The sequence below is a fragment of the Streptomyces sp. NPDC030862 genome, assembly GCF_055571835.1.
The window spans coordinates 82,870-198,212 of the sequence record NZ_JBVIEN010000008.1; the positions used below are offsets into that span (position 1 = coordinate 82,870).

A 115,343-nucleotide genomic window follows, 5' to 3' on the forward strand; every position below is an offset into this window, starting at 1 on the left:
GTCGACGTCCTGAACCCCACTCATTTCGTATATTTCTCCGCTCCCCGCTTCGCCCCCTTCTCCCACCTCTCCCCCCCCCCCCCCCCCCCCACTCCCCCCCCCCCCCCCCCCCCCCTCCCCCCCCCCCCCCCCCCCCCCCCCCCACGCGGGAGACGGGCGGCCTCCCGTCAGACGGTGCGGTACGCCGTCCAGTGGTCCTTCATGCGCTGCACCTGGCCCGCCGTGAACTGGTACATGCAGGCGTCGTACGTGTAGTCCATGAAGTTGTGAACCGGGTCAACACCCGTCTTGCTGGCGCAGCTGTCGCGTCCCGTCGGGCACTCGTACGCCGGGCTCTTCTCGGCCGGGGTGTCGGAGACGTAGTCGCCGTTGCCGTTACAGCCGCCCTGGAAGGTGTGGTACAGCCCCATCCAGTGGCCGACCTCGTGGGTACCGGTGTCGCCCTGGTCGTAGTTGGTGGCCGCGCCGCCCGGCAGGGAGGCGTCGAGCACCACGACGCCGTCCATGGTCGGGTTGGACTTGTAGGAGGACGGGAACGTGGCCCAGCCGAGCAGCCCGCCGCCGAGGTTGGCGGTGTAGAAGTTGAGCGCGTTCGCCCCGCCCTTGCGGAGGGCCGACTTCATCGCCTTCTCCTCGGCGGAGCCGGAGCTCAGGTTGTACCAGGCGGCGTTGTCCGTGTAGTCCGTGCCGGCCAGCGTGAACTGGAAGCCGGAGTCGGTGTTGCCGGTGCCCTGGCCGCCGAAGGCGGAGTTGAGGACGGCCATCTGCTGGTTGATGGCCGTCGTGCTGAGCTTGCCGGTGTCGCCGTCGTGGATGACGTGGAAGTACACCGGGATGGTGGTGGCGGTGGCGGTGAGGCCCGCGGCGCCGCTCGCCCGCACGGATTCGAGTCTCTTCTTCAGGTCCGCGTCCATGGCCTTGGCCTTGGCGTCGGTGACCTCGTTGGGCTCGTGGGCGTGGGAGGCGCCCGGGAGCTCGCGGGCGGTGGTGCTCACGCCCGTACCCTCCTCGCACTCCTCGGCCGAGGCCGAGACCCTGTCCGCGGCGGGTGCCTTGGCGGCCAGGGCGCCCGTCGGGGTGGAGAGCGGGAAGAGGGCCAGGGTTCCGGCCATCACCGCCGTACCGAGGGCACGACGGTGCAGACGCGGAGATATTCGGGCAAGAGCACGCATGGTGACTCCTCGCGGGGGGTTGTGGAGAGGGCCTTCCTCGCCACCGCGGGGAGATTACGGGGCCATGTCAGATCTTGATGAGCATCGAACAAGCCCAATCAATCGTTGAGTAAATGAAGACATCGGGGAGAAAAGCTTCGGTCCGTTCCGGGTGTTGAGACACGCACGTAACGAACGCGCCACCGAGAGCGGGTGGTGTGTCCGGATTCGATCTCCCGGAACGCACCACCCGCGACGGCCGTGTGATCTCCTGTTAACACGCGGCAGGTTGGCCGAAAATCGACCATCAAGGTCCGCTCAGCGTACGGGGGTGTACACCCGCTCGACCTTCTGCGTTCCACTCCGCGTCAGGTACGACCGCGTCCACGCCGCCGTGGCGTCCGGTTTCGTACGGTCCGAGAGGACGTAGTAGTCCATCTGCGTGCGCTCGGCGGTCACGTCCAGCACGCCGAATCCGTGGTGGTCCATGTCGACCCACTTCACATGGCGGTTGGCCGCCCGGATCGCCCCGGCGGCGACCACCGACACCGTCCCCGGCGCGACCCGCAGGATGTCGTCCAGGTTGTCCGACGTCACCGAGGTCACCACGAACTCCGTCGCCGCCGACCGCGACAGCGGGTACGTCGCCGCCGTCACCGGCACGTCGTTCGCCCACGCCATGTGGATGTCCCCGGTGAGGAACACGGTGTTGCGGATGGACCGGTCCGTCAGGTGCGCGAGCAGTTCCCTGCGGTCGTCCGTGTACCCGTCCCACTGGTCCACGTTGATCGCGAGACCGCCCTTGGCCAGGCCCAGCAACTCCGCGACGGGCTCCAGCAGATGGGCCGGCAGGGACCCGAAGGCGACCGGCGAGACCATGACGGAGGTGCCGACCAGCCGCCAGGCGGTGTCGGACGCGGCCAGACCCGACTTCAGCCAGTCCAGCTGGGCGCGGCCCGTGATCGTACGGTCCGGGTCGTCGACCTTCCCGCTGCCGTGGGACGCCTGCTGGGAGCGGAACGAGCGCAGGTCGAGCAGGTGCAGATCGGCCAGCTTGCCGAACCGCAGCCGGCGGTAGACCGTGCCCTCCGTGGAGGCGCGGACGGGCATCCACTCGAAGTACGCCTGCTTCGCGGCCGCCACGCGCGCCGCCCAGGCGCCCTCCGTATCCGGCGTGTGGTTCTGGGCGCCGCCCGGCCAGGCGTCGTTGGCGAACTCGTGGTCGTCCCATATCGCGATCAGCGGGTGCGCGGCGTGCAGCGCCTGGAGGTGGGCGTCGCTCTTGTACGTGGCGTGCCGCAGCCGGTAGTCCGCCAGCGTGACGATCTCGTGCCGGGGCTCGTGGGGCCGTACGACCTTCTCCAGGGCCGGGTAGGCGCCGGAGGCGTACTCGTAGATGTAGTCGCCGAGGTGGAGCACGGCGTCCAGGTCGGCGCGGTCCGCGAGATGGCGGTACGCGGCGAAGTGGCCCGCCTCCCAGTTGGCGCAGGAGACCACGCCGAACCTGATGCCCGGCGCGGCGGCGTCGGGGGCCGGGGCGGTGCGGGTGCGGCCCACGGGCGAGACCACGGCACCCGTGGCGAAGCGGAAGTAATAGGCGGTCGCCTGGTGCAGGCCCCTTACGTCGACCTTCACGGTGTGGTCGGTGGCGGCGGTGGCCGTGACCGTGCCCCGGGCGACGACGCCCGTGAAGGCCCGGTCCTCGGCCACCTCCCATCTCACCTCCGTGTCCGGGCCCTTGCCGGACCCTGGGAGGGCGTCCGGGGACGGCGTGACGCGCGTCCACAGCAGGACGCCGTCCGGGAGCGGGTCGCCGGAGGCCACACCGTGGCGGAAGACGGGAGACGCGGTGTCCGCGGCGGCGGACGTGCCGGGCGCCAGCACGGGGGCCGCCACCGCGGTGGCGGCGGCGGCCTTGACGACCGTGCGGCGGCTGGGGGCGGGGACGGAGGTGGGGACGGATGCGGATGTGTGTCGACTGGTCACGGCCGATCAGATTACTGACCGGTAGGGCCAACGGGCGGGTGAACTCCCAGGAGTTCACCCGCCCGTTGGCCGAAAGACGTACCCGAAGGGCCCGCCGGTTCAGCCCTTGAGGGCCTTGTCCACGGCGGTGGTGAACTCGGGCGCCGTCATCGGTGCTCCCTCACCGTCCGCGTCGGTGACCGTCTTGCCGTCCATCTTCAGCGTCGGCGTGCCCCGGACCCCGCTCTTGTCGAAGGCCGCGGACATCTTCATCGCCCACGCGTCGAAGGTGCCGCTCTCCACGTCCTTCTTGAAGGCGGCGTTGTTCTTCAGCGCGGGCACCGTCTCCGCGATCTCCAGGAGGTAGGAGTCGTCGGCGAACTTGTCCTTCGACTCCTCCGGGTGGAACTTCACGGAGTAGAGCGCCGCCTTGTAGTCCAGGAACGCCTCGGGGCTGACGTTCAGGGCCGCGCCCAGCGCCGAGAGGGCGTTCTTGGAGCCCTCGCCCTGGTCGGAGTTGTCGATGAAGGTGGCGCCCACGTACCGGACCTTGTACTTGCCCGCCGCGACGTCCTTCTCGATGGTCTCGCCGACCTGCTGCTCGAAGACGGCGCAGACCGGGCAGCGGGAGTCCTCGTACAGCTCCAGCGTCTTCTTGGCGGTGGCCTTGCCGACGACGACGGTGGTGCCGTCGTCCCCGGTGGTGTTCTTCGGTGCCGTGACGCTCTTGGCGTCCTTCACCGCCTCCCAGTGGGAGGGCTTGTTCGCCTGCACGACGGCGTAACCGATGCCGCCGGCCACCGCCAGGACGGCGACGGCCGAGACGGCGACGGTGACCTGCCGGCGGACCTTCTCCTTCTTCGCCTGGCGCTCGCGCTCCTGGCGCAGCCGCTCGCGGGCCGCCGCCTTGTTGGCCTGGCTGTTGCGTGCACTCATGGTCGTACTTCTCCGTGTGGTGGGGGTGGTTCTCGGGGTGGACTGTTCCGCTCGGTTCCGCTCGGTTCCGCTCGGCCGTTCCGCTCAGGCGGTGAGCGCCGGGCGGAGCGGCGGTCCACGCCGTCCCACGCAGTGCACGAGAAGCCGGTGCCGGGCCGGGACCGGCCGATCCGCGGGCCGCGGGCCCCGCCGTACGCCCTGCCCGCGCGTGCGCACCGCGGCGACCGCGATCAGCAGCGGCCGGAACGCGAACGCGGCCACCGCCCGCACCAGCCCGGCCAGCGCGCTCTCACCGCGCCGCAGCCAGGCCGCGGCGACCAGCCCGACCGAGACGTGCGCGGCGAGCAGCATCCACGGCAGCGCAGGGTCGGGGGAGTGCAGCAGGGCGGCCGCGCCGCCGGCCGGGGCGGCCACGCCGGGCAGCGGGGTCCCCACTCCGCCGCCCCCGCACAGCACGTCGACGCCCACCGAGCGCAGGGCGCCCGCCACGGGCCCGCCGGACGGCCCGTAACAGGCGTGCTGACCGGAGGTGAAGACGGTGTCGGCGGCGAGCTCCAGCGGCACCAGCAGCCCCGCGATGCGCCAGAAGCCGCGCTCGGCCTCGCCCGCGAGCGCGTACGCGACCGCGAGGACCCCGGCGGCGACGGCGGCGACGGTCGGCAGGGGCAGCGGCACCCCGGACAGCAGCACGTGGGAGGCCACGGACAGCGTCACGACGAGTGCCGTGAAGAGCGCCGCCCGCAGCCACCTGAGCCGGGTCCCGGATATGTCTTCCATCGCCGCACGAGTGTGCCACGCCGGACGGTAAGCGGTCCCTAAAGGCAGGGGAGCCGGGCCTTTGCGGCCCGCGACCTAGAGCCCGGGGATCCGGCCGTTGCGGAACAGGTCGACGAAGATCTGGTGGTCGGCGCGCGCCCGGGCGCCGTAGCGGTGCGCGAAGTCCACCAGCAGCTCGCCGAAGCCCTCCTCGTCCGCCGCGATCGCGGCGTCGATGGCCCGCTCCGTGGAGAACGGCACCAGGGAGTGCCCGCTCTCGTCGTCCGCCGCCGCGTGCATGGTCGCCGTCGCCCGCCCCAGGTCCGCGACGGTCGCCGCGATCTCCTCCGGGTCGTCGATGTCCGACCAGTCCAGGTCCACGGCGTACGGCGAGACCTCCGCCACCAGCTGTCCGGCCCCGTCCAGCTCGGTCCAGCCCAGCCACGGGTCGGCGTGCGCCTGGAGCGCCCGCTGCGAGATGACCGTCCGGTGCCCCTCGTGGTGGAAGTACGCGCGGACGGCCGGGTCGGTCACATGGCGCGAGACGGCCGGGGTCTGGGCCTGCTTCATGTAGATCACGACGTCGTTCTCCAGGGCGTCGCTGTTGCCCTCCAGGAGGATGTTGTACGACGGCAGCCCGGCGGAACCTATGCCGATGCCCCGCCGCCCCACCACGTCCTTCACGCGGTACGAGTCCGGCCGGGCCAGGCTCGACTCGGGCAGCGTCTCCAGGTACCCGTCGAACGCCGCCAGCACCTTGTAGCGGGTCGCCGCGTCCAGCTCGATCGTCCCGGCGCCGGAGGAGAAGCGCCGCTCGAACTCACGGATCTCGGTCATGGACGCCAGCAGCCCGAACCGGGTCAGCGAGCGCGCGTCGCGCAGGGCGTCCAGCAGCGGCCCCTCGGCCGTGTCCAGCGTGAAGGGCGGGACGTCCTCGTGGCGGGCGCCGGCCGCCAGGGCGTGGATGCGCTCGCGGTAGGCGGCGGCGTAGATCCGTACCAGTTCGGTGATCTGCCGGTCACCGAGCGCCTTGGTGTAGCCGATCAGCGCCAGGGAGGCGGACAGCCGCTTCAGGTCCCACGTGAACGGGCCGACGTACGCCTCGTCGAAGTCGTTCACGTTGAAGATCAGCCGGCCGTTGGCGTCCATGTACGTGCCGAAGTTCTCGGCGTGCAGGTCACCGTGGATCCACACCCGGCCCGTGCGCTCGTCCAGGTACGGGCCGCCCTCCCGCTCCTGGTCCAGGTCGGCGTAGAAGAGGCAGGCCGTGCCCCGGTAGAAGGCGAAGGCCGAGGCGGCCATCTTCCGGAACTTGACCCGGAAGGCCGCCGGGTCGGCGGCCAGGAGCTCGCCGAAGGCGGTGCCGAAGACGGAGAGGATCTGCTCACCGCGCTCCTCGGCGGTGGGCTGGGGGACCGACATCGCGGGGTGCCTCCTGGTACGGACGTGCGGGCGGGGCGCGCGGGCGCGCCCCTTGGCTTCGTACATGACAAAACGGACAGGTGTTCCGTCCGTCTCAACGCGCGACCGTACTCTCCGGTGCCCCAAGACTGTCAGTGGGCCCACGTAGACTTCCGAGCGTCCCCATCCCCGACTCTCCCGGAGGCCGCAGCCGTGTCGAAGCCGCCGTTCACGCACCTTCACGTGCACACCCAGTACTCCCTGCTGGACGGTGCCGCGCGGCTCAAGGACATGTTCAACGCCTGCAACGAGATGGGCATGACGCACATCGCCATGTCCGATCACGGCAACCTCCACGGGGCGTACGACTTCTTCCACACGGCCCAGAAGGCGGGCGTCACGCCGATCATCGGCATCGAGGCGTACGTCGCCCCGGAGTCCCGGCGCAACAAGCGCAAGGTCCTGTGGGGCCAGCCGCACCAGAAGCGGGACGACGTCTCCGGTTCCGGTGGTTACACCCACAAGACGATCTGGGCGGCGAACAACACCGGCCTGCACAACCTGTTCCGGCTCTCCTCCGACGCGTACAAGGAGGGCTGGCTCCAGAAGTGGCCGCGTATGGACAAGGAGACCATCGCGCAGTGGTCCGAGGGCTTGATCGCCTCCACCGGCTGCCCCTCCGGTGAGCTCCAGACCCGGCTGCGCCTCGGCCAGTTCGACGAGGCCCTGAAGGCCGCCTCCGAGTACCAGGACATCTTCGGCAAGGACCGGTACTTCCTGGAGCTGATGGACCACGGCATCGAAATCGAGCGCCGCGTCCGCGACGGCCTGCTGGAGATCGGCAAGAAGCTCGGCATCCCGCCGCTGGTCACCAACGACTCGCACTACACGTACGCGCACGAGGCCGGCGCCCACGACGCGCTGCTGTGCATCCAGACCGGCAAGAACCTCTCCGACCCGGACCGCTTCAAGTTCGACGGCACCGGCTACTACCTGAAGTCCACGGACGAGATGTACGCCATCGACTCCTCGGACGCCTGGCAGGAGGGGTGCCGCAACACCCTCCTGGTCGCCGAGCAGATCGACACCACCGGCATGTTCGAGAAGCGCGACCTCATGCCGAAGTTCGACATCCCCGAGGGCCACACCGAGGTGACGTGGTTCAAGGAGGAGGTCAAGCGCGGCATGCACCGCCGCTACCCCGAGGGCATCCCCGAGGACCGCCAGCGCCAGGCGGACTACGAGATGGACGTCATCATCCAGATGGGCTTCCCGGGGTACTTCCTCGTCGTCGCCGACTTCATCATGTGGGCCAAGAACCAGGGCATCGCCGTCGGCCCCGGCCGAGGCTCCGCGGCCGGCTCGATCGTGGCGTACGCGCTCGGCATCACCGACCTCGACCCGATCCCGCACGGCCTGATCTTCGAGCGCTTCCTCAACCCCGAGCGCGTCTCCATGCCCGACGTCGACATCGACTTCGACGAGCGTCGGCGCGTCGAGGTGATCAGGTACGTGACCGAGAAGTACGGCGCCGACAAGGTCGCCATGATCGGCACGTACGGCACCATCAAGGCCAAGAACGCCATCAAGGACTCGGCGCGCGTACTCGGCTACCCGTACGCGATGGGCGACCGCATCACCAAGGCCATGCCCGCCGACGTCCTCGGCAAGGGCATCCCGCTCTCGGGCATCACCGACCCCTCCCACCCCCGTTACTCGGAGGCCGGCGAGGTCCGGTCGATGTACGAGAACGAACCGGACGTGAAGAAGGTCATCGACACCGCGCGCGGCGTCGAGGGCCTGGTGCGGCAGATGGGCGTGCACGCCGCCGGCGTGATCATGTCCAGCGAGACCATCACCGACCACGTCCCCGTCTGGGTGAGGCACACCGACGGCGTCACCATCACACAGTGGGACTACCCGAGCTGTGAGTCGCTCGGCCTGCTCAAGATGGACTTCCTGGGCCTGCGCAACCTCACGATCATGGACGACGCCGTCAAGATGGTGAAGGCCAACAAGGGGATCGACATCGATCTCCTGAGCCTCCCGCTCGACGACCCCACGACCTTCGAGCTGCTCCAGCGCGGCGACACCCTCGGCGTCTTCCAGTTCGACGGCGGCCCCATGCGCTCGCTGCTGCGGCTGATGAAGCCCGACAACTTCGAGGACATCTCCGCCGTCTCGGCCCTCTACCGGCCGGGCCCGATGGGCATGAACTCGCACACGAACTACGCCCTGCGCAAGAACGGCCAGCAGGAGATCACCCCGATCCACCCTGAGCTGGAGGAGCCGCTCAAGGAGGTCCTCGGCGTCACCTACGGCCTGATCGTCTACCAGGAGCAGGTGCAGAAGGCCGCCCAGATCATCGCCGGGTACTCCCTCGGCGAGGCCGACATCCTCCGCCGCGTCATGGGCAAGAAGAAGCCCGAGGAGCTGGCGAAGAACTTCACCATCTTCCAGGCCGGCGCCAAGAAGAACGGCTACAGCGACGAGGCCATCCAGGCGCTCTGGGACGTACTGGTCCCCTTCGCCGGCTACGCCTTCAACAAGGCGCACTCCGCCGCGTACGGACTCGTCTCCTACTGGACGGCGTACCTCAAGGCCAACCACCCCGCCGAGTACATGGCGGCGCTGCTCACCTCGGTCAAGGACGACAAGGACAAGTCGGCCGTCTATCTGAACGAGTGCCGCCGCATGGGCATCAAGGTGCTCCCGCCGAACGTCAACGAGTCGGAGGCGAACTTCGCCGCCCAGGGTGACGACGTCATCCTCTTCGGCCTCTCCGCCGTGCGGAACGTCGGTACGAACGTCGTCGAGTCGATCATCAAGTGCCGCAAGTCGAAGGGGAAGTACAGCTCCTTCCCCGACTTCCTCGACAAGGTCGAGGTGGTCGTCTGCAACAAGCGCACCATCGAGTCGCTCATCAAGGCCGGCGCCTTCGACACCATGGGCCACACCCGCAAGAGCTTGGTCGCGCACCACGAGTCGATGATCGACAACGTGGTGGCGGTCAAGCGCAAGGAGGCCGAGGGACAGTTCGACCTCTTCGGCGGCATGGGCGAGGAGGACAGCAGCGAGCCCGGCTTCGGCCTCGACGTGGAGTTCTCCGACATCGAGTGGGAGAAGTCCTACTTGCTCGCCCAGGAGCGCGAGATGCTCGGCCTGTACGTCTCCGACCACCCGCTCTTCGGCATCGAGCACGTGCTGTCCGACAAGGCCGACGCCGCGATCTCCCAGCTCACCGGCGGTGAGCACGCCGACGGTGCGGTCGTCACCATCGGCGGCATCATCTCCGGGCTCCAGCGCAAGATGACCAAGCAGGGCAACGCCTGGGCCATCGCCACCGTCGAGGACCTGGCCGGTTCCATCGAGTGCATGTTCTTCCCGGCGACGTACCAGCTGGTGTCCACCCAGCTGGTCGAGGACACCGTCGTCTTCGTCAAGGGCCGCCTCGACAAGCGCGAGGACGTGCCCCGGCTGGTCGCCATGGAGCTGATGGTCCCCGACCTCTCCTCGGCCGGGACGAACGCACCGGTGGTGCTCACCATCCCCACCGTGAAGGTCACCCCGCCGATGGTCAGCCGCCTCGGTGAGATCCTCACGCACCACAAGGGCAACACCGAGGTGCGCATCAAGCTCCAGGGCCCCCGCTCGACCACCGTGCTCCGCCTCGACCGGCACCGCGTCCAGCCGGACCCGGCGCTCTTCGGCGACCTCAAGGTGCTGCTCGGCCCGTCCTGCCTGGCCGGCTGAACCGTCACCACCCCGCGCGAAGGGGCGCGCCCGTCGTCACGGGTGCGCCCCTTCGGCAGCTCACGCTCGCTCAGTTGTGGCCGAACCGCTTCTTCCGGCCCTTGTGGGCCACGTCGGCCGGGGTGACGGGGGCCATGCGCGGCTCGGCCTCCATCGTGCCGGCGGCCTGCGGAGCACCGCGCTCGGCGGCGGCGGGCTGCTTCTGACTGCGGTCCTGCTTCCGGTTCTTGGCCATGGTGATGCCTCCGTGGGGTGTAGGGGCCAGGGCCGCGTTCAGACTCACACACGCGTAAAAACCGCGCATTTTGGATCATTGCGGACCGTAGTCGGGAGCCCTGCGGGGCGCGTAGGGTGATCCGCCACGCCGGTGATCCAGTTCCGGCCGTTAACCCCCCCGCAGTCGGGCAGACTCGAAGAACTCGAAGAACCCGAAGACCCGGCGTACGCGAAGATCGACGCAACCGGAGATCCCGACGTACCCGGAGACCCGCAGCACTCGCCGTACCAGCAGCACTGGTAGTACCCGCCGTACCCGCAGCACAGGCCGTACCCGCAGCACACGCCGTACCGAAGACCCGAAGACCCGAAGCGCCTGAAGAACCCGCACGACCGAAGAGACCGAAGCAACTTCCGATCCCGAGGTTCCCGAAAGAGGGTGGAACACGTGGACCGCTGCGTCGTCCTGGTGGACGCCGGCTACCTCCTGGGCGCCGCCGCCAGCCTCCTCGCCGGGGAACCGGCCCGCTCCCGGATCACCGTCGACCACGCCGCCCTCATCCAGGGGCTGCGGGAACGCGCCGAGAGCGACACGGCCCAGCCCCTGCTGCGGATCTACTGGTTCGACGGCGCCCCCGACCGCGTCCCCCAGCCGGAGCACCGCCGGCTGCGCGTCATGCCCCGCGTCACCGTCCGGCTCGGCGCCCTGACCCGCAGCGACGGCCGCTGGGCGCAGAAGGGCGTCGATGCCGCGATGCACGCCGAGCTCACCGAGCTCGCCCGCAACCGCGCCTGCTCCGACGTGGTGCTCGTCACCGGCGACGGCGACCTGCTGCCCGGCCTGATGTCGGCGAAGGAGCACGGCGTCGCCGTCCACCTCTGGGCGGTCCAGGCCGCCGACGGTGACTACAACCAGTCCGAGGACCTCGTCGCCGAGGCCGACGAGCGGCGCGTCCTCGACCGCGCGTGGATCACCCGCGCCGTACGGGCCAAGGAGCTGGGCGGCGTGTGCGCCCCGCCCCCGGCACCCCGCCCCGAGATCGCCGCCATCCTCTCCGCGCCGCTCCCCGAGTCGGCCCTGGCCGCCGCCGAGGCCGCGGCCTCCGCGGCCGCCGCCGTACGCAACGGGGCCCCGGCCCCGGCGGCGCCCGCCCCGGCCCCCGCGCCGACCGCCGCTGCCAACGGCTCCGGTGGCCCCTCCGGCTCCGGCACCGGCAGGGCGGTGCCGACCCCGAAGGACCTGGCCGGCCTGCGCGGCCCGGCGGCCCACCCCCAGACGCCCCCGGCCAGCCCCCAGCCCGCCAACGCGACCCTGCGCTGGTCCTCCGACCGGGGCTGGATCGACCGCCCCGGGAGCCAGGTCGGCGAGCCGCCCGAGACCGCGTCGCTGCCCACCCTCGCCCAGCTGACCAGCGCCGAGCAGCGCTGGGCGGACCGCGAGGAGGACATCACCACCGTCGGCGGCGACCCCTTCGAGGTCGGCCAGGTCTTCGCGCGGCGCTGGATGGAGCGGCTCCCCGACCAGGGTCACGTCGGGAAACTGTCCAGCATGTACCCGCGCATCCCGCACCGCATCGACGGGGAACTGCTGCGGTACGCGGCACGGTTCGGGCTGCTGGCCCACAAGGACGACCAGATCGACGAGCACGACCGGTACGCCATCAGGGCCGGCTTCTGGCGCGAGATCGACGTACGGGCGGCCGCCGAACACGCCCCCGTGGGCGAATAGGGCAGCCCGACCCTTTAGGCTCATCCCTCGTGAGTACGGTGTGCGTGGTGCGGGACCTGGTCAAGACGTACCCCGCCGCGCGCGCCCGAAGAGGGGCTCCCGCGACGCCCGAGGTGCGCGCCACCGACGGGATCACCATGGAGGTCCGCAGCGGCGAGATCTTCGGCCTGCTCGGGCCGAACGGCGCCGGCAAGTCCACGCTCGTACGCCAGCTGACCGGACTCATGCGGCCCGACTCCGGCACCGTCGAGGTGCTCGGCCACGACCTCGTACGCCACCCGGAGCGGGCGTCGCGCCTGATCGGCTACCTCGGGCAGGAGTCCACCGCCCTCGACGAGCTGACCGTCGCGCTCGCCGCCGAGACCACCGGGCGGCTGCGCGGCCTCCCGGCGCGTGACGCGCGCAGCGAGCGGGACGCCGTCCTCGCGGAGCTGGGCCTCACCGAACTCGCCGGGCGGCCCCTCAAGCGGCTCTCCGGCGGCCAGCGGCGGCTCGCCTGCTTCGCCACCGCGCTCGTCGGACGGCGGCCCCTGCTCATCCTCGACGAGCCGACCACCGGCATGGACCCGGTCGCGCGGCGCGCCGTGTGGGCGGCCGTCGACCGGCGCCGCGCCGAGCACGGCACCACCGTCGTCCTCGTCACGCACAACGTCATCGAGGCCGAGACCGTACTGGACCGGGTCGCCGTCCTGGAACGCGGCCGGGTCATCGCCTGTGACACCCCCGCCGGACTCAAGGAGCGGGTGGCCGGTGACGTACGGGTGGAGCTGGTGTGGCGCGACCGGGCGCCGCTCGACGTGCCCGAGGTCGCCGCGCTGCGGGCCTCCGCGCAGGAGTCCGGGCGCCGGTGGGTGCTGCGGCTGGCGCCGGACGAGGCGCGGGCGGCGGTCGCGGCGGTGACGGGCGGCGCGGCCTTCGCGGCGCTCGACGACTTCACACTCGCCACGCCGAGCCTGGAAGACGTGTACCTGGCGCTGGGCGGCGAGGCGAAGGGGCTGGTCAAGGCATGAACAGGAGCATCAGGTGAGCATCGTGCCCGCACGGGCCGCCCTGTCGCCGGGATCCCCCGGCGCGGTCGACTCAGCCCCGGTCGCCGACCCCGCGCCGCGTGACCCCGCGCCGGGCGCTCCCGCGCCGGACATGCCCGCGCCGGGCGCGGTCACCTCCGGTGCCGCCGCGCCGCTCGCGCCGCGCGCGCGGCTGCTGCCCGCGCTGGGCGCCGTCTACCGCGCGCAACTGTCCCGCGCCCGGGTGGCGCGCATCCCCCTCCTCTTCGTGGCGACCTTCCAGTCCGTCGGGATCATGGTCCTGATGCGCGGTGTCGTCGACGGCGGCGCCGAGGCGCGAGCCGTGGTCGCCGGGTCGACCGTGCTCGTGGTGGCCTTCGTCGCGCTGAACCTGCTCGCCCAGTACTTCGGGCAGCTGCGGGCGAGCGGCGGACTCGACCACTACGCCACACTGCCGGTGCCGCCCGCCGCGGTGGTGCTCGGGGCGGCCGGGGCGTACGCCTCCTTCACCGTGCCGGGCACCGTCGTCACCGCGGTGGTCGGCTCCGTCCTGTTCCAGCTGCCGCTGACGCACCTGTGGATCCTGGCGGCCGTCGTGCCGCTCGCCGGGGCCGCGCTCGCCGGACTCGGCGCGGCGCTCGGGCTGCTCGCGCCGCGGCAGGAACTCGCCACGCTGCTGGGGCAGCTCGGGATGTCGGCGGCCTTGCTGCTGGGCGTGCTGCCGGCCGCCCGGCTGCCGGAGCCGGTCGGGTGGGCGCGGGACCTGCTGCCGTCCACGTACGGAGTCGAGGCGCTCGCCCGGACGTTCGACACCCGTCCCGACTGGGCGGCGGTCGCGGTGGACCTGGCGGTCTGCGCGGTGGTCGGCGTGCTGTCGCTGACCGCCGCGACGTGGGCGTACCGGCGGGCGGCGGTCCGATGAGGCGGCCCCGGCGGGCGCCTGGCACGATGGCAGGGTGACCGCACCGTTGACGCCACCTACGCCGCCTACGCCTCCCACGCCGCCTCACCAGCCGTCGCCGCAGGACTCCGCCTGGCCGCCGCCGTACCCCTCCGCCGCCACGAAGCGCGCCGAGCGGGCGGAAGGGGCGGACGGCGCGCCGGACATGGCCGCCGAAGCACGGCAGGGCGTCCTGGTGGCGGCCTGCGTGACGCTCGCGGGCGCGGCGCTGGGGCTGCTGTGGCTGTGGCTCGCGCCGCGGATCGGCCTGGTCTCGGACGGCAAGGCGGTGTTCGTCAAGGACACCGAGGGCGAGGGCGCGGTCGGCGCCGACGGGACGTTCACGCTGCTCGGGCTGGGCTTCGGCGCGCTGAGCGCGGCGGCCGTGTTCTGGTTCACGCGCCGGCACGGCGGCATCGCGGTCGTCGCCGGTCTCGCCCTGGGGGGCCTGCTGGGCTCCCTGCTCGGCTGGGGCGTCGGTACGCTCCTGGGCCCCACGCACGACGTGGTGGCGCACGCCCGGGCGGTGGGCCCCGGCGTCACGTTCGACGCGCCGCTGGAGCTCAACGCGCACGGGGCGCTGCTGGCGTGGCCGGTCGCCGCCATGCTCGTCCACCTGGCCCTGGCGGCCCTCTTCATGCCCCGGGACCCGGAGCCGGAGCCGTACCCGATCTCGGAGTGGGACGCCTACGGCCCCACGACCCCGAAGGACGGCGCCACCCCCTGACGCGGGTCGCGCGACGCGGGCCGCGGGACGCCGTACCGCCTACCCGCGGCCGATGGGTGCGAGGACCGCGTCCGTGAGGGCGGCGAGGTCCGAGGGCGCCAGCTCCACCTCCAGGCCGCGGCGGCCCGCCGAGACGCAGATCGTGGCGTGCGCGGAGGCCGAGGCGTCCAGGACCGTACGCAGCCGCTTGCGCTGGCCCAGCGGGGAGATGCCGCCGCGGACGTAGCCCGTGGTGCGTTCGGCCGCCGCGGGGTCGGCCATCGCCGCGCGCTTGCCGCCCACCGCCGCCGCGAGGGCCTTGAGGTCGAGCTGCCCGGCCACGGGCACGACCGCGACGGTCAGCTCCCCGTCCACGTCGGCGACCAGGGTCTTGAAGACGCGCTCCGGCGAGACGCCGAGCGCCTCGGCGGCCTCCTCCCCGTACGAGGGGGACGCCGGGTCGTGGTCGTACGCGTGCACCGTGAAGGGCGTGCCCGCGGCGGTGAGCGCCACCGTCGCCGGGGTCCCGCCCGCCCCCTTCTCCTGCTTCTTCGCCTTCTTCGCCACCTGCGGTGCTCCTCGCGTCAGTTGGGGCTCGTCGGAGTGCGGGTGAGGTCCACCGCCGGCAGCGACGGCAGATGGCGCAGGACCGCCGTCTCCGCGCGCAGCAGGCGCAGCTCCTCCCGCAGCCGCGTCGCCGTGTCGGGCGCCTGGAGCAGCCGCTGCTTCGCGGGGGTGTCCAGCACGGCCGCCGCGGCGACCAGGTACGAGACGACCGACGGCTCGTCGGGCAGCTCCACGCCCGTCGCCAGCGACCGCTCGCGCGCCCCGGCGAGCCGCTTCTGGTACGCGCGGAAGGCGCGCAGCACGCCCTCGGCGAGCGCCCCCGCCCCCTCGCCGCGCACCTCGTCCAGCTCCTCCAGCTCGGCCGTGAGGAACGGCCCGCTCGCGTCGACCGACAGCAGCTTCACGCGCTTCGTACCGGTCGCGAGCACTTCGAAGCTGCCGTCCTCCCGCTCCCGGATCGTCGCCGCGTCCGCGACGCAGCCGACCCGGTGGAAGGCCTGGATCGGGTCCGCGCCGAAACCGGCCGCGGGCCCCTTCTCCGGCAGCGCGGTCTGGTCGGGCAGGCCGGGCGCGGTCGGCGCGACCTCGCGCCCGTCGCGGATGGCGACGACGGCGAAGCGGCGCGGTTCGTCCTCGTCGGTCTTCAGCAGCTCGCGCATCATGGCGCGATAACGCTCCTCGAAGACGTTGAGCGGCAGCACGAGGCCGGGGAACAGCACCGCGTTCAGCGGGAAGAGAGGCAGGCGAGCGGTGGTCACAGCGGCTAAGCGTAATGGCCGCCCGTACGGCCACGACCGGCCCGTCCGCGCAACGGGACGGCCGCGCGTCCGGCGCGGGCCACTTCGAGCCGCACACCGGCGCGCGCGTCGAGGAACCGGCCCAGCGGATCCTCCCCGGCCGAGGCCCACGGAAACGACGTCGCATGCGGTCCGATGAGCCGGAACTGCTCCAGCGCCGCCGCCCACCGCGCCCGCCCGACCAGCACGTTGGCCAGCACGTTGCGCACCTCGGCCGGCCACGGGTCGCCCGCCCCGTACCGTCCGGACAGCTCGATGGCCAGGTCCGCCGCCGCGTCGATCCGGTCCGCCTGTACGGAGTCGACGCCGCCGGCCGTCAGCTGCGTGAGCGCCGCCCGCACCGGCAGTGCCCTTATCAGCGAACCGGGCAGCGCGTCGGCCGCGGCCTGCTCGGCGAAGTGGAAGCACTCGCGGTGCGCGCCGCGCCGCTGGACCGACAGGTAGGTGAGCGCGGCGACATGGCAGCCGTAGTGGTGCGCGGAGCGCCGCACGGCCTGCTCCCACAGGGACTCGAACGCCGTGTGCGTGGCGTGGGTGCCGCGCGCGTGGTCCAGCGCCAGGCGCCAGGGCACCGGGTCGCGCGGAGCCGCGTCGGCCGCCGCGCCGATCAGGGGCTCCAGCTCGCGCAGCCGCTCGGCGCGTGCCGGCGACGCCCATGCCCTGCGGATCTCCAGCTCGGCGTGGACCAGCAGCGCGTCCGGGTCACGCGGGGCGAGCGCCAGCCAGCGGGCCAGCCACTCGTCGCGGCTGCGCGCGAACGCGGCCAGTCGCACCACGTACCGGTCGCGGCTCTCCCACTCGGCCGCCTCGCGGGTGGCCGCCAGCAGTGCGGCGGCCGGGGCGTGGTCCCCCAGCGCGGCGGCGACCAGCGCCGGGCCGAGCCGCTCGTCCGGCGCGTCGAGCAGCACCGCGTGGTCCGGCGGAAGCCCGTCCGCGGGTTGCGGGCCGCCGCGCCGTCCCGCACGGGCGGTGCTGAGCAGAGCACGGAGCAATGACATGGTGCGGACCATTGAAAAACGCAGGTGGGGACCGCGCCAGTGGCCTGCTGTGAAGCTTTCGTAGCGGCGGAATGGTTGCACCCCCGAATGTCAAGAGACCGTAAAGAAAGCGGTGTCCCGGCGGCGCTTCGGGGCGCGTCCGCCGCACGCCGGTACGGAAGGCGGCCATCCGTTCAGCTCGGCCTCAGCTCCGCCGCAGCAGCCGTGAGGCACCCGCCGCCACCGTCGTGGCCAGGACCCACCCCAGGAGGATCAGCACGGCCGAGGCCCACTGCCATATGCCCTCCAGGCGCCAGTACCCGTCCTGCCCCAGGTTGATCACCGGCAGCAGCAGGTCGAGCGCGTACAGCGGGGCGTTCCACTCGGGGTGCTCGTCCCCCTTTATCGCGGCGGGGTCGCACCGCGCGAAGGCCAGCGCCCCCGCCGCCCACAGCACCGCCATCCACAGCGCCGCCCGGCCCGGCCGGTAGCCGTACGCCACCGTCCAGTCCTGGAGGTACCCCCAGAGCTTCGCGGCCAGCGGCAGCGTCTCGCGCCGCCTGCGCTGCTTGGCCAGCAGCACCTCGCGCGCGTCCGCGTCCTCCCCGCTGTTGCGCAGCACCGCCGCGAGCCGTTCGTACGGCTCCGGCGCGTACTCGGGGGTCGCCGCCGCCACCCACTCCAGGCGCCGGGCGAGCGGGAAGTGCCCGTACGGCACGAGGTTCTCGTACACGAAACCGCCCATCGCCAGCCCGCCCGGCCCCGGCCAGCTGGTGGACAGGTCGATCAGCGTGACGACCTTCGCGCCGTTCAGCACGACCCGGCCCTCCTCCGGGCGTTCGCCGTTGAACCGCAGCTCCGGGGTGACGATCCGGCGCAGCGACAGCTCCTCCTTCCGCTCCGACGACAGCAGGAAGCGCGCGTGGTGGAAGTCGACCGCGTCACCGAAACGCCCGTCGTCCAGCCGCACCCCGCCCCGGCACTCGAAGGGCTGTATCCGGGCCCCGCGCATCGGCGTGTTGAAGTTGGCGAGCCCGCCCGGCGGTGTCGTCCCCGCCACGTTCCCCGAGTCGCTCACCCATGCGTACGTCATGTAGAGCGTGCGCTCCACGCTCAGCTGCGGCGCGTTGAGCGCCCGCCGGCCCTCCGCGCCGCGCAGCCGGCTGCCCCGCAGGTTCAGCGACACGCCGATCTTCGCGCCGCGCAGCGACAGCTCGCCGTACGTCTCGATGAGCTCCGCCTGGAGGTCCTGCGCGACCGACATGCCGTCCGCGACGATCGCCCGCCCGTTCCGGTCGGGCCGGACATGGATCTGGTTGATGAGCAGGTCCGTGCCGATCTGGGCGTCCGTGAGCCGGATGCCGCGCTCCACCCGGCAGCGCGGCAGATGCAGATCGCCCTCCGTGTGCAGCCGGGCCGCCTCCAGTCGCGGTATCGCGCACCCGACCATGCGCAGCGTGCCGAACCGGCACTCCGGCAGCACCACTTCGTTCTCGAACCGGCAGCCGTGCAGCTCCACGTACGGGGAGACCGTGCCGCCCGCCAGGTCCAGCGTCCCGGTGATCTGCACCCCGCGCAGCTTCAGCGCCGACACCCGCCCCGGCAGCGCCGGCGGCCCGTCGAGGAGCAGCAGCGCGACCACCCGGGCGCGTACGCTGCGCTCGGGCGGCCAGGAGCGCGGCGAGAACGGATCGTCCAGCACCGCGTTGCCCACGCTCAGGTCGTAGGTCGCGCCGATCCGGAACGCCTGCCACATGCCCAGCTCGCTCGGGCTGAGGTCGCCCGGTACGTCGTCGTCGTGCGGCTCGGTCACTGCCGCCCCCTCCGCTTCCCCTGTTCGTACGGTTGTTCTTCCCTCTGTGTGACGGACCGAACGCTAACGGTCAGGTGTGACGACAAGGCGCCACTGCGGCGTGTATCAGCCAGTGATACGGACGTCCGGCCGTGCGACGCCGTCTGAGAGAATTGACCTGTGATCTCACGAATCGATCTGCGTGGCGACGCCCTCCCGACGGGCGGCGCCCTGCGCGACCTGCTGCCCCGTGCCGAGTTCGACGTGGAAGCCGCCCTGGAGAAGGTGCGGCCGATCTGCGAGGCCGTGCATCATCGCGGGGACGCGGCGCTGATCGACTACGCGGAGAAGTTCGACGGTGTGGTCCTCGACCAGGTCCGCGTCCCGGCGGCCGCGCTCACGCGCGCGCTGGAGGAGCTGGACCCGGCCGTCCGCGCCGGTCTGGAGGAGTCGATCCGGCGCGCCCGTATCGTCCACCGCGAGCAGCGCCGTACCCCGCACACCACCCAGGTCGTGCCCGGCGGCACCGTGACCGAGAAGTGGGTTCCGGTCGAGCGCGTCGGGCTGTACGCGCCGGGCGGCCGCTCCGTCTACCCCTCGTCCGTGATCATGAACGCCGTACCGGCGCAGGAGGCGGGCGTCGAGTCCATCGCCCTCGCCTCGCCGCCGCAGCGCGAGCACGGCGGCCTGCCGCACCCGACGATCCTCGCCGCCTGCGCCCTCCTCGGCGTCGACGAGGTGTACGCCGTGGGCGGCGCCCAGGCCGTCGCCATGTTCGCGTACGGCACCGAGTCCTGCGCCCCCGCCAACATGGTCACCGGCCCCGGCAACATCTGGGTCGCCGCCGCCAAGCGGTACTTCACCGGCCGGATCGGCATCGACACCGAGGCCGGCCCGACCGAGATCGCCGTCCTCGCCGACGGCACCGCCGACCCGGCGCACATCGCCGCCGACCTGATCAGCCAGGCCGAGCACGACCCGCTTGCCGCCGCCGTCCTCGTCACCGACTCCGTCGACCTCGCCGAGGCCGTCGAGAAGGAGCTGGAGCCGCAGGTCGCGGCCACCCGGCACGTCGAGGACCGGATCCTGCCCGCCCTGCGCGGCCGGCAGTCCGCGATCGTGCTCGTCGACGGCCTGGAGGAGGGCCTGCGCGTGGTCGACGCGTACGGCGCCGAGCACCTGGAGATCCAGACCGCCGACGCCGCCGCCGTCGCGGACCGCGTCCGCAACGCGGGCGCGATCTTCGTCGGGCCCTGGGCGCCGGTCTCCCTCGGCGACTACTGCGCGGGCTCCAACCACGTCCTGCCCACCGGCGGCTGCGCCTGCCACTCCTCGGGCCTGTCCGTCCAGTCCTTCCTGCGCGGCATCCACATCGTGGACTACACGCGCGACGCGCTCGCCGAGGTCGCCCACCACGTGGTGACGCTCGCCGAGGCGGAGGACCTGCCCGCGCACGGCGCGGCCATCAAGGCCCGCTTCGGCTGGAAGGTGCCGCAGCAGTGACCGCCCCCGACACCGTCGGCATCGACGACCTGCCCATCCGCGACGAGCTGCGCGGCAAGTCCCCGTACGGCGCGCCTCAGCTCGACGTGCCCGTACGCCTCAACACCAACGAGAACCCGTACCCGCTGCCCGAGCCGCTCGTCGAGCGCATCGCCGAGCGCGTCCGGGAGGCGGCCCGTACGCTCAACCGCTACCCCGACCGGGACGCCGTCGAGCTCCGTACGGCCCTCGCCGCCTATCTCACGCGTACCACCGGATACGACGTGGGCCTCGACAACGTCTGGGCCGCCAACGGCTCCAACGAGGTCATCCAGCAGCTGCTGCAGACCTTCGGCGGACCGGGCCGACTCGCGATCGGCTTCGAGCCCTCGTACTCCATGCACGGCCTGATCTCACGCGGGACCGGGACGGGCTGGATCTCCGGGCCGCGCACCGACGACTTCCGCGTGGACGTGGACGCGGCCAGGGCCGCCATCGCCCGGCACCGCCCCGACGTCGTCTTCGTCACCTCGCCCAACAACCCCACGGGCACCGCCGTCGAGGCCGAGACCGTACTGGCGCTGTACGAGGCCGCGCAGGCCGCCAAGCCGTCGCTGGTCGTCGTCGACGAGGCGTACGTGGAGTTCAGCCACCGCCCCTCGCTGCTGCCGCTGATCGAGGGCCGGCCCAACCTGGTGGTCTCCCGGACCATGTCCAAGGCGTTCGGCGCCGCCGGACTGCGCCTGGGCTACCTGGCCGCGCACCCGGCCGTGGTCGACGCCGTCCAGCTCGTACGCCTGCCGTACCACCTGTCGGCCGTCACCCAGGCCACCGCGCTCGCCGCCCTGGAGCACACCGATACGCTGCTGGGGTACGTCGAGCAGCTCAAGGCCGAGCGCGACCGGATCGTCGCCGAGCTGCGCGCCATCGGGTACGAGGTGACCGAGTCCGACGCCAACTTCGTCCAGTTCGGACGCTTCACCGGCGAGGGCGGCGCCCATGCCGTCTGGCAGCGGATCCTCGACCAGGGCGTCCTGGTCCGTGACAACGGCGTACCGGGGTGGCTGCGGGTCACCGCCGGCACCCCCGAAGAGAACGACGCGTTCCTGGATGCGGTTCGCGCACTGAAGAAGGAGCAGAGTTCATGAGCCGCGTAGGACGGGTCGAGCGCACCACCAAGGAGACGTCCGTCGTCGTCGAGATAGACCTCGACGGCACCGGAAAGGTCGACGTGTCGACCGGCGTCGGCTTCTACGACCACATGCTCGACCAGCTCGGCCGCCACGGTCTGTTCGACCTCACCGTCAAGACCGACGGCGACCTGCACATCGACTCGCACCACACCATCGAGGACACCGCCCTCGCGCTGGGCGCCGCCTTCAAGCAGGCGCTCGGCGACAAGGTCGGCATCTACCGCTTCGGCAACTGCACCGTGCCGCTCGACGAGTCCCTCGCCCAGGTGACGGTCGACCTCTCCGGCCGCCCCTACCTGGTGCACACGGAGCCGGAGAACATGGCGCCGATGATCGGCTCGTACGACACGACCATGACCCGGCACATCCTGGAGTCCTTCGTCGCACAGGCGCAGATCGCGCTCCACGTCCACGTGCCGTACGGGCGCAACGCCCACCACATCGTGGAGTGCCAGTTCAAGGCCCTCGCCCGCGCCCTGCGCTACGCCTCCGAGCGCGACCCGCGCGCGGCCGGGATCCTGCCCTCCACGAAGGGCGCGCTGTGACGGGTCTCTCGACCATCCTCATCGTCGTCGGCCTCTTCCTGGCCGGCGGCGTGTACTCCTTCACCAAGCAGGAGATGCCCAAGGGACTCATCGTCCTGCTGGCCATCGCGTCGGTGATGTGCCTGGTCGCCGGCGTCATGCGGATTCAGGGGATCTGGGAATGACTTCCAAGAAGGTCGTGGTCTTCGACTACGGGTTCGGCAACGTCCGCTCCGCCGAGCGGGCCCTCGCCCGCGTCGGCGCCGACGTCGAGATCACCCGCGACTACGACGAGGCCATGAACGCCGACGGGCTGCTCGTCCCCGGCGTGGGCGCCTTCTCCGCCTGCATGACGGGGCTCAAGGAGGCCCGCGGCCACTGGATCGTGGAGCGCCGGCTCTCCGGCGGCCGCCCCGTGATGGGCATCTGCGTCGGCATGCAGATCCTCTTCGCGCGCGGCATCGAGCACGGCGTGGAGACCGAGGGCCTCGACGAGTGGCCCGGCACGGTCGGACCGCTCCAGGCCCCGATCGTGCCCCACATGGGCTGGAACACCGTCGAGTCGCCCGGGGACAGCGAGCTCTTCGCCGGCCTCGACGCCGACGCCCGGTTCTACTTCGTGCACTCCTACGCCGTGCACGACTGGGACCTGGAGATCACGAACCCCGCCATGCGCGCGCCGAAGGTCACCTGGTCCACGCACGGCGAGCGGTTCGTGGCGGCCGTCGAGAACGGCGCGCTGTGGGCGACGCAGTTCCACCCGGAGAAGTCCGGCGACGCCGGCGCCCAGCTGCTGACCAACTGGCTCCACACCTTCTGACCCACCTTCCGACCCCCTCCAAGGATCTAGGACCCGCTGAGATGAGCAAGCTCGAACTCCTCCCCGCCGTCGACGTCCGGGACGGCCAGGCCGTACGGCTCGTCCATGGCGAGTCCGGCACGGAGACGTCGTACGGCTCTCCCCTGGAGGCGGCCCTGACCTGGCAGCGGGCGGGCGCCGAGTGGCTCCATCTCGTCGACCTCGACGCCGCCTTCGGCACCGGTGACAACCGGCAGCTGATCGCCGAGGTGGCCAAGGCCATGGACATCAAGGTGGAGCTCTCCGGCGGCATCCGCGACGACGCCTCGCTCGCCGCCGCGCTCGCCACCGGCTGCACCCGGGTCAACCTCGGCACCGCCGCCCTGGAGACCCCCGAATGGGTCGCCAAGGTCATCGCCGAGCACGGCGACAAGATCGCCGTCGGCCTGGACGTCCGCGGCACGACGCTGCGCGGCCGCGGCTGGACCCGCGACGGCGGCGACCTGTACGAGACGCTGGCCCGCCTCGACTCCGAGGGCTGCTCCCGCTACGTGGTCACCGACATCGCCAAGGACGGCACCCTCCAGGGCCCGAACCTGGAGCTCCTGCGCAACGTCTGCGCCGCCACCGACAAGCCGGTCGTCGCCTCCGGCGGCGTCTCCTCGCTCGACGACCTGCGCGCCATCGCCGCGCTCGTCCCCGAGGGCGTCGAGGGCGCGATCGTCGGCAAGGCCCTGTACGCCAAGGCGTTCACCCTGGAGGAGGCCCTCGCGGCCGTCGCGGCGGTGGCCGAATGACCGCTTCCGTACGCAAGGTCGTGACCGGCGCGCCCTGGGAGGAGCAGTTCGGCTACTCCCGCGCCGTGGAGCTGCCGAACGGCCTGGTCCTGGTCTCCGGCTGCACCTCCGTCGTCGACGGCGAGATCGCCGAGGGCGGCCCCTACGAGCAGGCGGTCAACTCCTTCAACGTGGCCTTCGGCGCGCTGGAGCAGCTCGGCCTGGGCGCGGCGGACGTGGTCCGCACCCGCATGTACATCACCCACGCGCGGGACGTGGACGAGGTCGGCCGGGCCCACAAGGAGCTGTTCGACGCCGTCCGGCCCGCCGCATCCATGATCATCGTCTCCGGTTTCGTCGACCCGCGGCTGGTCGTCGAGGTCGAGATCGAGGCGTACCGAGGAACAGAGCGAGGAGCGCAGTCCTCATGACCCTCGCGGTCCGAGTCATCCCCTGCCTGGACGTCGACAACGGCCGGGTCGTCAAGGGCGTCAACTTCCAGAACCTGCGCGACGCGGGCGACCCCGTCGAGATGGCCAAGCTGTACGACGCCGAGGGCGCCGACGAGCTGACCTTCCTCGACATCACCGCCTCGTCCGGCAACCGGGAGACCACCTACGACGTGGTGCGCCGCACCGCCGAGCAGGTCTTCATCCCGCTGACCGTCGGCGGCGGCGTGCGCAGCGCCGAGGACGTCGACAAGCTGCTGCGCGCCGGTGCCGACAAGGTCGGCGTCAACACCGCGGCGATCGCCCGCCCCGAGCTGATCCAGGAGATCGCCGAGCGCTTCGGCCGCCAAGTGCTGGTCCTGTCGGTCGACGCCCGCCGCACCCCCCAGGGCACCTTCGAGGTCACCACGCACGGCGGCCGCCGCGGCACCGGCATCGACGCCGTCGAGTGGGCCCACCGGGCCGCCGAGCTGGGCGCGGGCGAGATCCTGCTCAACTCGATGGACGCCGACGGCACCAAGGACGGCTACGACACCGAGATGATCGCGGCCGTGCGCAAGCACGTCACGGTCCCGGTGATCGCCTCCGGCGGCGCCGGCAAGCTCACCGACTTCCCGCCCGCCATCGACGCGGGCGCGGACGCGGTGCTGGCGGCCTCGGTCTTCCACTTCGGCGACCTGCGGATCTCCGAGGTCAAGGACACCCTGCGCGAGGCAGGCCACCCGGTCCGCTGACGCGGCACCCGCCGCGCGCTGCGCCAGGCCCGGCGGACGGGTGACGCGGCATCCGCATCCGCCGAGTACCAGCCCGGCGGCCGGGCCGGACCCGCGCGCCAGGCCCGGCGGACGGCTCAGGCCGCCCGCTGGGCCAGCTGTATGAGGTTGCCGACGGTGTCGTCCAGCACGGCCGTCAGCACCGGACCCTGCTCCGTGGGCGCCTGGGTGAACCGCACCCCTAGGCCGCTCAGCCGCTCGTGCTCCGCCCGCAGATCGTCCACCGAGAGCACCAGGCATGGCAGCCCGGCCTCGCGCAGCCCCTTCCGGTACTGCGCCGCCAGGGGGCTGTCCCCGGGCTCCAGCAGCAGCTCCACGTCCTGGCCGGGCGCGGCCACCGTGATGAACCGCGCCCCGCCCAGATCCAGGTCGGTTCTCGTCTCGAAGCCGAGCACGCCGGTGTAGAAGGCCTGCGCCTTCGCCTCGTCGTCGACGTACACGCTGGTCATCGCGATCCTGATCATCGTCCGCCTCCGGGGTCCGCCGGGATGAACCGCGTACGTCCGATGATGCCCGCCACCACTGACAGTGGCCGATCGCGCGCCGTCGCCGCAGGTCGGAGACGTCCGGCGCCAGCCGTCAGAGACCCAGCTGCTTGGCCCCGTGCAGCCGCTCCACGGCCTCCTTGTCGCCCTCGACCTCCACGCTCGCCGCGTCCTGGCGGCCGAACGCGAACATCGTCAGCTCGCCCGGCTCCCCGGTCACCGTGACCACCGGGGTGCCCCGGCGGCCCACCGCCGTCTGGCCGTTCGGGCGGCGCAGCACCAGACCCACCGGCACCTTGCGGCACAGCATCCGCGCCCCTTTCTCCAGGCGCGACCACAGCGCGTCCGCGAAGACCGGATCCAGCTCGCGCGGCGTCCAGTCCGGCTGGGCCCGCCGCACGTCCTCGGCGTGGACGTAGAACTCGACCGTGTTGGCCCCCTCGTCGACCTGTTTGAGCGCGTACGGGGACATCCTCGGTGGCCCCGTACGGATCAGCTGGATCAGTTCGTCGTACGGCTTCGAGGCGTACTCCGCCTGCACCTGCTCCAGGCGGGCGCGCAGCGGCCCGATCAGGATTCCCGCAGCGGCGTCCGGGCGGCGCTCGCGCACCACCACATGGGCCGCGAGGTCGCGGGTCTTCCACCCCTCGCACAGGGTCAGGGCATCCGGGCCTGCCGCTTCCAACAGGTCGGCGAGCAGAAGTCGTTCACGCTTGGCATGGGTCGACATGGGCGCCAGCGTACGGCGGCAAGGCCCGGTCCGCCCAGTGGACGTACCCCCGGGCCGCCCCCGGGACCACGGCACAATGGCGACATGACCAGCAACCTTGACCCGGCCATCGCCGCCCGTCTCAAGCGCAGCCCCGACGGGCTGGTCCCGGCCATCGCCCAGCAGTACGACACCGGCGAGGTGCTCATGCTCGGCTGGATGGACGACGAGGCCCTGCACCGCACCCTCACCACCGGCCGCTGCACCTACTGGTCCCGCAGCCGCCGGGAGTACTGGGTCAAGGGCGACACCTCCGGTCACGTCCAGCACGTCAAGTCCGTCGCCCTGGACTGCGACGCCGACACCGTCCTGGTCAAGGTCGACCAGGTGGGGGCCGCCTGCCACACCGGCGCCCGTACCTGTTTCGACGCCGACGTCCTCCCCCTCGCCGAATAGGGTCTGCCGCCATGGATCTCGAGACCTTCCGCAAGCTGGCGGCCGACCGCCGCGTCATCCCCGTCAGCCGCCGCCTGCTCGTGGACGGCGACACCCCGGTCGGGCTCTATCGCAAGCTCGCCGCCGAGCGCCCCGGGACCTTCCTGCTGGAGTCCGCCGAGAACGGCCGCTCCTGGTCCCGGTACTCCTTCATCGGCGTCCGCAGCGCCGCCACCCTCACCGCGCGCGACGGACAGGCCCACTGGCTCGGCACCCCGCCCGTCGGGGTCCCCGTCGACGGCGACCCGCTGGAGGCGCTGCGGGCCACCATCGAGACGCTCCACACCCCCAGGGACCTCGCCTCCGGCCTCCCGCCCTTCACCGGCGGCATGGTCGGCTACCTCGGCTACGACGTCGTGCGCCGCCTGGAGCGCATCGGCGAGCACGGCCGCGACGACCTGCGGCTGCCCGAGCTCACCATGCTGCTCACCTCGGACCTCGCCGTCCTCGACCACTGGGACGGCACCGTCCTGCTGATCGCCAACGCGATCAACCACAACGACCTCGACACCGGCGTCGACGAGGCGTACGCGGACGCCGTCGCCCGCCTCGACGCCATGGCCGCCGACCTGGCCAAGCCGCTGGCGACGGAGCCCGCCGCCCTGCCGCCCTCCGAGCTGCCGCCGTACACCGCCCTGTGGGGCGGAAAGGCCTACCAGGACGCCGTCGAGGACATCAAGGAGCGCATCCGCGCGGGCGAGGCCTTCCAGGTGGTGCCCTCGCAGCGGTTCGAGACGCCCTGCACGGCCGGCGCCCTGGACGTCTACCGGGTGCTGCGGGCCACCAACCCGTCCCCGTACATGTACCTCTTCCGGTTCGACGGCTTCGACGTCGTCGGGTCCAGTCCCGAAGCACTGGTCAAGGTCGAGGACGGCCGCGCGATGGTGCACCCCATCGCCGGAACCCGCCCGCGCGGGGCCACCCCGCAGGAGGACCAGGCGCTCGCCGAGGAGCTCATCGCCGACCCCAAGGAGCGCGCCGAGCACCTCATGCTCGTCGACCTCGGCCGCAACGACCTGGGCCGGGTGTGCGAGCCGGGCTCCGTCGAGGTCGTCGACTTCATGTCGATCGAGCGGTACTCGCACGTCATGCACATCGTCTCCACCGTCACCGGCCGCGTCGCCGAGGGCCGCACCGCCTTCGACGTGCTGACCGCCTGCTTCCCCGCCGGGACCCTGTCCGGCGCGCCCAAGCCGCGCGCCATGCAGATCATCGAGGAGCTGGAGCCCTCCCGGCGCGGACTGTACGGCGGCTGCGTCGGCTACCTGGACTTCGCCGGCGACTCCGACACCGCCATCGCCATCCGTACCGCCCTGCTGCGCGACGGCACGGCGTACGTCCAGGCCGGCGCCGGTGTCGTCGCCGACTCCGACCCGGTTGCCGAGGACACCGAATGCCGCAACAAGGCGGCCGCCGTGCTCCGCGCCGTGCACACCGCCAACCGGATGAACCACGCATGACGGCGTAAGGGATAGTGGAGTACGTGACTGCCGCATCCGTACCCCAGCCCCGTGCCACGCGCGCGGACGAGACGACGGCCGCCACCGGCGGCCGTCGCAGTCTCGCCGCCGCCCTGTTCCTCGGCGCCCTCGGAGCGGCCGTCGTCCTGCTCGCCTCCGGGCAGACCTGGGCGGAGGGCGAGGTCGCGGTGGGCGGCGGCACGGCCCCGCTCGACGCCTCCGGCGGCGACGTCACCGGCGTACCCACCGCCCTCGCCATCGTGGGTCTGGCGGCCCTGGTGGCCGTCTTCGCGGTCCGCAGGGCCGGCCGGCTCCTGGTCTCCCTGCTGCTCACGCTGACCGGCGCGGGAGCGGCGGCCGCCGCGTACCTGGGCGCCTCCGACAGCGCCGCGCTGGACGAGAAGGCGGCGCGCACCACCGGGGACACCGCCGCCCGCGTGGACGCTCTCACGCACACCCCCTGGCCGTACGTGACGGCGGCCGGCGGCCTGCTGCTCCTGCTGGCCGGACTGCTGGCCCTGCGCTACGGCCGTACCTGGCCCGCCATGTCCGGGCGGTACGAACGCGACGGCGCCCCCCGGGCGCGCGCGGCGCGGCGGCCGGTGGACCCGGAGCGCCCCGAGGAGCTGTGGAAGGCCCTGGACCGCGGCGAGGACCCCACGCGCGGCGCCTGACGCCCAGGGGACGACCCCGGGCGGCCGTCGGCGCGAGGGGTGACCCCGGATCACCCCGCACGCGCGCGTGCGGGACAATATCGGCGAGCGTCCGCACTCGGCGGGGCCGTAACAGAGCAACATCAACGAGGAGCAACTCATGGCGGGCAGCGACCACGGACACACCCCGGCCGCCTGGACCGGTGTCATCATCTCCTTCGCCGGCTTCTGCGTCGCCGGTGCCTTCATGGTGGCGGCCAACCCGGTGGGCTTCTGGGCGGGCATCGGCGTCGTCCTGCTCGGCGGTGTCGTCGGTGCTGCCATGAAGGCCGCCGGACTCGGCGCGAAGCCGTCCCCGGAGCTCGAGCGCGCCCGCGAGGAGGCCGCCCGCGCCGACCACACGCCCGAGACCGCTCACGCGGGCCGCTCCTGACCCGTTCGGGCGCACCGGCGACACGGGGCGCGGTCCGGCACGGCCGGGCTGCGCCTTTTCCGTATCGCCGGAGACAATCCCCGGGTGGAGGACGCCATGCCGAACAGCCCGAGCAGCCCCGCCCCGTACGGCGCGGACCCGTACGGCGGGGACCCGTACGGCGCGGGTCCGCACACACCGGTCCCGCCCGCCTCCGGCCCGCCGCACGCACCGGCCCCGCGCGGCTCGGGTCCGCCGCACGCACCGGCCCCGCCCCCGCCCCCGCTCGTACGGCGCCTCGCGGCGCCCGTGGGGACGCTGGCCGCGGTCGTCGCCGCCTTCGCGTACGTGGGCGCCGTCGACCCCAACGAACCCGGCCACTACCCGGTCTGCCCCCTGTTGCGGTTCACCGGCCTCTACTGCCCCGGCTGCGGCGGCCTGCGCAGCGCCCACGCCTTCGTCCACGGTGACCTGGCCGCCGCCCTCGGGGCCAACGCCGTCGCCGTCGCCGGATACGTCGCCTTCGCCGTCCTGATGGCCCTCTGGCTCGTACGGGCCGTGCGCGCGCAGCCCGTACGGATCGACATCGGACAGGTGTGGGTCTGGTCCTTCGGCGCCCTCCTGGTGCTGTTCGCCGTCGTCCGAAACCTGCCCTTCGGGTCCGCGCTCGCTCCGTGAACCCGCAGGCCAGCGCGGTGCGCACCACCGGGTGCGCACACTGTCGCCGTCGGCGGATACCATCGAGGTGACTGATCCGGCTCCAACATCACCCTCCGGAAGGGGGCCTCTCGCGTGAGTGTGCTCGACGAGATCATCGAGGGCGTACGCGCCGACCTCGCGGAGCGGCAGGCGCGGGTCTCCCTCGACGAGCTCAAGGAGCGGGCGGCGAAGGCGCCCCAGGCCAAGGACGGCGCGGCCGCGCTCCGCGGCGATGGCGTCCAGGTCATCTGCGAGGTGAAGCGCTCCAGCCCGTCCAAGGGAGCGCTCGCCGCGATCGCCGACCCGGCCGGGCTCGCCGCGGACTACGAAGCGGGCGGCGCCGCCGTCATCTCCGTCCTGACCGAAGAGCGCCGCTTCGGCGGCTCCCTCGCCGACCTGGAGGCCGTCCGCGCCCGGGTCGACATCCCGGTCCTCCGCAAGGACTTCATCGTCACCGCCTACCAGCTGTGGGAGGCACGGGCGTACGGCGCCGACCTCGCCCTGCTGATCGTGGCCGCCCTCGACCAGCCCGCCCTGGAGTCCCTCATCGAGCGGGCCGAGTCCATCGGCCTCACCCCGCTCGTCGAGGTCCACGACGAGGAGGAGGTCGAGCGCGCCGTCGCCGCCGGTGCACGCGTCATCGGCGTCAACGCGCGCAACCTGAAGACCCTCAAGGTCGACCGCGCCACCTTCGAGCGGGTCGGCCCCGAGATCCCGGACGGCATCGTCAAGATCGCCGAGTCCGGCATCCGCGGCCCGCACGACCTGATCGCCTACGCCAACGCGGGGGCCGACGCCGTCCTCGTCGGCGAGTCGCTCGTCACCGGCCGCGACCCCAAGGCCGCGGTGGCCGACCTGGTCGCCGCCGGCGCCCACCCCGCCCTGCGGCACGGACGGGGCTGACCCCGCCATGACCGCCGCCGCCCGCGCCCTCGCGCCGACCCCGCACCCCGCGCCCGCGCGCCCGGTGCCGTCGGCCGACGGGGCGTGCGCGCGGGCGGCCGGTCGCACGGCGCCCTCCACGGCTTCCCACACGGCCTCCGCCACCGCCGTCACCCGCGCGTGCGTGGGTGCGGGCGTGGGCGCCGGCTCCTCGACGGCGGGCCGCCCCCGCCGCCCGTACGCGCCCGGCCTCGCGACCGGCCCGTACGCCCTCCCCGACGCGTACGCCCGGCTCGCCCGCGGCTGCCGTCCGCGCGGCTGCCGGGCCCCGGCCCGGCGGGTGCACGGGCGCCGCGTCCGCTACGTCATCGGCGACGAGCCCGGCCAGGTCAACGGCATGCGATGGCGCGCGCGCACCGCGCGCCTCCACCACCGCTAGCCCGCCACCCCTCGCCGGAGCGAGCGTCCCCGTACGTGCGTACGGGCACGCCCCGCGACGTCTCCACGACGTCACACGCGACGGGTGAGGAGCGGTGGCACCGGCGCACACCGTGACCACCGTCCCGCACGTCATCCGGGGGCGCTCCCGCCCCCGTGAGGAGCAGTCGCATGCCCAGCGAGTTCTTCATTCCCGACCCCGAGGGTCACGTCCCGAGCACCGAGGGCTACTTCGGTGCCTACGGCGGCAAGTTCATCCCCGAGGCGCTCGTCGCCGCGGTCGACGAGGTCGCCGTCGAGTACGAGAAGGCCAAGGCCGACCCGGCCTTCGCGGCCGAGCTCGACGACCTCCTGATGAACTACACCGGCCGCCCCAGCGCCCTCACCGAGGTGCCCCGGTTCGCCCGGCACGCCGGCGGAGCCCGGGTCTTCCTCAAGCGCGAGGACCTCAATCACACCGGCTCGCACAAGATCAACAACGTGCTGGGCCAGGCCCTGCTCACCAAGCGCATGGGCAAGACGCGCGTCATCGCCGAGACCGGCGCCGGCCAGCACGGTGTCGCCACCGCCACCGCATGCGCCCTCTTCGGCCTCGAATGCACCATCTACATGGGCGAGATCGACACCCAGCGCCAGGCGCTGAACGTCGCCCGGATGCGCATGCTCGGCGCCGAGGTCATCCCCGTGAAGTCCGGCAGCCGCACCCTCAAGGACGCCATCAACGAGGCGTTCCGCGACTGGGTCGCCAACGTCGACCACACGCACTACCTCTTCGGCACGGTCGCGGGCCCGCACCCCTTCCCCGCCATGGTGCGCGACTTCCACCGCGTCATCGGCGTCGAGGCCCGCCGCCAGATCCTGGAGCGGGCGGGGCGGCTGCCCGACGCGGCCATCGCCTGCGTCGGCGGCGGCTCCAACGCCATCGGCCTGTTCCACGCGTTCATCCCGGACGCCTCCGTCCGGCTGGTGGGCTGCGAGCCGGCCGGACACGGCGTCGAGACCGGCGAGCACGCGGCCACCCTCACCGCGGGCGAGCCCGGCATCCTGCACGGATCCCGCTCCTACGTCCTCCAGGACGAGGAGGGTCAGATCACCGAGCCGTACTCCATCTCGGCCGGCCTGGACTACCCCGGCATCGGCCCGGAGCACGCGTACCTCAAGGACAGCGGGCGCGGCGAGTACCGCGCGGTGACCGACGACGCGGCGATGCAGGCCCTGCGCCTGCTGTCCCGTACGGAGGGCATCATCCCGGCCATCGAGTCCGCGCACGCCCTGGCCGGTGCCCTGGAGGTCGGGCGCGAACTCGGCGAGGAGGGCCTGATCATCGTCAACCTCTCCGGCCGCGGCGACAAGGACATGGATACCGCCGCTCGCTATTTCGGCCTGTACGACGCCGAGCCGCCCGCCGTGGTCGAGGCCGACGCCTCCGCCGAGAACGGCGCCGCCGAGATCCAGCGCGACACCCAGGGGGAGACCAAGTGAGCGGGAACATCCAGCTGCTGCAGGACACCCTGGAGCAGGCCAGGGCGGAGGAGCGCGCCGCCCTCATCGCCTACCTCCCGGCCGGCTTCCCCAGCGTCGACGGAGGCATCGAGGCCATCAAGGCCGTCCTCGACGGCGGCGCCGACGTCGTCGAGGTCGGCCTGCCGCACAGCGACCCGGTCCTCGACGGCCCGGTCATCCAGACCGCCGACGACATCGCGCTGCGCGGCGGCGTGAAGATCGCCGACGTGATGCGCACGGTCCGCGAGGCCCACGAGGCCACCGGCAAGCCGGTGCTCGTGATGACGTACTGGAACCCCATCGACCGGTACGGCGTCGAGCGCTTCACCGCCGAGCTGGCCGAGGCGGGCGGCGCCGGCTGCATCCTGCCCGACCTGCCGGTCCAGGAGTCCGCGCTGTGGCGCGAGCACGCCGAGAAGCAGAACCTCGCCACCGTCTTCGTCGTCGCGCCGAGCAGCAAGGACGAGCGGCTGGCCACCATCACGCGCGCGGGCAGCGGCTTCGTGTACGCCGCCTCGCTGATGGGCGTCACCGGCACCCGCGAGTCGGTCGGCGCCCAGGCCGCCGACCTGGTGCGGCGCACCCGCGCCACCACCGAACTGCCGGTCTGCGTCGGCCTCGGCGTCTCCAACGCCGAACAGGCCGCCGAGGTCGCCTCCTTCGCCGACGGCGTCATCGTCGGCTCCGCCTTCGTCAAGCGCATGCTCGACGCCGAGGACCACGCCGCGGGCATCGCGGCCGTACGGGAACTGGCGGGCGAACTCGCGCGAGGAGTGAAGCGCTCTCAGGGAGTGTCGTAGCTCGAACGGGTGGATCTGGACCGGGGAGGCGCGCCCGCGCCTCCCCGGTTCGTTGCTGTGGGCGTGAGCGAGAAGAACAGTGCAGGCAAGCGGAGCGCGCGAGAACGGCTCCAGATCGAACGCGAGCAGCAGAAGGCGCGGGAGCGGCGCAGGCGCACCCTGCTCGTCTCGGCGGCCGTCGTCGGCGTGCTCGGCCTGGCCGCGGTGGTCGGCGTCATCGCCGCCAACACCGGCGACAAGAGCGACGGCTCCGGCGACGGCCCGGTCGCCGCGCCCTCCGGGGCCACGGGCAAGGACGGGCTGGCGATCCCCGTCGGCGCCACGGACGCCCCGTCCACGCTCACGATCTGGGAGGACTTCCGCTGCCCGGCCTGCGCCCAGTTCGAGAACGCCGTCCGGGACACCGTCCACGAACTGACCGAGTCGGGCCAGGTCAAGGTCGAATACCACCTCGCCACGATCATCGACGGCAACATGGGCGGCAGCGGCTCGCTGAACGCGGCGAACGCCGCGGCCTGCGCCCAGGACGCCGGCAAGTTCGTGCCGTACCACGACGTGCTCTACCAGAACCAGCCCCCCGAGCCGGACGACGCCTTCGCCAAGGACGAGCGGCTCTTCGAGCTGGCGGCGAAGGTGCCGGGCCTCGACACGCCGGCCTTCCGCAGCTGTGTGGCGGAGGGCGAGCACGACGGCTGGGTCAACAAGTCCGCCCAGGCCTTCCGGGACGGCGACTTCCGGGGGACGCCCACCGTGCTGCTCAACGGAGAATCGATCTTCCCGACCAAGGGCAAGGAGCAGATCTCCGTGGAGAACCTGAAGAAGTGGGTCGACGAGGCCAACAAGGGCAAGAAGCGGGGTACGGCCTTCCCGACGGCGCCCGCCTCGCCCCCCGCCCCGGGCTCTCCGGCCGGCCAGGGCTCCCCGTCACCCGGGCGGGGTTGAGCACCCCTCTTGTTATGCACTCTTTGCCGGGCGGGTTCCCGTGTCTCCCGCCCGGCACGGTAGCGTCGGTCCTGCCATGGACCTTGCCTACATTCCGAGCCCGTCGACCGGTGTGATCCACCTCGGACCGCTCCCGCTGCGCGGCTACGCCTTCTGCATCATCATCGGTGTCTTCGTCGCCGTCTGGTACGGCAACAGGCGCTGGCTCGCCCGGGGCGGCCGGGCCGGCACCGTGGCCGACATCGCCGTCTGGGCGGTGCCCTTCGGCCTCGTCGGCGGCCGGCTCTACCACGTCATCACCGACTACCAGCTGTACTTCAGCGAGGGTGAGGACTGGGTCGACGCCTTCAAGATCTGGGAGGGCGGCCTCGGCATCTGGGGCGCGATCGCCCTCGGCGCGCTCGGCGCCTGGATCGGCTGCCGCCGCCGCGGCATCCCGCTGCCGGCGTACGCGGATGCCATCGCGCCCGGCATCGCCTTCGCGCAGGCCATCGGGCGGTGGGGCAACTGGTTCAACCAGGAGCTGTACGGCAAGCCGACCGACCTGCCGTGGGCGCTGGAGATCAGCGAGGGCGTGAACCGCGAGGCGGGGCTCTACCACCCGACGTTCCTGTACGAGTCGCTGTGGTGCGTCGGCGTGGCGCTCCTGGTGATCTGGGCGGACCGCCGCTTCACGCTCGGCCACGGGCGCGCCTTCGCGCTGTACGTCGCGGCGTACTGCGCCGGGCGGGGCTGGATCGAGTACATGCGCGTCGACGAGGCGCACCACATCCTGGGCCTCCGGCTCAACGTGTGGACCGCGATCCTGGTCTTCCTGGCGGCGGTCGCGTACATCGTGATCTCGGCGCGGGTACGGCCGGGACGCGAGGAGGTCGTGGAGCCGGACGCGCCCGCGGCGAAGGCGGCGGCGGGCAAGGACGCCGTCGTCGGCACCGAGCCCGCGGACTCCGCGCCTACGGATTCCGTACCCGCGGACGCCGAGCGCGACGCCGGAGGGGACGCGGAGGCGGACGGCGAGACGGACGCGCAGGCGAAGTCCGCCGGACCGCGCTGACGCGCGCAGCAGCCCTGAGGCGGCCGTCGGGACCGAGAGGTTCCGGCGGCCGCCTCGTGCGTACGCGGGTGAGGCCAGCTCTCGTCAGGCCAGGCCAAGCCAGGTCAGGTCCGGTCAGGTCCGGCGGGCGAGGGCGAGTGTGCGGCGGGCCTCGGCGACGATCGCCGCGTCGACGAAGCGGCCGTCGGGCAGGGCGAGCGCGCCCGCACCGGCGGCGCCCGCCGCGACGACCTCCTCCGCCGCCGCGACCTCCTCGGGGGTGGGGAGGTAGGCCCGCTCGATGACCGGGAGCTGGCGGGGGTGGATCGCGGCGCGGCCCAGGAAGCCCAGGGCGCGGCCGTGGGCGCAGGATGCGGCCAGGCCGTCGAGGTCGCGGATGTCGGGGTGGACCGACTGGGCGGGCGGCGGCAGGCCGGCGGCGCGGGCGGCGACCACGACGCGACTGCGCGACCAGTCGAGGCCGCGGTCGTCGCGTACGCCCAGGTCGGCGCGGAGGTCGGCCTCGCCGATGGTGAGGGAGCGGACGGCGGGGTGGGCGGTGGCGATGGCGTGCGCACGCTCGATGGCCAGGGCGGATTCCAGCAGCGGGTGGAGTGGGACGCCGGGGGCGAGGGCCGCGATCCGCTGGATGTCAGTGCCGTGTGTCACCTTGGGAACACGCAGAGCGGCGAGGCCGGGGAGGGGGGCCAGCGATGCGATGGCTGTGTTGTCGTGCGCGGTGTCGTGAGGACCGGGGAGGCGGACGTGGACCGGTACGGGGTGGGGCGAGGAGAGCAGTTCGACGGTGGCGTCGAGGGCGTACGCCCTGCGGTCGGGTGCCACCGCGTCCTCCAGGTCGACCACCACCACGTCGGCGCCGGAGCGCAGCGCCTTGGCGACCACGTCGGGGCGGTCCCCGGGCGCGTAGAGGAAGGTGAGGGGGAGGGGAGTCATGGAGGGGAGGGAAGTCATGGAGGCCACCGGGGTGTTGGAGGGCACCGTGGTCCTGGAGGTCACCGCGGCTCTGGAGGCCACCTGGGCCGCGGCGGTCACCGGGGTTCTGGGGGTCATACGGCGCCCTCGGCGCGCAGGGCGGTGATCTCGTCCGCGGACAGGCCGAGTTCGGCGAGGACGGTGTCGGTGTCCGCGCCGTGCGGGCGGCCGGACCAGCGGATGGAGCCGGGAGTCTCGGAGAGGCGGAAGAGGATGTTCTGCATACGGATCGGGCCGAGCTCGGGGTCGGGGACTTCGGTGATGGTCCCCAGCGCCCGGTACTGGGGGTCCTCCATGACGTCGCGGATGTCGTAGACCGGGGCGATCGCCGCCTCGGCCTTCTCGAACGCGGACATGGCCTCCTCGCGGGTGTGCCGGGCGATCCAGCCGCCGACCGCCTCGTCCAGCTCGTCGGCGTGGTCCGCGCGGGTGGTGCCTTCGGCGAACCACGGCTCGTCGATGAGGTCGGGGCGGCCGACCAGGCGCATCACGCGTTCGGCGACGGACTGGGCGGAGGTGGAGACGGCCACCCAGGAGCCGTCCGCGGTGCGGTAGGTGTTGCGGGGGGCGTTGTTGCGGGAGCGGTTTCCGGTGCGGGGCTGGACGTAGCCGAGCTGGTCGTACCAGAGCGGTTGCGGGCCGAGGACCGTGAGGATCGGTTCGATGATCGCCATGTCGACGACCTGGCCGCGGCCGGTGGCGGTGCGGGCGTGCAGGGCGGTCATCACGGCGTAGGCCGTGGCCAGGGCGGCGATGGAGTCGGCGAGGCCGAAGGGAGGGAGCGTGGGCGGGCCGTCGGGCTCGCCGGTGATGGCGGCGAAGCCGCTCATCGCCTCGGCGAGGGTGCCGAAGCCGGGGCGGTGCGCATAGGGGCCGGTCTGGCCGAAGCCCGTGACGCGGGCCAGGACCAGGCGGTCGTTGGCGGCGGAGAGCTCGGGCCAGCCGAGGCCCCAGCGCTCCAGGGTGCCCGGGCGGAAGTTCTCGACGACCACGTCGGCGGTGGCGGCGAGACGCAGCAGGGTGGCGCGGCCGCCGGGGGTGGACAGGTCGAGGGTGAGGGTGCGCTTGTTGCGGCCGAGCAGCTTCCACCACAGGCCGACGCCGTCCTTGGCGGGACCGTGGCCACGGGACGGGTCGGGCTTGCGGGGGTGCTCGATCTTGATGACGTCGGCGCCGAAGTCGCCGAGCATGGTCGCCGCGAGCGGGCCGGCGAAGAGGGTGGCGAGGTCGAGGACGCGGAGTCCTCGGAGGGGAGGGGTGCTGGTCGCCGCGGCGGCGGTCGGGGCTGTGCTGGTCGTCGGTGTGCTGGTCATAGGGCGTCGATCTCCGAGCGGTACGGCATCGAGGAGGAGGCGCCGGGGCGCTGGACCGAGAGCGCGGCGGCGGCCGACGCCCAGGCCAGGGCGTCGGGTACGGGACGTCCCTCGCCGAGCGCCACGGCGAGGGCGCCGGTGAAGGTGTCGCCCGCGGCGGTGGTGTCCACGGCCCGCACGCGCGGGGCGGGGACGGTGACGGGGCTCGCGCCGCGCGCCGCGTAGAGGCTGCCGGACGAGCCCAGGGTGACGACCACCTCGGGGACGTACCGCAGCAGCTGCTCGGCGGCGGCGTGCGGGTCGGCGACCCCGGTGAGGGCTGCGGCCTCGTGCTCGTTGGGCACCAGGAGGTCGGTGGCCGCGAGGAGTTCGGGCGGCAGCGGCTGCGCGGGTGCGGGGGTGAGGACGGTCCGGACGCCGTGGCGGCGGGCGGCCTCCGCGCCGGCGATGACGGCGGAGAGGGGGAGTTCGAGTTGGAGCAGCAGGGAGTCGGCGGTGGCGATGAGCGGTTCGTCGCCGGGGGAGAGGGAGGTGACGGTGCCGTTCGCACCGGGGATGACGATGATCGCGTTGTCACCGTCGTCGTCGACGACGATGTGGGCGGTCCCCGAGGGGCCTTCGACGGTACGGAGGCGTTCGGTGGCCACACCGGCGCCGTCGAGCTCGGCGCGCAGGCGGGTGCCGAAGTCGTCGGAGCCGACGGCGCCGATCATCGACACCCGGGCGCCGGCGCGGGCGGCGGCGACGGCCTGGTTGGCGCCCTTGCCGCCGGGGACCGTACGGAACTCGCGCCCGGTGACGGTCTCGCCGAGCTTGGGCGCCCGGTGCACATAGGCGACCAGGTCCATGTTGGTGCTGCCGAGTACCGCGATGTGGGTCATGGGCGGTGTGCCTCCTGGTGGGCGAGGTCGTGCGTGAGTGCGGCCAGTGTGTCGAAGCCGATGCCGTCGAAGGGGCGTACGGACGTGGCGAGCCGGTTCTTGAGGGGGGCGGTCCAGCGGTCCGGGATCCGGTCGGGGTGCCCGGCGAGGAGGCCGGCGACGGAGCCGGCGGTGGCGCCGTTGGAGTCGGTGTCCCAGCCGCCGGAGACGGCGCGGCAGATGGAGAGGGTGAAGTCGCCGTCGGCGTGGGTGAGGGCGGCGGAGAGGAGGGCGGCGTTCGGGACGGCGTGCACCCAGTGGTAGGCGCCGTAGGCGGTGTGGAGGCGGTCGGTGACGGTGTCGAAGTCGGCGTGGGCGCGGGCTGTGGCGATGCCGAAGCGCACCGCCCGGGCGAGGCGGGAGTCCGGCGGGACGACGGTGAGCCCGGCGGCGAGTGCCCGGTGGACGTCGGCGGTGCCGGAGGCGGCGGTGGCGATGACGGCGGCGGCGAACATCGCCCCGTACACGCCGTTCGCGGTGTGCGTGAGGACCGCGTCCCGATGGGCCTGTTCGGCCGCGGCGGCCGGGTCGCCGGGGTGGGTCCAGCCGTGGACGTCGGCGCGGATCTGGGCGCCGATCCACTCGCGGAACGGGTTGCGGTGGGTGGCGGTCAGCGGGGGTTCGAGCCCGGAGAGGAGGTTGCGGTAGGCGACGCGCTCCGCGGTGAAGGTGCGGCCGGCGGGCAGTTCGTCGAGCCAGAGGCGGGCGACGTCCGCGGTGGTGAAGCCGTGGCCGTACCGCTGGAGGAGCAGGAGGGTGAGCAGCGGGTAGTTGAGGTCGTCGTCCTCGGGCATGCCGTCGATGTTCTCGGCGAGGGAGGTGGTGGCGGAACGGCGGTTCCAGGGGTGGGCCGCGGCGAGTGCCGGGGGCAGGCCCTTGGCGGTGAACCAGGAGGTCAGCGGCCAGTTCCCGGTGGCGCGGGCGAGGGCGCGGAGGGCGGCGAGGGACAGCTTCTCGACGGGCTTGCCGAGCAGGCACCCGGCGGCGCGGCCGAGCCAGGCGGCGTGCAGCCGCTCACCCAGGCCGGGTGCCACGGTGCAGGCGGCGGGTGGGCCCGCGGCGCGGGCGGGGTGCGCTGTCGCGGGGTGCGCGCCGGTCCGCTGGGCGTCCGCCGGTCCGGATCCCCGCGCCTCGCCGGAGGCCCGCGGCGGGGCGTCTGCGGCGCAGGCTCGGGCCCGGCCCGGCCGGCGTCCGGCGGCCGCGTATCGGGTGCCGCCGGTCGGGGTTGCTTCGGCGGGGGCGTGGGCGGGGGCGCATGCCGAGGTCCTGGTCGGCGTGGTGGCGGAGGCGGTGAGCGGTTCGGGGGACGGCCAGGCCGGGCAGGCCCGGATGATACGGGGGAGGGAGGTGGGCTCGGCCGCGGCCAACGGGCTTGGCACGGCGGCCAGTTCGTCCAGGAGGCGCTCCGCGAGGGCGCGCAGGTGCGGGGGCGCGGGTGAGGGGGAGGCACCGGCCGCCGCGGGGGCGCGGGTGCCGCCGGCGGCGAGCCAGCGGGCCTCGACGGCCGAGGCGTCGCGCCCGTCCTCGGCGGCCTGCCGCAGCTCGTGGCCGATCAGGTCCTCCGGCTGGACCCAGGTGAGGCGCACGCTCACGGGGTCACCCCGGGCCGGGGGGAGAGGGCGATGAACGCCGTCTCGTGGGCGCGGCGGCGGACCGTGTCCCGCATGAAGATCTCGCGGGCCACCTCGGCCAGCACCGCCGCCGGGGCGTGCAGGTCGAGGCGGCTGGCCTCGGCGACCTGCTTCACCCAGAACGCCGGGATCGCCGCCTCGCCGTGCAGCGCGCCCACGATCGCGCCCGCCATGGTGGCGATCGAGTCGCAGTCGCGGCCGTAGTTGACGGCGCCCAGCACCGTACGGCGGTAGTCGCCCTCACCGACCAGCAGCATGCCGAGGGCGATGGGCAGTTCTTCGATGGAGTGCAGCCGGGAGGGCCGGCGCGCGGCCAGGGAGGGGGAGCGGTAGTCCGGGCCGACCGTGTCGAAGGGGGCGACCGCCTCGCGGAGGGGGCGCAGGGCGGACTCGAAGTCGGTGTGGAGCGCGGCCACCTCGCACACAGCTTCGATCGCCGCCCGGGTGCCGTCCTTGGCGAGGGAGAGCGCCGCGTCCACCACGGTCGTCGGAGTCGCGGTCGGCCGGCAGGCCTCGGCGACCGCCGCCGCGAAGACGCCCGCCGCCTCACGGCCGTAGGACGACTGGTGGGCGCCGGCGATGTCGAGGGCCTCGGCGTACGCGGCCTCCGGGTTGGCGGCGTTGACCAGCCCGACGGGCGCCATGTACATCGCGGCACCGCAGTTGACGATGTTTCCGGTGCCCGCCTCGCGCGGGTCGACATGGCCGTAGTGGAGCCGGGTGACCAGCCACTTCTCGGCGAGGAAGATCCGCTGAAGGGGCAGCGCCTCGGCTTCCAGCTCCGGAATCCAGCGTGGGGTGGAGATCAGGTCGGGGACGAGGTGGTCGGCGATGGCGTACGCGTCGAGGTGGTCGCGGACCGTGTCGTACACCCGGATCAGCGCGTGGGTCATCAGGGTGTCGTCGGTGACGTGCCCGTCGCCCTTGTGGTACGGGGCGAGGGGCCGGGCGGTGCGCCAGGCGTCGCCGTGCCAGGGGCCGACGATGCCGGTGACGCGGCCGAAGTGGCGCTCCGCGATCTGCTCGGGGCTGTACCCCTCGACCGGGCCGCCGAGGGCGTCACCGACGGCGGCTCCGACGAGGCTGCCGGTGATCCGGTCCTCGAGGGTCGAGGGCGTGGGGGTGATGGTCGTCATGTCGGAATTGTCCACCCGGTGCGGCGAGTTCCGTGTGTGCCAGCCGCCCGGCGAGTTCCACCAGGTCCGTGCCCGCCAGGCGGGGGAGTGCGCAGCCCGCGAGCGTCCGGCACGCCTCCCGCCAGGTGGCCGGCACCCCGTCGCCGCCGCTGAACGCGCCGGTCAGCGCGCCCGCGAGAGCCGGTGCGGAGTCGGCGACCCGCGACAGGCAGGCCGCCGCCGGTACCGCCTCGGTGACCCTGCCGCCGGCGGCGATGGCGAGCGCCAGGGCGACCGGGACCGTCTCGGCGGCGGCGATGCCGTAGCTGTAGACGTGGTCGACGATCTGGTGCTCCAGGAGCGGTACCAGCTCGAAGGCGGTGTCGGCGGCACGGGCGAGCCGGGTGGCGTGCTGGGCGTTGCGGCCGATCTCGGTGGCGTACGGCAGCTGGTCGAGCGCGGCGTCGACCGCCTCGCCGACCGGCGCGCCGCCGAGCGCCGCGGCGACGGCGGCGGCCATGGCGCGGGCGCCGTGGACCCCGTCGCCGTCCTGCGTGTAGCGCGCGTCGAACTCCGCGAGCTCGGCCGCGGCGCGCGGGTCGCCCGGGTGCGCGACGGCGAGGACGGCCGCCCGTACGCAGGCGGCGTCGTCGAAGTAGTGCGGGTTGTCGTGGCCCGTGGCGGGCGGGCGCAGGCCCGTGGCGAGATTGCCCAGCCCGGCGCGTACCGAGATGCGGGCGCGCAGGGGCAGCACGGCCGACTCCACCTCGGGGGCGCGGTCGGCGGCGGCGGCGATCTCGGCGGCGAGGGAGTTCCAGGCGAGGTCGACCGCGGCGCACAGGCGGCGGCTGCGAGGGAGGCCGCGGAGCAGCTCGCCGTCGGCGGCGAGGAGCGTCTCGGCGGTGAAGACCGCCCACTCGGCGTCGTCGGAGGGGCCGAGGCGGAGGGGCTCGGGCGGCTGGTTGAGGGCGATGGGGACGGGGAGGGTGGTGGTGGCGTTCTGCTCGGCGAAGGTGTCCAGCTCACGGGTGAGGCGGCGGGTCCACTCGGGCATCCGGGCGGCGCGGTGGCGCGCGGCGGGCCACCCGGCGGCGTCGCCCGCGGCGAGGCCGAGGAGCAGTCCCTCGATGCGGCTCGCCGCGCGGGGGCGGTGGGTCGGGCGCCGTGTGGTGCGTTCCCCCCGGGGGTCCGCCGCACCTTCCCCGGCGCGCGAGGCGGTGGCCGGCCCGCGTCCGGCCTCGGGGCCCGTCGGCTCGGGGGTGGCCACCGTGAGGTCCCCCGGCGGCAGCAGGCCCCTCTCGCCGGCACCGACGAGACCACCCGGCGCGGGTCCCGGTGCCTGCGGCGGCGCGGACAGGGAGGCGTAGCCCGCCTGGGCGCGGGACGCAGGGGACTGGGCCGGCGGGGAGTCGGCCGCCGGGGGCTGGACCGGTGAGGCCTGCACCGCCAGGGACTGGGCCGCCGGCGCCCCGGCCACCGGGGGCTGGGCCGTAGGGGCCTCGGCAGTCAGGGGCTGGACCGCAGGGGGCTGCACCGCCAGGGACTGGGCCGCCGGCGCCCCGGCCACCGGGGCCTGGACCGTAGGGGTCTCGGCAGCCGGGGCCTGGACCGCCGGGGGTTGGATCGAAGGGGACCCGGTCGCCGGAGGCTGGACCGGTGACGCCTGGACCGCCAGGGACTGAGCCGCCGGCGCCCCGGCCACCAGGGGCTGGACCGGCGATGGCTGGACCGGTGACGGCTGGACCGGCGGGTCGCTGCTCGTCGGAGCGCTCCCGGGCGGGTGTCCGAGCCCGGCGCCCGGCGGGTGCCCGAGTACGGCCCCCGGCGGGTGCCGGAGCGCGGCGCCCGGCGGGTGCACGAGCGCGGCGGTCGGCGGGTGCCCGAGCGCGCCGCCCGGCGGGTGTCCGAGTGCGCCGCCCCATGGGGCGCCGGGTGCGTCTCCCCGTCCGTCGCCGAGCGGGTCACCGCCCGGGGAAGCGGTGCGCCCCTGCGGGTCGCCGGAGAAAGGGGTCTGGGGCATCAGAGGGCCTCGGATTCGTCGGGGGTCAGGAGGTCCGCGATGTCCAGGACGTGGTAGCCGCGCATGGACGGCAGGCAGCTGCCGCGGACCGGGCCGATGGGGGCCGACCACTCCGGGGGGATCGCCGACGCCCCCGACATCGCGCCGGCGAGGGCGCCCGCCACCGCGGCCGTCGTGTCGGCGTCGCGGCCCATGTTCACCGCGGTGAGGACCGACGTACGGAAATCGCCGCGCGCCGCCGCGAACGCACCGAACGCCAGGCCGACCGCCTCCGGGGCCAGGTCCGTCCACGGGTAACCGCCGATGACGACGGCGGAGCGGACGGCGCGCTCGCGGACCAGCGGATCGGGCTGTACGCGCTGAGCCGCGACGACCGCGCGGCGCATCGAGCGCGCGGTCCACGAGTCCATCGGCACGACCGAGAGCGCGGCGGCGATGACCGAGGCCGGGTCGGCGCCGGACATGGCCGCCGCCACACCCGCCGCGACCGCCTGGCCGCCGTAGATCCCCTCGCCCTCGTGGCTGACCGTGCCGTCGATCGCCACCAGCCGCGCCGCCTCCGCCGGGCGCCCCGCCGCGAAGACCCCGAACGGCGCCGCCCGTATGGCCAGCCCGTCGCTCCAGGCGTGCCGGTGCTGCGCCGAGATGGGTGCGGCGAGGCCCCGCCGGAGGTTCTCCAGCGTGCCGCGCTCGCTGAAACCCGCGCCCCGGAACGGGCCCTCGTCCAGGTCCGCGATCCAGTGGTGCCACGCCTTCTCGACGTGCGCCACCGTCAGCGCCGAGCCGTGTCGGGCGAGGAGCAGACCGGAGAAGATCGCGTACTCCGTGTCGTCCGTGCCCGCCGGGTCCTCGCTGACGAAGCCCTCGATACGGCCCCACCTGCGGCGGATCTCGGACGGTCGCATGTTCTCGGCGGGCGCCCCGAGCGCGTCTCCGACGGCCAGTCCGAGCAGCGCGCCCCGGGCTCGGTCGAGGAGAACCGAAGGTGCCGTCGACTTCGACTCCATCGCGTGGGCCTTTCGATGCGCGTCGATCGATCCGCTTCCTGGATGCGTGCCACGCGGGCCCGGGTGGTTGTCGCGGAGGGCCGCTCTGTCACCCCGATGACGCCCCGACGACCACTGGTTAGTAAAGCCTGCCTTGCTGGCGCGCCCCTTACATCGCGCGTACTTTCGAGGTGTTGAGGGGGCGCGGGTCGGTACGAGCCCGCCGCACGACGCAAGGGGAGAGCTGTGTCCATCATCGAGACCGAGGCGACGCTTCACGAGGCGCACCGCGACAACCACACGCACCGCGACGTGAACGGCGGCTGGCTGCGTCCGGCGGTGTTCGGTGCGATGGACGGTCTCGTGTCGAACCTCGCGTTGATGACCGGCGTCGCCGGCGGCGCGGTGTCCCAGCAGACCATCGTGATCACGGGGCTGGCCGGGCTCGCGGCGGGCGCCTTCTCCATGGCGGCCGGCGAGTACACGTCCGTCGCGTCCCAGCGCGAGCTGGTCGAGGCGGAACTGGACGTCGAGCGCCACCAGTTGCGCAAGCACCCGATCGACGAGATGGAGGAGCTCGCCGCCCTGTACGTGGCCCGCGGCGTGGAGCCCCCGCTCGCCCGCGAGGTGGCCATGCAGCTGTCGAAGGACCCCGAGCAGGCGCTGGAGATCCATGCCCGCGAGGAGCTCGGCATCGACCCGGACGACCTGCCGTCGCCGATGGTCGCCGCGCTGTCGTCCTTCGGGTCCTTCGCGCTCGGCGCGCTGCTCCCCGTCCTGCCGTACCTGCTCGGCGCCACCGCCCTGTGGCCCGCCGTGCTGCTGGCGCTGCTCGGGCTGTTCGCCTGCGGTGCGCTGGTGGCCCGCGTGACCGCGCGCAGCTGGTGGTACAGCGGCCTGCGCCAGCTCGCACTCGGCGGCGCGGCCGCGGCGGTGACGTACGCGCTGGGCGCGTTGTTCGGCGCGGCGCTGTAGCCTCCGCCGACTGGCCGGACTGGCGGGGTTGGCCGGGCTGGCGGGGTTGGCCGGGCCCGCGCAGGTGCTCCGGACGCTGACCGCCGCCGCCGCCCGCTCGCACCGCGGGGCGGGGGCGTCTGCCGCTCTTCCCCCCTGGGCGCGTCGCGGTTACGGTGGCGATCCCGACAAGGCGGGCGCGACGCCGCCCCCGATCCTTGTGACGAAGCTCCAATGGCGGGATCCGGCCCGCCGGTGAGACACTATGCACCGCGGCGCATACTCAGCCGTAACGCGGCGGTTTCGATTCCTTCATCAGCGGGCATGAGCCGTTAGCGCTGCGGGCAATGAAGCCCGCTCCCCTACCAGGACGCGCCGGACGGCCGACGAGGCCGGTCAAGATGCCGGTCGAATGCCGGTCAGCCGTACCTGGAGAACACTCCACCACCGCCACGCGGTGTCCGCATGTTGGAATGAGCTATCCGCGTTCCGAGAAACGTTCCATCATGTAATCTGCACGAAATTTCGCGGAGGGCCAACGTCGTCCCTCTGGCACTGCATATGCCACGACGACGACGGGAGAGCCGATGCGTTCCGACGCCTGGTCGCCCATGGACGGTCGCCCCGCCCCGCAGGGTATGTACGACCCCCGCAACGAGCACGACGCCTGTGGTGTCGGCTTCGTTGCCACCCTCACCGGTGTCGCCAGCCACGCGCTGGTGGAGCAGGCGCTGACCGTTCTGCGCAACCTGGAGCACCGGGGCGCCACCGGCTCCGAGCCCGACTCCGGCGACGGCGCCGGCATCCTGCTCCAGGTCCCGGACGCGTTCCTCCGCGAGGTCACCGACTTCGCGCTCCCGGCAGCCGGTGAGTACGCCGTCGGCATCGCCTTCCTCCCCGCCGACGGCTCCGCACAGGCCGTCGAGCGGATCGAGGCGATCGCCGCCGAGGAGGGCCTCACGGTCCTCGGCTGGCGCGAGGTCCCCGTCGCCCCCGAGCTGCTCGGCGCGACCGCCCGCTCCACCATGCCCGAGTTCCGCCAGCTCTTCGTGAGCGACGGCACCAGCGCCGGCATCGAGCTGGACCGCAAGGCGTTCCTGCTGCGCAAGCGCGCCGAGCGCGAGGCCGGGGTCTACTTCCCCTCCCTCTCCGCCCGCACCATCGTCTACAAGGGCATGCTCACCACCGGTCAGCTGGAGCCCTTCTTCCCGGACCTGTCGGACCGCCGCTGCGCCACCGCCGTGGCCCTGGTCCACTCCCGGTTCTCCACCAACACCTTCCCGAGCTGGCCGCTCGCCCACCCGTACCGCTTCGTCGCGCACAACGGCGAGATCAACACGGTCAAGGGCAACCGCAACTGGATGCGGGCGCGCGAGTCGCAGCTCGCCTCCGACCTCTTCGGCGCCGAGAAGCTGGAGCGGATCTTCCCGGTCTGTACGCCGGACGCCTCCGACTCCGCCTCCTTCGACGAGGTCCTGGAGCTGCTCCACCTCGGTGGCCGTTCGCTGCCGCACAGCGTCCTGATGATGGTCCCCGAGGCGTGGGAGAACCACGAGTCCATGGACCCGGCCCGGCGCGCCTTCTACCAGTACCACTCCACGATGATGGAGCCCTGGGACGGCCCGGCCTGTGTCACCTTCACCGACGGTGTGCAGGTGGGTGCCGTTCTCGACCGCAACGGTCTGCGCCCCGGCCGCTACTGGGTCACCGACGACGGGCTCGTGGTCCTCTCCTCCGAGGTCGGCGTCCTCGACATCGACCCCGCCAAGGTCGTCCGCAAGGGCCGCCTCCAGCCCGGCAAGATGTTCCTCGTCGACACCGCCGAGCACCGCATCATCGAGGACGACGAGATCAAGGCCGCCCTCGCCGCCGAGCACCCGTACCAGGAGTGGCTGGAGACGGGCATCATCGAGCTCGAGGACCTCCCCGAGCGCGAGCACATCGTCCACACCCACGCCTCGGTCACCCGCCGCCAGCAGACCTTCGGCTACACCGAGGAGGAGCTGCGCGTCCTCCTCGCGCCGATGGCCCGCACCGGCGCCGAGCCGATCGGCTCCATGGGCACGGACTCGCCGATCGCCGCGCTCTCCGAGCGCCCGCGGCTGCTGTTCGACTACTTCACCCAGCTGTTCGCGCAGGTCACCAACCCGCCGCTGGACGCCATCCGCGAGGAGCTCGTCACCTCGCTGCACTCCTCGCTCGGCCCGCAGGGCAACCTGCTGGAGCCGACCTCGGCGTCCTGCCGCAGCGTCACGCTGCCCTTCCCGGTGATCGACAACGACGAGCTGGCCAAGCTCATCCACATCAACGCCGACGGCGACATGCCCGGCATGAAGGCCGCCACGCTCTCCGGCCTCTACCGGGTCTCCGGTGGCGGCGAGGCCCTCGCGGCCCGTATCGAGGAGATCTGCGCCGAGGCCGACGCCGCCATCGAGGGCGGCGCCCGCCTGATCGTGCTCTCCGACCGGCACTCCGACGCCGAGCACGCGCCGATCCCGTCGCTGCTGCTCACCTCGGCGGTGCACCACCACCTCATCCGTACCAAGCAGCGCACGCAGGTGGGCCTGCTGGTCGAGGCCGGCGACGTCCGCGAGGTCCACCACGTCGCGCTCCTCATCGGGTACGGCGCCGCCGCCGTCAACCCGTACCTCGCCATGGAGTCCGTCGAGGACCTGGTCCGCGCCGGCACCTTCGTCGAGGGCCTGGAGCCCGAGCAGGCGATCCGCAACCTGATCTACGCCCTCGGCAAGGGCGTCCTGAAGGTCATGTCCAAGATGGGCATCTCGACCGTCGCCTCCTACCGCGGCGCGCAGGTCTTCGAGGCCGTCGGCCTCGACGAGGCCTTCGTCGAGAAGTACTTCAACGGCACGGCCACCAAGATCGGCGGCGCCGGCCTGGACGTCGTCGCCAAGGAGGTCGCCGCCCGCCACGCCAAGGCGTACCCCGCCTCCGGCGTCCCCTCCGCGCACCGCGCGCTGGAGATCGGCGGCGAGTACCAGTGGCGCCGCGAGGGCGAGCCGCACCTGTTCGACCCGGAGACGGTCTTCCGCCTCCAGCACGCCACGCGCAACAAGCGGTACGACATCTTCAAGAAGTACACGGACCGCGTGAACGAGCAGTCCGAGCGGCTCATGACGCTCCGCGGCCTGTTCGGCTTCAAGAGCGACCGCGAGCCGATCTCCCTCGACGAGGTCGAGCCGGTCAGCGAGATCGTCAAGCGCTTCTCCACCGGCGCCATGTCGTACGGCTCCATCTCCAAGGAGGCGCACGAGACCCTCGCCATCGCCATGAACCAGCTGGGCGGCAAGTCCAACACCGGTGAGGGCGGCGAGGACCCGGAGCGCCTGTACGACCCGGCGCGCCGGTCGTCGATCAAGCAGGTCGCCTCCGGCCGCTTCGGCGTGACGTCCGAGTACCTGGTCAACGCCGACGACATCCAGATCAAGATGGCCCAGGGCGCCAAGCCCGGCGAGGGCGGCCAGCTGCCCGGCCACAAGGTCTACCCGTGGGTCGCCAAGACCCGGCACTCCACCCCGGGTGTCGGCCTGATCTCGCCGCCGCCGCACCACGACATCTACTCCATCGAGGACCTGGCTCAGCTGATCCACGACCTCAAGAACGCCAACCCGGCCGCCCGCATCCACGTGAAGCTGGTGTCCGAGGTCGGCGTGGGCACGGTCGCCGCCGGTGTCTCCAAGGCCCACGCGGACGTCGTGCTCATCTCCGGCCACGACGGCGGTACGGGCGCCTCGCCGCTCACCTCGCTCAAGCACGCGGGCGGCCCCTGGGAGCTCGGCCTCGCCGAGACCCAGCAGACCCTGCTGCTCAACGGCCTGCGCGACCGGATCGTCGTCCAGACCGACGGCCAGCTCAAGACCGGCCGCGACGTCGTCATCGCCGCGCTGCTCGGCGCCGAGGAGTTCGGTTTCGCGACCGCGCCGCTCGTCGTCTCCGGCTGCGTCATGATGCGCGTCTGCCACCTGGACACCTGCCCGGTCGGCATCGCCACCCAGAACCCGGTGCTGCGCGAGCGCTTCTCCGGCAAGGCCGAATTCGTCGTCAACTTCTTCGAGTTCATCGCCCAGGAGGTGCGCGAGCTCCTCGCCGAGCTCGGCTTCCGCACCCTGGAGGAGGCCGTCGGCCACGCCGAGCTCCTCGACACCGCCAAGGCCGTCAACCACTGGAAGGCACAGGGCCTCGACCTGGCTCCGCTCTTCCACGTGCCCGAGCTGGCCGAGGGCGCCGTGCGCCACCAGGTGATCGAGCAGGACCACGGCCTGGAGAAGGCGCTCGACAACGAGCTGATCAAGCTCGCCGCCGACGCGCTGAACGCCGCCTCCGCCGAGGAGGCCCAGCCGGTCCGCGCCCAGGTCGCGATCCGCAACATCAACCGCACGGTCGGCACCATGCTCGGCCACGAGGTGACGAAGAAGTTCGGTGGCGCGGGTCTGCCCGACGACACCATCGACATCACCTTCACCGGCTCGGCCGGCCAGTCCTTCGGCGCGTTCCTGCCGCGCGGCGTCACGCTGCGCCTGGAGGGCGACGCCAACGACTACGTCGGCAAGGGCCTTTCCGGCGGCCGCGTGATCGTCCGCCCCGACCGGGGCGCCGACCACCTGGCCGAGTACTCCACCATCGCCGGCAACACCATCGGGTACGGCGCGACCGGCGGCGAGATGTTCCTCCGCGGCCGCACCGGCGAGCGGTTCTGCGTCCGCAACTCCGGCGCGCTGGTCGTCTCCGAGGGCGTGGGCGACCACGGCTGCGAGTACATGACCGGCGGTCACGCGGTCGTCCTCGGCGAGACGGGCCGCAACTTCGCGGCCGGCATGTCGGGTGGCGTCGCGTACGTCATCGACCTCGACCGGGACAACGTCAACTCCGGCAACGTGGGCGCGATCGAGGCCCTGGACGAGACCGACCGGGCGTGGCTGCACGACGTCGTGCGCCGCCACCAAGAGGAGACGGGCTCGACCGTAGCCGAGAAGCTCCTTGCCGACTGGGACACCGCGGTGGCCCGATTCAGCAAGATCATCCCGACCACGTACAAGGCAGTGCTCGCCGCCAAGGACGCCGCTGAGCTCGCCGGTCTCTCCGAGCAGGAGACCACCGAGAAGATGATGGAGGCGGCGACCCATGGCTGACCCCAAGGGCTTCCTGACCACCGGGCGCGAGGGCGCCAAGACCCGCCCCGTGGCCGAGCGCGTCAAGGACTGGAACGAGGTCTACGTCCCCGGCTCCCTGCTGCCGATCATCAGCAAGCAGGCCGGCCGCTGCATGGACTGCGGCATCCCGTTCTGCCACAACGGCTGCCCGCTCGGAAACCTCATCCCCGAGTGGAACGACTACGCCTACCGTGAGGACTGGCAGGCCGCGAGCGAGCGCCTGCACGCCACGAACAACTTCCCGGAGTTCACCGGGCGGCTGTGCCCGGCGCCTTGCGAGGCGGCGTGCGTGCTGGGCATCAACCAGCCCGCCGTCACCATCAAGAACGTCGAGGTCTCCATCATCGACAAGGCGTGGGACAGCGGTGACGTCACGCCGCAGCCGCCGGAGCGCCTGTCCGGCAAGACCGTCGCCGTCATCGGCTCCGGCCCGGCGGGCCTCGCCGCCGCGCAGCAGCTGACCCGCGCGGGCCACACGGTCGCCGTGTACGAGCGGGCCGACCGCATCGGCGGTCTGCTGCGGTACGGCATCCCCGAGTTCAAGATGGAGAAGGTGCACATCAACCGGCGCATCGAGCAGATGCGCGCGGAGGGCACCAAGTTCCGCACCGAGATCGAGATCGGCCGTGACATCGACGCGGCGAAGCTGCGCCAGCGGTACGACGCGGTCGTCATCGCCGCCGGCGCCACCGTCTCCCGCGACCTGCCGGTCCCGGGCCGGGACCTCAAGGGCATCCACTTCGCGATGGAGTACCTGCCCCTCGCCAACAAGGTGCAGGAGGGCGACTTCATTCAGCCGCCCATCACCGCCGAGGGCAAGCACGTCGTGGTCATCGGCGGCGGCGACACCGGCGCGGACTGCGTGGGCACCGCCCACCGCCAGGGCGCGGCCTCCGTCACGCAGCTGGAGATCATGCCGCGGCCGGGCGAGGAGCGGAACGCGGGCCAGCCCTGGCCGACCTTCCCGATGCTCTACAAGGTCACCTCGGCCCACGAGGAGGGCGGCGAGCGGATCTACTCCGTCTCCACCACCCACTTCGAGGGCGACGAGGACGGCAACGTCCAGTTCCTCCACCTCGTCGAGGTCGAGTTCAAGGACGGCAAGCTGGAGCAGAAGCCGGGCACGGAGCGCAAGATCCCGGCCCAGCTGGTCACCCTCGCGATGGGCTTCACCGGCACGGACCGCTCCAACGGCCTGGTCGACCAGTTCGGCCTGGAGCTCGACGAGCGCGGCAACATCGCCCGCGACGAGAACTTCGCGACCAACGTCGACGGCGTCTTCGTCGCCGGTGACGCGGGCCGCGGCCAGTCCCTCATCGTGTGGGCCATCGCCGAGGGCCGCTCGGCCGCCCGCGGCGTGGACCGCTACCTGACGGGCGCGAGCGAGCTCCCGGCCCCGATCCGCCCGACGGACCGCGCGCTGGCGGTCTGAGCCCCGGCCGGTCCGGGCCCGCGCCCGGTCCGGACCTCGCCCGGTCAGACCTCCTGGTCAGGCCTCCCGGTCCAGGACCGTACGGTCTAGACCACCCGGCTCGAGTCGTCGGCCGGGCGCCGCGTACGATGGCGTACGCGGCGTCCTCCGACGGCTCGGCAACGACCCACCGACACGCCCACCGGCCCCGGCCGCATCGCGGCCCGAGGCACCCCTCATCGTCCCGTACAACGGCGTGCGGAACACAGCAGCGCCTGCCGCCGTCCCCGACCGGATCGATGGCAGGCGCTGCGCCCTGTCCGGGGCCGTGTGCCCCCGATGCGCCCTGGTGGGACCGGAGCGGGCCCGCCTAAGATCGGGTACCCGGCCGAGGGGGAGCGGGGAAGCGGGGGAGGGGACGGGACGCGATGACCACGGGGCGGGCGGGGCGTACGGGCCGGATCGAGCGCGCGGTCGCCTTCGCCCTGCGCAACTTCGAGGTCGTCTTCGCCGCCGGTATCGGCCTCACCATCGGTTTCCTCGACATCTTCGGCGACAAGCTCATCGAGTCCGACCTCGCCTCCGGCGCCACCCTCGTCGTGCTCGGCGCCCTCGCCGTCGGCTCGCTCTCCGAGCGCGCCCGGCGCCCGCTCGCCATCCAGGACGCCATGGCCGGCACCCGCCGCGCCATCGAGGACCTCACCATGGTCCGCTCCCTCGCCGGCAACGAGGTCCGCGACGAGCTGCGCAAGGCCCGCCAGTCCACGAACCTGTGGTACTTCAAAGGCGGCACGGGCACCTACCTCCGGGCCGTCACCCTCCCCGAGTGCGTACGCGCCGCCAAGCAGAACCGCTCCCAGCTCAACGTCAAGATCGAGATACTCAACCCGGCCGACGAACGGGCCTGCGCCACGTACGCGCAGTTCCGCCGCATGTTCTCCGGCACCGGTACCGGGTCCGGCTCGCACGGCGGGGACCTGTGGACCCCGGCCCGTGCCCGCAAGGAGTCGTACGCCACCGTCCTCGCCGCCTGCTGGTACCGCATGCAGCTGACGACCCTCGACATCAGCGTCCACCTGTCGTCGACCGTGCCGACCCTCCGCTTCGATCTGTCCGACTCCTGCCTGATCATCACGCAGGACGACCCGAACCGGGTCAACCTCAAGGTCGAGCGCGGCCAGCCGCTCTACGACTACTACCTCACCGAACTGCACCAGAGCCGCGAGCAGGCCACCACCCTCGACCTGCGCGACGCCACCCCGCTCGGCCTCTCCCCGACCGTCGACGAAGTGCGCGCGCTCTTCGACGCGTTGGCGCTGCCGCTGCCGCGCACGTACACCGAGGCGGACGTCGGCGAGATCATCGAGAAGGCCCTGCACGCCGAGGACCCCTACGGGAGGTGAGCCGCCCATGGACCTGGACGCCGCCGAGCGGGCCCTGCGCGAGATAGCGACCGGGAGAAGGCGGCTGCGCGCCGTGCGGCACCCGCTCGGCTTCCTGTGCCTGCCCCTCCTGCGCAGCGGCCCCGACGGCGTCTGCGTCCACCTCTTCGGAGAGTCCCACGGCGACGACGACCCCGTCCCGCCGCTGCACGCGCACAGCTGGGAGCTGTACAGCCACGTCCTGTACGGCGAGGTCGGCAACGTACGCGTACGGATACGGGACGACACCGACGCGCCCACGCACCGCGTCTTCGAGGTGCGCAGCCACCCCGACGGCGTGGACGAGATCCGGCCCACCACCCGGCTCGTACGCGGTGAGACCGGGCCCGTGCAGACCAGTCCGGCGGGCACGACGTACGCACTCGGCGCCGGCGAGTTCCACACCACGGTCGTGACGCCGGGCCGCACCGCCGTCACCCTGGTACGGGGACGGTCCCTGCCCGGCGGCCGCGACCTGTCGCTCGGGCCGCTCGACGGGCCGCCGCGCCGCACCACCCGGCGCCTGTGCGGCACCGAGGACACCCTTCACGCCGTCCGCACGGCCCTCGGGAGGATCCATGCCGCACGCCGGGACTGACGGGCCCTCGTCCTTCGCCGCCGAGCGGCGCGTCGCCGTCGCCGCCGCCGAGGCCACCGGGCGGCTGCTGCGCGGCCACTTCGCCGACGCCAGGGCCGTCCGCACCAAGGGCGCGGACGGGGACGTCGTCACCGACCTGGACCTCGCCGCCGAGGAGCTCATCCTCGGCCGGCTCCGGCGCCACTTCCCCCGGGACCGGATCCTCTCCGAGGAGGCCGGGCTCCTCGACACGGGCAACCGCCGCACCTGGCTGGTCGACCCGCTCGACGGCTCCAACAACGTGGCGATCGGCCTGCCCGCGTACGTCGTCGGCATCGGGCTCTGCCTGGGCGAGACGCCGGTCGTCGGCGTGGTCCACGAGCCGGTCACCGGCCGTACCTGGCACGCCGTCAGCGGCCAGGGCGCCCACGGCGACGACGGCACCCGCCTGCCCGGCCCACGCGGCGACCTGCCGGGCCCCGGGCCGGTCCTCGCCTGGACCCAGGGCCACGCCGTGGGCCGCACCGACCCCACCGCGACCGCCCTGCGCTCCACCCTGGAACGCCGCTGCCGCCGCGTCCTCCAGCTGTGGGCCCCGCTGCTGGGCTGGAGCCTGCTGGCCCGCGGCACCATCGACGGCTTCGTCGGCTACCGCGCTGAGGGTGTGGACCTGCCGGCCGGCGCGCTGCTCGCCGCCGAGGCGGGCGTGGAGCTGCGCACCCTGGACGGCGCCCGCTTCCGCCCCGGCTACACCGGCCCGGACACGCGCCGCAGCTTCGTCGCGGCGCGGGCGGAGACGCTGGCGTACGTGCTGGAGGAGGTCGCGTCGGCGATGCGCGGTTCCTCGTAAGGGTTATCCCACCAGCACCAGCGCCCCCACCGCGCCAACCGTCCCCGTCACCGCCAGCACCAGGCTCGTCCCCATGAAGCGGCCCAGCGCGATGTGCGTGCCGTGCCAGCGGCAGCGTTCGAACCAGAGGAGCGTCGCCAGGGACGCCCAGGGGGTGACCAGGGGGCCGACGTTGACGCCGATGAGGAGGCCCAGCAGCTGGTCGTGGTGGGGGAGCGGGACGACCGCCTCACCCGCGACGTACGCCGGGAGGTTGTTCAGCGCGTTGGAGAAGCCCGCGCCGACCGCCGCCGTGCGCAGCACGCCCAGCGGGCCCTCCTCGGTGCCGATGAGGCGGGCCAGGACCTCGTGCAGGCCGTGCGCGCTGACCGTCTCCACCACCAGGAACATCCCCGGCACCAGCACGAGCAGCCGCCACGGCACCAGCGACCACCGCAGCTCGGCCCGGCGGCGTGCCGCGAACGCCGCCACCACGACCAGTGCCGCCGCCGACGACGCCGCCCACAGCGGCACCAGGTCCACCAGGAGCGCCACCAGGAAGGCGGCGCACGCCACCGCGCACACCCGCAGCAGCACCGGGTCGGCCGGGCGCGGCGGCTCCGGCGGGGCGTACCGCTCGGCGCCCCGCCGGCCGCGGCGCCAGTAGAACACCCACAGGCACGCCATCGTCGCGCCGATCGCCACCGCCTGCGGCGCCCACATCGTCGCCGCCATGCCCGTCGGGGTGAGCGCGACCCGGTCGGCCGCCAGCAGGTTCGTGAGGTTGGAGACGGGCAGCAGCAGGCTCGCCGTGTTGGCGAGCCACACCGTGGTCATGGCCAGCGGCACCGCCGCGATGCCCACGCGGGTGGCGAGCGCCAGCATCACCGGCGTGAGCAGCACGGCCGTCGTGTCCAGGTTCAGCGTGATGGTGGTGACCGACGCGAAGAGCACGCACAGCGCGAACAGCAGCGCGTAACTGCCCCGCCCGGCCCGCGCCACCCAGGTCGCGACGACGTCGAAGACCTCCGCCTTCCCCGTCAGCTCGGCCAGCACGATCACCGTCGCCAGGAACACCAGCAGCGGCCCGATCCTCGCCAGCACGTCCGAGGCGGGCCCGGTCGGCAGCAGCCCCGTCGCCACGGCGAGCAGCCCCAGCGCCAGGAGCGAGACCGCCAGCCAGTCCAGCGGATGGAAGCCTCCGAGGAAGCGCCTGAAGTAGTACGTCACGGTCACCGTCACGAGCACGAGCATAGGTTTTCGAGATGGATTTTCGACCGGACAGGGCGCCTTCCCCGGCCTAATCTGTTCGCATGCTGACGGATGGTGAAACCGACGCCCGGGCGAGCGACTTGGACTTCTTCATCAGCTACTCGCCCGCCGACGAGGCATGGGCGTCCTGGATCGCCTGGACCCTGGAGGAGGCCGGCTACCGCACCGTCGTCCAGGCCTGGGACTTCGTCCCGGGCAGCAACTTCATCGACTTCATGGACCGGGGCGTCAGCGAGTCCGCCGCCGTCATCGCCATCCTCTCCCGCCACTACGAACGCTCCCTGTACGGCCGCATGGAGTGGCAGGCCGCCCTGCGCGCCGATCCCGAGACCCCCGAGCGCCGCCTGCTCACCGTGCGCGTCGACGACATCCCCATCGAGGGGCTGCTCGCCACCATCACGTACGTCGACCTCGTCGGCGTCCCGGACGCCACCACCGCCCGCGCCCTGCTGCTCACCCGCGTCGAACAGGCCCTCGACGGCCACGCCCGCCCCGGCCGCCGCCCCGGCTACCCCGGCGACGCCGCCACCGCCCGCGCCACGGGCGCGCCCGTGGCGGGACTGCCCGCCCAGCGGTGGCTCGGCGGCCCCGGCTGGGCCGGCCGCCGACGCCCCCAGCGCGCGCCCCGCTACCCGCAGGGCCCGCAGTCGCCCGCCGCCCACGACGCGGTCACCGTCCTCCACCTCGCCGGACCCGACTTCGGACGCGGCCGCGAACCCGACACGCTCAGCCGCGAGCTGCGCGGCGAGCTCATCGTCCTGCGCGACGGCGGCGCACCCGCGCCCGACCTGCTCGTCGTCACCGGCGACCTCACCGCCTCCGGCAGCCCCCGCGAATGCGACCAGGCGCTGAGCTTCCTCACCGCCGTACGCTCCCAGCTCGATCTGCCCCCGCAGCGCGTCGTCATCGTCCCCGGCGCCCAGGACGTCAACCAGGCCGCCTGCCGCGCCTACTTCCACACCTGCGAGGCCGACGAGATCGCCCCGCAACCCCCGTACTGGCCCAAGTGGCGCCACTACACGCGCCTGTTCCGCAGCTTCTACCAGGGGCTCGACACCGTCTTCGACAGCGACCAGCCCTGGACGCTCTTCCCGGTGCCCGAACTGAACACCGTCGTCGCCGGGTTCAACTCGTCCATCGCCTACAGCCACCGCCTGGAGGACCAGTACGGCCACATCGGCCGCGACCAGGCCGTCTGGTTCGCCGAGGCGCTGCGCCCGTACGAGGAGGAGGGCTGGCTCCGCGTCGGCGCCCTGCGCCACCCCCTCACCCCCGGCAGCAGGCCCGGCGACGCCGTCGGCGGACCCGGCGCCCTCACCGACACCGAGACCCTCACCGAGCTCGCCGGCCCCCGCCTCCACCTGCTGCTGCACGGCCCCACCGGAGGCCCCCGCTCCACCGGCACCGTGCCCGGCCACACCCGCCTGCCCGGCACCGGCGCCGACCCGGCGGCCGGGCTGCCCGTGTTCGGCGCCGCCGCCCCCGCCCGCTTCCAGCTGCTGCGCCTCACCGCCGAGGGCATCACCCGCTGGTACGACCGCGGCCGCACCGGCCCGGAGACGTTCCCCGCCGGCTGGCCCCGCGCCGGGCGGGTGTTCCCCGTACCGGACGCGCCCCGCCCGGCCACGGTGGCCGACCCGGCGCGCGAACCCGCGGCCCTGCCTGACGAACCGGCCGACCCCGACTCGCTCACCGAACGCGTCAAGGAGGTCTGCCTGGCCCGCCGCGACGGCGTCCGCCTGCGCGACGTACCGCGCCGCGCCCCCGGCGACATGGACCAGATCATCGCCACCTGGCGCGAGGAGGGCGTCGTACGCCAGGCCCGCATCGCCGTCCACCCCGGCACCCCGACCGGCGAACAGCTGGACCGGCTCCTGGCCCAGCTCCACGCCGCCGGCCCCGGCGCCACCGGCTCCGGCGTCGAGGCCGAGCTCGTCCACGACGGCCCCGCACCCCCCGCCGAGCTGCGCGAGCGGGCCGTCCGCCACGGCGTCCGCGTGCGCAGCTTCGTCGAGTTCCAGGGCCTGCTCGACCTGCGCGGCTACGTCACCGCCCAGACCGCCCGCCTCCTCGCCGGCGAGAGCTACGCCCCCGTCCGCTACCTCCCGCAGCGCTACCGCGACGCCGACCGCCCGCACGACGGTGCGCACGAGGGCGGCGGCGAACACGACCACCTCGTCGACGACCTGCTGGAGCTCCTGGAGGCCGACCACGGCCGGTTCGTCCTCCTCCTCGGCGACTTCGGCCACGGCAAGACCTTCGCCCTGCGCGAGCTCGCCCGCCGCATCCCCGAGGAACTCCCGCACCTCACCCCGCTGCTCATCCCCCTCAACACCCTCGACCGCGCCCACAGCCTCGAAGGGCTCGTCGCCGCCCACCTCGCCGCCCACGGCGTCGACACCATCGACCTGCGCGCCCTGCGCTACATGCTCGCCCAGGGCAGGGTCGTCCTCCTCTTCGACGGCTTCGACGAGCTCGTCAACCGCGTCAGCTACGACCGCGCCGCCGACCACCTCCAGGTCCTCCTCGACGCCGCCGTCGACCACGCCAAGATCGTCGTCTCCAGCCGCACCCAGCACTTCAAGTCCCACGAACAGGTCCTCACCGCCCTCGGCGAGCGCGTCGGCCTGCTCCCGCAGCGCCGCATCCTCTCCGTCGAGGGCTTCACCCCGGACCAGATCCGCTCCTACCTCGTCAAGGCGTACGGCGACGAGGAGACCGCCGACCGCCGCTACCGGCTCCTGGAGCACATCCCCGACCTGCTCGCCCTGTGCCGCAACCCCCGGCTGCTGTCCTTCGTCGCCCAGCTCGACGCCGACCGGCTGCGCGCCGTCGCCGGAGCCGGCCGCGCGCTCAGCCCCGCCCGCCTCTACGAGGACATCTTCACCTCCTGGCTCCAGTACGAGGAGGCCCGCCACCGCAAGGGCCCCGGCTCCCCGCCCGGCCTCGACCTCGCCGAACTGTGGGCCGCCGTCACCGCGCTCGCCGAACGCCTCTGGGAGTCCGGCCGCACCGCCCTGCGCCTCGACGAGCTCACCGAGGCCGTCGCCACCACCCTCAGCCGCCTCACCGAAACGCCCCGCTCCAGCGCCGAACTCGGCCACGCCATCGGCGCCGGCACCCTGCTGGTGCGCACCGACGACGGGCTGTTCCACTTCATCCACGGCTCCGTCGAGGAGTGGCTCCTCGCCCGCGAGGCCGCCCGCCGACTCGACGGGGGCGACGACGCGCTGCTGCGCGCCCGGCCGCTCAGCCGCCTCGCCGTCGAGTTCCTCTGCGACCTCGCCGACCACGAGAAGTGCGTCCGCTGGGTCCGCGACACCCTCGAAGGCGACCGCGCAAGGGTGGGCGAGATCGCCCACGCGGGCGGGAGCGAGGCCGCCCGCGCCAACGCCGTACGCATCGGCGACCGGCTCCGCGTCCCCGCCCACGCCGACCTGCGCGGCGCCCGCCTCGCCGGCGAGGACCTCTCCCACCGCGACTTCACCGGCGTCGACCTCACCGGCGCCGACCTCACCGACGCCCGCCTCGTCGGCGCCACCCTGGAGCGGGCCGACCTCACCGACGCCCGCCTCACCGGCGCCCGCCTCGACCGCGCCGACCTGCGCGGCGCCATCCTCACCCGGGCCGACCTGCGCCGCGCCCGCCTCACCCGGGCAGACCTGCGCGGCGCCGACCTCACCGGCAGCCGCTGGCACCGCGCCGCCCTCATCGACCCCGTCACCGACGACGCCACCCGCGCGGCGCCCGAACTGCGCACCGCCGCCCTCGCCCCCGGCATGCCCGTCGACGCCGGCTTCCGCCCCTCCTCCGTCGGCGTCCCGTACGGCTACGACATGCGCACCAGCCGGCTCCCCGAGCCCATCGCGTACAGCCCCGACGGCGAACTCCTCGTCGTCGGCAGCGAGGACGGCGGCATCCTCGTCTGCGGCGCCGACACCGGCCGCGCCCTGCGCACCCTCCAGGGCCACGCCGGACGCGTGTACGCCATCAAGTGCGCCGCCGGCGTCATCGCCAGCGGCGGCTCCGACGGCACCGTACGCCTCTGGGACCCCGTCTCCGGAGCCTGCCGCCACGTCCTCGACGTCCACCCCGGCGGGGTGTGGCCCGTCACCCTCAGCGCGGACGGAACCCGCCTCGCCACCGGGGACGCCGACGGCCTGGTCACCGTCTGGGACACCGCCACCGGCACCCCCACGCACCGGCTGCCCGGCCACACCGCGCCCGTCTACGCCGCCGCCTTCAGCCCCGACGGCACCACGCTCGTCACGGGCGACGCCGCCGCCGGCGTACGCATGTGGTCCCTGGAGACCGGCACGGAGCCGCTCGCGCGCGAGCTGCCCGGCCACGAAGGCGCCGTCTACCGCGTCCGGTACAGCCCCGACGGCACCTCCCTGGCCACCGGCGACCAGGGCGGCACCGTACGGGTCTGGCAGGCGGCCGAAGGGCGGCTGCGCCAGGAGTTCACCGGCCACACCGGGCGCGTCTACACCCTCGACTTCCACCCCGGCGGACGCCTCCTCGTCAGCGGCGACACCGACGGACAGGTACGGCTCTGGGACCCGGCCGTCGGCACCCCGCTCGGCGGCCTGGAACGCTCCGCCGGCGCCGTCTACCAGGTGCTGTTCAACGCCGACGGATCCCTGCTCGCCGCCTGCGACAGCGACGGGGCCGTCCGGCTGTGGACCGTCACGCGCACCCCGCGCCAGGGCCACGCGGTCGCCCTCCACGCCCGCCAGCCCACCCCGCACCGCGGCTCCGCCTGGGCCTGCGCCTTCCACCCGTACGACACCCAGCTGCTCACCGTCGGCAACGACGGCGGCGCGCAGATCTGGGAGGCCGCCACCGGACAGGGCAAGCGCATCCTGCGCGGCCACGGGCGGCGCGTCGGCGACCTCGCCTACAGCGCCGACGGCACCACGCTCGCCACCTGCGGCAGCGACGGCCACGTACTGCTGTGGGACACCCGCACCGGGGTGCGCACCCACGAGCTGTCCGGGCGCGGCGACCGGCTCGTCTCCGCCTCCTTCTCCCCGGCCCGAGCCGTCCTCGGCACCGCCGGCAGTGACGGCGGGGTCTACCTGTGGAACACCGACGGCGAGTCCCTGCGCGAGCTCGACGCCGAGACCGAGCACATCTGGGCCCAGGCCTTCAACCCCGCCGGCGACCTGCTGGCCACCGCCAACGACGACGACACCGTCTGCCTCTGGTACCGCTCCACCGGAGCCCGGATCGCCACCCTCGCCCAGCACCGCGGCCGCGTCCGGTCGATCGCGTTCCGCGCCGACGGCTCCGCCGGTGACGTCCTCGCCAGCGGCTGCGACGACGGCTTCGTACGCCTCTGGCAGGCGCGTGAGGGACGGCTCCTCGCCGAGCTGGCCGGACACGGGGACCGGGTGTACGGCGTCGCCTTCGGCCCCGGCGACGCCTGGCTCGCCAGCGCCGGCTGGGACGGTACGGCCATCGTCTGGCGCGACGGCGAGGCCGCGCTGCGGCTGCGCGCGGGCGGCGGCAAGCTGTGGACCGTCGCCGCCCACCCCACCCGCCCGGTCCTCGCCGCCGCCGGCGACAACCGCAAGGTCACCCTGTGGAACGCCGACACCGGCGCCGTCCTCGCCGAACTCACCGGCCACTCCGGGCGCATCCTCGCCGTCACCTTCAGCCCCGACGGCACGGAACTCGCCAGCGCCGGGGAGGACGGCACCGTACGGCTGTGGAAACTGCCCCTGGACGGAGGCGCCCCCTCACCGCGCGCCACCCTCATCGGCGTACCGGACGGCTGGGCGACCCTCACCCCGTCGGGCGGCTACAAGTACGAGGGGGACGTGGCGGGCGAGTTCTGGCACGTGGTGGGCATGTACCGGTTCCAGCCCGGGGAGTTGGACGAGTACCTCCCGGGCGTGCGGAGGCTGCCCCTGGGGGAGGAGGTGTGACGGTCCTCTAGTCTTCCCGTATGCCTCTCAGCCTCCAGAAGGTCGAGGAGACCGCACCCGCGCTGGTCGGCCTCTACAAGACCGCGGCCGTCTCGCTGCGCAAGCACGGGCTGGGCGGCGAACGGGCGGCGGTCTACCTGGTCGTCGACTACTCGGGCTCGATGAGGCCCTACTACCAGGACGGCAGCGTCCAGGCGCTCGCCGAGCGGGTGCTGGGCCTGTCGGCGAACCTGGACGACGACGGGCGCGTGCCGGTCGTCTTCTTCTCGACGGACGTCGACGCCGAGACCGACATCGTGCTCGGGGACCACGAAGGCCGCGTCGACCGGATCGTGGCCGGGCTCGGACACATGGGCAAGACCAGCTACCACCTGGCCATGGACGCCGTCATCGACCACTACCTCGACAGCGGCGCCACCGCCCCCGCCCTCGTGGTCTTCCAGACGGACGGCGGCCCCATCAACAAACTCGCCGCCGAGCGCTACCTCTGCAAGGCCGCCGAGCTGCCGCTCTTCTGGCAGTTCGTCGGCTTCGGCGACCCCGGCAGCCGTCAGTTCGACTTCCTGCGCAAGCTCGACGAACTCGCCGTCCCCGCCAAGCGCCGCGTGGACAACGCCGGCTTCTTCCACGCGGGCACCGACCCGCGCCGCGTCCCGGACCCCGAGCTGTACGACCGGCTGGTCTCCGAGTTCCCCACCTGGCTGACGGCGGCGCGGGCACAGGGCATCGTACGGAGCTGACGCTCATGGCCGGTCGAGCCGGCGCTCACGGCCGGTCGAGCCGGCGGAACTGCTCCTCGGTGAGGGCGACGTCGAGCGCCGCGAGGTTCTCCCGCAGATGGGCGACGGACGTCGTGCCCGGGATCGGCACGATGTGCGGGGCGCGGTGCAGCAGCCAGGCCAGCGCCGTCTGCGCCGGGGTCGCGCCGAGCTCCGCCGCCACCGCCGCCACCGGTCCGCCCGGCCCGGCGTGCTCGCCCATCGCGATCGGGAAGAACGGCACGAACGCGATCTCCCGCTCGGCGGTGTGGTCCACCACCGCCTCGTGGTCGCGCGCGGCCAGGTTGTACAGGTTCTGCACGGCCGCGACCGGAGCCACCTCCTCCGCCTCCTTCAGCTGCTCCACACCCACCTCCGAGAGCCCGATGTGCCGCACCTTGCCCTCCTCCTGGAGCTGTTTGAGCGCCCCCATCTGATCGGCCAGCGGCACTTCCGGATCGATCCGGTGCAGGTACAACAGGTCGATCCGCTCCGTACGCAGCCGGCGCAGGCTCAGCTCCGCCTGCTGGCGCAGGTACGCGGGGTGCCCGAGCGGCACCCACTCGGCGGGCGACGGCCGCACCACGCCGACCTTCGTGGCGACGGCCACGCCCTCCCGGTACGGGTGCAGCGCCTCGGCGATCAGTTCCTCGTTCGCGCCCAGCGCGTAAGCGTCCGCCGTGTCGAAGAGCTCCACGCCGGACTCCGCGGCGGTACGCAGCAGACGGACGGCCGCCGCCCGGTCGACGGGCGCCTCCCATATGCGTGCCTCGGCGCCGGACGGCCCGCCGGGGGCGTCCGCGAGGCGCATGGCGCCGTAGCCCAGGCGCCGTACGGGAAGGTCGCCGCCGATGCGGACGACGGAGTCGACGGTGTGGGTGCTGTGGGTGCTGTGGATGTTGTTCGTCATGCTGGGAACCGTAGAAACTCACACCCGTGTGAGCTTCAAGTACCTGTGAGGGGGATCACGTTGAGGATCGGAGAGCTGTCCCGGCGGACCGGGGTGAGCGTGCGCCTGCTGCGCTACTACGAGGAGCAGGGCCTCCTCGACGCCCGGCGCACGGCCGGCGGCCAGCGCCTCTACGGCGACGACGCCCCCCTCGTCGTGCGCCGCATCCGGACCTTCCTGGAGGCCGGCCTTCCCACCAAGGTCATCCGCGAGGTGCTCGACTGCGTCTGCGGCAGCGACGCCGAGGTCGAACCGTGCCTCAGCCCGCTGCTCGTCGCCCGCCTCGACGAGATCGAGCACCGCATCTCGGACCTCCAGTCGGCCCGCACCTCGCTGGCCGCGCTGGTGGCGGCATCCACTGCGCCCAACGCGTGATTGTCACCCCGGCCGCCGGGACACCGCAGCGCGGCCGGGGTAGAGCTGCTCCTCGGTACCGGCTACCGGATGGGAGACACACATGCGCCGCGCAGGATTCGTGGTCGCCGCGGCGACCGCACTCACACTGGGGGCGGCCGGCACGGGCCAGGCCGACACCACCGCGACCGCCGAGGTGACGGCGAGCTGGGGCGACCGCGTACGGCTGCAGTACACCTGGACCGACCGCCAGACCATCACCGGCGGAACGCTCCGCGTCACGGACGCCACCTGCGACGACCGCGCGGTGTACGCCTCCCTCACCGTCACCACGGGCGCCGGCCGCACCGTCGCGCTCGGCGACCGGCACAACACCGGCGGCTGCGGCACGACCGCCGAGTTCCCCGACATCACCGCCTCCGACCCCAGCGGCGTCCTGCGCATGACCCTGCGCATCTGCCACCCGGCCCCCGGCGGCGCGACCGCCACCTGCGAGACGCGCTACATCGGCGCGAACCCGTACCGGCCGGACGCGCTGCGCTTCTGAACCTCCGGAAACCCGACAGGAGATGTCCGGTATCCCGCCTTCCATGGAGCCATGACATTCAGGTGGTCAGAGTTCCAGGCGGCGGAGCCGGACTTCGCCGCAACCGTCCGGCGCCGTTTCGACCCGTACAAGCACCACGTCCTCGGGACCCTTCGCAAGGACGGCTTCCCCCGGCTGAGCGGGCTGGAGGTCACCTTCGGGCGCGGCGAACTGTGGCTCGGCATGATGCCGGGGTCGCGCAAGGCGCGGGACCTGCTGCGCGATCCCCGGTTCGCCGTGTACGCCAACCCGGGCAGCGGTACGGACATGGGCGGCGGCGACGTACGGATCGGGGGACGGGCGGTCGAGGTGGCCGACCCGGACACCCTGGCGTGGTTCGCCGACGAGGTAGGCGTGCCACAGCCGTTCCACCTCTTCCGCGCCGAGCTCACCGAGGTCGTCCGCACGACCGTTGAGGGCGAGGCGCTCGTCGTGCGGATCTGGCGCCCGGGCGAGGCCCTGCGCACCATGCGGCCGGGCAAGGACTGAGACGGCCCACATGCGCGCGCCGTTCGCCCGGCGCGCCGGGGCGTGGTGGTACCAGGTGAGAGGTGCCCACCGACCCGCAGCCCGTCCCGCGTGCCCGGCCCGCTCGGCCTGCCCGCCGCCGCCCGCCCCGGCCCTCACCCCGCGTACGCCACCGGGCGGCGCCGCGCGGGGCGCCCGCAGGCCGCGTGCCCGGTACGGCGGGTCAGGACGGCCCCGAGGCGGGGGTGCGCGTCTATCCGCCGCTGCGCAGCGCCGCCGCGCACGCCTGGCGCGTGCTGGTCGTCGGGGCGCTGGTCTACGCGCTGTTCGCGCTGCTGGGGCGGTTCCACGAGATCGGGGTGGCGGTCTTCCTGGGGCTGGTGGTGACGGCGATGCTCCGCCCGGCCGTCGACATCGTGGCGCGGGCGCTGCCGAGACCGCTGGCCGTGGCCCTCTCGCTGATCCTGAGCATCGTGCTCCTGCTGGGGGTCCTCGCCCTGGTGGGGGAGGCGGTGGCGGGGGAGCGCCGGGTGCTCCAGGACGAGTTCGCCACCGGGGTGGAACGGATCGAGCGCTGGCTGGAGCAGCCTCCGTTCCGGCTCCACCCGGAAGCGCTGACCGACATCCAGGCGCGCATCGGACAGTTCCTCTCCGACCACCGCTCCACCCTCGTCTCCACCGCGATCAGCGGCGGCCGGCGCCTCGTGGAGGTGGTCACCGTCATCGCCCTGGCGCTGTTCTGCTCCGTCTTCTTCCTCCACTCCGGCGACCGCCAGTGGCGCTGGTTCTGCGCCCAGCTGCCGCCGACCGCACGGGCGAGGGTGGCCCTCGCGGGCCGGACCGCGTGGCGCACCTTCACCGGCTACACGCACGGCATCGTCCTGGTCGCCGCGACCAACGCGATCCTCGTCGGCATCGCGCTCCTCCTCCTGGGCGTGCCCCTCGCCATGCCGCTCGCCCTGCTGGAGTTCTTCGCCGCCTTCGTCCCGCTGATCGGCTCCCCGATCGCGCTCGCGGTGGCGGCGGTGGTGGCGCTCGCGGCCAAGGGCCCGGTCGTCGCGGCCGTCGTCGTCGCCCTCATCGTGATCATCGGGCAGATCGAGGGCCATGTGCTGCACCCGCTCGTGATGAGCTGGGCCGTCCGGCTCCACCCCGTCGTCGTCGCCCTCGCCGTCATCGGCGGCGCCATCGCGGCGGGCGTGCTGGGCGCCGTGGTCGCGGTGCCGCTGGTGTCCGTGGTGTGGGCGGTCCACCAGGCCCTGCGCCGGGCCCGGGCGTGAGGCCCTGCGCCGGGCCCGGGCGTGAGGCCCTGTGCCGGGCCTGGGGCGACGACTGGACCGCGCGGGCCCGGGCGTGACGACCGGACCGCCCGGGCCCGAGCCCGTCGCCGCGCCCTTCGGCAGGCCGCCGCCCCGCTCAGCGGCCGAGCGAGAAGCCCAGCAGCACCGCGGCGGTCACCTCCACCATCCCGGGCGCGAGGTCGCCCTCCAGGCCCTCGGCCGCGTCGCTGCCGTGGCCGCGGTGGCCCCGGCCCAGTTCCTCCGGGTCCACGTCCTCGATGTGGATGACGGGACCGAGCGGGGCCCCGGTCGCCTCCGCGTACACCTCGGCCTTGCGGCGCGCCGCCGCGACCGCCCGGCGCCGCGCCTCGTCGCGCAGCGCGGGCTTGCCCTCGGCGTCGAAGGCCACGCGGTCCACGCGGTTCGCCCCGGCGGACACCGCGTCCACGATGAGCTGCTGCAACGTGTCCAGGGACGTCGTCTCGACCGTGTACCGCGTCGTGCAGCGGTAGCCGAGGAACCTCCGCTTGTCCCCGTACCCGTCGTGCGCCGACGCCAGGGCGAGCCGCGAGCCCGAGACCGACGTGTCGGCTATCCCGTGCGCGCGCAGGGCCCGGCGCAGTGCGGACACGGCCTCGCCCGCCTCCCGGAAGGCGTCCTCGGGCCTCTCGGCCAGTTTGTCGACCGTCAGGTTCACCCGCGCGAGCCGCGGCTCGGCGAAGACGGTGCCGGCGCCGAAGACGCTCAGTCCCCACGGTTGCTTGATCGATTGGGTCATCCGGGGATTCAAGCACCGACCCGGCGGTATGATCCCCACACAGTGGCACAGGTCACGCGACCGGCCCGGCACGCCCCGGGACGGCGTGCTACGGTTGCCGTGTTGCAGTTTTGGTACCCATGAACTTTATGTGCGCCTGAGCGGGAATGACCTCAGGCGCACTCATTGTTTTCACCGGCGTTTTCTCCGGATGGGGCCCCGACACCATTCAGGAGAAAAATCATGGCTACTGGAACCGTGAAGTGGTTCAACTCGGAAAAGGGCTTCGGCTTCATCGAGCAGGACGGCGGCGGCGCCGACGTCTTCGCCCACTACTCCAACATCGCCACCTCGGGCTTCCGTGAGCTCCAGGAAGGCCAGAAGGTGACCTTCGACGTCACCCAGGGCCAGAAGGGCCCGCAGGCGGAGAACATCCTCCCCGCCTGATCGCCTGACGCGATTCCCCGCAGCCGGGGCCCGCACCCTGCCAACCGCAGGTGCGGGTCCCGGCTTGCGCCGTCCTAGGTCGTGTCCGCAAAGTCTCGTCTGCCTGGCGGCGTCTGGCACGCCCGCTCGCCGCGTTGTCGTCAGTCGCCAATGGCCCCCGTAGCCCTTCGGGCACGGGAGGTGCCCCCACCGCAGTGGCTCCTTCCTCCGCCTTGCGATCGCACGCACCAGACGCCGCCAGGCCCGCCCTCCGGGCGGACGACGCTACTTTGCGGACACTCCCCAGGCCCCAAGAGCCCTGAGAGCGAAGGCTGCTGCATGACCCGACCCGAACGCCCCGTCCGCAAGCGCTCCACGAAGCCCCGCGCCGCCGCCGGTGCCGGTCGCGCCACCGCCGGCGCCGCCCGCACCGTGATCGCGCCGCCGCGTGAGTTCACGCTGCCGGAGAGCGCCACCCCCGCCCTGCCGCCGGCCGCGGGCTTCGGTGACCTCGACATGCCGGCCGCGCTCCTGAAGACGCTCACCGCCCAGGGCGTGACCGAGCCGTTCCCGATCCAGGCCGCGACCCTGCCGAACTCCCTCGCGGGCCGCGACATCCTCGGCCGCGGGCGCACCGGCTCGGGCAAGACCCTCGCCTTCGGGCTGGCCCTGCTCGCCCGCACCGCGGGCCGCCGGGCCGAGCCGAAGGCGCCGCTCGGGCTGGTCCTGGTCCCCACGCGCGAGCTCGCGCAGCAGGTGACCGACGCCCTCACGCCGTACGCCACCTCCGTGCAGCTGCGGATCGCCACCGTCGTCGGCGGCATGTCGATCACCAAGCAGGCGGGCGCGCTGCGGCGCGGCGCCGAGATCCTGGTGGCCACGCCCGGCCGCCTCAAGGACCTCATCGAGCGCGGCGACTGCCGCCTCGACCAGGTGGCCGTCACCGTCCTCGACGAGGCCGACCAGATGGCCGACATGGGCTTCCTGCCCCAGGTCACGGCGCTGCTGAAGCAGGTCGAGGCGGACGGCCAGCGGATGCTGTTCTCGGCGACGCTCGACAAGAACATCGACCGGCTGGTGCGGATGTTCCTCACCGACCCCGTCGTGCACTCGGTCGACCCGTCCGCGGGTGCGGTCTCCACCATGGAGCACCACGTCCTGTACGTCGCGGACGAGACCGACAAGAAGGCCGTCACCACCCGCATCGCGGCCCGCGACGGCCGGGTGATCCTCTTCCTGGACACCAAGCGCTCCGTGGACCGCCTGGTCAAGCGCCTGCTCGCGAGCGGTGTGCGCGCCGCCGGCCTGCACGGCGGGCGCTCGCAGCCGCAGCGCAACCGCACGCTGGAGCAGTTCAAGGACGGCCGGGTCACCGCGCTCGTCGCGACCAACGTCGCGGCCCGCGGCATCCACGTCGACGACCTCGACCTCGTCGTCAACGTCGACCCGCCCACCGACCACAAGGACTACCTCCACCGCGGCGGCCGCACCGCCCGCGCGGGCGAGTCCGGCAGCGTCGTCACGCTCGTCCTGCCGGAGCAGAAGCGGGACATGAGCCGCCTCATGTCCCACGCGGGCATCACGCCGCAGGCCGCCCGCGTGAAGTCCTCCGACGAGGAGCTGGCCCGCCTCACCGGCGCCCGGGAGCCGTCCGGCGTACCGGTCGTCATCGAGGTGCCGCAGCCGGCGCAGCCCGCCGAGAAGTCCGGCCCCCGACGCCAGGGCCGCGGCCGGGGCCGGGGCGAAGGCCAGGGCCAGGGCCAGGGCGAAGGCCAGAGTCAGGGCCAGGGCTCCGGAGGGCGGCGCCGCCGTCCTCGCCGTACGGGAACGGGCGCAGCGGCCGGAACGGCCGGAGCGGCCGGCTCCGGGGGAGCGGCGGGCAGGGCGGGACGGGGCAACGGCACCGCCCAGTCCGGCCGTCGCCGCACCGCCGCGTGACGCCGGTCTCTCCGCGCCGAGTTCGCAGCTGAATTCGCGCGCTGGACTCTCAGGGCCGAACGCTTAGGCTGGCGCGGGGGAGGTCGAGGCAGTGATCCGCATTCATTTCACCGCCGCCGACTTCGCCCGCGTCCGCTTCTCGTCCCGCCCCGCTCCGCTGCAAGAGCTGAACGCGGCCTTCATGACGATGTTCCGCCCCGACGGCGACCCGCTCTTCGGGCGCTGGCGGGGCCGGCTGCTCCACGCCCTGCCGCCCGCCGTCGAACCGCTCGGAGACCTGGTCCCCGCGGGGCGGGCGCCCCGCTTCCTCGACGTGTTCGGCGGCACGCTCGACGAGGCCCTCGACACCGTCCGCGCCACGCGCCCCGAGACGGTCCGGGCCGAGCTCGAGCGCGTGTACGCCGCCCACCCCGCCCCGGCGCCGCCGTGGGTCCGGGAGCTGCACCGCGGCGACGCCGAGGCCTGGCGGGTACTGCGCCGCGCCCAGCACGCGGCGTTCGAGACCGTGGTGCGGCCGGTGTGGGACCAGGTGCGGGACCTGCACCAGAGGGAGTTCGCCCGCCACGCCCTGGCCGCGGCCGAGCACGGTGTCGGCGCCGCCCTCACCGCGCTCGTCCCGGGCAGCCGGCTGCGCGACGGCGTCTGGGAGTGGCCGGACCCCGGAGCCCCCGCAGCCGTTGCAGCTCCCGGCGAGGACCGGGACATCCGGCTGCGCGGCCGGGGCGTCGTCCTCCTGCCGACCTTCCACTGGACCGGCCACCCCCTGCTCGCCGATCCCCCCGACGGCCCCCTGGCCCTGACGTACGCCGCGGGCCCCGGCCTGCCGCTCACGCGGGCCCAGGCGCCCGGTACGGAGGACGCCCTGGCCGCCGTCCTCGGCCGCACCCGCCTGGACGTCCTGCTCCTGCTCGCGGAAGGGCACACCACCAGCGGGCTCGCCCGCCGCCTGCGCGTCAGCAACGCCACCGCCTCCGCCCACACCGCCGCCCTGCGCGGCGCGGGCCTGATCACCACCGTCCGCGCCGGCAAGTCGGTCCGCCACGAACGCACCGCGCTGGGCACCCTGTTGGTGCGCCGGCACGATGGAGCCGATCGGTAAAGGCGCCGTCAAGATCAGGAAAAGACCCGGAGGGGAGACCTGACGTGGTCATGCCTGGCGACCTCATCATGGGCCCATGAGAACTCCCCCACGGTTCACCCTGCTCGGCGGCGCCGCCGCCCTGCTCACCACCCTCCTCGTCGGCCCGGCCGCCGCCAACGCCCCTGCCGCGGCCCTCACTTCGGCAACGGCCTACTCCGCTGCGGCCGTCGGTGACATCTGCTACTCCGACCTGCCGCCCCAGGCGCACGACACCCTCGGCCTCATCGAGGACGGCGGCCCCTACCCGTACCGCCAGGACGGCTCCGTCTTCCAGAACCGCGAACGGATCCTGCCGAAGCGGGCCACCGGCTACTACCGCGAGTACACCGTCATCACCCCCGGCTCCTCGGACCGCGGCGCCCGCCGCATCGTCACGGGCGACGCGCCCCGGGAGGACTACTACACCGCCGACCACTACAAGTCCTTCGACCTCGTCGACCACGCCTGCTGAACCCGCGTGCTCTACGTGTCGCACTCCAGCACCGTCCGGCACAGCCCGCACCGGGCCCGCACCCGGCCCCGCACCGGGACCCGGATGCGCTGCTGGCACGTCGGACAGGGGAACGACACGCGCAACGCCGCGTCCTGACCGCCGTGTTCGAAGGCGTACGGAAGGCCCGTCGCCGCGCCCGGGTGGTCCTGGGCGTAGCGGCGGTCCTTCGCGTAGCGGTGGCGCCCCGCCCACCCCGCGGCCGTCAGCGGAGGCCGGCGCCCGTCGCGCAAAGCCTCGTCGCGGCCGCGGGTGTACGCGGTGTACGCCTGCGGGCTGGTGAACCACGGTGACGGGTCCTCGTCGAACACCAGCGCCCGCTTCGCGAGCACGTACCCGAACTCCTCCGGGGTGAGGTAGCCGAGCTTCTGGCTCGACACGCCGTCCTCGCGGTACGCGTCCAGCAGCAGCCAGCCGGCGCCCAGGTAGGTCGTCGCCGTGTCCGTCAGGATCTCGTTGTCGCGCGTGCCCGGGAAGCCCAGTCCGAGCCGGTGCAGCAGCACATGCGTGATCTCGTGGGCCAGCGCGGCCCCGATGTCGCGCCGGTGGGTGCGGAAGCGGTCGTTCAGCTCGATGAAGTACTCCGGCCCCGAGGCCAGTTCCACGCTCGCCGCGTGCCGCATCCCACGGAAGCTGACGATCATCCGCGCCTCCGGCAGCCGCAGCTGCCGCACCAGCGCGCCGGCCACCCGCTGTGCCCCGAGGTGCAGATCGTCGGCGTCCGCGAAGGCCACGTCGGCGGGGGCGACGCTGGAGGCGTACGCGTAGAGGCCCTCGGGGGTCAGCCGCCGGTACACCGCCGTGATCGCCGCCCGCACGGTGTCGAGGTGCGGGTAGCCGTGCACGACCCCGCCGCCGACTCCACCCTCGCGCTTGCCGCTGCCGCTGCCGCTGCCGCGGTTGCCGTTGCCGTTCGCCACGTCCCGTACCCCCAAGCACGACGCCGCCCTCTTCAACTGTACGGCGCCCGCCGGGGGCCGGAGTGGCCGAAAAGTCGCTCTTGTGGGGCTCATGATCCGCTCCGGACAATCGGAATCACGCCTTGACGAGCCCATGTCACCCAACTGCCGGGCGGCATTGGCCCCTCACGGGCGCGTTAGGCTCAACCCCCCACGAAAGGCAGACAGTTGAACAAGATCCTCGGCATGTTCAAGAGATGCGCGGCCGCGGGTGCCGTCATACTCGCCGCGGTCAGCCTCCAGCCCCTTTCCGCGGGCGCCGCCCAGGCCGCCCAGCGGCCCGTCGTCGGCGGCACCCCCGCCGCCCAGGGCGAGTTCCCGTGGATGGTCCGGCTCTCCATGGGCTGCGGCGGAGCGCTCTACACCCAGCAGATCGTCCTGACCGCCGCCCACTGCGTCAGCGGCTCCGGTAACAACACCAGCATCACCGCCACCGCCGGTGTCGTGGACCTGCAGAGCGCCAGTGCCATCAAGGTCAAGTCGACCAAGGTCCTCCAGGCCCCCGGCTACAACGGCAAGGGCAAGGACTGGGCGCTGATCAAGCTGGCCAAGCCGATCAACCTGCCCACCCTGAAGATCGCCTCCACCACGACGTACAACAGCGGCACCTTCACCGTCGCCGGCTGGGGCGCGGCCCGCGAGGGCGGCAGCCAGCAGCGCTACATGCTGAAGGCCCAGGTGCCCTTCGTCTCCGACACCAGCTGCAAGCAGTCGTACGGCAACGAGCTCGTGCCGAGCGAGGAGATCTGCGCCGGCTACGCCCAGGGTGGCACCGACACCTGCCAGGGCGACTCCGGCGGCCCGATGTTCCGCAAGGACAACACCGGGGCGTGGATCCAGGTCGGCATCGTGAGCTGGGGCCAGGGCTGTGCCCGGCCGAACTACCCCGGCGTCTACACCGAGGTGTCCACCTTCGCCGCCGCCATCCAGTCCGCGGCCGCGACCCTCTAGCCGCGGAAGCCACCAGGGGGCGGGCCGCCCGAGCAGCGGCCCGCCCCGTCCGCGTACCCCGTAGGTCGTGTCCCCAAAGTCCCGTCTGCCCGCCGACGCCAGGCCCGCCCTTCGGGCGGACGACGCTCCTTTGCGGACACTCCCTAGGCCAGCCGTACGTCGAAGGCGCCGCCGGCGCCCTCCAGCTCCAGCACCCACACGTCGTTCGCCCCCGCCCGCAGCACCGGCCCCGGTACGAACAGCGACTTCTGCGGCCCCACGCTCCAGTACCGGCCCAGGCAGAAGCCGTTGACCCAGACGAACCCCCGCGTCCAGCCGGGCAGTTCCAGCGCCGCGTCACCGGCGGCCCCGTCGGCCACCTCCACGACCGCCCGGTACAGACCGGGCTCACCGGCGCCCGGCTCCCGTTCGGCGGCCAGGTGCGCGAACGGCACCTTCTCCACCGCCTGCGCCGTGAACGCGTCCAGCCGCAGCCCCCGCGCCCGCACCCCGTGGACGTACTGGCGCTCATGGCGCACCCCGCCCGTGATGCCCTTGGACTCCGCGAGCCTCGGCCCGTAATTGACCCGCCCCAGCGACTCCACCCACAGCTCCACCTCCGCGGGCCCGGCCACCGGCTCCGCCAGCACCGCCTCCTCCGCCGCCAGCACCCCCGCCCGGACCCCGTCCACGTACACCACCGCCCGGTCCCGCAGCCCGCTCACCGACAGCGGGTACGGCTGCCGGGGCCCCGGCACCCGCAGCCGGTAGCGCACCAGGCCGCGGTCCACGCCCAGCTCCTCGAAGGTCGGCGGAACCGGCCCCTCCCACTCCGCGTCGCCCAGCGCGTCCAGGACCTCCGCCAGCGGCGCCCACCGCGACACCGCCGCCCGGACCGGCGCCGCCAGCCGCGCGGGCGGCGGCGGCACGTCCGGCAACGGGCCGCCGCCCTCCGCGTACGCCTCCAGCACCGACCGGAACGCCCAGAACTTCGCCGTCGGCAGGCCCGCCTCGTCGATCGGCGCGTCGTAGTCGTACGACGTCACCGTCGGCTCCAGCGGACCGTCGTGCAGCGGCCCCGACCGGTTCGCCCCGGCCCAGCCGCCGAAGCTGGTCCCCCCGTGCGCCATGTACACGTTGACCGACGCCCCGCACTCCAGGATCTCCGCGAGCGCTGCCGCCGCGTCGTCGGCGCCCCGCGCCGCGGTCCCGTCGCCCCAGTGGTCGAACCAGCCACACCAGAACTCCATGCACATCAGCGGCCCGCGCGGCCGGTGCCGCCGCAGCACCTCGAACGCCTCCCGCGCACCCGACCCGAAGTTCGCGGTGGCCAGCACCCCCGGGATCGAGCCCCCCGTGAGCATGTGGTCCTCGGGCCCGTCCGCCGTGAACAGCGGCACCGTCACGCCGCACGCCGCCAGCAGCTCCGCGACGTACCGCAGATAGCCCTGGTCGGAGCCGTAGCTGCCGTACTCGTTCTCCGCCTGCACCAGGACGACCGGGCCACCGCGGTCGATCTGCCGCTCCACCACCTGCGGCAGCAGCGCGCGGAACCAGCGCTCGACGTGGACCAGGTACGCGGCGTCCGCCGTCCGCACCCGGCGCCCCAGCCGGCCCGTCAGCCAGTGCGGCAGCCCGCCGTTCTCCCACTCCGCGCAGATGTACGGGCCCGGCCGCACGATCGCCCACAGCCCGGCCGCCGCCACCGCGTCCAGGAACCGGCCCAGCGCCCCCACGTCCCGGTAGCGGCCGGGCTCCGGCTCGTGCAGATTCCACGGGACGTACGTCTCCACGCAGTTCAGGCCCATCGCGCGGACCATCGCCAGCCGGTGGTCCCACTGCTCCTCGTGCACCCGGAAGTAGTGCACGGCGCCCGACAGCAGCCGCACCGGCCTGCCGTCCAGCAGGAAGTCGTCGTCACCCACCGTGAAACCGGCCACCGTTCCGCCCCTCTCCCGATCACGTTCCGCGACCAACTCTCGCCCTCTGGCGGTCGGCCGGTCCATGGACAAAGATCAGCGCTGTTTGGACGCAAAAACGGTTCGCCCGGGAGTCGGGGGAGCCGGGGGAGTCCCGGGAGTCGGGGAGGGTGAGGGATGTACCGCACCTGGATGCGCTTCTTCACGCCCGGCCCGCTCCACCAGCGCCTCGGACTGGTCTGCCTGGGCGTCGGCCTCCAGCACGGCACCCTGCCCACGGTCGGCCCGCGGACCCTCGACCACCACGTCGCCGTCGTGATCAACGCGGGCGGCGGCTGGTACCGCTGCCCCGACGGGCGGCGCCTGACCGTCACCGCGCCCGCGCTGCTCTGGCTCACCCCCGGCGTACCGCACCACTACGCGCCCGACCCGGCCACCGGCTGGGACGAGGGCTTCGTCGACTTCACCGGACCCGTCACCGCCACGTACACCGAACTCGGCTACATCGAGCCCGACCGGCCCGTCGTGCCGCTCGCCGACGCCGGGCCCGCCCGCTCCGTCATCGGCCGCATCGCGCGCGCCGCCCGGCGCGGCAACCCGCTCCTGGAGGTGGAGACCGCCGCCGCCGTCCACGAACTCCTCGTCACCCTGCGCCGCGCCCGCGCCGACACCAACGCCGACGGCGACCCCGTCCTGGAGGCCCTCGCCCGCGACGCCTTCCAGCCCCTGTCGGTCGCCGAGCACGCGGCCCGGCACGGCATGACCCCCGCCGAGCTGCGCACGGCGGTACGGCGCGGCGCCGGGTGCAGCCCCAAGGACTACCTCCTCGGCATCCGGCTCGGCCGCGCCAAGGAGCTCCTCGCCGGCACCGAGCTGCCCGTCGCGGCGGTCGCGCGCCGCGTCGGCTACGACGACCCGGCGTACTTCTCGCGGCTGTTCACCCGGCGCGTCGGCACGGCGCCGATCCGCTTCCGCGAGCAGCAGGGGCGGACGGTGCCGGGCGGCTGGAGCACGCGGATTCCAGATCCCGAACACCCACCGACGATCGGGTCAGGTCCCGTCTAAGCTCGCTCATCATGAGCACCAGCGACATCGACGGCATCGACGGCGCCATCCACGATTCCGTCCGCGAGGAACTGGCCGAGCTGCGGTCGAGCATCGACAACATCGACGCGGCGGTCGTCCACATGCTGGCCGAGCGCTTCAAGTGCACCCAGCGGGTGGGCCACCTCAAGGCCCGGCACCACCTGCCCCCGGCCGACCCGGCCCGCGAGGCCCGCCAGATCGCCCGGCTGCGGCAGCTCGCGGAGAGCGCGAAGCTCGACCCGGCGTTCGCCGAGAAGCTGCTGACCTTCATCATCGCGGAAGTCATCCGCCACCACGAAACCATCGCGACCGCCTCGTCCCCCGACGCATGACGGCCCGCGTCACCGTCTTCACCCTCGGCGGGACCATCTCCGCCTCCGCGCGGGGCGGCGATGCCGCACGGCTCGGCGGCGCCCAGGTACTGGCGGCGGCGGGCGCCCTCCCGGACGGCGTGACGGCCGAGGTACGCGACTTCCGGCGGCTGCCCAGCTCGTCGCTGGCCTTCGACGACCTCGCGGCCCTCGCCCGCGAGGTGCGGGAGGCGGTGGACGCGGGCTCCGGCGTGGTGGTGGTGCACGGCACGGACACCCTGGAGGAGACCGCGTTCCTGCTGGACCTCACCTGCGCCACGCACCGTCGGCCGGTCGTGGTCACCGGCGCGATGCGCCGCCCGGACCTGCCCGGCGCCGACGGCGCCGCCAACCTGGCGGCGGCGATCGCCGTCGCGGCGGACCCCGGCTGCCGGGGGCTGGGCGTCGTCGCCGTGTTCGCCGACCAGATCCACGCCGCCCGGCACGTCCGCAAGACGCACACCACGTCGATCGCCACCTTCGCCTCCCCGGGCGCCGGCCCGCTCGGCACCGTGGTCGAGGGCGAGCCGCGCGTGCTGCTGCGGCCCGGGCGGCCCGTCGTCGATCGGCCGCTGCACCTCGACCGGCCGGCCCGCGTCGCCCTGATCACCCTGTCGCTCGGCGACCGGGGCGAACTGCTGGAGGCCGTCGACGATCGCTTCGACGGCCTGGTCGTCGCGGCCTTCGGTGCCGGACACGTGCCGGCCTGGCTGGTCGAACCGCTGGCCCGGCTCGCCGCCCGGATGCCCGTCGTGCTCGCCTCCCGCACCGGCTCCGGCGCGCTGCTGACCCGCACCTACCGGGGCCCCGGCTCGGAGTCGGACGTCCTCGCCCGCGGCCTGATTCCGGCGGCGGACCTGGACCCGCCGAAGGCACGCCTGCTCCTGCACGCCCTCCTCGCCGACGGCGCCGACCACGCGCGCGTCACGGCGGCGTTCGAGGCCCTGACCGCGCCCCCCGTGCCCACCGCGCCCTGAGCGGCGAGGGTCGCGGGCGCGGGGTCGCGCAGAGGCCCCGGGCGGCGGCTTGCGCCACCGCCCCGGGCGCCCGCCGGGCCTGAGCTTCCCGCCGGGCCTGAGCTTTCGGCCGGGTGGCGCCTCCGTCACGCCCAGGCCCCGTGAAGCCACAGCCGCGCGACGCTACGTCGCCGCCGCGCCCGTCACCCGCCGTGCAGCAGCGCCAGCGTCGCCTCCATGTCCGCGCGGAGCGCGCCGCTCGCGGCCTCAGGGTCGCCCCGGCGCACCGCCTCCACCAGCTCCGCGTGCAGGTCGGCGCTGTGGCCCGGCTCCCGGTCGCGCAGGTCCAGCAGCTGCACCAGGCTGATCAGGCCCTCCCGCAGCGCGGGCAGGAACTCGCCGAACAGGTCCGTCAGCACGGGGTTGTGCGCGGCGGCCACCACCGCCGCGTGCAGCGAGATGTCCGCGTCCACGAACGCCGCGTCGTCGCCGCCCGCCGCCTCGGTCCGCGCCGCGAGCGCCGCGTCCATCGCCGCCAGGTCCGCGTCCGTACGGCGTACCGCGGCCAGCCGCGCCGCCTGGACCTCCACCATCGCGCGCACCTCGTACACGTCGGTGACCGCCGCGCGGCGGAGCCGGGTCGCCCAGTCCTCCACCGGTACGGCCGGTTCCGTCGCGACGACGAACACGCCGGCGCCCTGCCGCGGCCGCACCAGCCCCGCGCCGGCCAGGACGCGCACCGCCTCGCGGACCGTGGAGCGGCCGACGCCCAGCTCCTTGGCGAGCGTCGTCTCACCGGGCAGCTTGGTGCCCACCGGCCAGTGCCCGCCCGTGATCTGCTCGCGCAACCGTTCCGCGGCCTGTTCGACCAGGGGGCTGGGGCGCAGTGCGCCGAGGGACGACATCCCGTTCACCTCTCAGCTTGTCTGAGGAGTTGTTTCATGATTACTGTACCCCGCATGAAGCTGCGTGGTCTCCTTCTCGGCCGCCGCGGCGGGGCCTGACGCGACCGGCACCCCGCCGCGGGGCTCGGCCATGCCGGTCAACTCCGGTCCAACAGAGAAGGCTTCATGTCGTACGCCACCGGCACCACCGATACCACCGGCATCACCGGCATCACGCAAAACGACACCGCCCCCGCCTGGAACCCGCAGCGCGGCGGCGCCATGCCGAGCCACCGTTACCGCCCCGCCCACTTCCGCGTCCCCCTCCCCGCCCTCACCGACCGCACCTGGCCCACCCGCACCATCGACCACGCCCCCCTCTGGGTCCCCGTCGACCTGCGCGACGGCAACCAGGCGCTGGCCGAACCCATGGACACCACGCGCAAGCGCCGCATGTTCGACCTCCAGGTCGCCATGGGCTTCAAGGAGATCGAGGTCGCCTACCCCTCCGCCAGCCGCACCGATTTCGACTTCGTACGCCACCTCGCCCAGAGCGACGCCGTACCGGACGACGTCACCGTCGTCGTCTTCACCCCCGCCCGCCCCGACCTCATCGAGCGCACCTTCCAGGCCATCGACGGCCTGCCCCGCACGGTCGTCCACCTCTACACCGCCACCGCACCCGTCTGGCGCGACATCGTCCTCGGCCGGAGCCGCGACGAGATCCACGCCCTCGTACGCGATGCCGCCACGCTCATCGCCAAGCTCGCCGGCACCCGCCCCGGCCAGGACATCCGCTTCCAGTACTCACCCGAGGTCTTCAACGCCACCGAACCCGACTACATCCTCGAGCTCTGCGACGACCTCACCGGCCCCACCCTCTGGGACGCCTCACCCGACCGCCCCGTCACCCTCAACCTCCCCGCCACCGTCGAGATCGCCACCCCCAACGTGTACGCCGACCAGATCGAGTACACCCACCGCAACCTCGCACGGCGCGACGCCGTCATCCTCTCCGTCCACCCCCACAACGACCGCGGCACCGGCGTCGCCTGCGCCGAACTCGCCCTCCTCGCCGGAGCCCAACGCGTCGAAGGCTGTCTCTTCGGCAACGGCGAACGCACCGGCAACGTCGACCTGATCACCCTCGCCCTCAACCTGCACACCCAGGGCGTCGACCCCCTGCTCGACCTCTCCGACATCGACGCCGTCCGTCGCACCGTCGAACACTGCAACCGCCTGCCCGTCCACGAACGCCACCCCTACGCCGGCGACCTCGTCCACACCGCCTTCTCCGGCACCCACCAGGACGCCATCAAGAAGGGCCTCGCCCACCACACCGCCCGCGCCGCCGCGCTCGGCGTCCCGCCGGAGCAGGCCCCCTGGGAAGTCCCCTACCTGCCCATCGACCCCGCCGACATCGGCCGCGACTACGAAGCCGTCATCCGCGTCAACAGCCAGTCCGGCAAGGGCGGCATCGCCTACCTCCTCCACACGGCGTACGGGCTCGACCTGCCCCGCCGCCTCCAGATCGACTTCTCCCGCGTCGTCCAGCACGCCACCGACGACAGCGGCGAGGAGGTCACCGCCCCGCAGCTGTGGGACCTCTTCCACGCCACCTACCTCGCCCCGTACGAGCACGGCCCGCTGACCCCCGCCACCTGGCACACCACCGAAAACGCCCCCGGCCAGCACACCTTCCACGCCACCCTCCCGGACGGCCGCGAGGTGACCGGCACCGGCAACGGCCCGCTCTCCGCGCTCACCGACGCCCTCGCCACCGCCGGGACCCCCGTCGACATCCGCCACTACGCCGAACACGCCACCGGCACCGGACCCGACAGCCCCGCCGTCGCCTACGCCGAGTGCCGCGTCGGCGGCACCACCCTGTGGGGCGTGGGCCGGGACACCTCCGTGCTCACCGCCTCCGTACGCGCCGTCATCGCGGCGGCACACCGCGCCCACGCGGTGCACGAGACCGCCACCGTCACCGCCACCACGGCCACCTGAGGACCCCCGGGCTCGGGTCCGCTCAGCCCTGAGATGAACTCGCGTGTCCGGCCTTCAACCATCGGGCAGCATGGGCCCATGCCCGCACTGACGCGCGACGAAGCGCAGACCCGAGCCCGGTTCCTCGACGTCCAGCGGTACACGATCGACCTGGACCTCACCACCGGCGACGAGACCTTCGACTCCACCACCGTCATCCGGTTCACCGCCCGCACCCACGGCGACACCTTCGTCGAGCTCAAGCCCGCCACCCTCCGGGCCCTCACCCTCGACGGGAAGCCCCTCGACCCCGGGGCACTCGACGACAACCGCTACCCCCTCACCCTGACCGAAGGCCCGCACGAGCTGCGCGTCGACGCCACCATGCGCTATTCGCGCACCGGCGAGGGCATGCACCGCTTCACCGACCCCACCGACGGCGAGACCTACACCTACACCCAGCTGTTCCTCGAAGACGTCCAGCGCGTCTTCGCCGCCTTCGACCAGCCCGACCTCAAGGCCGTCTTCGAGCTGACCGTCACCGCGCCCGACCACTGGACCGTCCTCGCCAACGGCATCACCACCCGCCAGGCCGACGGCCGCTGGCAGACCGCCCCCACCCCCCTCATCTCCACCTACCTCGTCGCCGTCGCCGCCGGCCCCTGGCACTCCATCCGCACCGAACACGCCGGGCTGCCCTTCGGCATCCACTGCCGCCGCTCCCTCGCCCCCCACCTCGACGCCGACGCCGACGAGATCCTCGACGTCACCCGGCAGTGCTTCGACCGATACCACGAGAAGTTCGAGGAGCCGTACCCCTTCGACTCGTACGACCAGGCCTTCGTGCCCGAGTTCAACGCGGGCGCCATGGAGAACCCGGGCCTCGTCATCTTCCGCGACGAGTTCGTCTACCGCTCCGCCGTCACCCTCACCGAACGCCAGACCCGCGCCATGGTCATCTCCCACGAGATGGCCCACATGTGGTTCGGCGACCTCGTCACCCTCACGTGGTGGGACGACATCTGGCTGAACGAGTCCTTCGCCGAGTACATGGGCTACCAGACCGTCAACGAGGCCACCACCCGCTACCCCGACACCTGGATCGACTTCGGCGTCGTACGCAAGGCCTGGGGCTACGACGCCGACCAGCGGCCCTCCACCCACCCCGTCGCCCCCGACCCCGATGCCGTCCCCGACATCGCCTCCGCGATGCTCAACTTCGACGGCATCTCGTACGCCAAGGGCGCCTCCGCCCTGCGGCAGCTCGTCGCCTGGATGGGCGAGAAGGACTTCCTCGCCGGCATCAACGCCCACTTCGCCCGCCACAAGTTCGGCAACGCCACCCTCGCCGACTTCATCGACAACCTCGCCTCCGTGACCGACCGCGACGTCCACGGCTGGGCCGAGACATGGCTGCGCACCACCGGCGTCGACACCCTCACCCCCGCCTACGACCCGGCCACCGGCACCCTCGCCGTCCAGCGCACCGGCAGCCGCCCGCACCGCGTCACCGCCGGCCTGTACGACCGCGAACTCGCCGACGGCAACCGGCTGGTGCTGCGCGACCGCATCGAGCTCGACGTCCCCCAGGACACCCCGGCGCACATCCCCGGCCCCCGCCCCGCGCTCATCGTCCTCAACGACGGCGACCACACCTACGCCAAGGTCCGCCTCGACGAGCACTCCGAGGAACCCGCCTTCCGCAACCTCTCCGGCATCCCCGACGCCCTCACCCGCGCCGTCGTGTGGAACTCCCTGCGGGACATGGTCCGCGACGGCGAACTCGCCCCCGCCGCCTACCTGGAGACCGCCCGCGCGCACCTCCCCGAGGAGAAGGACCTCGCCATCGTCCAGGGCGTCCTCGGCTTCGCCGCCACCCACATCGCCGACCGGTACGTCCTCCCCGAGGCCCGGCCCGACGCCCTCGACCTGCTCACCGACCTCACCCGCGACCTCATCCGCCGCACCGAGGACGGCACCGACCCGGGCCTCCGCCTCACCGCCGTACGCCACCGCATCGACACCGCCCAGCGACCCGGCACCCTCCAGGGCTGGCTCGACGAAGGCGCCGTCCCCGGCGGCCCCGACCTCGACCCCGAGCTCCGCTGGCGCATCCTGACCCGCCTCGCCGTCCTCGGCGCCACCGACGAGGACGCCATCGCCGCCGAACTGGACCGCGACCCCAGCGCCACCGGCCAGGAAGGCGCCGCCCGCTGCCGCGCCGCACTCCCGGACCCCGAGGCCAAGGCGGCCGCCTGGAAGCGGATGTTCGCCTCCGACACGCTCTCCAATTACCTCTTCACCGCCACCGCGAAGGGCTTCTGGCAGCCCGAACAGGCCGAGCTCGTACGGGAGTACGTGCCCCGGTTCTACCCCGACGCCATCGCCCTCGCCGACCGCCGCGGCCCCGCCATCGCCGAGGCCGCCGGCCGCTACGCCTTCCCGGCCCACGCGGTCGACGCCGAGAACCTGCGCCTCGGCGAGGAAACCCTGGCGACCGGCACCATGATCCCGGCCCTGCGCCGCAAGCTCGCCGACCAGCTCGACGACCTGCGCCGCGCACTCCGCGTCCGGGAGGCATAGCAGCAGCGGGACCCCGCGGCGTACCTCTCGCCGAAGGCGTCCCACTTTCGGGTTGTGATCGCCCCGCACCGGTACCCACCCGGTGCGGCGGCGGTCCACGCTGGCCCCATGAGCACCCCGTCCCTCGCCGGAGGTCCCGCAGGCCCCGACGCGCTGCGCCCCCTCGTCGACACCGTGCTCGACGCCCTCCGCACCGGCACCGCAGCCCGCGGCGGCCCCCTGCCCCCCGGCGGCCCGGCCGCGGTGACGGCCCATCTCTACGCGACGCTGACGGGGCAGGAGCCCGGCGCCCCGGGAGCCGCCCCAGCCGAGCCGGCCGCCCCGGCAGATGCCGCACCCCACCGCCCCGGCGCCGACACCCTCATCCCACCCACCGGCACCGGCCCCCACGAAGCCCTCCGGACCCTCACCCACGCCCTCGCCTACGGCGCCGCCGACCCCGCGCACCCCCACTGCGCCGCGCACCTGCACACACCACCGCTCGCCCTCGCCGTCGCCGCCGACCTGGCCGCCGCCGCACTCAACCCGTCCCTCGACTCCTGGGACCAGGCCCCCGCCGCCTCCGCCCTCGAAGAGCTCGTCACCCACGCCCTCGCCACCGAGGTCCACCCCACCGGACCCGACCCCGACGCGCTCGTCACCACCGGCGGCACCGAAGCCAACCAACTCGCCCTCCTCCTCGCGCGCGAACGCCACGGCGCCTTCGGCGCCACCGTGCAAACCGTCTGCGGCGCGGGCGCCCACCACTCCCTCCACCGCGCCACCTGGCTCCTCGGCATGCCCGAGCCCGTCACCGTCCCCGCACCCGACGGCACCCTCGACCTCACCGCCCTCGACGCCGTCCTCACCGGCCTGCGCGGCCCCGTCCTCGTCGCCGCCACCGCCGGCACCACCGACACCGGCCGCATCGACCCCCTCCCCGAGATCGCCGACCTCTGCGAGACCCACGGCGCCGACCTCCACATCGACGCCGCCTACGGCGGCCCGCTGCTCTTCAGCGACACCCGCCGCCACCTCCTCCGCGGCCTCGACCGCGCCACCACCGTCACCCTCGACCTGCACAAACTCGGCTGGCAACCACTCGCCGCCGGCCTCCTCGCCGTACCCGACCGCGCCCTCCTCCGGCCCCTCGCCCACACCGCCGAGTACCTCAACCCCGACGACGACACCGAAGCCGGCCTGCCCGACCTCCTCGGCCGCTCACTCCGCACCAGCCGCCGCCCCGACATCCTCAAGATCGCCGTCACCCTCCGCGCCCTCGGCCGCAGCGGACTCGGCACCCTCGTCGACCAGGTCTGCGCCGCCGCCCAGCACCTCGCCGACCTCGTCGAGAAGAACCCCGCCCTGGAGCTCTACGAACGCCCCACCCTCTCCACCGTCCTCTTCCGCCCCACCGGCGCCCCCCACACCACCGTCGCCGCCATCCGCCGCACCCTCCTCACCGAAGGCCGCGCCGTCCTTGGCCGCGCCCGCACCGCCGACGGGCGCCTCTGGCTCAAAGCCACCCTCCTCAACCCCCACGCCACACCCGACGACCTGGCCCACCTCCTCACCCTCGTGGAAGGCAGCACCACCCGATGACCGAACACCCCCACACCACCGATCACCCCCACGACCTGGTGGGCATCGGCATCGGCCCCTTCAACCTCTCCCTCGCCGCCCTCGCCCACGGCGTCCCCGGCGGCCTCGCCACCGCCTTCTACGAACAGCGCCCCGCCTTCCACTGGCACCCCGGCCTCCTCATCGAGGGCGCCACCCTCCAAGTCCCCTTCCTCGCCGACCTCGTCACCCTCGCCGACCCCACCAGCCCCTGGACGTTCCTCAACTACCTCCGCAGCCGCGAACGGCTCTACCCCTTCTACTTCTCCGAGCGCTTCCACATCCACCGCGCCGAATACGACGCCTACTGCCGCTGGGTCAGCGACCACCTCCCCGGACTCCACTTCGGCCACCAGGTCGACGCCGTCCGCTGGAACCCCGACCGCGACCTCTTCGAAGTCGACTACACCCAGCTCGACGCCGACGGCCACGCCCAGGAACCCGGCCGCACCCACACCCGCCACCTCGCCGTCGGCATCGGCACCGAGCCCTACATCCCCGAACCCCTCCGGCCCCTCGCCGCCGCAGCCACCGTCCCCGTCCTCCACTCCGCCGACTACCTCCACCACCGCGACCGCCTCATCGCCGCCGAACACGTCACCGTCATCGGCTCCGGCCAGTCCGGCGCCGAGATCTTCCTCGACCTCCTACGCGCCCGCCCCGCCGGCGCCGAAAAGATCCACTGGCTCGCCCGCACCGAGGCCTTCGCCCCCATGGAGTACTCCAAACTCGGCCTGGAACACTTCACCCCCGACTACACCCGCTACTTCCACGCCCTGCCCGAACACGTCCGCAACGACCTCGTCCCCCGCCAGTGGCAGCTCCACAAAGGCATCGACACCGACACCATCGCCGCCATCCACGACGAGCTCTACCGCCGCACCCTCCACGGCGGCTGGCCCGACGCCGTCCTCACCCCCGGCGTCCGCGTCCGCACCGCCGGACGCCTCGCCACCACCAAGGTCGAACTGCACGTCGAACACATCCAGCAAGGCACCCGCGACCGCATCGTCACCGACGCCGTCGTCCTCGCCACCGGCTACCGCCAACGCCCCCTCCACCGCGTCCTCGCCGGCCTCGACCCCTACCTCCGCCGCGACTCCGCCGAACGCCCCCGCATCGACGACCACTACCGCCTCGTCCTCGACCCCTGCGTCACCGGCGCCGTCTACGTACAGAACGCCGAAACCCACACCCACGGCGTCGGCGCGCCCGACCTCGGCCTCGCAGCCTGGCGCGCCGCCACCATCCTCAACTCACTCACCGGCAAGGAGCCCTACCCGCTGCCGAGCCGGACGGCGTTCACCACCTTCGGCCTCCCCGGGCTCCCGCACCAGCGCACCCGCTAGAAGACCGGGACACCCTCCCGCGTCAGCCTCCACCCCACCGAGGCGAAGGCCGCCGGGTCGATCGCCCCCTTCGCCTCCACCCACCGGATGATCGTCGTACGGATCTCCTCCGAGTTCGACCACACCTGCTTCGCCGCCGCCACGTGCGGGAACGCCCCACCACCACTCGCCCGGTAGTTGTTCACCGCCAGCACGAACCGCGCCGCCGGATCCAGCGGCTTCCCCTCGAACGACAGGTTCACGATCCGCGAACCCACCGGCTGCGCGATGTCGATCTCGTACGTCAACCCGTACACGGCGTCGTAGTTGTAGTCCGGCGTACCCTCCGCGTTCGTCAGCTTCGCCGTGTCCACCGGCGCCCCCGCCGCAGTCCGGACGTAGTACTTCGCCGAGTACTCCAGGTACTCCCTCACCTGCGCACCCGTCAGCACCCGCGCCTCCAGCGTGTTCTCGAACGGATACAGCCCCGCCGCGTCCCGGATCGTCACCTGCCCCGCCGGGATCCGCGCCGTACGCGAGAAGCACGACGCCTGCGACAGCACCGGCAGCGCCGCGTACTCACCACCCGCCAGCGCCGCCCGCACCGTCTCCGCCTGCACATGGTTGATCAGATCGATGATCGGCTCGTCCTTCCACGGCGCCTCGGCCGTGGACATCGCCACCGGCGACGTACCGATCACCTGGTTGACGTACGCCACCACCTTCGCGTGCTCGTCACCGAGCAGCTTCACGATCTCCGGGTCCTCCTCGGCCGTGTTCGAGTTCAGCACCGAGGCACCGACCTTCTCCACCACCCAGCGGCCCCTGCGCCACACCACCTCGAAGTCGAACAGCGTCAGCCGCTGCCCCCACTTCAACGGCTCGGACAGCACGACGTCCTTGCCCGTCTCCTTGTTCCGCACCCGGTACTCCGGGATCTCCGTGTGCGCGTGCCCCACGAGGATCGCGTCGATCCCCGGCACCTGCTCCGCCACCAGCGCCGCCGCGTTCTCGATGTACGGCAGCTGGTCCCCGTACGACGACGTCCCACTCGACCCCGAGTGCGCCGACACGATCACCACGTCCGCACCCATCGCCCGCAGCTTCGGCACCCACTTCGCCGCCTGCTCCTCCAGCCCCGGGAAGACCATCTTGCCGCTGACGTTCGCCTTGTCCCAGATCGCGATCCCCGGGTTCGTCAGCCCCAGCACCGCCACCCGCACATCCCGCCCGCACGGCGTACGCAGCCGGTGCACGCTGTACGGCGGGAACGCCGGCCGCAGCGTCTTCGCGTCCAGCGCGTTCGCACCCAGCAGCGAGAAGTCACACTGCTCCTGGAACTTCCGCAGCACCGGTATGCCGTAGTTGAACTCGTGATTGCCGAGCGCCGCGGCGTCGTACCCGATCGCGTTCATGGCCTGCGCCATCGGGTGGACCGGGCCCCGCTCGGCCGTGATCGGATCCACCTTCGCGTAGTAGTACGCCAGCTGCGTGCCCTGAATCGTGTCGCCCGCGTCGATGAGCAGCGTGTTCCGCCGCCCCTTCGCCTCCCGGACCTGCTCGACCAGCGTGGAGATCTTCGCCAGACCGACGTCGTTGTGCGCCTTGTCGTCGAACTCCTTGTCGGTGAAGTAGTCCCAGTTGAAGACGTTCCCGTGCAGGTCGGTGGTCCCCATGACGGTGAAGGAGTACCGCTTGTCCCTCCCGACCCTCTTGCCCGCCTCGTCCTGCGCCACGGCCGGGCCCGCGACCGACCCCGCCAAGGCCACACCGGCACCGGCGGCAGCCGACCGCTCCAGGAAGGTCCTACGGTTCAGCGGCATGTGATCTCCTTCGATTCGCAGTGCACAACGCGCGTAGATTCTGACGCACGGCAGCCCCCGGAAACAGGCCCCGCCAGGTTTCGATCCGATGACCAGGAGGAAATGACGGGCCATGACCAGCGACCTGCCGTACGGCACCGCCGAAGCCCCCCGCGTCGCCGTACGCGGCGAAGCCCGCCTCGAAGTCGACCCCGAAATCGCCCGCATCGGCATCTCCGTCGGCGCACGCGGCACCGACCGCCGCAGCGCCCTCGAAGACCTCACCCGCCGCAACGCCGCCGTACTCGACCTCGTCAAGTCCTACGGCGACGCCGTCGAAAAGCTCGAAACCGGAGCCTTCTCCATCAGCCCCGAGCTCACCAAACGCGGCAAAGGCGAACGCGTCCGCGCCTACCACGGCCGCGTCCACCTCACCGCCGAACTCACCGACTTCACCGCCCTCGGCGAACTCACCACCCGCCTCGCCGACCTGGAACTCACCCGCGTCGACGGCCCCTGGTGGGCCCTGCGCCCCGACTCCCCGGCCCACGGCGCCGCCCGCCGCCAAGCCGTCAAAGAAGCCGTCCAACGCGCCCGCGAATACGCCGACGCCCTCGGCACCCGCCTCGCCGCCCTCGTCGAACTCGCCGACCTCGGCGCCGAGAACGCCCCCTCCTATCCCCTGCGGCCCAACGCCCCCGGCGGATCACCCCGCATGGCCTTCGCCGCCGAAGCCACCGAAATGGCACCGGCCCTCGACCTGGAACCCCAGCGCCAGACCGTCACCGCTCAGGTGAACGCCCGCTTCACCATGCACCCGCCGGAGTTGTAGCCGCGCCCCGTTTGGCCCGCGCACCGGCAAGGAAGGCTCACTCATCCGCTCGGCAGACCACGAGGCGCTTGGGGGAACGCGATGAGACGGCTGATCGCAGTAGTGGGAAGCGCGGACCCCGCCCGCGCCTACGACCCGCCACTGGCCCACGCCGAGACCGCCTCACCGGCGTGTGAGCAGATCGGCAGGGCGCTCGCCGAAGCCGACTGCGACCTCATGGTGTACTCCAGCGAAGCCCAGTTCGTGGAGGACCAGGTCGTCACCGGCTACCTGTCCGCGGCCGACAGCCCGGCCGGAGCCATCCACGTCCGCCCGCCGTACGGGGACGGTGAGAAGGACTTCCCCCTCCTCACCGAACGCCCCGAGATGTTCGACATCCGCTACGAATCCGGCGAGAACTGGGAAACCAGCTTCTACCGCTCCCTGAGAGAAGTGGACGGCGTCATCCTCGTCGGCGGAGGACGATCCACCCTCGTCACCGGCATGGTGTGCCTCGCCTTCGACGTCCCCGTAGCGGCGGTGGCCTGCTTCGGCGGAGCCGCCCGCAAAGTCTGGGACACCATGAACCGCGTCGGACACCACGCCACCCCCGAGGAAGTGTCCGCCATGGGCGCCGAATGGAGCGACACCTCGGCGTCCACCCTCATACGGCTGCTCCTCGCCCAACACCAGCGCCGGGACGCCCAGCGCAACCGGCAGAACCGCCTACGGCTCGGGGAGGCCTGGCGCAGCGCCCTCGGCATCACCATCGGCCTCCTGCTGCTCTGCCTCGGACTGGCGATGATCCCGCTCACCTACGCCGTCAGCTCGAACGCCTTCGTCAACGTCACGGCGCTCGTGGCCGGAGCCCTGGCCACCGGAACATCCGGAGCCATCACCCGCAACGCCTTCGACCACGGCCTCCACTGGGCCAGGACGGCCGCACTCGGGATGTCCGCCGGCGCCATCTCCTTCCTCCTCTTCGTCTCCGCACAACTGGCGGCCTCGCCCGAGATACTCACCGGAGACGGCGCACGACGCCTGCTGTTCTTCGTCCTCACCGTCGGCTTCGTATCCGGCTTCACCTTCGACGCCGTCTACGGCCGCCTCAAGCAGACCGAAGCACCGGCGACAGGCCAGCCGCAGACGCCCGCCGTACCCGCCGTACCCGCTGTACCGTCCCCGTCCCCGGCCACACCACCCCCAGACAGCGGGAGCGGAGGATGACCACCGACGCATCCGACACCGGAGCCCGCCGCCTCGGCGTCTTCCTCAGCCACCGCTACCACTCCCCGGCGGAGAACCAGTTCTTCTGGCGCCTGCTGAGCTCCGTCGAAGACGTCTCCTTCCGCGTCGACGAAGGCATCTCCTTCACCAGCACCGTCCGACTCGAACGCATGATCAGGGACGCCCACGGATTCGTCGGCATCTACCCCCTCCCCGGCGGACCGAGGGAGACCTACACCCGGACACTGCTCCGCCACGAAGCCCGCTACTTCCGCCTCGAACTGAGCATGGCCGTCCGCGCACGCAAGCCCGCGATCGTCTTCCACGACCACCGCCTCGTCCCTGCCCTCAAAGCCCCCTCCGACGTCCGCCTCATCGAGTACGACGCCCAGGAGATCGGCTCCGCGGCCCCCTCCTCCGTCCCCGCCAAGGTCACCACCGCCTACCGCGCCTTCATGGCCGACCTCCACGACGCCGCCACCACCACGGCAACCGGCCACGCCTACCACAAACGCCTCGTGGGACTCATCGTGTCGCCACCACACCAGCAGACCCTGGTCCCGGCCCTCACCGAACTGCTCCACGAACACGCCTGGGAACCGATTGCCCTGCCCTGGCCTCCCCGGATGAACCTCGACCTCATCACCCGCCTGCGACAGTGCGACTGGCTCGTCATCGACCTCGACGACCCCGCCTCCCGCGTGGCCGCCGCCTACACCCACGGCCAGTTCATCCCCACCCTGCCGATCACCTCCACCACCGACGTACCCGGCGAAGACACCCTGTACGGCGACGTCGAAACCGGACACAGGCGCGCCATCATCCGCTGGTCCGACCCCGCGGACCTGGAGCGCGCGTTCGACATCCACCTCAAGGTGACCGACGAGCCCGCACGCTACATCGGCGGAGCCGACCAAGCCGTCGACTACTTCCGCACGGCCGCGAAACGCAGCGAACGCGTCTTCCTCAGCTACGCCGCGGAAGACGACGAGCGGGCCGCGGAATTCTCCCGCCTCCTCGGCGACAGATTCCAGCACGTCTTCGACTACCGCGCCTCCCGCGCCATCCCCGTCGGCGAACCCTGGATGGACACCCTGCTCACTGGCCTCGCCCGCTCCGCGGTCGGAGTGCTGCTCATCTCGGACGCGTACCTGTCGAGCAGGTACTGCCTCCTGGAGGCACGCGAGCTCTACCGCGCCGCGGTGGAGGGCCGCGCCACCCTCGTACCCGTACGCCTCGACGGGGCGCGCATGCCCGACTTCCTGGAAAGCACGCAGTACCGGAACATCCACCGGTATTCACCGAAGGAGATCGTCGACGAACTGGTCTCGACGCTCCGCAAGCGGGAGAACGCCCCCCGCCACCCGGACACCCCACCCTCATAAATGCTCATCAGAGCATCCCCCCGCACAATTCAACACTTGTCAATAGCCCTTCACGCAAAGGTTGTTGAGTCGTCATGCGCGGCCAATTCTCTACCCGTCGGTAGGCCCTAGGGTCGGACCATGCGCCGAGCAAAAATCGTCTGTACCCTGGGGCCCGCCACCGACACATACGACCAGATCAAGACACTGGTCGAGGCCGGAATGGACGTCGCCCGCCTCAACCTCAGCCACGGCTCCTACGCCGAACACGAGGAGCGCTACGCGCACGTACGCAAAGCCTCCGACGAAACCGGCCGCAGCGTCGGCGTCCTGGCCGACCTTCAAGGCCCGAAGATCCGGCTCGGACGCTTCCGCGAAGGCCCCGTACTCCTTGAACGCGGCGACGCCTTCACCATCACCGTCGAACCCGTCGAAGGCGACCGCCACACCTGCGGCACCACCTACGAAGGCCTCGCCGACGACGTCACCCCCGGCGAACGCATCCTCGTCGACGACGGCCGCGTCGCCCTCGAAGTCACCTCCGTCGACGGCCCCCGCGTCCACACCACCGTCACCGAAGGCGGCATGGTCTCCGACAACAAGGGCCTCAACCTCCCCGGCGTCGCCGTCTCCGTCCCCGCCCTCTCCACCAAGGACGTCGAAGACCTCCGCTGGGCCCTGCGCACCGGCGCCGACGTCATCGCCCTCTCCTTCGTACGCAGCGGACGCGACATCGAGGACGTCCACCGCGTCATGGACGAGGAAGGCCGCCGCGTCCCCGTCATCGCCAAGATCGAAAAGCCCCAGGCCGTCGAGAACATCGACGACATCGTCGCCGCCTTCGACGGCATCATGGTCGCCCGCGGCGACCTCGGCGTGGAGATGCCGCTGGAGCAGGTACCCATCGTCCAGAAGCGCGCCATCAAGCTCGCCAAGCGCAACGCCAAGCCGGTCATCGTCGCCACCCAGATGCTCGACTCGATGATCGAGAACTCCCGCCCCACCCGCGCCGAGGCCAGCGACGTCGCCAACGCCGTCATCGACGGCACCGACGCCGTCATGCTCTCCGGCGAGACCAGCGTCGGCCGCTACCCCATCGAGACCGTTCGCACCATGAGCCGCATCGTCGAAGCGGCCGAGGAGGACATCCTCGCCAAGGGCCTGACCCCCCTCACCGAGCGCAACAAGCCCCGCACCCAAGGCGGCGCCGTCGCCCGCGCGGCCGCCGAGATCGGCGACTTCCTCGACGCCAAGTACCTCGTCGCCTTCACCCAGTCCGGCGACACCGTCAAGCGCCTCTCCCGCTACCGCTCCCCGATCCCGCTCCTCGCCTTCACCCCGGACCCGGCCACCCGCTCCCAGCTGAACCTCACCTGGGGCGTCGAGACCTTCCTCGGCCCGCACGTGGAGTCCACGGACGCGATGGTCGCCCAGGTCGACGAGCAACTCACCAAGATCGGCCGCTGCCGCAAGGGCGACCTGGTCGTGATCACCGCCGGCTCCCCGCCGGGCGTCCCGGGCTCCACGAACCTGGTCCGCGTCCACCGCATCGGCGACCGGGTGGCGTAGCCCCGGTTCATGTCAGTACTTCGGCCCGACGTGGGCGTCCATGAGCGCGACGGACGCCCGTCGGGCGACGGAGATGTTGTACGCGTTGGTCTGCGCCCATGCGACGCCGACGGCATCGAGGGTGTCCGTGAACAGCTTTCGGATGTCGTCGGACTTGTTGGTGAAGAAGTACCGCGGGTATTCGTAGCGCTTCCGCTCGCCGCCGATGACGCGGGTGGTCCAGTTGGTGATCCGGCACCCGTCGGAGTGGATGAGCCCCCGGACGAAGTCCCAGGGATGGGCGTCGACGATCTCCTGCTGCCAGTCTTCGAGGACGATGGGGCGCTCGTGTTTCTTGCCGGGGCCGTGCTGGGGGAAGAGGCAGGGCCAGTGCTTGCTGGCACAAGCGACGGCGACGCAACCCTGTGCCTGGACACGGAAGACGCTGTTGTCCGGGCGTAGAGACCGCATCGCTGTTTCGCACGCATCGATCAGCCCGGGCCAGCTGTTGGCGCATGCGATGCGCAGGACGTAGACGCCTTTACGGTGTGCGCTGATGCAGCCATCGCCGAGGTAGAGCCCCAGGAGATACGCGTACGCCTGTGGGTCACCCGGCGGTCCGGGGGCATCCCGGCACCTTGGGCAGGGTTCACCGGTGCGGACGAGGGGCTCGATCCGGGCTTGCCAGGCTCGGATGGCGGCACGCGATATGCCGGTCTCTTTGCTGACGGAGTTCAGGCTGCGGCCCTGCGCGACGAGGGTCAGTGCCCGTTTGCGCGTGTCGATGTCGTACACATGGCCGAGCCTGGCCTGCGGGCCCCTCACGATCGGCCGGTTCGCTCGCTTGTTCACTGCTGCGAGTGAAGATCGCCAACGTCCCGGCGACCTTGGAATCGAAGGGAAAGTACCCCGGGTCGGATTCGAACCGACGCTGTCGGTGGTTTGAGCACCGTGTCTCTACCGCTGGACTACCGGGGCATCCTTCAAAAAGAAGGTTAGCGGAGACCCGCCGTGACTCAAACATACAGGAGCTAGGTAGGCTCAGGTAGCAGTACCTAGCCGAACGAGGAGCCTACGTGACCGCCCCCGAGTCGCCCCAGCCCGTCGCCGACGACGACAAGTCGCACGTCCCGCCGCTGACGACCCGCGTCGTCATCGCCGAGGACGAGGCCCTCATCCGCCTCGACCTGAAAGAGATGCTCGAGGAGGAGGGGTACTCCGTCGTCGGTGAGGCCGGTGACGGTGCCCGTGCCGTCGAGCTCGCGCGGGAGCACCGGCCGGACCTCGTGATCCTGGATGTGAAGATGCCCGTCCTCGACGGGATCTCCGCCGCCGAGAAGATCGCCGAGGAGTCCATCGCCCCGGTGCTGATGCTCACCGCGTTCTCCCAGCGCGACCTGGTCGAGCGGGCGCGGGACGCCGGGGCCATGGCGTACCTGGTGAAGCCGTTCAGCAAGAGCGACGTGGTGCCGGCCATCGAGATGGCGGTGTCGCGGTTCGCGGAGCTGAAGGCGCTGGAGAAGGAGGTCGCCGACCTTTCCCAGCGCCTGGAGACGCGCAAGCTGGTGGACCGGGCGAAGAGCATCCTGCAGACGCAGTACGGGCTGACGGAGCCGGCCGCGTTCCGGTGGATCCAGAAGACGTCGATGGACCGGCGGATGTCGATGCAGCAGGTCGCGGAGGCGGTCATCGAGGACGCCGAGGAGAAGAAGGCGGCCAAGGGGCAGTGACCGCCGGGCGGGCGGGTCAGGCGGGTTGGGCGACGGTGGCGGTGAGCCGTCGGGTGATGAGGTCCGCCAGGGCGGGTGCCTGCTCGGTGAGGTAGAAGTGGTCGCCGGGGAAGGGGACCAGTTCCGTGGTGGAGGCGGAGCTGCACCGCCACATGGTCAGCTGGTGCTGGCTGAAGGAGTCCTCGGTGCCGTAGCAGACGACGAGGGGGCTCTCGGTGACGTTGCTGCGGAGGTCGCGGACGAACGAGTCGCAGACGCCGAAGTCGGCCCGCAGGATGCGGGCGGTGCGCTGCCGTAGCTGTTCGTGGGCGAGGATCTGGGGGTCCAGGCCGCCGAAGCGGGCGCCGGTGCGCAGGATGCTCTCGTCGTCGGCTTCGAGGGGGTTCCCCTCGAAGAGCGGGACGGCGCATTGGGGTCCTGCGTTGGCCGAGGCGAAGAGGGTGGTGCACTGGGCGGGGGAGGCTTCCCGTTCCAGTTTCGCGGCAAGGGCGAGCGCGAGGTAGGCGCCCATGCTGTGGCCGAAGAGGGCGAAGTGTCCGGTCACGCCCGCGGCGGGGAGTTGCTCGGCGAGGTCGGTGAGGACTGCTTCGGCGGTGGTGAGGGGTTCTTCGCGCCAGCGGCGGCCGCGACCGGGGAGTTCGAGGGGGACGGGGGTGATGGCCGCGGGGAGGGCGGCTATCAGGGAGGAGAAGACCTGGGCTGATCCGCCGGAGTGGTGCAGGAGGACCAGGGGGGTGGGTTTCATGGGGGCGTCTCCCGTTGTTCCGGTGTCTTCGTCGTGGGGCTGCCGTTGCGGTGGCGTGCGTCGACCCAGCGTCCGGCGATGGCGGACAGCAGGATGAGTCCGCCGCCGAGGATCTGGACGGGTCCGAGGTGCTCGTCGAGGAGGATGACGGCGAAGACCGCGGCGAAGAAGGGCTCCGTGGAGAGGACCAGTCCTACGCGGGTGGGGCTGGAGGCGCGGGCGGCGTGGAGTTGGACGAGGAAGGCGAAGGCTGTTCCGGCGATGCCGAGGTAGGCGATGACCAGCCAGGCGGAGGTGGGGAGTTGGGTGATCTGTGCCCATGACCGGCCGGGCTGGAGGAGGGCGACCAGGAGGCCGCCGGCGGCGACGACCCAGAGCTCGATGGCGGTGACGCGGAGCAGGGACAGGTCGCGGCCTTGGGTGCGGGCGCTGAAGAGGACGATCTGGCCGGCGCGGATGAGGGCGGCGGCGAGGATGATCAGGTCTCCGCTGCGTATGGAGAGGCCCTGGTGGAGGGTGAGGAGGGCGCAGCCGGCTACGGAGAGCAGCGTGAGGGGGTAGATGGTGCGTGCGATGCGGACGCGGAGGAAGAGGCGTTCCGCGAGGGGGACGAGCATGACGGAGAGGGCGATGAGGAAGCCGGCGTTGGAGGCGAGGGTGTAGCGGACGCCGAGGGTTTCGAGGAAGAGGATGGCGAAGAGGAGGGTGCCGAAGAGGCAGCCGAGGAGGACTTCGTCGCGGGTGACGTGGCGCCAGAGGTGGAGGGAGAGGGCGGTGATGGCGAGCGCGCCGAGGGCGAAGCGGAGGAAGAGGAAGGCCGGTACGGAGATGTACTGGCCGGTCCACTGCATGGCGACGTAGGTGGAGCCCCAGACGATGGCGACGCCGAGGACGCCGAGGTCGGCCATCCAGGCGTGGGTGGGGCGGTCGGTTTTCGGGGGGTGGGGCAGGGGGGTGGTGTCCTGGGGGACGGTGGCTTTAGAGGTGCTCAACGGTGTATCCCACCTTCAGCACACCGCTTTTGACCTTGAGGGAGCGCAGGGAGAAGCCGGTGAGGCGGCCCAGTGAGGTGACGTGGGTGCCTCCGCAGGGGTCTTCTCCGACGCCGTCGATGGTGATGATCCGCTGGTCGCCGCGGTGGTCGGCGTGGACCTTGTGGTCGGCGGCGATGGCTTTGCGGGTCTGTTCCTCGATGGCGGCGGCGAGGTGCTGGAGGTCGGGCTTGTCGTCGCCGGCGTCGAATTCGATGCGGGCCTGGCCGGGGAAGTGGTTGCTGACACGATGGCGGAATCCCGCCTGTCGGATGAAGGAGTCGACGACGTGGCCGCAGGTGTGGAGGGCGGCGTGCCGGAGGCGTAGTTCTTCGTCGATGGTGGTGGTGACTTCGTCTCCGGCGGTGACGGGGGTGTCGCAGGAGAGGCGTACGGTGTGGCCGGGGGCCTCGGGGTCCTTGAAGGGGCGTGCGGGTGCGGTGCCGACGGTGCCCGTGTCGCTGGGCTGTCCGCCGCCCTGGGGGTGGAAGATGTTGTGTTCCAGCGTGATCCAGGGCCCGTGTTCGCTGTGTCCGGTTTCGAGGACGCGGGTGGTGACGCTGAAACGGTAGGTGTCTTCCAAGTACAGGTGATGCTGCCGCAACGGGGGCCTCCGGGCCTGGCTTTGTCAGTGTGCCGCTGCCGGCGGGTCGGGGGTGCCGTCCCGCCGGCTCGCGGGTGTCAGAGTGAGCGCGGGACGAATTCGTAGCCGCGCTGACTGCGGGTGGCTATGCGGTTGATGCCGTACTCGTCTTTACCAGAAACGAGTACTGCCCCGTAGTTGTCGAGGGGGATGCCACCGCCGTATTCGGCCACTTCCTCGGTGCCGGGGTAGACCTGTACTTGGGTGGGGACGTAGCGGGCGGCGAAGCCCATGCGGTAGTCCTTCTTGCTGCCGGTGTGGGGCAGGGAGGCGTGCATGAGGGTGGACCAGAAGATGACGCACTCGCCGCGCTTCATGACGAGGGGGAAGGCCTGGGACTCGTCGGGCTTCCAGTTGGGGTCCTTCTGGAGCTGGCGGTAGTCGTAGCCGAAGAAGCCGCGCTTGACGCCGTCCTTTTCGCGGGCGTTGACGGCGTCGGGGTTGTAGTCCATGGGCTTGGACTCGTCGTAGTTCATGTGGCGGTGTGTGCCGGGCATGAGCTGGAGGCAGCCGTTCTCCTTGGTGGAGTCGGTGAAGGCCGTCCAGACGGTGATGGTGCCGCCGAAGGCGGGCTGGCCGTCCTGGGAGGGCCAGAGGATCTGGGGCTTTTTGCTGGCGTTGGCGAAGGTGGAGGCCTGGTGCCAGTCGGTGCCTTCGTCGCCGGGGTACTTGGGGAAGAACTCGGTGCGCCAGCAGAGGACGTCGGGGCCGAGGATGGAGGCGACACGGTCGACGATCTCGGCCCTCATGATGTGCTCGGAGAGCAGGTCGACGTCGAGGTGGCGGTCGTAGTTGGAGATGTTGGTGACGCCGCCGAGGGCGTCGTTGGGGTAGATGGCGTGGGAGCGGTCCGGCAGTTGGCGCCGGATGGTGTTCCAGCGCTCTTCCATTTCCTCGGGCTCGTAGATCTTGATGGGGCCGATGTATCCGTCGCGCTCGAACTGCTCGAGCTGCTCGGGGGTGAGGCGGAAGTCGGTCTGTTCCGAGGTGGTCATGCGGGCTCGTCCATTCTCTTGCGACGTCGTGGGACGGTCGTGTGTACGGAGGAGTGGTTCGCTTCTCGGTTTCTGCTGCCGGTCCGGGTGCTGGGGGGTGTGTGGTCCAGGGCTGGGGGGCTGGGGGTCAGTTCAGGCGGCCGGCGAGGTGGGCGGCGGCTTCGGCGAGGGTGCCTTCGAAGAGGGTCTGGATGTCGTATTCGGCGCCGAAGCGTTCCTTCGCCTGCTGGTTGAGCTGGAGGGCGAGCATGGAGTGTCCGCCGAGGTCGAGGAAGTTGTCCTCGGGGCGGATGGCGGGGTCCTCCAGGAGTTCGGCGACCCAGTCGAGGGTGGCCTTCTGGACTTCGGCGGTGCGCGCCGAGGGGCTCAGGGTTTCCGACACGTCATTTCCTTTCTCGGATTGCCTGGAATGCCTGGACCACTGCGGTCCGGTCGACTTTTCCGTTGACGGTCCGGGGTAGTTCGGGGAGGGGGAGGTATCTGCCGGGGTGCATGTAGGACGGCAGTCGCTCCTTGACGTGGGCCCGTAGGGTGCGGGCGTCCGGTGTCCCGCTTCCGGGTGGGGTGGTGTAGGCGCAGACGAGGCGGGTGTCTCCGGGGGCGAACGTGTGGGCGAAGACGACGGCGTCGAGTACGGCCGGATGGTCGCGTACGGCGCTTTCCACGTCGCTGAGCTCGATGCGGTGGCCGCGTAGTTTGACCTGGAGGTCGGCGCGCCCGTGGTAGACGAGGGTGTCGTCGGGGCGGCGGGTGACCAGGTCGCCGGAGCGGTAGTAGCGGCGTGGGGTTCCGTCGGCGGGGTCGGGTGCGGTGGGGAAGCGTTCGGCGTTGAGGTCGTCCCGGTGGAGGTAGCCGTGGGACACCTGGGTGCCGGCCAACCAGAGTTCTCCTGGTTCGCCGGGTGCGGCTTCGCGGCCGTCTTCGGTGACGATGCGGGTGTGCAGGCCGGGGAGGGGGTGGCCGATGACGGAGTCCTCGCCGGTGAGTTCCTGTTCGGTCCAGGTGTGGAAGGTGGCGTGGACCGTGGTCTCGGTGATCCCGTACATGTTGACGAGCCGGGGGTGGGTGACTCCGTACCGCTTCGCCCAGGGGCGCAGGACCGGTGGGGTGAGTTTCTCTCCGCCGAAGACGATGTAGCGGAGGCTCGTGAGGTCGTGGCCGGAGGTCAGCGCGGCGTCGGCGAGGGCGCCGAAGGCCGTGGGGGTCTGGTTGAGCACGGTGATGCCGTGTTCTCGTACCGCTTTCAGGCATCCGTCCGAGGTGCGGGCGCTCCAGTGGGGGAGGATGACGAGTTCGGCTCCGGTGGAGAGGGGTCCCCAGATTTCCCAGACGGAGAAGTCGAAGGCGAGGGAGTGGAAGAGGAGCCACTTGTCCTCGGCGGTGAACTCGAAGAGCCGCGCGGTGGAGTGGAGGAGGGCGGCGACGCTTTCGTGGCGGACGGGTACGCCTTTGGGGCGGCCGGTTGTTCCGGAGGTGTAGATGACGTAGGCGGTGTCGTCGGGCTGCGGGCCCGTGTCCGCGGGTAAGGGGCGCGAGGGCGTGCTGTCGCGGAGGGCCGTGACCTCGTCGAGGGTGATGACCGGCAGGCCGGGGGCGAGGAGGTCTTCGGTGGTGTCTCCGATGAGGGCGGTGGCGCCGCTGTCCTGGAGGATGAAGTCGTTGCGGGTGCGGGGGTTGCGGGTGTCGAGCGGTACGTAGGCCGCTCCGCAGTGGAGGACGGCGAGTATGGCGGCGATGGCTTCCATGCTCGGCGGAATGCGGAGGGCCACGCGGTCGCCGCGTCGTATTCCGTGGGTGCGTAATTGTTCGGCGAGGGCCAGGGACCAGTCGTTCAGCCGGGTGTACGAGAGGGTTTCTCCTTCGAGTGCCAGTGCCCGGCGTGTGGGTGCTGTGGCGACGGTCGAGGCGAGGATCGAGGTGAGTGTCCGGTTCTCGGTTGTTTCTCCGAGGCCGGTGGGCGCCATCTCTGTCTTGCGCACAACGCTCCCTGGGGTTGGGGGAGTTGCTCGTGGAACAGAAGAACGGATGTGCTCGAACGTCGGTCATGCTGCCACAAACGGTCGACGATCAATCAGCGAGCGGCTCGATGTGGTCTTCATCACAACCTCGTTCGCGCTGGCTTGTTCATGCTTGACTTTCATTCGGTCATGTGACGCTGGCCTGGTCCCCATTCGGGACAGGAGCGGTGCCGACGTCTTGTCGGGCCGCGGCCTCCGGTGTTCCTCTCACGAAGATCCGCGCTTCCAAACGGTGTTCCTCGGTTCCCTGGTGCGAGCCCGCTGTGCTCTTCCGCCTCCGTAATCAAGGAGATTCGTTCGTGGTGATGCGTTCTGCTGCCCGGCGTGACCGTCGCGCCCTCTACGTCGCGATCGGTGTCACGGTCGTCCTGCCGCTCGTGGTGATCGCGTTAGCCGCCGCCCGGGCTTCCGGTCCGGGCTCCGGGGCGGGGCGGGGCACCGCCCCGGCGGGCGGGCTGGACGGGGCGGGTCACTTCCTCCTCGCGGCCGGTGTGGTGCTCGCCGCCGCGCACCTCGGCGGCGCCGCCCTCAAGGCCCTGGGACAGCCCCGGGTGATCGGTGAGATCTGCGCGGGTCTCCTGATGGGGCCGACCCTGCTGGGGTGGCTCGCCCCCGGGTTCAGCGCATGGCTCTTCCCCTCCCAGGCGCGGGACATGATGAGCGGCCTGGCCCAACTCGGGCTGGTGGTCTTCATGTTCGGGGTGGGCCGGGAGCTCTCCACGATGCGGCTGCGCGGGGCGGCCGCGCGGACCGTGCTCATCAGCCAGGCCTCGCTCTTCGTGCCGTTCGCCGCCGGCGCGGTGATCGCGCTGCCGCTCGTGGAGCGCCATCTCGGGCCGGCGGGGCATCCGCTCGCCTTCGTGCTGTTCGTGGGCTGCGCCCTGAGCATCACGGCGTTCCCGGTGCTCGCGCGCATCCTCTCCGACATCGGCGCCACCAAGACGCGCACCGGTCAGCTCAGCCTGTTCTGCGCCGCGGTCGGCGACGCGGGCAGCTGGCTCCTGCTGACCGCGATCCTGGCGCTCTCGCACGGCGCGGGCATGGGCCCGCTGGCCGTACAGGCCCTCCTCCTCGCGGTCGTGGTGGCGATCTGCCTGGGACCGGTCCGGCTGCTTCTCGCGCGCTGGGCGGAGAAGAGGGACAGGGCGGACGGCGGTGGCGGTGTGGTGGCCTTCCTCGTTGCGGGGGTCATGGCGGCGGCCGCGCTGACGGCGGCGCTCGGCGTCCACCAGCTCATCGGCGCCATGCTGGTGGGGCTGATGTGGCCCCGGCACCACCGGGTCGCGGCGGTGGCCGTCGAGGGCATGGCCGGGGTCGCCAAAACGATCCTGCTGCCGTTCTTCTTCTTCGGTTTCGGTCTGACCGTGAACCTGAGGGACCTGAGCTGGGGCGCCGGCACCCTGCTCACGCTCGTCGGCCTGCTGGTGTTCGCCATCGTGTCGAAGGTGGCGGGGGCGGGGATCTGCGCACGCCTGACAGGCATGCCGTGGCCCGCCGCCCTGGGGTTGGGCGTCCTGCTCAACGCCCGTGGCCTGACCGAGCTCGTGGTGATCCAGATCGGTCGCGAGGCGGGCCTGATCGACCACCGTATGGCCGGACTGCTCACCCTGGTCGCCCTGGTCACGACCGTGGTCACGAGTCCCGTGCTGCGCTGGATGGGTCCCCGTGCCCTGGGTGAGGCGCCGCGCCCGGGCTCCGGGGAGGAAACAGTTCCGGCCGCCGTCGGTGCGGGTGAGGGGCCCGGACGGCTGGATCTTGTGGTTCGCTCGGACTTGTCCGATTCTCGGTAAGGTGCGTACCGCATTCCGCACATGACGCAGGTCACGGGCGGATCACACATCGTCGGCCCACCTATACGGGTGGCTCATCGCACGATTACATTCCCCGCACACCGCACTGACGCGCGGTTGGGTGTGGAGGGCGCTCCGCCCGCTGCACGCGCTTACAAAAGTCAGGCGCTTCTGGGGGCCTTCTGTGCTGAACAAGAACATCATCAGGTTCGCCATTCCCGTGGCCGTGGGCGCCTTGGCGCTCACTGGTTGCAGCAGTGATTCCGGAGGCGGCGGTGACGCCCTGAAGATTGCTTTCCAGGGGCCGCTCTCCGGTGACAACACGGCGCTGGGAGAGAACGAGGAGAAGGGCATCAAGCTCGCCATCGAGCAGGCGAACGCAAAGGGTGACCTTCCCTTCAAGATCGAGTACATGGCGGTGGACGACCAGGGTCTCCCCGAAAAGGCCACCGCCGCGGCCCAGAAAGCGATCGACGACCCGAACGTCGTCGCGCTGATCGGGCCCGCATTCTCCGGACCGACCAATTCCGCCGCGCCTCTGCTCGGTGACGCCGGTCTCGCCTCGCTCTCCGCGTCCGCAACGCGTGGAGACCTGACCGAGCAGGGTTTCAAGACCTTCCTCCAGGGCGTTCCCAACGACAACGCCCAGGGTGCCGGAATGGCCACCTACTACGCGAAGAAGCTGAAGCCGAAGAAGGTCTACCTGATCGACGACAAGTCCGACTACGGCGTCGGGCTCGCGGGGATCGCGGAGAAGGACCTCAAGGCCGCCGGCGTCGAGGTCATCAAGAAGTCCGTCCCCGCCAAGACCCCGGACTACAGCGCCACCGCCAAGGACGTGGTCAACTCCAAGGCCGACGCGCTGATTTACGCGGGCTACTACCAGGACGCCGCGCCGTTCGCCAAGAAGCTCGTGGAAGCGGGCTACAAGGGCGCCGCGATTTCCGGTGACGGCACGAACGACATGAAGTTCATCGAGCTCGCCGGTGCGGCCGCGAACAACTGGTACCTGACCTGCCCGTGCACCGACGCGAAGGTCGAGGAGAACACCAAGAAGTTCACCGAGGACTACCGCAAGAAGTTCAACGTCGACCCGGGCACGTACTCGGCCGAGGCCTACGACCTCACCAACATGGTGATCGCGGAGCTGAAGAAGCTGGGTGACAAGCCGGACCGGCAGGCGGTGTACGAGGCGCTGAAGAAGGCTTCCTACAAGGGCCTCACGAAGGAATTCTCCTTCGACGAAAAGGGTGCGCTGAAGATTCAGGACGTCTTCCTGTACCAGGTGAAGGACGGAAAGATCGCCTACCTGGGCCCGGTCGAGGAGCTGGCCGGAAGCTGATTTCCGGAAGCGGGCCACATCTCCGGCCGGGAGTGTGGCCCGCAGCCGCCCGCTTGTCTGCGCTGCGCATCGGACCCCACGTATGCGCACACCGCTTCTCCGGCCGCTCAGCTCCCACAAGGAAGTCAGCAAGATGTCCCTCAGTGAATTCTGGGACTATTTGGTCCTGGGGGCGGTGCTCGGCTCCATCTATGCCGTCATCGCCATCGGTTACACACTGGTCTACGGCGTACTGCAGCTGATCAACTTCGCGCACAGCGAGGTGTTCATGTTCGGTGCGTACGGCGGCCTCATATCCCTCACCCTGGTTGCTCCCGGCAGTAACCCCTCAGGTGTGGCATCGGTCGGATACGTCGCCCTCGGTCTGACCGCCGGCGCCGCTTTCGGAGCCCTCACCGCTTACGGTCTGGAAAAGGTCGCGTATCGGCCACTGCGCCGGCGCGGAGCGCCCCGCCTGATCTTCCTGATCACCGCCATCGGCGCGTCCTTCTTCCTCTACAACCTCGCGGGCAAGCTCTTCGGCCGCGACCCGCTGCCGATGCCGGAGGCTTACAAGAACGAGCATGTCCTCACGGTCTTCGGGGCCACCCTGAACGTCACCCAGCTGCTGCTGCTGGGCTCCGCGGTCGTCATGATGATCGCCCTCGACCTGTTGGTGAACCGTACGAAGCTCGGCGCGAGCATCCGGGCGGTCTCCCAGGACGCCGAAGTCGCCGCACTCATGGGCGTGGACATCGACAAGGTCATCTCCCGCACCTTCGTGATCGGCGGCGTGCTCGGCGGAGCGGCGGGCTACCTCTACGGGACCTTCCTCCAGGTCAAGTTCGACATGGGCTTCATCCCCGGCATCACCGCGTTCGCCGCGGCAGTGGTGGGCGGCATCGGCAACATCCGGGGGGCGATGCTCGGCGGCCTGATGCTCGGCATCGTCGAGACGCTGACCGTTCCGCTCCTCGGCGGTGAGTGGCGCCATGTCGCCGCGTTCACCGTGCTCATCATCGTGCTGATGTTCCGGCCCACGGGAATTCTCGGCGAGCGTGTGGGGAGGACGGCATGACCACGGACACTTCGGTGAAGAAGCCCATGACGGCGGCGGCGAAGCTGCGCCACGTCGCGTGGTACCAGCAGCCCCGCTGGCAGCGGCTCGGTGCTCTGCTGGCGCTCGGCGTGGTGCTCACCGTGATGGTGGGGGAGCAGGGCAACACCCGGGACATCTTCTACTCCCTCAGGACCAGCTTCACCGGCGTCAACCTCTGGGTGATCCTGGCGCTGGCCGTCGCGATCTGGTGCGTCCGCGAGTTCACCTCCGGCCTGCTGACCAAGGTGAACGAGCGGGCCAAGACGCTGGCCGCCGGCGGGGCCGGCGGGAAGCTGGAGCAGGCGCGCACGGTGGTGCGGACCCAGCCGAAGGTGCGGTGGGGCCTCCTCGCCGCCGTGCTGCTGATCGTCCTCCTGGTGCCGGGGCAGCTGTCCGGCTACTGGCAGACCGTGCTCGTCGACCAGGTCGCCATCTACGCGCTGCTGGCGATCGGCCTCAACGTGGTGATCGGCTGGGCGGGCCTGCTGGACCTGGGCTTCGTGGCGTTCTTCGCGGTCGGCGCGTACAGCGCCGCCTTCTGGACCGGCGCGCTGCCCGTCGAACCGCCCTTCGTGCTTAACAACTTCCTGGTCATCCCGGTCGCGGTGGTCACCTGCCTGATCGCGGGCATCCTGCTGGGCGCTCCGACCCTGCGGCTGCGCGGTGACTACCTCGCCATCGTCACCCTGGGCTTCCACGAGATCGTCTACCTGGTGGCCAAGAACGCGGACGGCATCACCAACGGCTCGGCCGGCGCCCGGCAGATCCCGAAGTTCTCCGCGTTCGGCTACCAGTGGTCGCTGGAGCGGATGCCGTACTGGTACCTGCTGGTGACGCTGATCGTGCTGATGGTCGTGATCTTCGTCCGGCTGGAGCACTCCCGGGTCGGGCGGGCCTGGACCGCCATCCGCGAGGACGAGGTGGCGGCCGCCGCGAACGGCGTGGACACGGTGAAGTTCAAGCTGATGGCGTTCGCCATCGGAGCGTCCACCTCCGGTATCGCCGGTGTGGTCTACGCGAGCAAGGTGGGCTACTTCAACCCCGAGAACTTCGCCATCCTCAACTCCATCCTGGTGCTCGCCTACGTCATCTTCGGCGGCATGGGGTCGCTCCCGGGCGTGCTCATCGGCGCGGCCGTCCTGGTGTGGCTGCCCGAGGCGCTGCGTGACTACGTGGAGCCGTCCGACCGGTACATGTACCTCGGTGCGCTGCTCGTGGTGATGATGATCTACCGTCCGCAGGGCGTCTGGCCGTCCCGCCGTCGCCAACGGGAACTGAAAATGGCGGACGAAGGACTCGGAGAGGCCGATGCCATGACCGAGCGGGCGGGAGGCAAGCTGTGATGGCCACCGAAGTGACGAGTGGCGAGGCGCAGGCCGGGCGACCGGAGGCCCCGGACGCCACCACGGTCCTGGAGACCTCGGATCTGACCCTGCGGTTCGGCGGTCTGACCAGCCTGGACAAGGTCGATCTGTCCATGCGGCGGGGCGAGATCCTGGCGGTGATCGGTCCGAACGGCGCGGGCAAGACCTCGCTGTTCAACTCCCTGACGGGGGCCTACACCCCGCAGGAGGGCAGCATCACCTTCCACGACAAGGACGGTGGGCACCACCAGCTGCTGGGACGCAAGCCCCATGTGGTCAACCGCCTGGGCCTCGCGCGGACGTTCCAGAACATCCGCCTGTTCTCGGCACTGACCGCGCTGGAGAACGTGAAGATCGCCGCCGAGACCCGGCTGAAGGCCGGGCCGGTGTCGATCATCCTGGGTCTGCCGAACGCCCGGCGGGCGGAGCGGCACAGTGACGAGCGGGCCCACCGGCTGCTGAAGTTCGTGGGCCTGGAGGACAAGCTCAACGACATCGCCGGGTCCCTCAGCTACGGCGACCAGCGCAGCCTGGAGATCGCGCGGGCGCTGGCCACGGAACCGCAGGTACTGCTCCTCGACGAGCCGGCCGCCGGTACGAACCCGACGGAGAAGCTCCAGCTGGAGCAGCTCATCCGGCGGATCAACACCGAGCTGGGCGTGAGCGTGCTGCTGATCGAGCACGACATGCGGCTGGTGATGTCGGTGGCGGACCGGGTCATGGTCCTCAACTTCGGCAAGAAGATCGCGGAGGGCACGCCGAGCGAGGTGCAGCGGCACCCCGCCGTCATCGAGGCCTATCTCGGATCGTCGGCCGAGGACGCCGAAACGGTGCAGAACATCATCGCCGAGCGGTCGGCCTCGGACGCGGAGGAGGGGCAGTGAGCGTGACGACGGATCCGGCGAGCCGGGCGGAAACCGAGGGGACGGCCGGCGTGCCGCTGCTCGAACTGAGCGCCCTGCGGGTCTCCTACGGCGCGATCGAGGCGCTGAAGGGCATCGACCTCAGGGTGAACGAGGGCGAGATCGTGGCCCTGCTCGGAGGCAACGGCGCGGGCAAGACCACGACGCTGCGCACGGTCTCCGGCATGCTGCGGCCGAGCGCCGGCGAAGTGCGGCTGCGTGGCGAGCGCATCGACGGCATCAAGTCGCACGAGCTGGTCCACTTCGGGATCGGGCATGTGCCGGAGGGCCGCCGGGTCTTCCCGCGGATGTCGGTCCTGGAGAACCTGGAGATCGGCGCCTACCGCTTCTCGTCGGTGGACTCCGGGGACCTGGACCGGATCTTCGGGCTGTTCCCCCGGCTCGCGGAGCGGCGGACGCAGCTCGCGGGCACCCTCTCGGGTGGCGAGCAGCAGATGCTGGCGATCGGCCGGGCCCTGATGGGCAAGCCGGAGCTGCTGCTGCTCGACGAACCGTCCATGGGGCTCGCCCCGCTGATCGTGCAGCAGATCTTCGAGATCATCCGCGACATCAACGAGCAGGGCACCACGGTGCTGCTCGTGGAGCAGAACGCCACTCAGGCGCTGGGGCTCGCCCATCGCGGCTATGTGCTGGAGACCGGGTCGGTGTCGGTGGACGGAGAGGCGCGGGACCTGCTCGCCGATTCCCGGATCCGGGCCGCCTACCTCGGTGAGGGCGCTGCCTGACCGACCGGAGCGGGAGCCGGGGGAGCCTTTCGGGGCTCTCCCGGCTCCCGGCCGTTTCGGGGCGGTCAGCCGGTGGGGCCGTCGCCCTGCGGGGCCTCCCGCAGCAGGCAGGTCAGGCGCGCCGTGCACACCCGCTTGTCCTGCTCGTCGGTGATGACGATCTCGTACGTGGCGGTGGAGCGCCCGCGGTGGACGGGGGTGGCGACGCCGGTCACCAGTCCGCTGCGGACGCCCCGGTGGTGGGTGCAGTTGAGGTCCACGCCCACCGCGATCTTGGAGATGCCGCCGTGGAGCATGGAGCCGACCGAGCCGAGGGTCTCGGCGAGGACGGCGGATGCGCCGCCGTGCAGCAGTCCGTACGGCTGGGTGTTGCCCTCGACCGGCATGGTGCCGACGACCCGCTCGGCGGAGGCCTCCAGTATCCGCACGCCCATGCGGGTGCCGAGGTGCCCGGCGGAGAAGAGGGCGGGCAGGTCGACACCGAGCGAGGCGTACTCGTCGATGACTTCCTGCGGGAACTTCACGCTGGTCTGCTCGCCCATGGGGCCCGGCTCCGTTCGTCGTCGTACGGCCTTGTGCTGGATCGCTGACTGGCTGACTGGCTAAGCGAACGCTCAGACGGTCGCTGATTGTTCCAGACGCACGATCACGGACTTGCTGGCGGGGGTGTTGCTGACGTCGGCGGTGGACTCCAGGGGCACCAGGACGTTCGTCTCCGGGTAGTACGCGGCGGCGCAGCCCCGCGCGGTGGGGTAGTGCACCACCCGGAAGCCGGGCGCGCGCCGCTCGGAGCCGTCGCGCCACTCGCTGACGAGGTCGGCGTACGACCCGTCGGCGAAGCCCAGCGCGCGGGCGTCCTCCGGGTGGACCAGGACCACGCGGCGGCCGCCCTTGATGCCGCGGTAGCGGTCGTCGAGGCCGTAGATGGTGGTGTTGTACTGGTCGTGCGAGCGCAGGGTCTGCAGCAGCAGCCGCCCCTCGGGGACCCGCGGGTACTCGACGGGCGCGGCCGTGAAGTTCGCCTTGCCGGTCTTCGTGGGGAAGCGCCGCTCGTCGCGCGGAGCGTGCGGCAGGGCGAAGCCGCCGGGGTTCGCCGCTAGCCGGGCGTTGAAGTCCTCGAAGCCGGGCACCACGCGCGCGATGCGGTCGCGGATCGTGGCGTAGTCCTTCTCGAACTCCTCCCACGGCGTGGCCGACGCCTCGCCCAGCACGGCCCGCGCCATGCGCGCCACGATGGCCGGCTCGGACAGCAGGTGCGGACTCGCCGGCGGCAGGTTCCCGCGCGAGGCGTGGACCAGGCCCATCGAGTCCTCGACCGTGACGAACTGCTTCCCCGCGGCCTGGACGTCCTTGTCGGTGCGGCCGAGCGTGGGCAGGATCAGCGCGCGCGTGCCGGTGACCGCGTGGGAGCGGTTCAGCTTGGTCGACACGTGCACGGTGAGCCGGGCGCGGCGCATGGCCGCCTCGGTGACCTCCGTGTCGGGCGTCGCCCCCACGAAGTTCCCGCCCATCGCGAAGAACACCTTCGCCTCGCCGTCGCGCAGCGCCTGGATGGAACGCACCACGTCGAAGCCGTGGTGGCGGGGCGCGGCGATGCCGAACTCCTTGTCCAGGGCGTCCAGGAAGGCGGCGGACGGGCGCTCGAAGATGCCCATCGTGCGGTCGCCCTGCACGTTGGAGTGCCCGCGCACCGGGCAGACCCCCGCGCCCGGGCGGCCGATGTTGCCGCGCAGCAGGAGGAAGTTCACCACTTCGCGGATGGTCGGCACGGAGTGCTTGTGCTGAGTGAGGCCCATGGCCCAGCAGACGATGGTGCGCTCCGAGGCGAGCACCATGCGCAGGGCGCGCTCGATCTCGGAGCGCTCCAGGCCGGTGGCGGCGAGCGTCTCGTCCCAGTCGGCGGCCTGGGCGGCGGCCGCGAACGCCTCGTACCCGTGCGTGTGCTCGCGTACGAACGCCTCGTCGACGGCGCCGTCGGTCTTGAGGATTAGCTTGTTGAGGAGGCGGAAGAGGGCCTGGTCGCCGCCGATGCGGATCTGGAGGAACAGGTCGGTGAGGGCGGCTCCCTTGAGCATGCCCTGCGGGGTCTGCGGGTTCTTGAACCGCTCCAGGCCCGCCTCGGGCAGCGGGTTCACCGAGATGATCCTCGCCCCCGCCGCCTTGGCCTTCTCCAGGGCGGAGAGCATGCGCGGGTGGTTGGTGCCGGGGTTCTGCCCGGCCACGATGATCAGGTCCGCCCGGTGCAGGTCCTCCAGGGAGACGCTGCCCTTGCCGATGCCGATCGTCTCGGTGAGCGCGGAGCCGGACGACTCGTGGCACATGTTGGAGCAGTCCGGGAGGTTGTTCGTGCCGAACTCGCGGGCGAAGAGCTGGAGCAGGAACGCGGCCTCGTTGCTGGTGCGGCCGGAGGTGTAGAAGACCGCCTCGTCGGGGGAGCCGAGCGCGGTCAGCTCCTCCGCGATGATCGCGAAGGCGCGCTCCCACGTCACCGGCTCGTAGCGGTCGGCGCCCTCCGGCAGGTACACGGGGTGGGTGATCCGGCCCTGCTGCCCGAGCCAGTACCCGCTGCGGGTGGCCAGGTCCGCCACCGGGTGCGCGGCGAAGAAGGCGGGGGTCACGCGGCGCAGCGTGGCCTCCTCGGCGACGGCCTTCGCGCCGTTCTCGCAGAACTCCGCGACGTGCCGCGTGTCGCCCTCCGGCCAGGCGCAGCCCGGGCAGTCGAAGCCGTCCTTCTGGTTGACCTTGAGCAGGGTCCGCGCGGTGCGGGCGAGGCCCATCTGCTGCTGGGCGATCTTGAGGGTGTGCCCGATCGCGGGGAGGCCGGCAGCGGCGTGCTGGGGCGCCTGGACCTGCGGCGCGTCCTGGACCGGGTCACCTGCGGGCGGCTTGCTGGCCATCGCGCTCCCCCTTGAGCGGTTGTGTCCGATGTACGCCTCCGATCCTGTCACGGCCCACTGACAGCGGGCACCGCCCCTCGGCCGGGACCGGCATTGTCGGTGGTCCGTGGCAGGATCGTGTCCGTGGCTGAGACAGCATCGAAGAAGACCCCAGACGACAACCGTCCGCGCCTGCTCCTCATGGACGGGCACTCCCTGGCGTACCGGGCGTTCTTCGCGCTGCCCGCGGAGAACTTCACCACCGCGAGCGGCCAGACGACCAACGCCATCTACGGCTTCGCGTCGATGCTGGCGAACACGCTGCGTGACGAGTCGCCGACGCACTTCGCCGTCGCGTTCGACGTGTCGCGCAAGACGTGGCGCTCGGCGGACTTCCCCGAGTACAAGGCGAACCGCTCCGCGACCCCCGACGAGTTCAAGGGGCAGGTCGAGCTGATCGGCGAGCTGCTCGACACCATGAACGCCGAGCGGTTCGCGGTGGACGGGTTCGAGGCGGACGACGTGATCGCCACGCTCGCCACGCAGGCCGAGGCCCAGGGCTTCGAGGTGCTGATCGTCACCGGCGACCGGGACTCGTTCCAGCTGGTCTCCGATCACGTGACCGTGCTGTACCCCACGAAGGGCGTCTCCGAGCTGACCCGGTTCACCCCGGAGAAGGTCCAGGAGAAGTACGGGCTGTCCCCGTCGCAGTACCCCGACTTCGCGGCCCTGCGGGGCGACCCGTCCGACAACCTGCCGGGCATCCCGGGCGTCGGGGAGAAGACGGCCACGAAGTGGATCAACCAGTTCGGTTCCTTCGCCGAGCTGGTCGAGCGGGCCGACGAGGTCAAGGGCAAGGTCGGCCAGGCCCTGCGCGACCACCTGGAGCCCGTCAAGCTCAACCGCCACCTGACCGAGCTCGTCCGTGACGTGGAGCTGCCGAAGACGGTGGCGGACCTGGAGCGCCGGCCGTACGACCGGACCGCGCTCAAGGGCTTCCTGGAGGTCCTGGAGATCCGCAACCCGAGCCTGCGCGACCGTCTCCTCGCGGTCGACCCGGGCGCGCAGGAGGAAGAGGCCCCCGCCCCGGCCGCCGGTGTGGAACTGGACGGTACGGTGCTCGGCTCCGGCGAGCTCGCCTTCTGGCTGGAGCAGCACGGCGGCCAGCCGCTCGGCGTGGCCACCGTCGCCACCTGGGCCCTCGGCGTGGGGAACGTCAGCGAGGTCGCGCTGGCCGGCGCCGACGGCAAGGCGGCCTGGTTCGACACCACCCAGCTCGACGAGGCCGACGAGAAGGCCTTCGCCGCCTGGCTCGCCGACCCGGCCCGCCCCAAGGTGCTGCACAGCGCGAAGGAGGCCCTGCGGGTCTTCCCCGAGCACGGCTGGCACATCGAGGGCATCACGATGGACACCGCCCTCGCCGCCTACCTGGTCAAGCCGGGCCGCCGCTCCTTCGCGTTGGACGCCCTCTCCGTCGAGTACCTCCACCGCGAGCTGGCCCCCGCCGCGGCCGACGGGCAGCTCGCCTTCGGCACCGACGAGCAGGCCGAGGCCGACGCGCTGATGGCGCAGGCCCGCGCGGTCCTCGACCTGGGCGAGGCCTTCGGCGAGAAGCTCAAGGAGGTCGGCGCCACCGAGCTGCTGCACGACGTGGAACTGCCCACCTCCGTGGTGCTGGCCCGGATGGAGCGGTACGGCATCTCCGCCGACCGCGCCCATCTGGAGGCGATGGAGCAGCAGTTCGCCGCAGCGGTGCAGCAGGCGGTGAAGGAGGCGCACGCCTCCGTGGGCCACGAGTTCAACCTCGGCTCCCCGAAGCAGCTCCAGGAGGTCCTCTTCGGCGAGCTGAACCTCCCCAAGACGAAGAAGACCAAGACCGGCTACACCACGGACGCGGACGCGCTCGCCTGGCTGGCCGGCCAGACCGAGCACGAGCTGCCGGTCATCATGCTGCGCCACCGCGAGCAGGCCCGGCTGCGCTCCACCGTCGAAGGCCTGATCAAGACGATCGCCGCCGACGGCCGCATCCACACCACCTTCAGCCAGACGGTCGCGGCGACCGGCCGCCTCTCGTCGACCGACCCCAACCTGCAGAACGTGCCGGTCCGCACCGACGAGGGCCGCGCCATCCGGCACGGCTTCGTCGTCGGCGAGGGCTTCGAGTCGCTGATGACGGCCGACTACAGCCAGATCGAACTGCGCGTCATGGCCCACCTGTCGGAGGACGAGGGCCTCATCGAGGCCTTCACCTCAGGCGAGGATCTGCACACCACCGTCGCCTCCCAGGTGTTCGGCGTCGAGCGGTCCGCGGTCGACGCGGAGATGCGCCGCAAGATCAAGGCCATGTCGTACGGCCTGGCGTACGGCCTGTCCGCGTTCGGCCTCTCCCAGCAGCTCAACATCGAGGCCGGCGAGGCGCGTGCCCTGATGGACACGTACTTCGAGCGGTTCGGCGGGGTGCGCGACTACCTGCGCCGCGTCGTCGACGAGGCCCGCGCCACCGGTTACACGGAGACCATGCTCGGCCGCCGCCGCTACCTCCCGGACCTCAACAGCGACAACCGCCAGCGCCGCGAGGCCGCGGAGCGGATGGCGCTCAACGCCCCGATCCAGGGCACGGCCGCCGACATCGTGAAGGTCGCCATGCTGCGCGTCGACCGCGCCCTGCGCGAGGCGGAGCTGAAGACCCGCCTGCTGCTCCAGGTCCACGACGAAATCGTCCTGGAGGTCGCCCCCGGCGAACGCGACCGGGTCGAGGCCCTGGTCCGCCACGAGATGTCCACGGCGGTCGACCTCCGAGCCCCCCTGGACGTCTCGGTGGGCGTGGGCCCGGACTGGGACTCCGCGGCGCACTGACGCAAGCTCACGCGCCGCGCACCGCTCGCCCCCTGTGAGCGGTGCGCGGCGCGAAGCCGCCGCCACTGCGGGGACCTCGGCCCCCGCAGTGGCCTCAACCCCTGCGGGGTCCGGCGGCGGAGCCCTCGGTTTCGGGGAGTCGGGGTCCCTCCACGCCCGCCGGCGCAGAGGGAGGGGTGGGGGAAGGACCCTGCGCCCGCAGCCGCATCACCACGCCGTACACCAGCACCCCACCCGCCAGCCCCGCCCCCGCGCCGAAGCACGCCGTCGGGATGATGTCCAGCGGCGTCTCCGGCGCATGCCCCCAGTACGCGTACCACCGCGCGCACCGGTGCACCACGCCCACCGTCACGGACACCCCGAGCAGCCCCGCCGCCAGCCAGCGCCCCCGCCGCCCGAGCACCGGCACGGCCCCCGAGGCGCCGGCCCCCGAAGCCTCGGACCGCGACATCCGCCGCACCCCGCTTCCCACGAACCACGCCAGCACCACCAGCGCCACCGCCGAGCCGCCGTACTGCGCGTACAGGTACATCGGGAAGCCGGCCACCACCTCCCCCAGCACCGGCAGCAGCTTCATGCCCCACCGGTCCAGGTGCGTGAAGGCGTCCCACACCACATGCGTCGTCGCGCCGACGACCGCCGAGACGTAGAACCACGCCGCCAGCTCCGCCCGCCGCCGCCCACGCCACGCCTGCCCCCGCAGCAGCGCGTGCAGCGGCCCCTGCCACCGCCCGGGCACCAGCGCCACCAGCGGCTCACGGACCATCAGCCACACCGCCACCAGCGCCGCCGCGATCGCGACATCGACGGTCAGCACGCCCAGCACCCCGTGCGTGACGTCCCCGAAACGCATCGCTCCGGGCAGCGCCGTGTCCGCGAAGTACGTCATGTCCGGCGCGAACGACCCGGCGACGAGCGCCGACGCGACCAAGGGCCCGCGCGCCGCGCCGGACCTCCGTATCGCGGGCAGCACGGCCGCGGCATGGCTGAGAGTGAACGGCATGGTGGAAGGTCCCCCTTGAGCATGTCGGTCAATGGCCGCCAGTATGCGTGACGTTCGGACTCCGGATTCCGGTGAACCAAGCGGTGACGAAAGCGTGAAAAGCGGTCAGCGGGCGGTGTGCCGGAGCCGCCGGTTGACGTAGGGTCGCTTGAGTCCTCGCGCGGGGAGCGCGGACGGCAGTGTCAAAGGGGAGGGACCACACGTATGGCAGCGCACATCGGTCGCCGGCTGCGCAAGGGAGCCACCAGCACCGCCGTGGCCGCCGCCGCGGTGGCCGCACTCTCCGCCTCGCAGGCCCCGGGCGTGACATCCGCCGCCGATGGCGGCAGCGGTGACCCCCAGGCCGCCGACGCCACCCCCCAGCCCCACGAGAACTCGGCCACCGGCAACTCGCCGTACTACACCGACCTGCCCCCGCTCAACACGCCGGACAAGCCCGGCGCCCCCGCGGCACCGATCGTCACGGGCCCCGCTGAAGCGGGCATACCGGCCACCGTCCTCGCCGCCTACAAACAGGCGGAGCAGCACCTCCGCGCCGCCGACCCCGGCTGCAACCTCCCCTGGCAACTCCTCGCGGGCATCGGCAAGGTGGAGTCCGGCCAGGCCCGCGGCGGCCGCGTGAGCGCCGACGGCACCACCCTCTCGCCGATCCTCGGCCCCGTCCTCAACGGTGTCGGCTTCGCCAACATCTCCGACACCGACGACGGCGCGTACGACGGCGACACGACGCACGACCGCGCGGTCGGCCCCATGCAGTTCATCCCGTCCACCTGGGCGAGCTGGGGCCAGGACGCCAACGGCGACGGCCGCAAGGACCCCAACAACATCTACGACGCCGCGCAGGCCGCCGGCATGTACCTCTGCGCCAACAACCGCGATCTCGCCCTCAAGGCCGACCTCGACAAGGCGATCCTCAGCTACAACCGCTCGACCGAGTACCTGCGTACGGTTCTGTCCTGGTTCGAGTACTACAAGCGCGGTACGCACCGGATTCCGGACGGTACGGGTGTCCTGCCGGCCGACCGCAGCGACAACAAGCCGGCCGCCCGCCCGACGCCGAGGCCGACACCGACGCCGACCCTCCCCGTCACGCCGTCGCCCACGCCGACCCCGCCGCCCGTGAAGCCGTCCCCGTCGACGCCCACGACCCCGCCCGTCACCCCGGGCCCGTCCAAGCCGACGCCCCCGGCCACCCCGGACCCGACCAAACCGCCCGTCACCCCCGCCCCCGCGCCGCACGAGAAGGTCGCGCGCCTCACGGACGCCGGGACGGGCCCGCTCACCGCGATGGCGGGCGGCCGCTTCACCGAGCGCCCCGAGGTCAAGGCGCTCGACCGGGCGGGCAAGCCCGTCGCCAAGCTGGCGGTCGAGTTCGAGATCGTCGGTGCCACGGAGGCCCGCTTCGCGGCCGGGACCGGCTCGGCCGGCAGCGTCGTCGTCACCACGGCCGCGGACGGTACGGCCGCCGCGCCGCCGATCCTGGCGGGCGAGCGGACGGGCGAGTTCACCGTACGGGCCACCGTCGTGCGCCGTGCGACGCTGCCCGCCGTCGACTTCACCGCGACCGTCACGGAGCGCGCGGCCGACGCGCTCGCCAGGACGGACGAGAAGGCTCTGACGGCCGCCCCGGAGACGGAGTTCGCCGACCAGGTCGAGGTGAAGGCCACGTACAAGGGCGCCGTCGCGTCCGGTGTCGCACTGACCGCCACCATGATCACGGCCGCGGACAACGCCACCGCCAACGACAAGGGCCCCTTCTTCAAGGACGCGCAGGGCAACCCCGTCCGGACCCTCGAAGGCCTGAAGACGGACGCCAACGGCGTCCTCAAGCTGCCGAAGATGTACGCGGACGGCCAGACCGGCACCTTCCTGCTCCGCCTGACCACCGCCGGCGGCGCGACCCTGACCGTCGAGCTCAAGGTCGCGGCCCCGGCCCCGGCCCCGGCCCCGGCGGCCTGAGGCCCCTCAGCCCGTCTGGCCCCGGCGGCCTGAGGCCCCC

97 protein-coding genes and 1 tRNA gene are annotated in these 115,343 nt (G+C 72.3%); 61 read left to right on the top strand and 37 right to left on the bottom strand.

Annotated elements, in window-relative coordinates; genetic code table 11:
* Positions 1-167: 167 nt before the first annotated feature.
* From ACZ42X_RS22010 to ACZ42X_RS22030, 5 genes are all read right to left on the bottom strand, one after another.
* Positions 168-1,172 (bottom strand): zinc metalloprotease, encoded by a 1,005-nt coding sequence (locus ACZ42X_RS22010; RefSeq protein WP_468292631.1) that lies wholly within the window; start codon positions 1,170-1,172, stop codon positions 168-170.
* A 297-nt stretch (positions 1,173-1,469) separates the two neighbouring features.
* Complete coding sequence (locus ACZ42X_RS22015) at positions 1,470-3,137, bottom strand: alkaline phosphatase D family protein (RefSeq protein ID WP_468292634.1); 1,668 nt, start codon at positions 3,135-3,137, stop codon at positions 1,470-1,472.
* A gap of 99 nt (positions 3,138-3,236) precedes the next feature.
* Positions 3,237-4,052, bottom strand: coding sequence for a DsbA family protein (locus ACZ42X_RS22020; RefSeq protein WP_468292636.1), 816 nt, complete (start codon positions 4,050-4,052; stop codon positions 3,237-3,239).
* Between the two features lie 84 nt (positions 4,053-4,136).
* Positions 4,137-4,829, bottom strand: a complete 693-nt coding sequence (locus tag ACZ42X_RS22025) for a hypothetical protein (RefSeq protein ID WP_468292639.1) — start codon at positions 4,827-4,829, stop codon at positions 4,137-4,139.
* Between the two features lie 75 nt (positions 4,830-4,904).
* Positions 4,905-6,230 (bottom strand): DUF2252 domain-containing protein, encoded by a 1,326-nt coding sequence (locus ACZ42X_RS22030; protein ID WP_468292642.1) that lies wholly within the window; start codon positions 6,228-6,230, stop codon positions 4,905-4,907.
* Positions 6,231-6,422: 192 nt separating this feature from the next.
* On the opposite strand from ACZ42X_RS22030, the gene dnaE reads away from it, so the two are divergent.
* Positions 6,423-9,962 carry a DNA polymerase III subunit alpha gene (dnaE, locus tag ACZ42X_RS22035; protein WP_468292644.1) on the top strand — a complete coding sequence of 1,180 codons (3,540 nt, stop codon included), beginning with the start codon at positions 6,423-6,425 and terminating at the stop codon, positions 9,960-9,962.
* Between the two features lie 70 nt (positions 9,963-10,032).
* Here the strand turns inward: dnaE and ACZ42X_RS22040 are convergent, their stop codons facing one another.
* Positions 10,033-10,197, bottom strand: a complete 165-nt coding sequence (locus ACZ42X_RS22040; protein WP_361414591.1) for a hypothetical protein — start codon at positions 10,195-10,197, stop codon at positions 10,033-10,035.
* Between the two features lie 420 nt (positions 10,198-10,617).
* On the opposite strand from ACZ42X_RS22040, the gene ACZ42X_RS22045 reads away from it, so the two are divergent.
* The 4 genes from ACZ42X_RS22045 (at position 10,618) to ACZ42X_RS22060 (ending at position 14,581) form a co-directional block, all read left to right on the top strand.
* Positions 10,618-11,907: an NYN domain-containing protein gene (locus ACZ42X_RS22045; protein ID WP_468292647.1), complete on the top strand. Its 1,290-nt coding sequence runs from the start codon at positions 10,618-10,620 to the stop codon at positions 11,905-11,907.
* A gap of 38 nt (positions 11,908-11,945) precedes the next feature.
* Positions 11,946-12,917 carry an ABC transporter ATP-binding protein gene (locus tag ACZ42X_RS22050; protein ID WP_361415187.1) on the top strand — a complete coding sequence of 324 codons (972 nt, stop codon included), beginning with the start codon at positions 11,946-11,948 and terminating at the stop codon, positions 12,915-12,917.
* 130 nt (positions 12,918-13,047) lie between these two features.
* Entirely contained in the window at positions 13,048-13,836 is a 789-nt protein-coding gene (locus ACZ42X_RS22055) for an ABC transporter permease (RefSeq protein ID WP_468293397.1), read from the top strand.
* A gap of 34 nt (positions 13,837-13,870) precedes the next feature.
* A complete protein-coding gene (locus ACZ42X_RS22060; protein ID WP_468292650.1) occupies positions 13,871-14,581 on the top strand; it encodes a DUF2567 domain-containing protein in 711 nt (236 codons plus the stop codon).
* Positions 14,582-14,620: 39 nt separating this feature from the next.
* Here ACZ42X_RS22060 and ybaK read toward each other — a convergent pair whose 3' ends face one another.
* From ybaK to ACZ42X_RS22080, 4 genes are all read right to left on the bottom strand, one after another.
* On the bottom strand, positions 14,621-15,127 hold the full coding sequence (gene ybaK, locus ACZ42X_RS22065; protein ID WP_468292652.1) for a Cys-tRNA(Pro) deacylase: 507 nt from the start codon (positions 15,125-15,127) through the stop codon (positions 14,621-14,623).
* Positions 15,128-15,144: 17 nt separating this feature from the next.
* Positions 15,145-15,885 carry an LON peptidase substrate-binding domain-containing protein gene (locus ACZ42X_RS22070; protein ID WP_468292655.1) on the bottom strand — a complete coding sequence of 247 codons (741 nt, stop codon included), beginning with the start codon at positions 15,883-15,885 and terminating at the stop codon, positions 15,145-15,147.
* Between the two features lie 5 nt (positions 15,886-15,890).
* Complete coding sequence (locus tag ACZ42X_RS22075) at positions 15,891-16,934, bottom strand: hypothetical protein (RefSeq protein ID WP_468292658.1); 1,044 nt, start codon at positions 16,932-16,934, stop codon at positions 15,891-15,893.
* A 172-nt stretch (positions 16,935-17,106) separates the two neighbouring features.
* Positions 17,107-18,714, bottom strand: coding sequence for an oxidoreductase (locus ACZ42X_RS22080; RefSeq protein WP_468292661.1), 1,608 nt, complete (start codon positions 18,712-18,714; stop codon positions 17,107-17,109).
* Between the two features lie 159 nt (positions 18,715-18,873).
* Here ACZ42X_RS22080 and hisD point away from each other — a divergent pair, with 159 nt between their 5' ends.
* Genes hisD through hisF form a run of 8 tightly spaced genes read left to right on the top strand, consistent with a single transcriptional unit; the run spans position 18,874 to position 24,650 of the window.
* Complete coding sequence (hisD, locus tag ACZ42X_RS22085) at positions 18,874-20,196, top strand: histidinol dehydrogenase (protein ID WP_468292664.1); 1,323 nt, start codon at positions 18,874-18,876, stop codon at positions 20,194-20,196.
* The gene (locus ACZ42X_RS22090) at positions 20,193-21,323 is read left to right on the top strand and encodes a histidinol-phosphate transaminase (RefSeq protein ID WP_468292667.1); all 1,131 of its coding nucleotides are present in this window, start codon (positions 20,193-20,195) and stop codon (positions 21,321-21,323) included. The genes hisD and ACZ42X_RS22090 overlap by 4 nt, the downstream gene beginning before the upstream one ends.
* Complete coding sequence (gene hisB / locus ACZ42X_RS22095) at positions 21,320-21,913, top strand: imidazoleglycerol-phosphate dehydratase HisB (protein ID WP_030492957.1); 594 nt, start codon at positions 21,320-21,322, stop codon at positions 21,911-21,913. Before ACZ42X_RS22090 ends, hisB begins: the two co-directional genes overlap by 4 nt.
* Positions 21,910-22,077 carry a hypothetical protein gene (locus ACZ42X_RS22100; protein ID WP_361414611.1) on the top strand — a complete coding sequence of 56 codons (168 nt, stop codon included), beginning with the start codon at positions 21,910-21,912 and terminating at the stop codon, positions 22,075-22,077. The genes hisB and ACZ42X_RS22100 overlap by 4 nt, the downstream gene beginning before the upstream one ends.
* Positions 22,074-22,712, top strand: a complete 639-nt coding sequence (gene hisH, locus ACZ42X_RS22105; protein WP_468292671.1) for an imidazole glycerol phosphate synthase subunit HisH — start codon at positions 22,074-22,076, stop codon at positions 22,710-22,712. The genes ACZ42X_RS22100 and hisH overlap by 4 nt, the downstream gene beginning before the upstream one ends.
* 41 nt (positions 22,713-22,753) lie before the next feature.
* Positions 22,754-23,488 carry a bifunctional 1-(5-phosphoribosyl)-5-((5-phosphoribosylamino)methylideneamino)imidazole-4-carboxamide isomerase/phosphoribosylanthranilate isomerase PriA gene (gene priA, locus ACZ42X_RS22110; RefSeq protein WP_355358373.1) on the top strand — a complete coding sequence of 245 codons (735 nt, stop codon included), beginning with the start codon at positions 22,754-22,756 and terminating at the stop codon, positions 23,486-23,488.
* Complete coding sequence (locus ACZ42X_RS22115; RefSeq protein WP_468292674.1) at positions 23,485-23,898, top strand: RidA family protein; 414 nt, start codon at positions 23,485-23,487, stop codon at positions 23,896-23,898. Before priA ends, ACZ42X_RS22115 begins: the two co-directional genes overlap by 4 nt.
* Positions 23,895-24,650, top strand: coding sequence for an imidazole glycerol phosphate synthase subunit HisF (gene hisF / locus ACZ42X_RS22120; protein WP_468292677.1), 756 nt, complete (start codon positions 23,895-23,897; stop codon positions 24,648-24,650). Before ACZ42X_RS22115 ends, hisF begins: the two co-directional genes overlap by 4 nt.
* 116 nt (positions 24,651-24,766) lie before the next feature.
* Here hisF and ACZ42X_RS22125 read toward each other — a convergent pair whose 3' ends face one another.
* A complete protein-coding gene (locus tag ACZ42X_RS22125; RefSeq protein WP_468292679.1) occupies positions 24,767-25,153 on the bottom strand; it encodes a VOC family protein in 387 nt (128 codons plus the stop codon).
* 115 nt (positions 25,154-25,268) lie between these two features.
* Positions 25,269-25,904 carry a TIGR03085 family metal-binding protein gene (locus ACZ42X_RS22130; protein ID WP_468292682.1) on the bottom strand — a complete coding sequence of 212 codons (636 nt, stop codon included), beginning with the start codon at positions 25,902-25,904 and terminating at the stop codon, positions 25,269-25,271.
* Positions 25,905-25,988: 84 nt separating this feature from the next.
* On the opposite strand from ACZ42X_RS22130, the gene hisI reads away from it, so the two are divergent.
* The 11 genes from hisI (at position 25,989) to lgt (ending at position 35,221) form a co-directional block, all read left to right on the top strand.
* Positions 25,989-26,339: a phosphoribosyl-AMP cyclohydrolase gene (gene hisI / locus ACZ42X_RS22135; protein WP_355358359.1), complete on the top strand. Its 351-nt coding sequence runs from the start codon at positions 25,989-25,991 to the stop codon at positions 26,337-26,339.
* An 11-nt stretch (positions 26,340-26,350) separates the two neighbouring features.
* The gene (locus tag ACZ42X_RS22140; RefSeq protein ID WP_468292686.1) at positions 26,351-27,838 is read left to right on the top strand and encodes an anthranilate synthase component I; all 1,488 of its coding nucleotides are present in this window, start codon (positions 26,351-26,353) and stop codon (positions 27,836-27,838) included.
* A 14-nt stretch (positions 27,839-27,852) separates the two neighbouring features.
* A complete protein-coding gene (locus ACZ42X_RS22145; protein ID WP_468292689.1) occupies positions 27,853-28,512 on the top strand; it encodes a TIGR02234 family membrane protein in 660 nt (219 codons plus the stop codon).
* 139 nt (positions 28,513-28,651) lie between these two features.
* On the top strand, positions 28,652-28,924 hold the full coding sequence (locus tag ACZ42X_RS22150; RefSeq protein ID WP_361414629.1) for an HGxxPAAW family protein: 273 nt from the start codon (positions 28,652-28,654) through the stop codon (positions 28,922-28,924).
* Positions 28,925-29,020: 96 nt separating this feature from the next.
* Positions 29,021-29,581, top strand: coding sequence for a DUF2752 domain-containing protein (locus ACZ42X_RS22155; protein WP_468292694.1), 561 nt, complete (start codon positions 29,021-29,023; stop codon positions 29,579-29,581).
* A 114-nt stretch (positions 29,582-29,695) separates the two neighbouring features.
* Positions 29,696-30,505, top strand: a complete 810-nt coding sequence (trpC, locus tag ACZ42X_RS22160; protein WP_468292697.1) for an indole-3-glycerol phosphate synthase TrpC — start codon at positions 29,696-29,698, stop codon at positions 30,503-30,505.
* Positions 30,506-30,512: 7 nt separating this feature from the next.
* Positions 30,513-30,923 (top strand): tryptophan biosynthesis modulator TrpM, encoded by a 411-nt coding sequence (gene trpM, locus ACZ42X_RS22165; protein ID WP_468292700.1) that lies wholly within the window; start codon positions 30,513-30,515, stop codon positions 30,921-30,923.
* Positions 30,924-31,093: 170 nt separating this feature from the next.
* Positions 31,094-32,404 (top strand): tryptophan synthase subunit beta, encoded by a 1,311-nt coding sequence (gene trpB / locus ACZ42X_RS22170; RefSeq protein ID WP_468292703.1) that lies wholly within the window; start codon positions 31,094-31,096, stop codon positions 32,402-32,404.
* Complete coding sequence (gene trpA, locus ACZ42X_RS22175) at positions 32,401-33,225, top strand: tryptophan synthase subunit alpha (RefSeq protein ID WP_468292706.1); 825 nt, start codon at positions 32,401-32,403, stop codon at positions 33,223-33,225. The genes trpB and trpA overlap by 4 nt, the downstream gene beginning before the upstream one ends.
* A 63-nt stretch (positions 33,226-33,288) precedes the next feature.
* Positions 33,289-34,167: a DsbA family protein gene (locus ACZ42X_RS22180; RefSeq protein WP_468292709.1), complete on the top strand. Its 879-nt coding sequence runs from the start codon at positions 33,289-33,291 to the stop codon at positions 34,165-34,167.
* Positions 34,168-34,243: 76 nt separating this feature from the next.
* Positions 34,244-35,221, top strand: coding sequence for a prolipoprotein diacylglyceryl transferase (gene lgt, locus ACZ42X_RS22185; protein WP_468292712.1), 978 nt, complete (start codon positions 34,244-34,246; stop codon positions 35,219-35,221).
* Positions 35,222-35,335: 114 nt separating this feature from the next.
* On the opposite strand, the gene ACZ42X_RS22190 is transcribed toward lgt, so the two are convergent.
* The 7 genes from ACZ42X_RS22190 to ACZ42X_RS22220 form a co-directional block, all read right to left on the bottom strand.
* Complete coding sequence (locus tag ACZ42X_RS22190) at positions 35,336-36,154, bottom strand: HpcH/HpaI aldolase/citrate lyase family protein (RefSeq protein WP_468292714.1); 819 nt, start codon at positions 36,152-36,154, stop codon at positions 35,336-35,338.
* A gap of 113 nt (positions 36,155-36,267) precedes the next feature.
* Positions 36,268-37,506, bottom strand: a complete 1,239-nt coding sequence (locus tag ACZ42X_RS22195) for a CaiB/BaiF CoA transferase family protein (protein WP_468292716.1) — start codon at positions 37,504-37,506, stop codon at positions 36,268-36,270.
* Entirely contained in the window at positions 37,503-38,387 is an 885-nt protein-coding gene (gene rbsK / locus ACZ42X_RS22200; RefSeq protein ID WP_468292719.1) for a ribokinase, read from the bottom strand. The genes ACZ42X_RS22195 and rbsK overlap by 4 nt, the downstream gene beginning before the upstream one ends.
* Positions 38,384-40,018 carry an ADP-ribosylglycohydrolase family protein gene (locus ACZ42X_RS22205; protein WP_468292722.1) on the bottom strand — a complete coding sequence of 545 codons (1,635 nt, stop codon included), beginning with the start codon at positions 40,016-40,018 and terminating at the stop codon, positions 38,384-38,386. Before ACZ42X_RS22205 ends, rbsK begins: the two co-directional genes overlap by 4 nt.
* Positions 40,015-41,193 carry an ADP-ribosylglycohydrolase family protein gene (locus ACZ42X_RS22210; protein ID WP_468292725.1) on the bottom strand — a complete coding sequence of 393 codons (1,179 nt, stop codon included), beginning with the start codon at positions 41,191-41,193 and terminating at the stop codon, positions 40,015-40,017. Before ACZ42X_RS22210 ends, ACZ42X_RS22205 begins: the two co-directional genes overlap by 4 nt.
* Positions 41,117-42,529 (bottom strand): ADP-ribosylglycohydrolase family protein, encoded by a 1,413-nt coding sequence (locus ACZ42X_RS22215; RefSeq protein ID WP_468293399.1) that lies wholly within the window; start codon positions 42,527-42,529, stop codon positions 41,117-41,119. The genes ACZ42X_RS22210 and ACZ42X_RS22215 overlap by 77 nt, the downstream gene beginning before the upstream one ends.
* Positions 42,530-43,191: 662 nt before the next feature.
* Complete coding sequence (locus ACZ42X_RS22220) at positions 43,192-44,199, bottom strand: ADP-ribosylglycohydrolase family protein (RefSeq protein WP_361414655.1); 1,008 nt, start codon at positions 44,197-44,199, stop codon at positions 43,192-43,194.
* A 225-nt stretch (positions 44,200-44,424) separates the two neighbouring features.
* On the opposite strand from ACZ42X_RS22220, the gene ACZ42X_RS22225 reads away from it, so the two are divergent.
* The 6 genes from ACZ42X_RS22225 to ACZ42X_RS22250 all read left to right on the top strand — a co-directional run bounded on the left by ACZ42X_RS22225 (position 44,425) and on the right by ACZ42X_RS22250 (position 54,559).
* Positions 44,425-45,153, top strand: a complete 729-nt coding sequence (locus ACZ42X_RS22225; protein WP_468292729.1) for a VIT1/CCC1 transporter family protein — start codon at positions 44,425-44,427, stop codon at positions 45,151-45,153.
* 566 nt (positions 45,154-45,719) lie between these two features.
* The gene (gene gltB, locus ACZ42X_RS22230; protein ID WP_468292732.1) at positions 45,720-50,279 is read left to right on the top strand and encodes a glutamate synthase large subunit; all 4,560 of its coding nucleotides are present in this window, start codon (positions 45,720-45,722) and stop codon (positions 50,277-50,279) included.
* The gene (locus ACZ42X_RS22235) at positions 50,272-51,732 is read left to right on the top strand and encodes a glutamate synthase subunit beta (RefSeq protein ID WP_468292735.1); all 1,461 of its coding nucleotides are present in this window, start codon (positions 50,272-50,274) and stop codon (positions 51,730-51,732) included. Before gltB ends, ACZ42X_RS22235 begins: the two co-directional genes overlap by 8 nt.
* A 407-nt stretch (positions 51,733-52,139) precedes the next feature.
* Positions 52,140-53,114 carry a hypothetical protein gene (locus ACZ42X_RS22240; RefSeq protein ID WP_468292738.1) on the top strand — a complete coding sequence of 325 codons (975 nt, stop codon included), beginning with the start codon at positions 52,140-52,142 and terminating at the stop codon, positions 53,112-53,114.
* A 7-nt stretch (positions 53,115-53,121) separates the two neighbouring features.
* Positions 53,122-53,730, top strand: a complete 609-nt coding sequence (locus ACZ42X_RS22245; RefSeq protein WP_468292741.1) for a hypothetical protein — start codon at positions 53,122-53,124, stop codon at positions 53,728-53,730.
* Positions 53,711-54,559: an inositol monophosphatase family protein gene (locus tag ACZ42X_RS22250; protein ID WP_468292744.1), complete on the top strand. Its 849-nt coding sequence runs from the start codon at positions 53,711-53,713 to the stop codon at positions 54,557-54,559. The genes ACZ42X_RS22245 and ACZ42X_RS22250 overlap by 20 nt, the downstream gene beginning before the upstream one ends.
* A 3-nt stretch (positions 54,560-54,562) precedes the next feature.
* Here ACZ42X_RS22250 and ACZ42X_RS22255 read toward each other — a convergent pair whose 3' ends face one another.
* On the bottom strand, positions 54,563-55,726 hold the full coding sequence (locus tag ACZ42X_RS22255; protein WP_468293402.1) for an SLC13 family permease: 1,164 nt from the start codon (positions 55,724-55,726) through the stop codon (positions 54,563-54,565).
* A gap of 125 nt (positions 55,727-55,851) precedes the next feature.
* On the opposite strand from ACZ42X_RS22255, the gene ACZ42X_RS22260 reads away from it, so the two are divergent.
* Together ACZ42X_RS22260 and ACZ42X_RS22265 are read left to right on the top strand one after the other, a co-directional pair.
* Positions 55,852-61,743, top strand: coding sequence for a WD40 domain-containing protein (locus ACZ42X_RS22260; RefSeq protein WP_468292747.1), 5,892 nt, complete (start codon positions 55,852-55,854; stop codon positions 61,741-61,743).
* Positions 61,744-61,763: 20 nt separating this feature from the next.
* Complete coding sequence (locus ACZ42X_RS22265; RefSeq protein ID WP_468292749.1) at positions 61,764-62,483, top strand: vWA domain-containing protein; 720 nt, start codon at positions 61,764-61,766, stop codon at positions 62,481-62,483.
* Between the two features lie 25 nt (positions 62,484-62,508).
* On the opposite strand, the gene ACZ42X_RS22270 is transcribed toward ACZ42X_RS22265, so the two are convergent.
* Positions 62,509-63,411 carry an aldo/keto reductase gene (locus tag ACZ42X_RS22270; RefSeq protein ID WP_468292751.1) on the bottom strand — a complete coding sequence of 301 codons (903 nt, stop codon included), beginning with the start codon at positions 63,409-63,411 and terminating at the stop codon, positions 62,509-62,511.
* 60 nt (positions 63,412-63,471) lie between these two features.
* Here ACZ42X_RS22270 and ACZ42X_RS22275 point away from each other — a divergent pair, with 60 nt between their 5' ends.
* From ACZ42X_RS22275 to ACZ42X_RS22290, 4 genes are all read left to right on the top strand, one after another.
* Positions 63,472-63,825 (top strand): MerR family transcriptional regulator, encoded by a 354-nt coding sequence (locus ACZ42X_RS22275; protein ID WP_468292754.1) that lies wholly within the window; start codon positions 63,472-63,474, stop codon positions 63,823-63,825.
* A gap of 82 nt (positions 63,826-63,907) precedes the next feature.
* On the top strand, positions 63,908-64,351 hold the full coding sequence (locus ACZ42X_RS22280) for a hypothetical protein (protein WP_468292757.1): 444 nt from the start codon (positions 63,908-63,910) through the stop codon (positions 64,349-64,351).
* Positions 64,352-64,402: 51 nt separating this feature from the next.
* Positions 64,403-64,879 carry a pyridoxamine 5'-phosphate oxidase family protein gene (locus ACZ42X_RS22285; protein ID WP_468292760.1) on the top strand — a complete coding sequence of 159 codons (477 nt, stop codon included), beginning with the start codon at positions 64,403-64,405 and terminating at the stop codon, positions 64,877-64,879.
* A 185-nt stretch (positions 64,880-65,064) separates the two neighbouring features.
* Positions 65,065-66,138 (top strand): AI-2E family transporter, encoded by a 1,074-nt coding sequence (locus ACZ42X_RS22290; RefSeq protein ID WP_468293405.1) that lies wholly within the window; start codon positions 65,065-65,067, stop codon positions 66,136-66,138.
* Positions 66,139-66,274: 136 nt separating this feature from the next.
* Here the strand turns inward: ACZ42X_RS22290 and ACZ42X_RS22295 are convergent, their stop codons facing one another.
* Positions 66,275-66,916 carry an SIMPL domain-containing protein gene (locus ACZ42X_RS22295; RefSeq protein ID WP_468292763.1) on the bottom strand — a complete coding sequence of 214 codons (642 nt, stop codon included), beginning with the start codon at positions 66,914-66,916 and terminating at the stop codon, positions 66,275-66,277.
* Between the two features lie 222 nt (positions 66,917-67,138).
* On the opposite strand from ACZ42X_RS22295, the gene ACZ42X_RS22300 reads away from it, so the two are divergent.
* The 4 genes from ACZ42X_RS22300 to ACZ42X_RS22315 all read left to right on the top strand — a co-directional run bounded on the left by ACZ42X_RS22300 (position 67,139) and on the right by ACZ42X_RS22315 (position 70,851).
* Complete coding sequence (locus ACZ42X_RS22300) at positions 67,139-67,342, top strand: cold-shock protein (RefSeq protein WP_005318814.1); 204 nt, start codon at positions 67,139-67,141, stop codon at positions 67,340-67,342.
* A 318-nt stretch (positions 67,343-67,660) separates the two neighbouring features.
* Complete coding sequence (locus ACZ42X_RS22305; RefSeq protein WP_468292766.1) at positions 67,661-69,259, top strand: DEAD/DEAH box helicase; 1,599 nt, start codon at positions 67,661-67,663, stop codon at positions 69,257-69,259.
* A 91-nt stretch (positions 69,260-69,350) separates the two neighbouring features.
* Complete coding sequence (locus tag ACZ42X_RS22310) at positions 69,351-70,358, top strand: ArsR/SmtB family transcription factor (RefSeq protein ID WP_468292769.1); 1,008 nt, start codon at positions 69,351-69,353, stop codon at positions 70,356-70,358.
* A gap of 76 nt (positions 70,359-70,434) precedes the next feature.
* Entirely contained in the window at positions 70,435-70,851 is a 417-nt protein-coding gene (locus tag ACZ42X_RS22315; protein WP_468292771.1) for a guanyl-specific ribonuclease, read from the top strand.
* Between the two features lie 11 nt (positions 70,852-70,862).
* Here ACZ42X_RS22315 and ACZ42X_RS22320 read toward each other — a convergent pair whose 3' ends face one another.
* On the bottom strand, positions 70,863-71,735 hold the full coding sequence (locus tag ACZ42X_RS22320) for a hypothetical protein (protein WP_468293407.1): 873 nt from the start codon (positions 71,733-71,735) through the stop codon (positions 70,863-70,865).
* Positions 71,736-72,035: 300 nt separating this feature from the next.
* Here ACZ42X_RS22320 and ACZ42X_RS22325 point away from each other — a divergent pair, with 300 nt between their 5' ends.
* Positions 72,036-72,800 (top strand): S1 family peptidase, encoded by a 765-nt coding sequence (locus ACZ42X_RS22325; protein ID WP_468292774.1) that lies wholly within the window; start codon positions 72,036-72,038, stop codon positions 72,798-72,800.
* A 143-nt stretch (positions 72,801-72,943) separates the two neighbouring features.
* Here ACZ42X_RS22325 and ACZ42X_RS22330 read toward each other — a convergent pair whose 3' ends face one another.
* Complete coding sequence (locus tag ACZ42X_RS22330) at positions 72,944-74,719, bottom strand: glycoside hydrolase family 35 protein (protein WP_468292777.1); 1,776 nt, start codon at positions 74,717-74,719, stop codon at positions 72,944-72,946.
* Between the two features lie 156 nt (positions 74,720-74,875).
* Here ACZ42X_RS22330 and ACZ42X_RS22335 point away from each other — a divergent pair, with 156 nt between their 5' ends.
* From ACZ42X_RS22335 to ACZ42X_RS22345, 3 genes are read left to right on the top strand one after another with little or no spacing between them, the layout of a single operon-like run.
* Positions 74,876-75,763 (top strand): helix-turn-helix domain-containing protein, encoded by an 888-nt coding sequence (locus ACZ42X_RS22335; RefSeq protein WP_468292779.1) that lies wholly within the window; start codon positions 74,876-74,878, stop codon positions 75,761-75,763.
* 11 nt (positions 75,764-75,774) lie between these two features.
* Positions 75,775-76,116 (top strand): chorismate mutase, encoded by a 342-nt coding sequence (locus ACZ42X_RS22340; protein WP_468292782.1) that lies wholly within the window; start codon positions 75,775-75,777, stop codon positions 76,114-76,116.
* Positions 76,113-77,111 carry an asparaginase gene (locus ACZ42X_RS22345; RefSeq protein WP_468292784.1) on the top strand — a complete coding sequence of 333 codons (999 nt, stop codon included), beginning with the start codon at positions 76,113-76,115 and terminating at the stop codon, positions 77,109-77,111. Before ACZ42X_RS22340 ends, ACZ42X_RS22345 begins: the two co-directional genes overlap by 4 nt.
* Before the next feature lie 182 nt (positions 77,112-77,293).
* Here ACZ42X_RS22345 and ACZ42X_RS22350 read toward each other — a convergent pair whose 3' ends face one another.
* Positions 77,294-77,995 (bottom strand): FadR/GntR family transcriptional regulator, encoded by a 702-nt coding sequence (locus tag ACZ42X_RS22350; RefSeq protein ID WP_468292787.1) that lies wholly within the window; start codon positions 77,993-77,995, stop codon positions 77,294-77,296.
* 165 nt (positions 77,996-78,160) lie between these two features.
* Here ACZ42X_RS22350 and leuA point away from each other — a divergent pair, with 165 nt between their 5' ends.
* From leuA to ACZ42X_RS22370, 4 genes are all read left to right on the top strand, one after another.
* Positions 78,161-79,984 carry a 2-isopropylmalate synthase gene (leuA, locus tag ACZ42X_RS22355; protein ID WP_468292790.1) on the top strand — a complete coding sequence of 608 codons (1,824 nt, stop codon included), beginning with the start codon at positions 78,161-78,163 and terminating at the stop codon, positions 79,982-79,984.
* Between the two features lie 78 nt (positions 79,985-80,062).
* A complete protein-coding gene (gene pepN, locus ACZ42X_RS22360; protein WP_468292793.1) occupies positions 80,063-82,546 on the top strand; it encodes an aminopeptidase N in 2,484 nt (827 codons plus the stop codon).
* Between the two features lie 108 nt (positions 82,547-82,654).
* On the top strand, positions 82,655-84,127 hold the full coding sequence (locus ACZ42X_RS22365) for a pyridoxal phosphate-dependent decarboxylase family protein (RefSeq protein ID WP_468292796.1): 1,473 nt from the start codon (positions 82,655-82,657) through the stop codon (positions 84,125-84,127).
* The gene (locus tag ACZ42X_RS22370; protein ID WP_468292798.1) at positions 84,124-85,494 is read left to right on the top strand and encodes a lysine N(6)-hydroxylase/L-ornithine N(5)-oxygenase family protein; all 1,371 of its coding nucleotides are present in this window, start codon (positions 84,124-84,126) and stop codon (positions 85,492-85,494) included. Before ACZ42X_RS22365 ends, ACZ42X_RS22370 begins: the two co-directional genes overlap by 4 nt.
* Here the strand turns inward: ACZ42X_RS22370 and ACZ42X_RS22375 are convergent.
* Positions 85,491-87,296, bottom strand: coding sequence for a bifunctional metallophosphatase/5'-nucleotidase (locus ACZ42X_RS22375; protein WP_468292800.1), 1,806 nt, complete (start codon positions 87,294-87,296; stop codon positions 85,491-85,493). The genes ACZ42X_RS22370 and ACZ42X_RS22375 overlap by 4 nt on opposite strands.
* A 112-nt stretch (positions 87,297-87,408) precedes the next feature.
* Between ACZ42X_RS22375 and ACZ42X_RS22380 the strand changes: the two genes are divergently transcribed.
* The 4 genes from ACZ42X_RS22380 to pyk all read left to right on the top strand — a co-directional run bounded on the left by ACZ42X_RS22380 (position 87,409) and on the right by pyk (position 92,246).
* Positions 87,409-88,107: an SIMPL domain-containing protein gene (locus ACZ42X_RS22380; RefSeq protein ID WP_468292802.1), complete on the top strand. Its 699-nt coding sequence runs from the start codon at positions 87,409-87,411 to the stop codon at positions 88,105-88,107.
* An 81-nt stretch (positions 88,108-88,188) separates the two neighbouring features.
* Entirely contained in the window at positions 88,189-89,313 is a 1,125-nt protein-coding gene (locus ACZ42X_RS22385) for a hypothetical protein (protein ID WP_468292805.1), read from the top strand.
* Complete coding sequence (locus ACZ42X_RS22390; RefSeq protein WP_468292808.1) at positions 89,310-90,698, top strand: toll/interleukin-1 receptor domain-containing protein; 1,389 nt, start codon at positions 89,310-89,312, stop codon at positions 90,696-90,698. The genes ACZ42X_RS22385 and ACZ42X_RS22390 overlap by 4 nt, the downstream gene beginning before the upstream one ends.
* Positions 90,699-90,818: 120 nt before the next feature.
* The gene (gene pyk, locus ACZ42X_RS22395) at positions 90,819-92,246 is read left to right on the top strand and encodes a pyruvate kinase (RefSeq protein WP_468292811.1); all 1,428 of its coding nucleotides are present in this window, start codon (positions 90,819-90,821) and stop codon (positions 92,244-92,246) included.
* 12 nt (positions 92,247-92,258) lie between these two features.
* Here pyk and ACZ42X_RS22400 read toward each other — a convergent pair whose 3' ends face one another.
* The gene (locus ACZ42X_RS22400) at positions 92,259-93,020 is read right to left on the bottom strand and encodes a helix-turn-helix domain-containing protein (RefSeq protein ID WP_468292814.1); all 762 of its coding nucleotides are present in this window, start codon (positions 93,018-93,020) and stop codon (positions 92,259-92,261) included.
* A gap of 110 nt (positions 93,021-93,130) precedes the next feature.
* A tRNA-Leu gene (locus tag ACZ42X_RS22405) sits at positions 93,131-93,203 on the bottom strand.
* 98 nt (positions 93,204-93,301) lie between these two features.
* Here ACZ42X_RS22405 and ACZ42X_RS22410 point away from each other — a divergent pair.
* Complete coding sequence (locus tag ACZ42X_RS22410; protein ID WP_361414715.1) at positions 93,302-93,955, top strand: ANTAR domain-containing response regulator; 654 nt, start codon at positions 93,302-93,304, stop codon at positions 93,953-93,955.
* Between the two features lie 16 nt (positions 93,956-93,971).
* Here the strand turns inward: ACZ42X_RS22410 and ACZ42X_RS22415 are convergent, their stop codons facing one another.
* The 6 genes from ACZ42X_RS22415 to ACZ42X_RS22440 form a co-directional block, all read right to left on the bottom strand.
* A complete protein-coding gene (locus ACZ42X_RS22415; RefSeq protein WP_468292818.1) occupies positions 93,972-94,700 on the bottom strand; it encodes a thioesterase II family protein in 729 nt (242 codons plus the stop codon).
* The gene (locus tag ACZ42X_RS22420; protein ID WP_468292821.1) at positions 94,697-95,692 is read right to left on the bottom strand and encodes a DMT family transporter; all 996 of its coding nucleotides are present in this window, start codon (positions 95,690-95,692) and stop codon (positions 94,697-94,699) included. The genes ACZ42X_RS22415 and ACZ42X_RS22420 overlap by 4 nt, the downstream gene beginning before the upstream one ends.
* A complete protein-coding gene (locus ACZ42X_RS22425; RefSeq protein WP_468292824.1) occupies positions 95,679-96,314 on the bottom strand; it encodes an alanyl-tRNA synthetase in 636 nt (211 codons plus the stop codon). The genes ACZ42X_RS22420 and ACZ42X_RS22425 overlap by 14 nt, the downstream gene beginning before the upstream one ends.
* A gap of 98 nt (positions 96,315-96,412) precedes the next feature.
* Complete coding sequence (locus ACZ42X_RS22430) at positions 96,413-97,369, bottom strand: chlorinating enzyme (RefSeq protein WP_468292827.1); 957 nt, start codon at positions 97,367-97,369, stop codon at positions 96,413-96,415.
* 127 nt (positions 97,370-97,496) lie between these two features.
* Entirely contained in the window at positions 97,497-97,751 is a 255-nt protein-coding gene (locus ACZ42X_RS22435) for an acyl carrier protein (protein ID WP_468292830.1), read from the bottom strand.
* A 1-nt stretch (position 97,752) separates the two neighbouring features.
* Positions 97,753-99,348 (bottom strand): amino acid adenylation domain-containing protein, encoded by a 1,596-nt coding sequence (locus ACZ42X_RS22440; RefSeq protein ID WP_468292833.1) that lies wholly within the window; start codon positions 99,346-99,348, stop codon positions 97,753-97,755.
* Between the two features lie 344 nt (positions 99,349-99,692).
* Between ACZ42X_RS22440 and ACZ42X_RS22445 the strand changes: the two genes are divergently transcribed.
* From ACZ42X_RS22445 to ACZ42X_RS22470, 6 genes are all read left to right on the top strand, one after another.
* Positions 99,693-101,177, top strand: coding sequence for a cation:proton antiporter (locus ACZ42X_RS22445; protein WP_468292836.1), 1,485 nt, complete (start codon positions 99,693-99,695; stop codon positions 101,175-101,177).
* Positions 101,178-101,361: 184 nt separating this feature from the next.
* The gene (locus tag ACZ42X_RS22450) at positions 101,362-102,519 is read left to right on the top strand and encodes a branched-chain amino acid ABC transporter substrate-binding protein (protein WP_468292839.1); all 1,158 of its coding nucleotides are present in this window, start codon (positions 101,362-101,364) and stop codon (positions 102,517-102,519) included.
* A gap of 133 nt (positions 102,520-102,652) precedes the next feature.
* Positions 102,653-103,576 (top strand): branched-chain amino acid ABC transporter permease, encoded by a 924-nt coding sequence (locus ACZ42X_RS22455; RefSeq protein ID WP_468292842.1) that lies wholly within the window; start codon positions 102,653-102,655, stop codon positions 103,574-103,576.
* Complete coding sequence (locus ACZ42X_RS22460) at positions 103,573-104,940, top strand: branched-chain amino acid ABC transporter permease (RefSeq protein ID WP_468292845.1); 1,368 nt, start codon at positions 103,573-103,575, stop codon at positions 104,938-104,940. The genes ACZ42X_RS22455 and ACZ42X_RS22460 overlap by 4 nt, the downstream gene beginning before the upstream one ends.
* Positions 104,940-105,845 (top strand): ABC transporter ATP-binding protein, encoded by a 906-nt coding sequence (locus tag ACZ42X_RS22465; protein WP_468292847.1) that lies wholly within the window; start codon positions 104,940-104,942, stop codon positions 105,843-105,845. Before ACZ42X_RS22460 ends, ACZ42X_RS22465 begins: the two co-directional genes overlap by 1 nt.
* 2 nt (positions 105,846-105,847) lie before the next feature.
* Positions 105,848-106,609 carry an ABC transporter ATP-binding protein gene (locus ACZ42X_RS22470; RefSeq protein ID WP_468293409.1) on the top strand — a complete coding sequence of 254 codons (762 nt, stop codon included), beginning with the start codon at positions 105,848-105,850 and terminating at the stop codon, positions 106,607-106,609.
* Positions 106,610-106,674: 65 nt separating this feature from the next.
* On the opposite strand, the gene ACZ42X_RS22475 is transcribed toward ACZ42X_RS22470, so the two are convergent.
* A complete protein-coding gene (locus ACZ42X_RS22475) occupies positions 106,675-107,151 on the bottom strand; it encodes a PaaI family thioesterase (RefSeq protein WP_468292850.1) in 477 nt (158 codons plus the stop codon).
* A gap of 72 nt (positions 107,152-107,223) precedes the next feature.
* The gene (locus ACZ42X_RS22480) at positions 107,224-109,506 is read right to left on the bottom strand and encodes an FdhF/YdeP family oxidoreductase (RefSeq protein WP_468292853.1); all 2,283 of its coding nucleotides are present in this window, start codon (positions 109,504-109,506) and stop codon (positions 107,224-107,226) included.
* 180 nt (positions 109,507-109,686) lie between these two features.
* Here ACZ42X_RS22480 and polA point away from each other — a divergent pair, with 180 nt between their 5' ends.
* On the top strand, positions 109,687-112,341 hold the full coding sequence (gene polA / locus ACZ42X_RS22485) for a DNA polymerase I (RefSeq protein WP_468293412.1): 2,655 nt from the start codon (positions 109,687-109,689) through the stop codon (positions 112,339-112,341).
* Positions 112,342-112,435: 94 nt separating this feature from the next.
* On the opposite strand, the gene ACZ42X_RS22490 is transcribed toward polA, so the two are convergent.
* Entirely contained in the window at positions 112,436-113,344 is a 909-nt protein-coding gene (locus ACZ42X_RS22490; protein ID WP_468292856.1) for a DUF4184 family protein, read from the bottom strand.
* Positions 113,345-113,548: 204 nt separating this feature from the next.
* Here ACZ42X_RS22490 and ACZ42X_RS22495 point away from each other — a divergent pair, with 204 nt between their 5' ends.
* Positions 113,549-115,303: a lytic transglycosylase domain-containing protein gene (locus ACZ42X_RS22495; protein WP_468292859.1), complete on the top strand. Its 1,755-nt coding sequence runs from the start codon at positions 113,549-113,551 to the stop codon at positions 115,301-115,303.
* Positions 115,304-115,343 lie beyond the last annotated feature (40 nt).

Bases quoted from the DNA above. Each gene is read 5' to 3' on its own strand.
- ACZ42X_RS22010 (WP_468292631.1), bottom strand. From the start codon at position 1,172: ATGCGTGCTCTTGCCCGAATATCTCCGCGTCTGCACCGTCGTGCCCTC.
- ACZ42X_RS22020 (WP_468292636.1), bottom strand. From the start codon at position 4,052: ATGAGTGCACGCAACAGCCAGGCCAACAAGGCGGCGGCCCGCGAGCGG.
- ACZ42X_RS22025 (WP_468292639.1), bottom strand. From the start codon at position 4,829: ATGGAAGACATATCCGGGACCCGGCTCAGGTGGCTGCGGGCGGCGCTC.
- ACZ42X_RS22030 (WP_468292642.1), bottom strand. From the start codon at position 6,230: ATGTCGGTCCCCCAGCCCACCGCCGAGGAGCGCGGTGAGCAGATCCTC.
- ACZ42X_RS22040 (WP_361414591.1), bottom strand. From the start codon at position 10,197: ATGGCCAAGAACCGGAAGCAGGACCGCAGTCAGAAGCAGCCCGCCGCC.
- ACZ42X_RS22055 (WP_468293397.1), top strand. From the start codon at position 13,048: ATGCCCGCGCCGGGCGCGGTCACCTCCGGTGCCGCCGCGCCGCTCGCG.
- ACZ42X_RS22075 (WP_468292658.1), bottom strand. From the start codon at position 16,934: ATGGTCCGCACCATGTCATTGCTCCGTGCTCTGCTCAGCACCGCCCGT.
- hisB (WP_030492957.1), top strand. From the start codon at position 21,320: ATGAGCCGCGTAGGACGGGTCGAGCGCACCACCAAGGAGACGTCCGTC.
- hisH (WP_468292671.1), top strand. From the start codon at position 22,074: ATGACTTCCAAGAAGGTCGTGGTCTTCGACTACGGGTTCGGCAACGTC.
- priA (WP_355358373.1), top strand. From the start codon at position 22,754: ATGAGCAAGCTCGAACTCCTCCCCGCCGTCGACGTCCGGGACGGCCAG.
- ACZ42X_RS22115 (WP_468292674.1), top strand. From the start codon at position 23,485: ATGACCGCTTCCGTACGCAAGGTCGTGACCGGCGCGCCCTGGGAGGAG.
- hisF (WP_468292677.1), top strand. From the start codon at position 23,895: ATGACCCTCGCGGTCCGAGTCATCCCCTGCCTGGACGTCGACAACGGC.
- ACZ42X_RS22125 (WP_468292679.1), bottom strand. From the start codon at position 25,153: ATGATCAGGATCGCGATGACCAGCGTGTACGTCGACGACGAGGCGAAG.
- ACZ42X_RS22130 (WP_468292682.1), bottom strand. From the start codon at position 25,904: ATGTCGACCCATGCCAAGCGTGAACGACTTCTGCTCGCCGACCTGTTG.
- hisI (WP_355358359.1), top strand. From the start codon at position 25,989: ATGACCAGCAACCTTGACCCGGCCATCGCCGCCCGTCTCAAGCGCAGC.
- ACZ42X_RS22140 (WP_468292686.1), top strand. From the start codon at position 26,351: ATGGATCTCGAGACCTTCCGCAAGCTGGCGGCCGACCGCCGCGTCATC.
- ACZ42X_RS22150 (WP_361414629.1), top strand. From the start codon at position 28,652: ATGGCGGGCAGCGACCACGGACACACCCCGGCCGCCTGGACCGGTGTC.
- ACZ42X_RS22155 (WP_468292694.1), top strand. From the start codon at position 29,021: ATGCCGAACAGCCCGAGCAGCCCCGCCCCGTACGGCGCGGACCCGTAC.
- trpM (WP_468292700.1), top strand. From the start codon at position 30,513: ATGACCGCCGCCGCCCGCGCCCTCGCGCCGACCCCGCACCCCGCGCCC.
- trpB (WP_468292703.1), top strand. From the start codon at position 31,094: ATGCCCAGCGAGTTCTTCATTCCCGACCCCGAGGGTCACGTCCCGAGC.
- lgt (WP_468292712.1), top strand. From the start codon at position 34,244: ATGGACCTTGCCTACATTCCGAGCCCGTCGACCGGTGTGATCCACCTC.
- ACZ42X_RS22190 (WP_468292714.1), bottom strand. From the start codon at position 36,154: ATGACTCCCCTCCCCCTCACCTTCCTCTACGCGCCCGGGGACCGCCCC.
- ACZ42X_RS22195 (WP_468292716.1), bottom strand. From the start codon at position 37,506: ATGACCAGCACACCGACGACCAGCACAGCCCCGACCGCCGCCGCGGCG.
- rbsK (WP_468292719.1), bottom strand. From the start codon at position 38,387: ATGACCCACATCGCGGTACTCGGCAGCACCAACATGGACCTGGTCGCC.
- ACZ42X_RS22210 (WP_468292725.1), bottom strand. From the start codon at position 41,193: ATGACGACCATCACCCCCACGCCCTCGACCCTCGAGGACCGGATCACC.
- ACZ42X_RS22220 (WP_361414655.1), bottom strand. From the start codon at position 44,199: ATGGAGTCGAAGTCGACGGCACCTTCGGTTCTCCTCGACCGAGCCCGG.
- gltB (WP_468292732.1), top strand. From the start codon at position 45,720: ATGCGTTCCGACGCCTGGTCGCCCATGGACGGTCGCCCCGCCCCGCAG.
- ACZ42X_RS22235 (WP_468292735.1), top strand. From the start codon at position 50,272: ATGGCTGACCCCAAGGGCTTCCTGACCACCGGGCGCGAGGGCGCCAAG.
- ACZ42X_RS22240 (WP_468292738.1), top strand. From the start codon at position 52,140: ATGACCACGGGGCGGGCGGGGCGTACGGGCCGGATCGAGCGCGCGGTC.
- ACZ42X_RS22245 (WP_468292741.1), top strand. From the start codon at position 53,122: ATGGACCTGGACGCCGCCGAGCGGGCCCTGCGCGAGATAGCGACCGGG.
- ACZ42X_RS22250 (WP_468292744.1), top strand. From the start codon at position 53,711: ATGCCGCACGCCGGGACTGACGGGCCCTCGTCCTTCGCCGCCGAGCGG.
- ACZ42X_RS22260 (WP_468292747.1), top strand. From the start codon at position 55,852: ATGCTGACGGATGGTGAAACCGACGCCCGGGCGAGCGACTTGGACTTC.
- ACZ42X_RS22265 (WP_468292749.1), top strand. From the start codon at position 61,764: ATGCCTCTCAGCCTCCAGAAGGTCGAGGAGACCGCACCCGCGCTGGTC.
- ACZ42X_RS22270 (WP_468292751.1), bottom strand. From the start codon at position 63,411: ATGACGAACAACATCCACAGCACCCACAGCACCCACACCGTCGACTCC.
- ACZ42X_RS22280 (WP_468292757.1), top strand. From the start codon at position 63,908: ATGCGCCGCGCAGGATTCGTGGTCGCCGCGGCGACCGCACTCACACTG.
- ACZ42X_RS22285 (WP_468292760.1), top strand. From the start codon at position 64,403: ATGACATTCAGGTGGTCAGAGTTCCAGGCGGCGGAGCCGGACTTCGCC.
- ACZ42X_RS22295 (WP_468292763.1), bottom strand. From the start codon at position 66,916: ATGACCCAATCGATCAAGCAACCGTGGGGACTGAGCGTCTTCGGCGCC.
- ACZ42X_RS22300 (WP_005318814.1), top strand. From the start codon at position 67,139: ATGGCTACTGGAACCGTGAAGTGGTTCAACTCGGAAAAGGGCTTCGGC.
- ACZ42X_RS22305 (WP_468292766.1), top strand. From the start codon at position 67,661: ATGACCCGACCCGAACGCCCCGTCCGCAAGCGCTCCACGAAGCCCCGC.
- ACZ42X_RS22315 (WP_468292771.1), top strand. From the start codon at position 70,435: ATGAGAACTCCCCCACGGTTCACCCTGCTCGGCGGCGCCGCCGCCCTG.
- ACZ42X_RS22325 (WP_468292774.1), top strand. From the start codon at position 72,036: ATGTTCAAGAGATGCGCGGCCGCGGGTGCCGTCATACTCGCCGCGGTC.
- ACZ42X_RS22335 (WP_468292779.1), top strand. From the start codon at position 74,876: ATGTACCGCACCTGGATGCGCTTCTTCACGCCCGGCCCGCTCCACCAG.
- ACZ42X_RS22340 (WP_468292782.1), top strand. From the start codon at position 75,775: ATGAGCACCAGCGACATCGACGGCATCGACGGCGCCATCCACGATTCC.
- ACZ42X_RS22345 (WP_468292784.1), top strand. From the start codon at position 76,113: ATGACGGCCCGCGTCACCGTCTTCACCCTCGGCGGGACCATCTCCGCC.
- ACZ42X_RS22350 (WP_468292787.1), bottom strand. From the start codon at position 77,995: ATGTCGTCCCTCGGCGCACTGCGCCCCAGCCCCCTGGTCGAACAGGCC.
- leuA (WP_468292790.1), top strand. From the start codon at position 78,161: ATGTCGTACGCCACCGGCACCACCGATACCACCGGCATCACCGGCATC.
- pepN (WP_468292793.1), top strand. From the start codon at position 80,063: ATGCCCGCACTGACGCGCGACGAAGCGCAGACCCGAGCCCGGTTCCTC.
- ACZ42X_RS22365 (WP_468292796.1), top strand. From the start codon at position 82,655: ATGAGCACCCCGTCCCTCGCCGGAGGTCCCGCAGGCCCCGACGCGCTG.
- ACZ42X_RS22370 (WP_468292798.1), top strand. From the start codon at position 84,124: ATGACCGAACACCCCCACACCACCGATCACCCCCACGACCTGGTGGGC.
- ACZ42X_RS22375 (WP_468292800.1), bottom strand. From the start codon at position 87,296: ATGCCGCTGAACCGTAGGACCTTCCTGGAGCGGTCGGCTGCCGCCGGT.
- ACZ42X_RS22380 (WP_468292802.1), top strand. From the start codon at position 87,409: ATGACCAGCGACCTGCCGTACGGCACCGCCGAAGCCCCCCGCGTCGCC.
- ACZ42X_RS22385 (WP_468292805.1), top strand. From the start codon at position 88,189: ATGAGACGGCTGATCGCAGTAGTGGGAAGCGCGGACCCCGCCCGCGCC.
- ACZ42X_RS22390 (WP_468292808.1), top strand. From the start codon at position 89,310: ATGACCACCGACGCATCCGACACCGGAGCCCGCCGCCTCGGCGTCTTC.
- pyk (WP_468292811.1), top strand. From the start codon at position 90,819: ATGCGCCGAGCAAAAATCGTCTGTACCCTGGGGCCCGCCACCGACACA.
- ACZ42X_RS22415 (WP_468292818.1), bottom strand. From the start codon at position 94,700: ATGAAACCCACCCCCCTGGTCCTCCTGCACCACTCCGGCGGATCAGCC.
- ACZ42X_RS22430 (WP_468292827.1), bottom strand. From the start codon at position 97,369: ATGACCACCTCGGAACAGACCGACTTCCGCCTCACCCCCGAGCAGCTC.
- ACZ42X_RS22445 (WP_468292836.1), top strand. From the start codon at position 99,693: ATGCGTTCTGCTGCCCGGCGTGACCGTCGCGCCCTCTACGTCGCGATC.
- ACZ42X_RS22455 (WP_468292842.1), top strand. From the start codon at position 102,653: ATGTCCCTCAGTGAATTCTGGGACTATTTGGTCCTGGGGGCGGTGCTC.
- ACZ42X_RS22460 (WP_468292845.1), top strand. From the start codon at position 103,573: ATGACCACGGACACTTCGGTGAAGAAGCCCATGACGGCGGCGGCGAAG.
- ACZ42X_RS22465 (WP_468292847.1), top strand. From the start codon at position 104,940: ATGGCCACCGAAGTGACGAGTGGCGAGGCGCAGGCCGGGCGACCGGAG.
- ACZ42X_RS22475 (WP_468292850.1), bottom strand. From the start codon at position 107,151: ATGGGCGAGCAGACCAGCGTGAAGTTCCCGCAGGAAGTCATCGACGAG.
- ACZ42X_RS22480 (WP_468292853.1), bottom strand. From the start codon at position 109,506: ATGGCCAGCAAGCCGCCCGCAGGTGACCCGGTCCAGGACGCGCCGCAG.
- polA (WP_468293412.1), top strand. From the start codon at position 109,687: ATGGACGGGCACTCCCTGGCGTACCGGGCGTTCTTCGCGCTGCCCGCG.
- ACZ42X_RS22490 (WP_468292856.1), bottom strand. From the start codon at position 113,344: ATGCCGTTCACTCTCAGCCATGCCGCGGCCGTGCTGCCCGCGATACGG.
- ACZ42X_RS22495 (WP_468292859.1), top strand. From the start codon at position 113,549: ATGGCAGCGCACATCGGTCGCCGGCTGCGCAAGGGAGCCACCAGCACC.